The following is a 115,343-nucleotide window of genomic DNA, read 5'->3' as shown; positions in this document are numbered from 1 at the left end:
TAAATGCCGGAATTATCAATCTTTTGCAGGCGACCGGCATCATCATGGGTGCCAACATTGGTACGACTGTGACGAGCTGGATTGTGTCGATGAGTGAGTGGGGCGAGGTGTTAAAGCCAGAGTTCTTTGCACCGGTTCTCTTCGGTATCGGCGCATTCATCACGATGTTTGCTAAGAGCCACAAGAAAAAAGAGGGTGCCGAAGTCCTGATCGGTTTTGCACTCCTGTTTATCGGTCTTTCTTTCATGTCCGGTTCGATTGAGCCGTACCGGGATGCGCCGATCTTCTCCGAGTCCTTCCGGGTACTGGGACAGAATCCACTTTTAGGTATTTTAGTCGGTCTGGCAGTTACCGCAATCATCCAGAGTAGTTCCGCGTCCGTCGGTATTTTACAGATGCTGGCGATCAACGGCATGGTAAACTGGCAGTCAGCAGTCTTTATTACATTGGGACAGAACATCGGTACCTGTGCGACCGCGCTGTTATCCTGTATCGGTACGACCCGTACGGCAAAGCGTGCGGCGGTCATTCACCTTCTGTTCAATGTGACGGGTGCAGTTGTATTTGGCGTCGCTTTATATATCGTGTTTATGATGAATCCGGAGCTTGCGATGACGCGTGCGGACAGTGTGGGAATTTCGATTTTCCATACGATATTTAACGTTGTCAACACCTGCATTATGTTCCCGTTTGCTGGTTTCCTGGTAAAGGCATCGGATGTGATTGTTCCGAAGCCGAAGGAGACAGAGAAAGAGTGGTCGGCAAACAGTGTCGAGACCGAGATGATCCGTCACTTAGACGACCGTATCCTCGAAACTCCGTCCTTTGCGATTGAGACGGCGTGCAACGAGGTTGTCAACATGGGCAAGGTAGCGGTTGCCAACCTGAAAATAGCGACAGCAGCCTTAGTGGATGCAGATGATAATTTCTGTGAACAGGTATTTGAAAATGAAGAGACGATCGACCGCATGGAGAAAATGCTGACCGAGTATCTCTTAAAGATCAACAACCTCTCCTTGAATGATGAACAGCATCTTCTCGTTAAGAATATGTATTATACAATCGGTGATCTTGAACGTGTCGGTGACCACTGTGAAAACTTAGCAGAGCTTGCCAAGAAACGGATTGAGAATGTGAATATTGATTTCTCGGATCTGGCGCTGAAAGAGCTGCGGACGATTGCAGATGCAACGCTTAAATCGGTCGAGGCGTCCGTGGAGGCGCGTCAGGCGCATGACATGCAGAAAGTACGTCAGACTGCCCGCTGGGAGGAAGAGGTTGACAATATGGAGGAGGAGATGCGCGAGAGCCATATGAACCGTCTTTCCAATGGAGAATGCAAGATTGAGGGCGGTGTTATCTTCCTGGATGCACTGGCAAATTATGAGAGAATCGCGGATCATGCCAAGAATGTAGCTGGCTACGTAAAGGAAGAGATGCAGTAATGAAATATCGGATATATGTGATTGAGGATGATGAAAATATCCGGAATCTGATCTGCGTGGCACTGGAAAACTTCGGTTACTGCGCCAGCGGATTTGAGACGGCAGAGGAAGCGCTTGACAGCCTCTCGGCCCTGCTCCGGAGAGGCAGGGAGGCGCAGCGGGAGTATCCGGCGATGTTTGTATTCGACTGGATGCTGCCGGGGATGGACGGCATGGCGGCGATCCGCAAGATCCGGGAGATGCCGGACTTTTCCGCAGCCCCGGTCCTGATGCTGACGGCAAAGGATCGTGAGATGGATATTGTACAGGGACTTGACAACGGTGCTGACGACTACATGACGAAACCGTTCGGTATTCTGGAGCTTTCGGCGCGCGTCAGAAACCTTTTAAAGCGGGTGGAACCTGCAAAAGAGGAGGTTTCCAGCCTGACAATCGGTGAAGTCAGCATCAACCGGGAGACGCGAGAGGTGATTGCCTGCGGCGACCGGAGGGAGCTGACGCTCAAAGAATTTGAACTTTTAACATATCTCATGGAACATATCAACCGGGTGGTGACGCGCGACGAGCTTCTCGACCATATCTGGGGCTATGACTATGATGGGGAGACGAGAACGCTGGATATGCACATCAAGACACTCCGGCAGAAGCTGCATGACGCCGGAGCCCAGATCAAGACAGTGCGTGGCGTGGGCTATCGGTTTTTAAAGGAAAAAGAAGCGGGAAAGTGATGAAACGATGCGAAAAGCGATTTTGACGAAATTTATTCATCTGTTATTCCTGGCGCTGGTTCTGAATACATTTATCGCTCTGGTGGTTACCAGCAGTGTATTGCTCAAACGGTCAAGGGAGGACATGCATTTTGCATTGGAATCCGTTGACCGTATGTTGGATTATACGGGAAATGTGGAAGAACAGCTGATGGATTTGAGCGACCTTACGAACGACAATAATAGCCGTTATACGCTGATCCGGATGGATGGCACGGTGGTGGCTGATACGGAAGTAGCGCAGGTGAATCAGATGGAAAATCATCTGGAGCGCAAGGAAGTGAAGGATGCGCTGGCGACGGGCTATGGATATTCGGTGCGCCGTTCCGGAACGTTAGGAATGCAGATGGCGTACGCGGCGATCTGTTCATCGGACGGCAAATACATACTGCGCCTTTCTGCCTGTTCAACCGGTTTGGGTGAATATATCCTGATGTTGATTCCGGCCGCTTTTTTGAGCTTTGGAATAGCTTTTTTTGCATCGGCAATGGAGGCGGAACGGTTTTCCCAGTCCATCACGCGTCCTTTGCAGGAAATTTCCAGTGAAATGGTGCGGATGGATGACGACTACACGCGTTTTCAGTTTGAAAAATGCCCGTATGAGGAGATCAATGTCATCGCGGACACGACGACGCGGATGTCCCGGAATATGAAGAAATATCTGGAGCGCATCGAGAAAGAAAAACAGATCCGGCAGGAGTTTTTCAGCAATGCATCGCATGAGCTGAAAACACCGATCACTTCGATCCGCGGTTATGTCGAGCTTTTGGAAAGCGGCATGGCACAGGATCCGGACACGGCACGTGATTTTCTGGGACGCATAAAAAAAGAGGCAATGCGGATGACGAACCTGGTGGATGATATTTTGATGATCTCCCGTCTGGAATCGCGCGGTGCGAAAGCAGATATTGTGACAATCCGCACGGTGGAACTGCTGGAGGACAGCCTGTCTTCGATTGCCGCGCAGGCGGCGTCGCGCGGCATCACAGTCCATAAAGAGTGCGAGAATTTCACGATTCGTGCCGATCTGCGCCAGATGCAGGAGCTGTTTAACAATCTGTTGACAAACGCGGTCAAGTATAACAACGAGGGCGGCGAAATCTGGGTGCAGGTCAAGCACTGGGGCGCGGATATGATACTGACGGTCCGCGACACCGGCGTCGGCATCCCGGCGGAGAGCCAGAGCCGTATTTTTGAGCGGTTTTACCGTGTGGATAAAGGGCGCAGCCGCAAACAGGGCGGCACCGGGCTTGGTCTTTCGATCGTCAAGCATATCGTGAATTTTTATCATGGAAGCGTGAAGGTAGAGTCGGAAGTCGGAAAAGGTTCAACGTTTACGGTGAAACTGCAGATCGCGGAAGCAAAATAAAAAAGAGTCAACCTAAATTCCCTATAAAATAGCGGAATTTTAGGTTGACTCTTTTTGGAGTTTGTAGTATGATTGCTTTAAAGCGTAACAGTTCAGCTCTTTAAAGCGAAAAATAAATCATGGTTTGATGCATAAGAGGAAAATCTGTTACATACGTTGAAAAGGTTCAGGAGGATGATATTATGAGAAAGACAAAGAAATTAGCAGCCCTGATGCTGGCTGGCGCGATGGCGGCATCCCTGGCAGCTTGCGGAGGACAGACAGCAAGTACGGACACGACAGCAGCGGAGTCCGCAGACGGAGAAGAAAGCAAAGAGGCAGAGCAGACAGCAGACGGCGAGACCTATAAGATTGGCGTATTACAGCTGACCCAGCATGTGGCACTGGATAAGACCAATGAGGGCTTCGTGGCAGCGCTGGACGATGCAGGCATCAAATATGAGATCGACCAGCAGAATGCAGCTGGCGAGCAGTCTGCATGCCAGACGATCGCAGAGAAACTGGTCAACGATAAAGATGATTTGATTTTTGCAATCGCAACCCCGGCAGCACAGGCAGTTGCAGGTGTGACGGATTCGATTCCGATTCTTGTCAGCGCTGTTACCGATCCGGCGGCTTCCGGTCTGGTAGAGAGCAACGAGGTTCCGGGCGGCAACGTATCGGGTACTTCTGATCTGACTCCGGTTAAAGAGCAGATTGATCTGATGCAGCAGATTATTCCAGATGTAAAAAAGGTCGGACTTCTGTATTGCAGCGCGGAGGCAAACTCCGTTCTTCAGATTGACATGGCGAAAGAAGCACTTGATACAGCTGGTATTGAGTATGAAGATTACACCGTTTCCAATTCCAATGAGATTCCTACCGTTGTAGAATCTATGGTTGGCAATGTAGACTGTGTATACACACCAACCGACAACATGATCGCAGCTGGTATGGCAACCGTAACGATGGTAACAAATGAGAATAAACTTCCGGTTATCTGCGGCGAGAAAGGCATGGTAGATGCAGGCGGTCTTGCTACTTACGGTATTGATTACTACCAGTTAGGCTACATGACCGGTGAGCAGGCCGTTAAAATCCTGACTGAGGGCGCCGATATTTCTAAGATGCCGATCGGTTATCTGGACGCTTCCAAGTGCGAGCTGAGTGTCAATGAAGAGACAGCGCAGACGCTGGGAATCGATGTATCTGGACTTGAGAAATAAAGAGTACCAGAAAGACCTAAACTTCAAATGAGATGGACTGTCAGATCAGAAGCATAAAATAAATATGCCGATCTGGCAGTCTTTACAGTTAATCAGATGAAGAAAATACAAAACACGGGGAGGTAAAAGTTTGAGCGGTTTATTAGTATCCCTGCAGGGCGCGGTCGCACAGGGCGTTCTTTGGGGAATCATGGTATTGGGAGTTTATATTACATTCCGCCTGATGGATATCGCGGATATGACGGTAGACGGAAGCTTCGCGTTGGGCGCCTGCGTTTGTGCAGTCCTGGTAGTCAACAAAGGAGTAAATCCGGTGCTGGCACTTTTAGTTGCGGCGGCAGCCGGTGTCGTGGCTGGTGCGGTAACGGGTATTCTTCATACTGTATTTGAGATACCAGCGATTCTGGCAGGAATTCTGACTCAGATTTCCCTCTGGTCGATCAACCTCCGGATCATGGGAGGAAAGAGCAATCTGCCGCTTCTGAAAGTCAAGACACTTATCAGCGGTCTGGCTGCTTCCTTTGGGATGACCCAGGCACAGGCATCGATGATCGTTGGAATTGTGCTGGCTGTGGCGGCTATTCTGTTTCTTTACTGGTTCTTCGGAACCGAGATCGGAAGTGCGATGCGTGCAACCGGTAACAACGAGGATATGGTGCGCGCGCTGGGCGTGGACACCCGTATGACGAAGCTTTTATCCCTGATGGTCAGCAACGGTCTGGTCGGTCTCTCCGGCGCGCTTGTCTGCCAGAGCCAGAAATATGGTGATGTTGGAAGTGGTACCGGTGCTATCGTCATCGGTCTGGCGGCGATCGTCATCGGCGAAGTCCTGATGGGACGATTGACCTCTTTCTATTGGAAACTGACTTCCGTGGTTGTCGGTTCGGTCATTTACTTTGTGATCCGTGCGGTTGTACTCCGCATGGGTATGGATGCAAACGACATGAAGCTGCTCTCTGCTGTCATTGTAGCACTGGCACTCTGTATTCCGGTAGCACTCGCTAAATACCGGCTGAGAAAAGATTATTCAGAAGGGGGTGAGGAGTAATGCTGACGATAACAAATGTAAAGAAAACTTTTAATAAAGGAACTGTTAATGAGAAAAAAGCCTTAAACGGTATCAACTTACACCTGGCACCGGGCGATTTCGTGACGATCATCGGCGGAAACGGTGCTGGAAAATCTACCATGTTAAATATGATCGCAGGCGTATATCCGATCGATTCCGGTAAAATCGAGATCGATGGCGTAAACATATCCAGAGAACCAGAATACAAACGCGCTAAATATATCGGCAGAGTCTTCCAGGATCCGATGCACGGCACCGCCGCCAATATGGAGATACAGGAAAATCTTGCCATGGCACTGCGCCGCGGCAAATCCAGAGGACTCGGCTGGGGCATCAAAAAGAATGAAAAGGACTTCTACCGTGAGGCATTGGCACAGCTCGATCTGGGGCTTCAGACCCGTATGACCAGCAAAGTGGGCTTACTCTACGGCGGACAGCGCCAGGCGCTCACCCTTCTGATGGCAACCCTCCAGAAGCCAAAGCTCCTTCTTTTAGACGAACACACCGCCGCCCTCGATCCCAAAACAGCCCGCAAAGTCCTCGATCTCACCGAAAAGATTGTAGATGAACAAAATCTGACCGCGCTTATGGTTACCCATAACATGAAAGATGCGATTCAGATCGGCAACCGTCTGATTATGATGCACGAAGGTCGGATTATCTACGATGTAGCAGGGGAAGAGAAGAAGAATCTGCAGGTAGAAGACCTGTTAGAGAGATTTGAAAAGGTAAGCGGAGAAGAATTTGCGAATGACCGTATGATGCTTGCCAAATAAGCAGGGGTTATAAGATTTGAAGGCGTTTATCTCAGTCGAGAAGACTCCCACCTCTTCAGGTGGTGAGTAATAGCAAATTTGTCTCAGTGGGAGTCCGTTCTCCGACTGAGATAAACGCTCCGCGAGGATGCGCAGTGATTCTGATAGGAATATGTCAGCTTCGCTGACCAGAATCACGCGCCAAGTCTCACGGACGTTCGACTTGAATAAAATCAATAACCGATAACGGACAAAAAGTATACGGAATGAAAAGTGGGTCAACAAATTAAAAACCACGACTATAAGTGAGAAAGAATGCCCTCCGGCGGCGCGAGCGGTCGGAGGGCATTCTTTCTCACTTATAGTCGTGCATTCTCCTCTCCCATATTTCCAACTAATTCCACCTTTCACGACTTAACCGTTTATCTACAACTTAACACTTCTGTAATAATTCATTTATAGAAAATTCATTTTTTCCTCCACATCCTTCCTTGGCAATTCCCTACGAATATGATAAAATAAAAATTACGTTTAAGATATTAAGTCATAATTTCAAGAAAAATCAGGAGCGATCCATATGTTAGAAGAAGAAAACAAAAAAGAAACGCAGGAGTCAGAACAGGTGCCAGCGGCGGAGCGGATTCAAGAGCCGGAAGCAGTTCAGAGTCAGGAATCAGAGCCAGCTCAGGATCAGACACCAAATCCGGTCCGGGAATCCGCGGGACATTCGCGCAGGCGCCAGGGCGAAGATAAGAGTCAGAATCTGCGCTTCGGAGTGATAGCAGCAGGGGTGGTGATTGCTCTTGCAGTTGCAGCATTTGCAGGCAAGTCCCTGCTCAGCCGTCAGGCGGGAGCCGGAACTGCAAAGAATGGGGCGGCGACAGCATCAGAGCTTTCGAAGGACGAGGCATCCGAAGAGTCCAGAGCGGAGGAGATCAAAGAGAAAGAAGCAGTGGTAGCTTCCTATAAAAATCTGGGTATCGTGCAGGTGTCCGGTTATCTGAATATGCGTGAGACGGCGAGCACGGACGGCAACATCATCGGCAAGCTGATGGGCGACAGTGCGTGTGAGATCGTGGATGATTCAACCGAAGGCTGGTATCAGGTCGAATCTGGCGGTATTTCTGGTTATATCAGCTCAGAGTTTGTCCTGACCGGGGATGAGGCGAAGAAAAAAGCGTTGGAACTGGTTGAAAAGCGGGCGCTCATCACGGCAGATTCCCTGAACATCCGAAAAGAGCCGAACACGGAGTCTGAGGTTGTCGGTCAGGCATTGAAAAATGAGCGCTATGTGGTCGAGGGTGAGCCGGAGAATGGCTGGATTCAGATTTCGAGCGGTTACATTTCCACGGATTATGCGGAGATCAAATACGCACTCAATGAGGCGCGGAAGCTGGATATGCGTGCGATGGTGCTGAATTTATACAAAAATCTGGGTATTTCCAGTGTGGATAATTACTTGAATGTGCGCGATCAGCCAAGTGAGGATGGCAATATCATCGGTAAGATGACGAGCAAGTCTGCCGGAGAGATTCTGGAGACGAGCGAGGACGGCGGCTGGTATAAGATCCAGTCGGGTCCCGTCACTGGATATGTGAAGGCGGAGTATATCCTGACAGGAGATGCGGCGAAGCAGGAGGCGATGGAGGTTGCAGAACTGATGGCGATCGTTTCAACCGACCGCCTGAATGCCCGCACGGAGCCGAGCACGGATGCGCCGATCTGGACGCAGATCTCTAACAATGAGCGTTACGATGTTATAAGCCAGCAGGATGGCTGGGTCGAGATTGCGCTCGATACGACGAGTGCGTATGTGGCGACTGATTTCGTAGATGTGCGTTATGCATTGCCGGAGGCGATCCCATTTACCCCATTAAAAGAAAAGGAATCCTTGCGGACCCAGATTGTCAACTATGCGCTTCAGTTTGTCGGAAACCGTTATGTCTGGGGCGGTAATGACCCGCATTCGGGTGTGGACTGTTCTGGTTTTACAAAGTATGTATACAGCCATGTGGCGGGCGTGTCCCTGCCGCGGGTGTCCCGGGAACAGGCGCGGACGGGTACGAAGATTGATTCTTCGAAGATGCGTCCGGGCGATCTGATTTTCTATACGAATCGCAAGGGAACGGTCAACCATGTGGCGATGTACATTGGCAATGGTCAGATCGTCCATGCGGCGAGCCGGAGAAGCGGCATCAAGATTTCTACCTGGAATTACCGGAATCCGTACCGGATTGTCAATATGCTGGGAGACTGATAGGGAGAGGATAAGATGGAAGAGCAAAAGACAGAAGATTATAAAGAACGCCTGCAGAAAGTACGTCAGAGACGAAATGGCAAAGATCCGATGCACTGGTTCATGATCGGAGGCTGTGCTGTCATTGTGGTGCTGGCTCTGGTTATCATCGTGAAGCTGGCACAGGGCGGCACGTTCGGAGGTTCTGGAAACGCCCGGGTGGCATCGGCATCCGAGGCAGAGGTGCAGGAAACCGTGATCGGAGAGACGCTGCCGGAGGATGAGGAACAGGCAAAAGAGGACGAAGAAAAGAAAAATGTAGTCGAGTCCTACCAGAATCTGGGTATTGTGGATGTATCTGGTTATCTTAATATGCGTGAGAGCGCCAGTACAACCTCCGATGTCATTGGCAAACTGATGGGCGGCAGTGCGTGCGAGATTCTGGACGATTCCCAGGAAGGCTGGTATCAGATATCTTCCGGCGGTCTGGAGGGCTACATCAGTTCAGAATTTGTACAGACCGGCGAGGCGGCAAAAACAGAGGCATTTGAGCTGGTCAAGAAGATGGCGGTCATCACGACTGACAAGCTGAATATCCGGAGTGAGCCGAGTGAGGACGCGCAGGTGCTGGAACAGGCGCTGAAAAATGAGCGTTATTCCATTGTCAGCGAGCAGGACGGCTGGATTCAGATCAGCGGGGGCTATATTTCAGCGGATTATGTGGATGTGCGCTATGCGTTAAATGAAGCGCGTAAGCTGGATCTGCGGACGATGGTTCTCAATATGTATGACAATCTGGGTATTTCCAATGTCAATAACTACTTAAATATCCGCGTGGAGCCGAAGGAGGATGCGAAGATCATCGGTAAGATGACGAGCAAGTCCGGTGGTGAGATTCTGGAAACGACCGAGGATGGCGGCTGGTATAAGATCAAGTCCGGTCCGGTTACTGGCTATGTTAAATCCGAATTTATTCTGACTGGAGATGCGGCGAAGCAGGAGGCACTGCAGGTTGCACAGCTGATGGCGATCGTATCAACTGACCGTCTGAATGCCCGTACGGAGCCGAACACGGACGCGCCGATCTGGACGCAGATTTCCAACAGCGAGCGGTATTCGGTTATGAGCCAGCAGGATGGCTGGGTGCAGATTGCACTGGATGAGACGAGTGCCTATGTAGCGACTGAATTTGTCGATGTCCGGTATGCGTTAAATGAGGCGATCGAGTTTACACCGGTTGAGGAGACACCGGAGGCTGAGACCAAGGCGGCGAGCAGCAAGGGAGGCTCTGGAAGCAAGAGCAGCAGTAAAGGTGGTTCTGGCAGCCAGAAAGCATCTTCAAGCGGCTCCTCCAAGCGTGCGCAGATCGCAAACTACGCGACTCAGTTCCTTGGGAATCCGTATGTATGGGGCGGTACCAGCTTGACAAATGGTACGGATTGTTCTGGATTTACGATGTCGGTTATGGCACACTTCGGCGTCGGCCTGCCGCATCATTCGGGTTCCCAGGCGGGAGCAGGAAGAAGTATCAGTTCTTCCCAGATGCGTCCGGGTGATCTGATCTTCTACACAAACAGCGGTGGAACGATCAACCATGTAGCACTCTATATCGGCGGCGGGCGCGTGTGCCATGCATCGAATGCAAGGGATGGTATCAAGATTTCCACCTGGAATTACCGTACCCCGGCGAAGATCGTCAATGTACTGGGCGATTAATTCCATGGAAAGTCAATAAAAAATATTTGAAAGAGAGCAGGGAGAAAAGGCAGCTTTTCCCAGCTCTCTTTTTCTGTTTCATAGGAAATTGTGTCCTATGAAATAAAAAACGCATCGCGGGGATGCGCACTCGCGCGAAGCAGAAACATGTCGCAAGTGACCGCGCGAGACGCCCGAATGTGCCAAGGCACATCCTTGTTTGTATAAAAAGCGGTTTCAGTGAATAAAGATAATAGGAAGACAGAATACTAAGAATGAATTAGGCAGTTGAGAAAAAACATTGAATCCGCGTGTAAGATGGAAAGAGCGCAGAAAAGAGGAAAATATGATTCGGGCAAATCGTGAAAACAGGGAATGGGAAAATGAAGCGTGGGACAAGCAGGCAGATAAGGTGGGAGAAAGTCGGGAACAGGCGCAGGAGGATCCGATTCAGAAGCGTGAAAATGGACAGACGGATATTACGGGAAAGAATGGCAATCACATTGAATTAATCTCGATCATCGGAGAGATAGAGGGACATGAAAATTTGTCCGGCAATACGAAAACGACGAAATATGAGCATATTCTGCCTAAGCTGGCGGAGATCGAGGAGAGCGGTGAGACGGAGGGAGTTTTAGTCCTGATTAACACGGTGGGCGGCGATGTAAGCTGTGGACTGGCACTGGCGGAGATGATTGCTTCGCTCAGCAAACCGACCGTTTCACTGGTCATCGGGGACAGCCATTCGATCGGTGTGCCGCTCGCAGTGGCGGTCGATCACTCTTTTATTGTCCCGACCGGGACGATGATGGTACATCCGGTACGGATGACGGGGATGGTGATCGGTGCCGTGCAGACGTATGATTATTTTGAAATGATTCAGGATCGTATTTTAAGCTTTGTGTCCGGACACAGTCAGATCTCCTATGAGCGCCTCCGGAGCCTGATGCTCAATACGGAGATGATGACAAAAGATCTGGGAACGGTCCTGGTTGGCGGGGAGGCGGTCCAGGAGGGACTGATCGATGAATGCGGCGGGATCCGGGAAGCGCTTGCATGGCTGAACCGGGCGATCGATGGGAAGAAACAAGAAATAGATGCACACGACCGGATGACGAAGACGGATTTTAGTGAAAATCTGAAAAGAAAGTAGAACATACGTGCGAAAATTTTAGGAAAGCGTTGCTTTTTTCCCTGAATTTGGGTATACTGAATGAGATAATAAGAATGTAAAATGAGAAAAGCAGTCTGCGGGAGGCTGTATTTTGTGAAACAGGAGGAACCGCAGATACATGGGAAATGTTGGAGGCATGAGACAGGTGGCAGATACAAGCAGGAAAAGACAGAGTACAGAGCGTGCCGGGGAGACAGCTGGGACAGAGAAAAAAGCCGGGCGATCCAGAAAGTCCCCTGCGGCGAAGAAAGCGGAGAAGACGCTGAACGAGAAAAAGAGTAGGGGGAAGAAGAAAGCTTCGTCTGGAAAAGGCACCGCGAAAGGAACAGGAAGCCGAAGCCGCGCCAGCCAGGCGCCGGAGCCGGTGGAGAAAAGTGGTACAGGGGCATTTATGGGAACGGAAGTGGCGATTATTGTATCATTTGCAATATCGGTACTTTTGTTTTTGAGCAATTTCGGGCTTTGCGGCTTTGTCGGAAGTTTTCTGCGATCGACTCTGCTTGGCGTATTCGGCGTGATGGGGTATCTGGTGCCATTCCTTTTATTTATGGGAACTTGTTTTTATCTTTCAAACCGAGGCAACCAGAAAGCCGTAGCCAAGTTGGTGGCGGTTGGCGAGGTGCTTCTGGCATTTTGCGGACTTTCCCAGCTTCTCATGGGAGGCGGTCAGCATCTGGACTGGAATCTGGGCGATTATTACGCGCAGGCAGGTGGAGGCGGCTTTATCGGTGGCATTCTGATGCTGCTGTTGTGCGGAACAGTGGGAACGATCGGAGCAGTTCTGATTCTGCTGGTGCTTTTGGCACTCGGTGCTGTGTGCATTACGGAGCGTTCCCTGGTAAACTTCGTTAAACAGGGCAGCGGAAGGGCATATGAGTATGCGAAAGAAGATATGAGCCGCCGCCGTGAGATACATGAGGAGAAAAAGGAAGAAAAACGCCGTCTGCGGGAGGAGCAGCGGGTCCGTGGCGTTGATCTCGAGGGCGCCAAGCTGACCGAGCTGCCAGTGATGCGGAATTTCTCGGAAGGAGTCCCGGAGGGAACCGTGCTGGGACCGGAGGATGCACCGGAGGAATTCCGTGAGATGCATGAAAGGCAGGAAAACTTGCAGGATGAGGCCGTGGCTTATGATGATTGGACCGATGTTCCGGCAGAGGGAAAAAATCTGGCACAGGATTCCGGACAGGGAGTAGAGAAGAAGAATCCGGCAGATGTATTTCGCGGTCAGATATTTCACGGCGGCGGAGCGGTAGAACCGGAACCGGTGGAGTATGAAGAAGATCCGGTGGAGTGCGAAGAAGAACCAGTGGAATCGGAGCAGGATCCATATGCATACGCTGGTTCAGAATCCCAGCTTCAGGAAGAAGCGGAGCGCGAGACGGCGCGGGCGGTAAGAGAGACAGAATTTGCAGAGGAGCCTGCAGAGACAGAGGACAGTGCGAGCGACCAGCTTCTGAAACGCCTGTATGTACGCCGTGATACCCGGACGATGGAAGAGTTTGCCGGCAGCGAGAGCCGGAAAGGTCCAGGCTATTATCCGGTAGAGACACGGGAGAAAACGGCTGCGGAGGCGGCGTCCGGTTTGACCGCAGAGGAGGTTCATACAGATTTAGGGCATCAGGATGTCTTTGAGCCATCGGAAAACGAGTGGGAAACCGTTTCGATGGGGAATGAGGATGAATGGAACGAACCTATATCTGGGGAAACGGATTCCGAACCAATCGATGGCTATTATAAGACGCTGGAATCAGAGCGGGGCGAGACAAAGGGCAGTTTCTTTGTCCCGGAGGATTCCAAAACGGTCGTGACCGCATCCGGAAAGGTGATCGAGACAGATACAGAGGCGATACAGAAAAAACTGGAGCAGAAACGGGAAGAACGAAAAGCACTTCCAGTTGAGGAACTGACGGTTCCAGAGCAGATCGAGCGCAAGGAAGAGGAAGAAAAGAAGATCCAGAAAGAATACATATTCCCGCCATTGACGCTTTTAAAACGCGGCACGGGACAGACCGATTTCTCGGATCAGGAGTACCGGGAGACAGCGATCAAGCTGCAGCAGACGCTCCAGAACTTCGGCGTGGGCGTGACGGTTACAAACATCAGCTGTGGACCGACGGTTACCCGCTATGAACTTCACCCGGAGCAGGGTGTTAAGGTCAGCAAGATTGTAGCGCTGGCGGATGATATCAAGTTAAATCTGGCAGCGGCGGACATCCGTATCGAGGCACCGATTCCTGGCAAGGCGGCGGTCGGTATCGAGGTTCCGAACAAGGAGAACCATGTGGTTCTGCTGCGCGATCTGCTGGAGTCAGAGGCATTTAAGAAATATCCGTCCCGGCTGGCATTCGCGGTCGGAAAAGATATCGCAGGTCAGACGGTTGTCAGCGACATTGCGAAGATGCCGCATCTTCTGATCGCGGGTGCGACCGGATCGGGTAAATCAGTCTGCATCAATACGCTGATCATGAGTGTGATTTATAAAGCGAAGCCGAGCGAGGTCAAGCTCATCATGATCGACCCCAAGGTGGTTGAGTTAAGTGTATACAACGGTATTCCGCATCTTCTGATTCCGGTTGTGACCGACCCGAAAAAGGCGTCCGGCGCCCTCAACTGGGCGGTGGCAGAGATGACCGACCGTTACCAGAAGTTTGCAAAATACGGCGTGCGCGATCTTAAGGGTTTCAATGCCAAGGTTGAGTCGATCGCGGATATCGACGATCCGAAGAAACCGGAGAAACTGCCGCAGATCATCATTATCGTGGATGAGCTTGCCGATCTGATGATGGTAGCGCCGGGCGAAGTAGAAGATTCGATCTGTCGTCTGGCCCAGCTGGCGCGTGCAGCGGGCATTCATCTGGTGATTGCGACGCAGCGACCATCGGTCAATGTCATCACCGGTGTGATCAAGGCAAATATTCCGTCGAGAATTGCTTTTTCCGTCTCTTCCGGAGTGGATTCCCGTACCATTATTGATATGAACGGCGCGGAGAAACTGCTCGGAAAGGGCGATATGCTGTTCTATCCGTCGGGCTATCAGAAACCGCAGCGTGTACAGGGCGCGTTTGTGTCCGACAATGAGGTTTCGGATGTGGTCGGATTTTTGAAACAGGAGGGGCTGACCGCAGAGTACAGCGCCGAGGTTGAGTCCAAGATCCGTTCGACGGCGATGGATGCGGGCTTTGGCGGCGGTGAGCGCGATGCCTATTTTGCACAGGCAGGTAAATTTATTATTGAGAAAGACAAAGCATCCATCGGCATGCTGCAGCGTATGTTTAAGATTGGCTTCAACCGTGCCGCGCGTATCATGGATCAGCTTGCAGATGCAGGCGTGGTCGGTGAGGAAGAAGGCACGAAGCCGCGTAAGGTGCTGATGAGCATGGAGCAGTTTGAAAACATGATGGAAGAAGGATATTAAAAAGCGGAATCATTATAAAATATCAAAATCAGGAGGTATCCTATGAAGCTTAAAAGCTGGCTGAAAGAATTGCCGTATACATTATTGCAGGGCAGCCTGGAGACGGAGGTTGACGAGGTGGTCTACGATTCAAGAAAGGCGGCGCCGGGGACGGTGTTTGTGTGTATGCGCGGGGCAAACGTTGATTCGCATACCTTTATCCCGGATGTGGTTGAAAAGGGCGCGCCGGTTCTGGTGGTCGAGCATCCGGTTGAGGCGCCTGAGAACGTGACGGTCATTCAAGTGGAGAATGGACGGAACGCGCTATCGCTTCTTTCGGCGGCACGTTTTGATTATCCGGCGCGGAAGATGACGGCGATCGGTGTGACCGGCACGAAGGGAAAGACGACTACCACTTATATGATCAAGGCGATTCTGGAGGCAGCCGGACAGAAGACGGGTCTCATCGGAACGAACGGCGCTGTGATCGGTGAGAATCATTATCCGACCAAAAATACGACGCCGGAATCCTACATTTTGCAAGAATATTTTGCAAAAATGGTGGAAGCGGGCTGCCGTTACATCGTGATGGAGGTTTCTTCCCAAAGCTACCTGATGCACCGGGTAGACGGACTTTTCTTTGATTATGGAATTTTCCTGAATATTTCCAATGATCATATTGGCCCGAATGAACATGCAAGTTTTGAAGAATATCTTTACTACAAAAAGCAGCTTTTGAAAAACTGCCGGACAGCGCTCGTCAACCGCGATGATCCGCACTTTGATGCGATCGTAGAAGGGGCGACAGCAGAGATCCTGACCTTTTCATTGGAACAGGCGGCTGATTTTACAGCGGATGACATTCACTATGTACGCGAACATGATTTCGTGGGCGTCGAATTTCAGACGCATGGACGATATGAGAGCGATCTGCGTGTCGGCATTCCGGGCAAATTTAACGTGGACAATGCGCTGGCGGCAGCGGGCGTGTGCAGCTTCTTTGACCTGCCGAAGGAGAAAGTCTGCCATGCGCTGGAACATATCCAGGTCGATGGACGGATGGAGATTGTATATAAATCAGCAAAGTGCACCGTGATCGTTGACTACGCCCACAATGCGGTCAGCATGGAAAGTCTTCTTCTGACGCTGCGCGACTACAAGCCGAAGCGTCTCGTCTGCGTCTTCGGATGCGGCGGCAACCGGGCGCGCGATCGCCGGTACTCGATGGGAGAGATTGGCGGAAAGCTGGCAGATCTGTCGATCATCACGGCGGATAATTCCCGCTTTGAGAAAGTGGAAGATATTCTGGCAGATATCAAGGTCGGACTTGCAAAAACCGATGGCAAATACGTTGAAATCCCGGATCGCCGCGAAGCGATTGAGTACAGCTTGTCCCATGCGGAAGATGGCGATATCATCGCGATCATCGGAAAAGGGCATGAGGATTATCAGGAGATCGAGGGCGTGCGCTATCATTTCCTTGACCGGGAAGTAGTGCAGGAGACGGTGAAGAAGCTGCATATGTAATCAATTTGGAGGCAAAATATGGACCATATTACAGTCAGACATATCGTGGAAGCAGTGTCGGGAACACTGCTCTGCGGAGATGCAGATACAGAGTTAAAACACATCAGCATTGATTCCCGGAGTATGCGCGGGGCGGATCTGTTTGTTCCGCTGATCGGGGAGAAATCAGACGCGCATCGTTTCCTGGTTCAGGCGATGGACAATGGGGCGGCAGCCGCACTGACTTCGGAGCATGAGGCGGCACCGGAGGGCTTTCACGGCGCGCTGATCCAGGTGAAAGATACGAAACTGGCATTGCAGACGATCGGGCGCTGCCTGCGGGCACGTCTTTCTATCCCGTTAGTTGGTATCACCGGCAGCGTGGGAAAGACGACGACGCGCGAAATGGTGGCGGCGGCGCTTTCAGCGAAATATAAGACATTCAAGACACCGGCAAACCACAACAGCCAGATCGGTGTGCCACTCACGATCTCGGAGATTTCTGAGAATGATGAGATCGGCGTGCTGGAACTGGGAATGAGTGAGCCGGGCGAGATGGCGGTGATCGCGGAGATTGCGGCGGTGGATTCGGCAGTCATGACGAATATCGGTGTGACGCATATTGAGAATCTGGGCTCCCGCGAGAATATCTTAAAAGAAAAGCTGCATATCCAGGACGGTATGAAGGCAGGCGGAATCCTGTTTGTAAATGGAGATAATGATATGCTTTCCACCGTGCATGCAAAAGCAGGCTGCCATACCGTCCGTTATGGACTTGGAGCAGATAATGACTACCGCGCCGAGGATCTTTCATATCCGGATGGATTTCCGTCCTTTACGATGGTACACGGCGAGGTGCGCGTCCCGGTGAAGCTGACTGTTATGGGCGAGCACAATGTCATGAATGCGCTGGCTGCCCTGGCGGTTGCGGATGCCTACGGTGTGCCGCTTGCCGATGCAGCGGAAAAGCTGCTTGAATTTGGCGGGTTCAAGAACCGTCAGCAGATTTATCATAAAAATGGTTATACGATCGTGGACGATACCTACAATGCAAGCCCGGATTCGATGAAAGCGGCGATAGGTGTGCTTTCTTCCCTGCCGGCAGGACGCAGAATTGCGGTTCTGGCAGATATGAAGGAACTGGGAGAGAATACGATTCAGTTCCACCGTGAAGTTGGTGCGTTTCTGGCGGAAAAACCGGTCGATATCCTGGTTGTATATGGCGAACTGGCGCAGGCGATCGCCGAGGGAGCAAAGAAAGTCAAACCGGATCTGCATGTCGTTTCGTTTGAAGAGGATGAAAAAGAAGATATGCTTGACTGGCTGGATGCACAGATCGGTGAGGGAGATGCAGTCCTGTTCAAGGGTTCCAACAGTATGAAGCTGGGGGAGACGGCAGCGAGGTTTATCTCAGTCGAGAAGACTCCCACCTCTTCAGGTGATGAGTAATAGCAAATTTGTCTCAGTGGGAGTCCATTCTCCGACTGAGATAAACGCTCCGCGAGGATGCATAGTGATTCTGTAAAGAATATGTCAGCTTCGCTGACCAGAATCACGCGCCAAGTCTCACGGACGTTCGACTTGAATTAGAAATAGAAAGAGAAGGAATCATGGCGTATCAATACGCGGATATTATTATAGATATATCCCATGAGAAGGTGGATCGCCCGTTTCAGTACCGGATTCCGACGCAGCTGGCGGAGGAGATTACGGCGGGAACGTGCGTGACGGTACCGTTTGGAAAGGGTAATTCACTTCGGACTGGATATGTGGTGGGAATGGGAAATACGGCGGAATATGACCCATCCCGCATCAAGGAGATAGCTGGGATCGCACCGGGCAGTATGTCGGTGCAATCCCAGCTTATCCGTCTGGCGTGGTGGATGCGGGAACGTTATGGCGCGACGATGAACCAGACGCTCAAAACCGTACTTCCCGTCAAGGAAAAGATAAAACCCCGCGAGAAAAAGACGCTGCATTGTCTTTTAAACCAGGAAGAGCTGGAAGCGGCAATCCTGGCGGCACAGAAGCGGCATTATAAGGCGCGGGTGCGGCTCCTTGAGGCATTCCGGGACAATCTGGATATTCCGATGGAATTTGCCCGACGGGAGCTTGACCTGACCCTGGCGACGATCCGCCCGATGGAGGAACAGGGACAGCTTTCAGTGAAAGTTTCCCGTGAGGAACGCGGGTTAAACCATGCAAAACTGCCGCGTCCAGCCGGACAGACCGTGCATCTCAATGAAGAGCAGCAGGCGGCGGTTGACCGTTTCTGTGAGGATTATGAGACGGGGAAACGTGAAACGTATCTGATTCACGGCGTTACGGGAAGTGGAAAGACCGAAGTCTACATGGAGCTGATGGCGCGTGTCCTGCGGGATGGAAAGCAGGTGATTCTGCTGATCCCGGAAATTTCGCTGACATATCAGACGGTGATGCGGTTTTACCGGCGATTTGGCGATCAGATCGCGATTCTGAATTCCCGTCTCTCTGCGGGAGAACGCTATGATCAGTGGGAACGGGCGGCGCGGGGCGAGGTTTCCGTGATGATCGGACCGCGGTCGGCGCTGTTTGCCCCATTTTCCAATCTGGGACTGATTCTGATCGACGAGGAACATGAGGGCGCCTATAAGAGCGAGACGATGCCGCGCTATCATGCAAGGGAAGTAGCGGCGGAGCGCGCCCGGCTTTCCGGGGCTTCGCTGGTCTTGGGCTCAGCGACTCCTTCCCTGGAATCGTATCTGCGGGCGCAGAATGGCGAATATGTGCTTCTGACTCTGCATCACCGGGCGGTGGCGGGAAGTATCCTGCCGAAGGTACAGATCGCTGATATGCGTGCGGAGATGCAGGCAGGCAATAAATCGGTGTTCAGCCGGTCATTGGATGCAATGTTGACAGAGAGACTCGCACGTGGCGAGCAGACGATGCTTTTTATGAACCGGCGCGGCTATTCCAATTTTGTTTCCTGTCGTTCCTGCGGAAAGGCGGTGACCTGTCCGCATTGTGATGTTTCCCTGACACTACACGGGAAGAACCGTCTGGTCTGTCATTACTGCGGCTATACGATTCCACTGATGAAGCAGTGTCCGTCCTGCGGATCACCGTATATTGCCGGGTTTGGGGCCGGAACGCAGAAGATGGAAGAATTTACGAAAATTCGGTTTCCGGATGCGAGGATCCTGCGGATGGATGCGGATACAACGGCAAAAAAAGGCGGACATGAAGCGATTCTGGAGGCATTTGCAAATCGTGAGGCAGATATCCTGATCGGCACGCAGATGATTGTAAAAGGGCATGATTTTCCGGGAGTGACGCTGGTCGGAATCCTGGCGGCGGATCTTTCCTTAAATACGCCGGATTACCGCAGCGCGGAGCGGACGTTCCAGCTTCTGACGCAGGCGGCTGGCAGAGCGGGACGCGCCGGGAAGCCCGGCGATGTGGTCATCCAGACGTACCGGCCGGAACACTATGCCGTGCAGGCGGCAGCGGCGCAGAATTATGAGCTGTTTTACAGCCATGAGATCAATTACCGGAGGCTGCTTCATTATCCCCCGGTCTGCCAGATGGCTGCGGTTTATTTTGCCTGCGGCGATGAGGCGGTGCTGGATGAATGTGCGGAAATGGCGGCGCGGCGGCTGCGCGAAAGTGCCGAGTGTATCGGTCCGGTTCCGGCACCGGTATACAAAGTTAATGACATCTACAGAAAAATTTTATATATAAAGTGTGAAAAATGTGCTATACTGGATCAAATCAGGGGTCAGATTGAAACCCTGGCTGCCGCAGATACAAAATGGCAGGCGGTCCAGATTCAATACGATATATCATAGAGAGGAAGAGTGTATAAAATGGCAATCCGGTCAATTAGAACTATTGGCGATGAGGTACTGAAAAAAGAGTGTAAGGCAGTGACGGAGGTAACCGATCACACACTTGAACTGATAGAGGATATGTTTGACACGATGTATTCAGCCGGCGGCGTAGGTCTGGCAGCACCGCAGGTCGGTATCCGCAAACAGATCGTAGTAATCGACGTGGAGGACGGCAACCAGTATGTCCTGATCAATCCGGTCATCGAGGAAATGTCCGGCAGCCAGACTGGTCAGGAAGGCTGCTTAAGCGTTCCGGGCAAGGCTGGTCTGGTAACCCGTCCGAGCCATGTAAAGGTACGCGCGCTGAACGAAAAAATGGAAGAGTTTGTCCTGGAAGCAGATGATTTCCTGGCACGTGCGATCTGCCATGAGTGCGATCATCTGCACGGACATCTGTATGTGGAGTTGGTAGAAGGTCCGTTAGAGGATGTAGCGGCAGAGGAAGAATAAAGCACATTGGCAGAATGAGAGAGAAACAAGAGTGGGGTGACAGGCAGATATGAAGATCGTATTTATGGGAACACCGGATTTTGCGGTTCCGACACTGGAAGCGCTCTATCAGAGCCGGCATGAAGTAGCGGCGGTGGTGACACAGCCAGATAAGCCGAAGGGACGCGGCAAGGCGATGGCAATGCCGCCTGTCAAGGAAAAAGCGCTGGAATATGGAATCCCGGTGTATCAGCCGGTGCGCGTCCGCAAGGATGAGGCATTTTTTGAGGAATTGACGAAGATTCAGCCGGACGTGATCGTCGTGATTGCATTTGGCCAGATTTTGCCGGATCGGATTCTGAACCTGCCGAAATACGGCTGTATCAACATCCATGCGTCGCTTCTGCCAAAATACCGTGGGGCAGCTCCGATCCAGTGGGCGGTCATCAATGGCGATGAGGTCAGCGGTGTGACGACGATGCAGATGGATGTCGGTCTGGACACCGGAGATATCCTGGATACCGTGGAAGTACGCCTGGATCCGAAAGAGACAGGCGGCAGCCTGTTTGACCGCTTGAGCCTTGCGGGAGGAAAGCTGATTCTCTCCACGCTTGAGAAAGCGGAGGCAGGAATCCTGCATCCGGTTAAACAAGATGAGGCAGAGGCGACTCATGTGACAATGCTCGATAAATCGATGGGGCAGATCGACTGGTCGATGGATGCGGCAGCGATTGAGCGCCTGATCCGCGGCTTAAATCCATGGCCGAGCGCTTATACAAAATTTGAAGGAAAAACCCTGAAAATCTGGTCGGCAGATGTCGAGGAAGATGCGGCGGGAATGCCGTCACCGGAGACATTCGGACAGGTGGTGCGCGTCGGTAAAGATGCATTCTCTGTCCAGACCGGCAAAGGGCTTCTCACGATCCGGGAACTTCAGCTGGAAGGCAAGAAGAGGATGGATACGGCGGCATTTTTACGCGGGTATTCGGTGGAAGCGGGAGTAAAGCTCGGATAAAATAATGCTTCAGCAGGGACTGAACTGCTACAGGCAGCCGGGCGTTTGAAAGGAGTTGGAGTGATATGTACGGATATGGATATTACAGTATGTTTGATCCGACGATGATTCTGGTATTAATTGGTGTATTTCTGTCATTAGGGGCATCTGCGAAGGTAAAAAGTACCTACGCGCGGTTTTCAAGAGTCCGGAGCATGACCGGCATGACGGGAGCCGAGGCGGCGAGACAGCTTTTAAATTCACAGGGCATTTATGATGTCCAGATCCGCCAGGTGGCAGGCAGCCTGACCGACCACTATGATCCGCGGACCAAGACCGTGAATTTATCTGAGAGTGTATATGGTTCTACTTCGGTCGCAGCGATCGGTGTTGCGGCGCATGAGTGCGGACATGCGATGCAGGATGCATCTGAGTATGTTCCGCTGCGCCTGCGCGGTTCAATGGTGCCGGTGGTCAACATCGGCGCACAGCTTTCCTGGCCTATGATCCTGATTGGTGTTCTGGTCGGCGGCATGGGATCTCCGATCGTTTCACTTGGAATTCTTTTATTTTCCTTGTCGGTGCTGTTCCAGCTGGTGACGCTTCCGGTTGAGTTCAATGCATCCGCGCGTGCGGTACGTCTGCTTGATTCAACAGGGATTCTTCGCGGGGAAGAAGTTGGATATACCAAACAGGTGCTTGGTGCGGCGGCACTGACGTATGTGGCAGCGGCGGCTGGTTCGATTTTACAGCTTCTGCGTCTGATTATATTATTTGGAGGACGACGCGATGACTGATGGAACTGCGCTGCGTGAAATAGCGGCAGAAATTTTGACTGAGATTCTGGAAAAGGGACAGTATACACATCTGGCCCTTTTTCAGGCTCTTTCTAAATATCAGTATCTGGAGAAATCAGACCGCTCGTTTTTAAAACGGATTGTGGACGGGACGGTGGAGTATAAAATCCAGATTGATTATATTATCAACGCATATTCCAAAACAAAAGTTCATAAGATGAAACCGTTTATCCGCACACTTCTGCGGATGAGCGTGTACCAGATTTATTATATGGACCGTGTACCGGATTCGGCGGCGTGCAATGAGGCGGTGCGCCTTGCGAAAAAACGCGGATTTTCCGGACTTTCCGGCTTTGTAAATGGTGTGCTGCGTTCTGTGACGCGTGGAAAAGGCAAACTGACCTTCCCGGATGATTCAGTGCGGTATTCAATGCCGGACTGGATTTTATCTCTCTGGAAGGAAAACTATGGGGCAGAGACGACGCACAGGATGGCACAGGCTGGTCTGGAGAAACGTCCGTTTATGGTGCGGTTTGCCGAGAGCCGTGCAGGGAAAGAAGAGATTCTTGCCTCCCTGTCCGCCCAGGGCGTGACGGCAGAGGAGACAGCGGCGGGAAGCGGTGTTTACCGTCTGACGGGAGTGGACTATCCAGAGAGTCTGGATGCGTTCCGCGAAGGACTAATCCGGATTCAGGATCTGAGTTCGTCGCTGGCTGGTGATGCGGCGGGTATTAAAGAGGGTGATTTTGTACTCGATGTCTGTGGGGCACCGGGTGGAAAAGGGCTTCATGCGGCGGATCTGCTGCACGGAACTGGACAGGTTGAGATCCGGGATGTGAGTGATTACAAGGTATCTTTGATCAAGGAGAATATTGCCCGCAGCGGCTGTACAAACGTCTCTGCCTGCGCCTGGAATGCGTGTGAATTCGATGCTTCGATGGAGCAGAAAGCGGATGTGGTCATTGCCGATCTGCCGTGTTCAGGACTTGGCATTATCGGACGCAAGCCGGATATCAAATACAACGCTTCAATGGACGGAATCCGGGACCTGGCTGCATTGCAGCGGCAGATGCTGTCGGTGGTCTGGCAGTACGTGAAGCCGGGTGGAGTGCTGGTTTACAGCACCTGCACGGTCAACCGTCTGGAAAATGATGAAAACCGGGCATGGTTTTTAAACGAATATCCATTTGAGCCGGTTGATATCAGTGGTCGTCTGGGGATTGATTTTCAGGAAGACAGCCTGAAAGAGGGATACATCCAGCTCTATCCGGGCGTTCATCCGTGTGATGGATTTTTCATCTCTGTGATGAAAAGAAAAGGATAACTGGACGGAACAGTGTATGAATACAGGAAAGACTCCGAGAGTGCATATAGGAGAGAGGGAGGCAGTCCGATATGGAAAAGCAGGATATAAAATCAATGACGCAGGAGGAACTGCGTGCCTTTTTGGTGAGTCTGGGCGAAAAACCATTCCGGACCGCCCAGATCTATCAGTGGATGCATGAAAAACTGGCATCTTCCTTTGACGATATGACAAACCTTTCCAAGGTACTCCGGCAGAAGCTGCAGGACGCGTGCGAGTATGTATCGCTGGAAAAGGTACGGGTGCAGATTTCGCAGATCGATGGAACCCGCAAGTACCTGTTCCGCCTCGCGGACGGCAATGTCATCGAGAGTGTCCTGATGCGTTATAAGCATGGAAATTCCGTTTGTATTTCCTCGCAGGTGGGGTGTCGGATGGGCTGCCGTTTCTGTGCTTCGACCCTGGACGGCCTGGAACGGAACCTGCGCCCGTCGGAGATGCTGGACCAGATTTATCAGATTCAGCGCGATACAGGCGAACGCGTTTCCAACGTGGTTGTGATGGGATCGGGTGAACCGCTGGACAATTACGATAACCTGATCCGCTTTATCCATCTTTTGACGGAGGAAGGCGGACTGCATATCAGTCAGCGAAATGTGACGGTTTCCACCTGTGGGCTGGTTCCGAAGATCCGGGAGCTGGCAGATCAGGGACTGACCATCACGCTGGCACTTTCTCTGCATGCGCCGAATGACGAGGTGCGGAAGAGCCTGATGCCGATCGCGCGTACATATGCGTTAAAGGATGTATTGGCGGCCTGTCATTACTATTTTGAAAAAACGGGACGCCGCATGACGTTTGAGTACAGCCTGGTGCAGGGAGTCAACGACAATCTGGACGAGGCGCGCGAGCTGGCGGCGCTGATTCAGGATCAGCACGGGCATGTGAATCTGATTCCGGTCAATCCGATCAAGGAGCGCTCTTATGTACAGTCGGGACGGAAAGCGATCGAAGCATTTAAGGGATGTCTGGAATCTAAGGGAATCAATGTGACAATCCGGCGCGAGATGGGGCGCGACATAGACGGTGCCTGCGGACAGCTCCGGAAGAGCTATATGGATAAAGAGCAGGAGAAAGAAGGTGCGGCAGTCAAATGAAAGCATACGCACTGACGGATATCGGAAAAACGCGTAAGGTCAATCAGGATGCTCAGTTTGCCAGCACGGAGCCGGTGGGAGAACTTTCCAACCTGTTTGTCGTGGCGGACGGAATGGGCGGTCATCAGGCGGGAGATTTCGCTTCGCGCTATCTGATCGAGCATATGCCGGAATATATCAAAGAGAGTGGTGAGAATGAGCCGGTCGCGGCGCTTCGAAAGGGGATCGAGGCAGTCAATCAGGAACTTTATACCCTTTCCTGTGAGCGCGAGGAGCTTGCCGGCATGGGAACAACGCTGGTAGCGGCTTCAATTCAGGGTAATACACTCTACGTGGCAAACGTGGGGGACAGCCGTCTCTACCGGATTGAGCGCTCCGGCATTCATCAGATTACCCGGGATCATTCCTACGTGGAGGCGATGGTCTCGCTGGGACAGATGAGCCGCGGCAGCCGGGAATATGAGACGAAGAAAAATATCATTACCCGCGCAGTCGGGATCGGCGGACATGTGGAGCCGGATTTCTTTGAGGTTTCACTGAACCCGGGCGATTACATACTGCTGTGTTCGGACGGGTTAACCAATATGGTGGATAATTCAGCAATTTACCGGATGGTGCTTCTGCCGGGAACCCTGGACACCAAGGCACGGGCGCTCACGGCGCTCGCAAACCAGAACGGCGGGAAAGATAATATCGCGGTCATATTGATTGACCCGCAGATCAAGGAGGTGAGAGAATCATGATGCTGAAACCGGGAACCTATCTGCAGGATCGCTATGAGATCCTCTCACTGATTGGTACGGGCGGCATGTCAGAGGTGTATCAGGCAAAATGCCACACTCTGAACCGTCTGGTGGCGATCAAGGTTTTAAAGGATGAGTACAGCCAGGATGCGAATTTCGTCAGCAAATTCAAGATGGAGGCGCAGGCGGCGGCGGGGCTTTCCCATCCAAATATTGTGAGTGTTTATGACGTTGTGGATGAGGGCAGTCTTCATTATATCGTCATGGAACTCATCGAGGGAATCACGCTGAAAAGCTACATTCTCAAGAAAGGTCATCTGGGCGTTAAAGAAACGATTGGAATTGCCATCCAGGTAGCGCAGGGGTTGGCAGCGGCACATGACCAGCATATTGTGCACCGGGACATCAAACCGCAGAATATGATTATCTCGCGTGACGGCAAGGTGAAGGTGGCGGATTTCGGTATTGCTAGAGCTGTATCGTCCCAGACGATCGGGGTCAATGCGGTCGGTTCCGTGCATTATATTTCGCCGGAGCAGGCAAAAGGAAATTATAGCGACGGACGAAGCGATCTGTATTCACTGGGAATCACGATGTATGAGATGCTAACAGGAAAACTTCCGTTTGACGGGGATAACCCGGTTTCAGTGGCACTGGCGCATCTGGAAGAACCGGTGCAGCCGCCGAGCCGCATCAACCCGGAGGTGTCGGCAAGCCTGGACCGCATTATTTTAAAATGTACCCAAAAAAAGCCGGAACGCCGTTACCAGAATGCGTATGAGCTGATCGCGGATCTGCGCCATGCGCTGGTGGATCCAAACGATGATTTCCTGAAAAAAGAACCGGAATTTGATGAGAATTCCCCGACAGTCGTGCGCGGGGCCGAGGAACTGAACCGCCAGATGGAGGTACAGAGAAATCGAAATCTGGAACAGACGATGGAACATCCGGCAGTGAGTGAAAAGACCGGACCGGTTCCGACAGAAAATGAACGTGGTGAGGTAGTCTGGAAAGAGCCGGAACCGTCGGAGAACGAGATAGAAGGTTGGCGGGAAGAAGAGACGGATGTCTATGAGGAAGAAACCTCAAGGCGCCCAGACCGTAGACGGAAGGGACGCCGTATAGAAGAAGACAGCGAGGATGTCAATCCGCAGATGGAGCGCCTGCTTACGATGATTGGAATCGGTGCAGCCGTATTGATTGTGGTGGTTGTGATTGTCATTGCTGCGAAGTTGACAGGCATCTTTAATCTGGGATCTGGTAGTCAGAAGCATCCGAAGACGACCGTTGAAGCTTCTTTGGAGGCGTCTGAGAGCGAGAGTCTGGAATCAACTGAGTGCAAGGTTCCGCCGCTGGACGGCATGACGGAGGATGAGGCGAAGACAGCATTGGAAAAGCAGTCGTTGAAAATCCGTTATGAATATGCAAAGTCGGAAACCTCTGAAAAGGGGAAGGTCATCAATCAGAGTATTGCCAGCGGCACGGTTGTCTCGAAACAGACGGAAGTTATCGTCACGATCGGAGAAGGCAATGAGGCAATAGATTTGACGAAACTTGGACTGGAAGAGATGTCCGGCGAGGATGCAGAGACGCTTCTGGCAGAAGAAAATAAACTGACCGTAGTAGTGCAGAAAGAGAGCAGCGATACGGTTGCCTCCGGTATAGTGATCCGGTACAGCCCGTCCAGCGTGGATCCAGGCGGCACGGTGACGCTGTATGTCAGCACAGGTCCGGACGTACCGACGGTACCGATGCCGAGGATTACAGGGCTTTCAGAGGAAAATGCAAAAGTTGTTCTGGAAGCGGTCGGATTAGGGCTTGGCGAGCGCAAGGAAGCGAAGAGTTCAGAAGTGGCAAAGGGCAAGATCATCAGTCAGGATGTCCTGGAGAAAACAGATACACCGGAGGGAAGTGCCATTGGCTATACAGTCAGTCTGGGAAAAGGAACCCGCTATGTGGCGGCGATCAACGATGAATTCCAGATGAGTGAACTGTTTGGACCAAGTTCCGGAGATACGCATATCCGCGTCAGTATTGTGATGAAGCAGACGATTGCCGGCAATACTGTGACTAAGACGGTCATGGAACCGAGGGAGATCGGCGGCGATATCACGCTTCCGATTCATTATAATATCGAGGGAGCGGACGGTGTGCAGACAGGCGAGCTGCAGATCCTCGATCTGACGAACGATCGGGTTCTAAAAACGTATCAGCTTGAATTTGTGGAAGTTTCAGATAATTAATAAGAGGTAGTTGTAAGGTACAGGTATGCAGGGAAAGATAATTAAAGGGATCGGCGGTTTCTATTATGTACACGACGGTATTGGAAAGGTATATGAATGCCGTGCAAAGGGAATTTTCCGAAATCGCGGCATCAAGCCGCTGGTAGGCGATGACGTGGAGATCAGTGTTCTCGATGAGGAGAAGGCGACAGGCAATCTCGATGAGATCCTTCCTCGTAAAAATCGTCTGATCCGCCCGGCGGTTTCAAATGTTGATCAGGCGGTGGTGGTTTTCGCCATCACCGATCCGATGCCAAATTTAAACCTTCTCGACCGCTTCCTCGTCATGATGGAACGGCAGGAAGTTCCGGTCAGCATCTGTTTCAACAAGATCGATCTGGTCGATGCAGCCGAGCAGGAGAAGCTGCGTGCGATCTATGAACCGGCGGGCTATCCGGTGCATTTTATCAGCACCTACGAAAAATCAGGGCTGGAGGAGTTTCATCGGTTGATCATTGGGAAAACAACGGTCTTAGCAGGACCTTCGGGTGTCGGAAAATCGTCGATCACAAACTTTATCCAGCCGGAGGCACAGATGGAGACTGGCGGTATCAGTGAGAAGATCCGCCGGGGCAAACATACGACGCGCCATTCAGAACTGTTTTTCGTGGAAGAGAGCACCTATATGATGGATACGCCGGGATTCAGTTCTCTCTATATCGAGGATCTGGAGCCGGAGGTGCTCAAGGACTTTTTCCCGGAATTTGAGCCATATGAGGATGAATGCCGTTTCTTAGGCTGTGTCCACATTGGCGAGCGCGAATGCGGCGTCAAGACGGCGGTGCAGGAGCATAAGATCGGGCAGAGCCGGTATAACAATTACCGTTTGATGTATCAGGAATTAAAAGAGAAAAAGAAATACGGCAGAAGCAGCCGTTGACAAGAAATTGGGAGGAAAGAACCATGATTATATTATCACCTTCGATTCTGGGGGCAGATTTTACGAAGCTGGGAGAGCAGGTCGCTGAGGTGGACAAGGCAGGCGCGCAGTACATCCATCTGGATGTGATGGATGGCGCGTTTGTGCCGAGTATCTCCTTTGGAATGCCGGTAATTAAGAGCCTGCGCCCGGTGACGGATCGTGTGTTTGACGTACACATGATGGTGGAAGAACCGGGACGTTATGTAGAGGATATCAAAAAAGCGGGGGCGGATCTGATCTGTGTGCATCAGGAAGCCTGTCTTCATCTGGACCGCACGATCGCGCAGATCCGTGAGGCAGGGCTGCAAACAGGTGTAGCGTTAAATCCGGCGACCCCGGTCGAGACACTGGATGTTATTTTGCCGGAGGTGGACATGGTTCTTCTGATGACGGTCAACCCGGGATTTGGCGGTCAGAAATTTATTCCATATACGGTAGAAAAAATCAAGAAGCTGCGCGCAATGTGCAGCGAGAGGGGACTTTCCACCCGCATTGAGGTGGACGGCGGAATCACGCCGGACAATGTGCGGACGGTATTAGAGGCAGGAGCCGATGTGATCGTGGCGGGAAGCGCCGTATTTAAGGGAAACCCGGCTGGGAATGTAAAAACATTTTTAAATATTTTTCAGGAATTTGAACAGGGATGATGAAGATGAAGCGTTGTTTGATTGTGACAGGCGGAACGATTGATATTGCGTTTGCGAAAGATTTTCTCTCACAGCGCTCGTATGACTATGTAATTGCGGCAGATGCGGGGCTGGAGGTTCTGCGCCCGCTGCATATTTCTCCGAATGCGGTGGTCGGCGATCTGGACACGGTGGATAAAAAGGTTCTGGAAGAATATCAGAATCAGCCGGACATCGAATTTGAGATCCATAAACCGGAGAAGGATGAGACGGATACGGAGCTGGCGCTTTTGACGGCGGCGCGCCAGGGCTGTGAGGCAGTTGATATCCTGGGGGCGCTGGGCGGCCGTATGGATCACGCCATCGGCAATATCCAGCTGATGTATCAGTTTTTCTGCCAGGGAATGGAAGTGAATATTTATGATGCCCGCAACCGCCTGTATCTTCTGGGCGGGCATAAGGTATTTCACCGGGAAGAGGTGTATGGAAAATACATTTCGTTCCTGCCGATGACCGAGACTGTCGAGGGACTGACGCTGCGGGGATTTAAATACCCGCTCCAGCGGCGGACGATCGGGCTGGGGACGAGTCTCTGCATCAGCAATGAACTCAAACGGGAAGAGGGCATTCTGGAGCTGGAGAGAGGCGTCCTTTTGTGCGTGGAGGCACATGATTAATCCGGATAAAAAAGTGGCAAGTTATAACTGACCTGCTTAAAATGATAAAAACTGTATGTTTTTCAGGGGACAAGATTGTGCTATGATGAGTCCAATAACAAGGGAGGATGAAACATCATGGCAAACAAATCAAATCAGGCTTACAAGATCGCGATGGTCGGTCTGCTGGCAGCTCTCTCCTATGTCGTATTTACATACGGACAGGTGAAGATCACACTTCCGGGCGGCGATGCAACCTCCATTCATCTGGGAAATGCAGTCTGTGTCATCGGGGCACTCTTAGTCGGCGGCTTTTACGGCGGTTTGGGAGGTGCTATCGGCATGACGATAGGTGACCTTCTCGATCCGGTTTATATTGTATATGCACCGAAGACATTTATCTGCAAACTTTGCATCGGACTGATCGCCGGATTCGTAGCACATCGTCTGGGCAAGATTGACCGGAGCACCGATAAGAACCACATCCTTGGTTTTACGATTGCAGCAGCGGTGGCAGGCCTTTTATTCAACGTCATTGCAGATCCGCTGATCGGATATTATTATAAACTCTGGATCATTGGTAAACCGGCGGCAGAGCTCACACTTGCATGGAATATCGCAGCGACTTCGATCAATGCGGTGACATCTACGATTGCGTCTGTTGTTATATATATGGCAGTTCGTCCGGCACTCCGCAAGGCAGGTTTTCTGGATGCATTGTCTGTAGAAGCGAGAGCATAAGGCAATTTATCTCAGTCGAGAAGAATTAAAATGAAATACATACAGGAGACTGTGGTTGGGCAGAATGGGAAAAACATCTGTCCGGGCGCAGTCTCCTTGTTGCGTCATTGGAGTGTGCGGCTTATAAAACACAAATACATAGATACACGCTTGTAGAAACCAGAATCATGCCGCAGGCAGTCGTATCTGCCGCGAGAATATGTTAGATTATAAAGTTGCTTAAAATTGATGTTGGGGTCAAAAGACGTTTTGACCCCTCTGATACCAGATTGCTCCGCACTATATGCTCCCGCAATCTTCAAAAACATTCGTAATTCGCTCATTTTTCTTGGAAAAATGGCTACTTACTCATGTTTTTGGCGGGTCCCAAGGTCAAAAATTCTCCTGCAAGCAAGCTTGCGTCGAACTTCTGACCTTTTGACCCTGGTATCTTAAAATTAAGAAAATGAGGAAAAATTATACATGGAAGGAATTCAGAAGAAAATAGCGGTTTTAAATGACCTGTCAGGCTACGGGCGCTGTTCGCTGACGGCGGCGATGCCGGTTATCAGCGCCCTCAAGGTACAGTGCTGTCCGGTGGTGACGGCGGTGCTGTCCAATCATGCGGGATATCCGGAATGCTATATGGATGATTATACCGATCGGATGGAGGCATACCTGGAGCCGTGGCGGAAGATGGGATTTGAGATGGACGGAATCATGACCGGATTCTTAGGTTCTGCCAGACAGGCGTCGATCGTGGCAGATTTTATCCGGGATTTCAAACGGGAAAATACGCAGGTTTTGGTTGATCCGACGATGGGCGACCATGGACATCTCTACAGCGTTTGTGACGAGGATCTGATTGAGGCGATGCGGGAACTGATGCAGTATGCGGACGTTGTCACGCCAAACCTGACTGAAGCCTGTGCCTTGACGGACACGCTGTATCAGGAAAATGGATGGAGTAAGCGCAAGCTCTCAGATCTGACCTGGAAGCTTCACCTTTTGGGCGCGCGGTCAGTCATTTTGACGGGCGTGGTCAAGGGCAAACAGATCCTCAACGTGATCCATGAGCGCGGCAAGGAGCCGGTCTTTCATGCAACTAAATTTGTGGCGGGCAATTACCACGGAACCGGGGATGTCTTTGCAGCAGTCATCGGTGCCAGCATGGTGCGAGGTGTGCCGATGGAGGAAGCCGTCAGACGGGCGGCAGCTTTTACAAAAAAATGTGTGGAAAAGACAGAAGAACTTGGTGCCCCGGAGCAGGACGGACTGTGCCTGGAGGCGTGTCTGTCCTATTTGACGAAGTTGAGTTAAATATAATGGGGCAGTCTATCCTGTTTTGTATCAAGAAGAACAGAGGTTACAGTTCACGGGTAGGCACTTTTGGAACCGAAAGTGCCGTAAGAAAACGTGGTGGCAGCAGGAATTTGCCGTATTTAAATGCTAAGCCACGGCAAATTCCGCTACTGTTCACGTATGCGTGAACAGTAACGAACAGAGGAACTCTTGAAACAGGGCTTTTCATTCGTACAAAGTTGTAGTATAATTATAACTAGTTTTCGTGCAGTTAATTGCATAACAGTAGGAGGAAGATATGTTAGATCTTAAATTCGTCAGAGAAAATCCTGACATTGTAAAGCAGAATATTAAAAATAAGTTCCAGGACAAGAAAATTCCGCTGGTAGATGAGGTAATTGAGCTGGATGCCAAGAACCGTGCAGCGAAGAAGGAAGCAGATGATCTGCGTGCGAACAAGAACAAGATTGCAAAACAGATCGGCGCTCTGATGGGTCAGGGAAAGAAAGAGGAAGCAGAAGAGCTGAAGAAACAGGTAGCAGAGCAGTCTGCCCGCCTGTCTGAGCTGGAAGAGCAGGAGAAGGATCTTGGCGAGCGCATCTTAAAGATTATGATGACCATCCCGAACATCATTGATCCGAGTGTTCCGATCGGTAAAGACGACAGCGAGAACGTAGAGATCGAGCGCTTCGGCGAGCCGGTTGTACCGGATTTCGAGATCCCGTACCACACCGAGATTATGGAGAAATTTAACGGCATCGATCTGGACAGTGCCAGAAAGGTAGCTGGAAATGGTTTCTATTACCTGATGGGCGATATCGCAAGACTTCATTCTGCTGTTATCGCATATGCAAGAGATTTCATGATTGACCGTGGATTTACCTACTGTATCCCGCCGTTCATGATCCGCAGCAATGTTGTAACCGGCGTTATGAGTTTCGATGAGATGGATGCGATGATGTACAAGATCGAGGGCGAGGATCTTTACCTGATCGGTACCAGCGAGCACTCTATGATCGGTAAATTCATTGATACCGTAGTTCCGGAGGAAGAGCTTCCGAAGACACTGACCAGCTATTCTCCGTGTTTCCGTAAAGAGAAGGGCGCTCACGGCATCGAGGAGAGAGGCGTATACCGCATCCACCAGTTTGAGAAACAGGAAATGATCGTAGTCTGCAAACCGGAAGACAGCAAGATGTGGTATGACAAACTGTGGAAGAACACCGTGGACCTGTTCCGTTCCATGGATATTCCGGTTCGTACTCTGGAGTGCTGCTCCGGAGACCTGGCTGATCTGAAAGTAAAATCCGTTGATGTAGAGGCATGGTCCCCGCGTCAGAAGAAATATTTCGAGGTTGGAAGCTGCTCCAACTTAGGTGATGCACAGGCAAGACGTCTGAAGATCCGTGTCAACGGCGAAGACGGCAAATACTTTGCACACACCTTGAACAACACTGTAGTAGCTCCGCCGCGTATGCTGATCGCATTCTTAGAGAACAACCTGCAGGCAGACGGTTCTGTCCGCATTCCGGAGGTTCTGCGTCCGTATATGGGTGGTAAGAGCGAGATTCGCTAAGTTCATTTGAGTCCAGTAAAAAAACGCCATGGGTTGTGTGCCTGTGGCGTTTTTTACTGGACTCATTGTGAATTGCAGAAATATAGACATTGTCTTTTTTCAGGCGGCATTATGATGGCAGTTCTTCCAGCTGATTCGACGGCGTCGCCATCATCGAATAATTCGTATGATAAATCACAAATCCCGGAGCAGCGCCCGCTACTTTTTTGACCTGCTTTTTCTGTACATAATCGATCTCAACTTTTTCATTTTCCCGTCCCTTGGAATAGTAGGCAGCCAGCCCGGCGGCTTCCTCGAAGGTGCGGTCCGGAAGCTCTTTTCCTTCGGATTTCACAATGACATGGGAACCCGGAATTCCTTTTGCGTGGAACCACCAGTCATTTCCAGTCGCGATCTTGAAGGTCAGCTCCTCATTCTGGTAGTTGTTTTTGCCGACGTAGATATGGAATCCGTCGGAGGAAAGGTAGTGGAATGGGCGGCTTGTGATTTTTACTTTCTTTCCAGCCGGACCGTGCTTTTTGATGAAGCCATATTCCGTCAGCTCCTGCTTGATCTGGGTCAGATCTTCCTCCTTTAAGGCAATATCGAGGGAGGTACTGATGGATTCGAGGTGCTCGATCTCCTGCTTCGTCTCCTCAATGAGCTGGCTCTGAGCCTCGAAAGTACGTTTGAGTTTTCCATATTTGTCAAAATACTTCTGCGAATTTTCGCGGGCGGTCAGCTGCGGGTCAAGCGGGATCTTGACCTCTTTTCCTGTGTAGTAGTTCGTGCAGACAAGTTCTTTTTCGCCGCCGGTCAGCTCATAACCGTAGGTGTTTAACAGCTCGCCGTAGAGCTTGTATTTATCCCGTTTTTCGGTGTCCTTTAACTGTTTCTGCTGCAAATCGTATTTTTTATAATTGCGCTCCAGGGCAGTCTGGACGATCCGGCGCAGATCCGAGGATTTCTGGCGGATTCGTGTGATGACGTTCTTGGACGCATAGTAGGTCTCCAGCACTTTACTGATCGAATCAAAGTGTTCGACCTGATATTCCGGCGGGAACGAGGTCAATGGGAGAGCGGCAAATTCCATTGGCTCATCTTCACGGTATACGATGCAGGGCGAGAACTGTCCATTTTTGATGGATTCCATTGCCAGTTCCAGCGTGTGACCGAGGTGCGTGCGCTCCAGCTCATTCAGTTCCGATGCGGGGCGGTCGGCATCAATCGATGCCTCATAGCAGAATTCTTCTGCCATGACCGGGCTGATACCGGTGAAATTCGTGTAAATGGCTTTTCCTGCCGGTGCCGGTGACTGTGCCAGAATGGCGGCGAAATCATCGGCAGATGCAGTCAGCGGATCCTGCTTTGCGACCGTCTGCGGGAGGAAATATTGCCGTCCCGGCAGAACCTCGCGCACGGAGCTGACCTGCATGGAGATATGTTTGATACTGTCGAGGATCGTGCCGTCAGGGCTGCAGAAAATGATATTGCTGTATTTTCCCATCAGTTCGACGATAAGCAGCTTGCGGCAGAGGTCACCCATCTCGTCCAGATGTTCGATCTCAAAATGAATACAGCGTTCCAGACCCGGCTGGCTGACCGACACGATGCGTCCGCTTCCGATGTGCTTGCGAAGCAGCATGCAGAAATTCGGGGCAGTCATCGGTCCCTGCTTGTTGGTATCCGTCAGATATGCCAGAGGAAGACTTGCGTTGACCGAGAGAAGAAGCCGTTTCGTCTCCCGGAAGTTCTTTATGGTAAAAAGAAGTTCATCGCGCTCGGTCTGCGTGATCTTTGCGATCTTGCCGCCGGTAAGCGCGTCACTAAACTCCTTAACCAGGTTTGCGATTACAATTCCGTCAAATGCCATGGTTTTGGTGCTCCTTTATTTGTGTAGTATCTACTATTATAATGAAAGAAGACACGAAAAACAATCACTTTTAAATTCGGTTGACGCTTGCGGCGATTTGCATTATAATACCATTATCTATGGATGAAAGAGAGAGGCGTCACTATGCTTAAAAGTATGACTGGATTTGGCCGATGCGAGATGGCAACGGATGAATATAAGATTTCTGTGGAGATGAAGGCGGTAAACCACCGTTACTTGGATCTCAGCATTAAGATGCCGAAGAAATTTAATTACTTTGAGGCGGCGATTCGCGCGCAGCTCAAGAAATACATTCAGCGGGGAAAGGTAGATGTCTTTATTTCCTATGAAGATTATACGGATGAGAAGATGTCCTTAAAGTACAATCGTTCCCTGGCCGGCGAGTATATGGATTATTTCCGTCAGATGGCGGACGAGCTTGGGATTCCGAATGACGCGACGGTGATGCGTCTTGCACGGTGTCCGGAGGTCTTTACGATGGAACAGGTGCCGGAGGACGAGGAGCATATGTGGCAGATTCTCGAAAAGGCGATCGGCGAGGCGGCAGAGAAATTTGTCGAGACACGCACACGCGAGGGTGAGAATCTGAAGCAGGATCTGCTTGGCAAGCTGGACTATATGGTAACGCTGGTCGATCAGATTGAAGAACGTTCCCCGAAGATCGTGGAAGAATACCGGGCGAAACTGGAAGATAAGGTGAAAGAGCTTCTGGAAGGAAGCAGCGTCGATGAAGGCCGGATTGCGGCAGAGGTTGTGATTTTTGCAGACAAGATCTGCACCGATGAGGAGACGGTCCGCCTGAGAAGCCATATCGAGGCGACCCGCAAGGAGCTGACGGAGGGCGGAAGTGTCGGACGTAAGCTGGATTTCATTGCACAGGAGATGAACCGCGAGGCGAATACGATCCTTTCCAAGGCAAACGATCTGGAGGTTTCCGATTGTGCGATTGCACTCAAGACAGAGATCGAGAAAGTCAGAGAGCAGATTCAGAATATTGAATAGCCGATCATGCTGGAAGAGGTATTCACGGAAAGCTGCCGTTGGCGGTGAAAATACGGAGAATATGAAATATTGTAATAATAGATAGAATTTAGAAAGCAGGCGAAATATATGGATAATCAGGGAGTACTGGCAGTTATATCCGGATTTTCAGGGGCAGGCAAGGGAACATTGATGCGTGCATTGCTGGAGCGGTATGACAATTATGCCCTTTCCATCTCCGCGACCACCCGCGCACCGCGCGAGGGCGAGGTTGATGGAAGAGAGTATTTCTTTAAGACCCGGGAAGAGTTCGAACAGATGATCGAACACGATGAGCTGGTCGAATACGCCCAGTATGTCGGAAACTATTACGGCACACCGAAGGAGTATGTGTTTTCCAACCTGAAAGCGGGCAAGGATGTCCTTTTGGAGATTGAGATTCAGGGTGCCCTGAAAATCAAGAAGAAATTCCCGGAGGCAGTTCTCATTTTTGTCACGCCGCCGAGTGCCGGGGAGCTTAGAAACCGGCTGGCAGGTCGTGGAACCGAGACACCTGAGAAGATTGCCGCACGGCTTTCGAGAGCAGCGGAGGAGTCCAAGCAGATGGATGACTACGATTTCATTCTGGTGAATGATGAGGTAGACCGCTGTGTAGAAGAAATGCACGCACTGATTCAGGCGATGCATGCCAGAACAGAAAATCACAAGACTTTGATTGAAAAAATAAAAGAAGAGATGAAGCAATTCTGAAAGGAGAAAGATGTATTATGATGCTGCGTCCGTCATATCTTGACTTAATTAATGTTGTAAACAAAGAGGCTGAGCCGGGGAAAGAACCGCTGATTCAGAGCCGTTACTCCATCGTAATTGCGACTGCAAAGCGTGCAAGACAGCTGATCGCCGGTGATGAGGCACTGGTCATTGAGAATGGAAGAAAACCGCTTTCGATCGCGATCGACGAGCTGTACCATTCTAAGGTTAAAATTGTAGCAGAGAACGATTCCCCGGAGGAAGAGGTCTAAAAGGTGACAGAAGACCGTCCCGTGTTCATTATGTACATGGAGATGGTCTTTTCTTAGATATAGAGTAACTGTTCAGTAGGTCTGCGCATCTACTGCGCTGACCGTACGAAAACATGGGCCAGCAGGCAAAAATCCCATTGCCGTAGGCAATTTTTAATGGATTTTTGCGCGTGACTGTGAAGGTACTGAACAGTTACGATATAGAATTTTTGTGACGGTTCAAATCGATTATGGTTACAGAAATTTTTTAAATATGGTATTAGGAGAGAGTTGAATGAAATTACTTTGTATATCCCTTGGCTGCGATAAAAACCTGGTTGATGCAGAGCGTATGCTGGGTTCGCTGAGCCAGGACGGGTACACGTTTACCGATGACGAGCAGGAGGCAGATGTCATTCTGGTCAATACCTGCTGCTTTATCAACGATGCCAAGGAGGAGAGTGTCAACACCATCTTAGAGATGGCAGAGTACAAAAAGAGCGGAACCTGCAAGGCGCTCTTAGTCAGCGGCTGTATGGCACAGCGTTACAAGGAAGAGATCCTGCAGGAGGTGCCGGAGGTGGACGGTATTCTCGGTACGACCAGCTATGATGAGGTCAGCAAGGTGCTGGCGAAGGCGCTGAAGGGTGAGAGGGTATCTGATTTCCACGATTTGTCCGAACTTCCGGAGACGAAGATGCGGAGCAAACGTCTGGTGACGACCGGCGGACATTATGCTTTTTTAAAGATTTCCGAGGGCTGTAACAAACGGTGTACCTATTGTATTATCCCGTCCCTGCGTGGACCGTACCGCAGTGTGCCGATGGAGCAGCTTCTCGCAGAGGCAAAGGAGCTTGCGGATCAGGGTGTGAAGGAACTGATTCTTGTCGCACAGGAGACGACGCTTTACGGCGTGGATTTGTATGGAGAGAAGACCCTGCCGAAACTTTTACATGAACTGGCACAGATCGATGGAATCGAATGGATCCGTATCCAGTACTGTTATCCGGAGGAGATCACCGAGGAGTTGATTCAGGCGATCAAGACGGAAGAAAAAGTCTGTCATTACCTGGATATTCCGATCCAGCACGCGAGCGATGCCGTTCTCAAGCGGATGGGACGCCGCACGAATCAGGCGGAGCTTCGGGAGCGGATCGCGCATCTGCGGGAAGAGATCCCAGATATTGCACTCCGCACGACCTTAATTTCCGGTTTCCCGGGTGAGACACAGGAGGATCATGAGGAACTGATGCGGTTCGTCGATGAGATGGAATTTGACCGCTTGGGCGTGTTTGCATACTCTGCAGAAGAGGACACACCGGCAGCCGGATATCCGGATCAGGTACCGCAGGAGGTCAAGGAAGACCGCCGCGACGAGATCATGGAGCTGCAGCAGGAGATTGCCTTTGAGAAAGCCGAGGATATGAAAGACCGTGTGCTTGAGGTTATGATCGAGGGAAAAGTGGCAGACGAGAATGCTTTCGTGGGACGTACCTATAAGGACGCGCCGAACGTAGATGGTTTGATTTTTGTCAATGCGGATGTTCCGCTGATGTCCGGCGATTTCTGCCGTGTCCGCGTAACGGGAGCACTCGAATATGATTTGATAGGAGAGTTGGCTGATGAATTTACCGAATAAGCTTACGACGCTTCGCGTCATCATGATTCCGTTTTTTGTGTTTTTCCTTCTCTGGCAGAATGGTGAAAACTATACCTTCCGTATGATTGCACTGGCACTGTTTATCATAGCCAGCCTGACCGATCTTCTGGATGGAAAGATTGCCAGAAAGTACAATCTGGTTACGAACTTTGGAAAATTTATGGATCCGCTCGCGGACAAGCTTCTAGTGTGCTCGGCGCTCATCTGCCTGATTGAGCTGAACGCGCTTCCAGCCTGGATGGTTATCATCATCATCAGCCGGGAGTTTATCATCAGCGGATTCCGTCTGATCGCCTCGGACAACGGAGTTGTCATCGCCGCCAGCTATTGGGGCAAATTTAAGACGACGTTTCAGATGGTATCGGTGGTGTTGTTGATTCTGGATATTCCGGCGCTTGCGTTTGTCACGACGATCTGTGTCTGGATCGCGCTGGTGCTGACGATTGTGTCACTTGTTGATTATATTTACAAGAATCATAAAATACTGACAGAAGGGAGTATCTGATATGATAGTCGAACTGATCTCGGTAGGAACAGAGCTGCTGCTTGGCAATATCGTCAATACCAATGCGCAGTATTTATCGGAAACGTGTGCAAAGCTGGGGCTTAACGTCTATTACCAGACGACGGTAGGGGACAACCGGGAGCGCATGACAGAAGTCTTCCGGACGGCGCTCTCAAGAGCCGATCTCGTTATCATCGGCGGCGGTCTGGGACCGACGGAGGATGATATCACGAAGGATGTCTGCGCGGAGCTGATGGGAATGCCGTTAGTCGAGGATCCGGAGGTGCGGGCACATCTGGAGGAGTGGTACCGGCAGCGCAAGCGCACCGATATTCCGGATAGCAACTGGCGTCAGGCGCTGGTGCCGGAAGGCGCGGTGGTATTTTCCAACACAAACGGCACTGCTCCGGGACTTGCTCTGGAGAAAAACGGTAAGACCGCGATTCTTCTTCCGGGACCGCCGAACGAACTGTATCCGATGGTGGAAGATCAGGTTTGTGCTTATATTCAGAAACGATCTGACTGTGTGATCTATTCCCAGATGCTCAAAATCTGCGGATACGGGGAGAGCAAGGTGGAGGAGATGCTTCTCGACCTCATCGACCAGCAGACGAACCCGACGATTGCGACCTATGCAAAGACGAAAGAAGTACATCTGCGCGTGACCGCGAGAGCCGAGAGCGAAGACGCGGCAAAACAGCTGTTAAAACCGGTTATCAAAGAGATCAAGAAACGGTTCGGTAATGCGGTTTACACGACGGATGAGCATGAGAATCTGGAGGATGTCGTTGTCCGCCTCTTAAAGAAATACGACCTGACTGTGACAACCGCAGAGTCTTGCACAGGCGGTCTGATCGCCGGACGCATCGTCAACGTGCCGGGGGCTTCAGAGGTCTTTAACGAGGGATACGTGACGTATTCCAACAAGGCAAAGAAAAAGATCCTGGGCGTCAGTAAGGCGACCCTGAAAAAATACGGCGCGGTCAGCGAACAGACGGCGCGTGAGATGGCTGCAGGCGGTGTATTTACGACGGATGCGGATGCCTGTATCGCTGTGACCGGCATCGCCGGACCGGACGGCGGAACCGAGGAGAAACCGGTGGGACTCGTCTATATCGCATGTTATATGAAGGATAAAGTCAAAGTAGAGGAATACCATTTCCGCGGAAACCGCGAGAAGGTGCGTGAGCAGACGGTGATTCAGGCGCTGGATCTGCTGAGACGGTCGATTATTAAGAATTATAAAAAAGATTGATCATGTAAAGGAGGGAGAGCTGACAGGCGGGGAGAAATAGCCGGAAACGTGCTGTTTTTAGAGCGCCATGGATCAGGCTCTCCTTTTTTAGGAGGCGGGGACGATGATTTGGTATAAATATCTGTATCTGGGAGAAACTGCTAAAAAGCATCGTTTTTCGATTCTACAGAAACTCCGCCTCGGAAAGGTACAGCCGGGCGTTCACGTGATCACGCCTGCCTCAGGCGGACACAACCTGCTTGATATCCTGCCTGCCTATGTGCTCCGGCAGAATTATTACCGGGAGCAGGCGGATCTGCTGATCGTAGGGGTCGGCGCGAGCTACCAGGATGCCGTGGAGACGGTGGGGCGGATTGTGGATGAGACGTACCGCGAGACGGGTGGATTGGATGTGAAGACGTATCTGAGAGAGAAGGAAGACAGGCTGAGGAAAAAGAGGTAAGTATTTTGCAGCCTTTGATGAAGTTTTTTTGGACTGAAAATGTCTTTTGACCCCAACATCATATGATACAGAGCTGATACATGAATTTGTCAATGAAAGAATAAGAAGTGGGAGGGGATGGATTGCTGCATATTTTGTTCATAATCTTGAAAATACTCGGAATCCTGCTTCTTGTCATTCTGGGACTGTTGTTTCTGTGCCTGCTGGCGGTTTTATTTGTCCCGATTCGATACCGGGGGAACGGAAGCTACCACAGTATCAAGGATTTTGGCGTGCATCTGCATATCCATTGGCTGCTTCATGCGGTGTCGCTGCGGATTGCTTATAAAAATGGGCTTCGATATGCGGTTAAGTTGTTTGGATTCCGGATTTTCGGGAGTGAGAGTGAAGAGAAAGATACGGAATCTGGGCGTGTGCGGGAAGGCACGCAGGCAGCGGATTCGGATGAGCTGGAATTTGTAAATGCGCAGGAGAAAACAGAGGATGATGATTTAGACACCGGTGAACTGATTTTGCGGGCGGAAGCAGCATCGGAGAAGACAGACGCCGCGCTCGAGAAAGCGGAGGAAACTGCCAGGCTGCTGGAGGAGGCGGTGAAGAGACGGAGTGCGCAGAGGGAGGCGGAAATGTCTCCAGCTGTGAAGAATGCAGATGCATTTCCAGATGTGAAGGAGGCGGGAGTGTCCGAGGCAGAAGGAGAAACGCATCGGGCAAAGAATGAATTAAAATCAAATCCCAGCCAGGAAAAGCGTGAATCGTTCCTTCATAGAATCATTAGCTGGTTCAAACAAAAATGGAGCGCCCTGCGGCAATCCCTCTCAAAGCTGCTTACCCGAATCAACAACCTGGAGCACAAACGCCAATCCGTCCTTGCATTTATAGAAAATGAAGAAAATCAGAAGTCATTTCGCCTGATCAAACGCCAGCTCATGCGAATTCTGCGGCATATATTTCCCAGAAAGCTGTCCGGGCAGGTTACGTTTGGCGTGGAGGATCCTTATTTGATGGGACAAATTTTGAGTGTGGCGGCTTTTTTGTATCCAGTTTACGGAAAGAAGGTTGATTTGACTCCGGTCATGGATGCAAATGCGCTGGACGGGGAGCTTTCGTTCCGGGGCAGAGTCCAGATTGGCGTGCTGGCATTGATGGCGCTTCGGATCTGGATGGATAAGAATGTACGGACACAGGTTTATAAATATAGAAACCGAGGAGGAAGATAATATGGCAGACAATCAGTTTGCATCGACAATCGGTGCATTATTTCAGGGTATGGATGAGTTCGTCACAACAAAGACAGTCGTGGGAGAGCCAGTGACAGTTGGCGATGCGATTATACTTCCACTCGTGGATGTAACCTGCGGCATGGCGGCGGGCGCGTTTGGTCAGTCGGCGAAAGAGAAGAATGCGGGCGGCATGAGCGCCAAGATGACGCCGAGCGCGGTGCTGGTCATTCAGAATGGCATGACGAAGGTGGTCAATATCAAGCATCAGGATGCATTGACCAAGGTTCTCGACATGGCACCGGATCTCGTCAATAAATTTGTCGGCGGAAGCACCGGACCGATCGATGCGGAGACGATGCAGACAGCTGAGAAAATGGCGGGCGAGATGGAAGAGAAGAAATAAAGAAATTAAAATCAAAACGCTTCATAGAATGATCATAGCACACGATCGAATGTCAGATGTCTCTGGCAATGATCGCCTGCTATTTAACTTCTTTTGAAAACAGACATTTCAGAGAGGTATCATTCTATGAAGCGTTTATTTGGTTTAGTCCTTTTTTCAATGGGATTTGGCATGACCCTGGTGCTCATTTTCCCAAAGAATTTTCTATGGGTCAGCATCGCCATTTCTCTGATGATTGTCGGGTACAATATGTTTTGCCGATGAGATTCTATGCTTTTTCAAGTGGCAGAATCACTGTAAAGCAGCTACCCTCGTCCACCTGGCTGGATACCTCGATGGTTCCGTGCATCAGGTCGATGATCCGTTTCGTGATGGAAAGCCCCAGCCCGTTGCCCTTTTCATTGGGATCGGAGTTCTTGCTGTAAAATTTTTCAAAGATCCGTTTTATCGTGGCATCATCCATGCCGACACCTGTATCGCGGATGGAGACACGCACCTTATCGCCTGTGATAACGAGTTTGGCAGAAAGCATACCGCCAGCCGGGGTGAATTTGATGGCATTTTGCAGGAGATTGATCCAGACCTGCTGCAGCATCTCACAGTTGCCGTAAAATTTGCACGCTGTCAAATCAATGTCGAGATTCAGATGCTTTTTCTCCCAGAGCGGTTCCAACAGAAGAATCGTCTGCCGGATTTGTTCGTCGAGGCTGAACGTCGTGCGACCGGTCACGATCTCCTGCTTTTCCAGGCGGGAAAGCAGAAGAATGTTGCCGGTCATCGTGGTGAGCTGGCGCGTGCTGTCGATGATGATGCGCGTGTATTCATTCCGGTCCGCCTCTGAGAGCGATGGATCCTGCAGCAATGTCGCATAGCCCTCGATGGCGGCGAGCGGTGTCTTGAACTCATGGGAAACCGTGGTCACGAAATCATTTCGCAGCGATTCGATGCTGTTTAACTCCTGCACCATACGGTTAAAATTGTCGGTTAGTTCACAGATCGCCTGCAAAGACTTCGAATTTGGCACATGAACAGAAAAGTCTCCGTCTGCTACCTGCTTAGCGGCAAGGCTTATGGAACCGATGGGGCAGAGAATTTTCGACCAGAGGAACAGCGACAGCGCGATACTGAATGCAAGGCTGCTCAAAAATGACATCAGACTCGGAAAATTTGGACCGAAAATCCGAAAAACTTCGTGTTTATCTGTTCCGCTTGTGAGCAGCGAGACAAAATATCCGGTCAGCATCGGCATCAACGAGGACACCAGGAAGAAAAAGACCAGGAGGGTCAGCCAGTAGAGCGGAATCTGGAAATATTTGGTAAAGTTCTTGTTGATCATGCTTCTGTTTTCACCGCCTTATAGCCGAGACCCCGCACGGTCATGATGATAAAATCATCGCAGTTTTTAAACCGTTCGCGCAGCCGGTTGACATGCACATCGACCGTCCGTTCGTCGGTTGTCGAGTCAAGCCCCCAGATTTCGTCCATGAGTTGCTGCCTCGTGAAAATCTTATTTGGATAAGAAAGTAATTTATATAGAAGATAAAATTCTTTCTGCGGCAGAAGTGTCTCCTGCCCGTTGACCGTGACCGTCAGTGCATCGTAGTCGAGAATCGTATTTTGGCAGACAATCCGATGCTCCGTCGCGATCTTGGCGCGTTTGAGCAGGGCGCCAACCCGCAGAACCATCTCATTGACATCGATCGGCTTCACCATGTAGTCATCCGTGCCTGCCTGAAAGCCGCGCTGCTTGTCTTCGAAGCGCTCTTTGGCGGTGATAATCAGGATCGGCATCGTAAATCCACTCGTCCGCAGGTGATCAATCAGTTCATATCCGTCCATTCCGGACATCATAATATCCGAAATAATGAGATCTACATATTCAGAATCTAAAAGAGATAATGCTTTTTCGCCGCTTTCTGCCGGAAGCGCCAGATAACCATTGTTGGTGAGTACCGTGCAGAACAGGGAACGCAGTTTCGCATCATCTTCTACCACGAGAATGTGAAACATATCCGTAAAACCTCCCTATAATTCAATTAAAAAGATGTAATATCATAAGTACTCATAGTATACCACATAAGTTTAAACTGATTGTGAACGGTGCAACACATTTTTTTCACGGTTCGTTTACATTCAGTTTATATGTAGTTGAAACTCGTTTAAAAATGGGATGTTATACTAGGGACAATCAGGAAAAACCAGAAAGGAATATGCGAAATGAGTAAACTATCTTCTCTGATGGAAGCGGCAAAGCAGAATAAAAAGAAAACAGCCATCATCGCGGTGGTGGTGGTGTTCGTACTTGCGGCGCTTTTTATGCGTTTCAAGGGTGGCAGCAAAGGAGGTTTCGGCGGCGGTCCGGGCGGTCCAGGCGGTATGCAGGACACGCAGATGGACAATGTGGCGACGGTTGCGGCTGAGAATCCAAAGAGCGGAACGATCGAGCGGACAACCAGCACATCCGGTACTGTCGAGGCATCGGACGTTGTCTATGTCTATGCGAAGGCATCTGGCGATGTGACGGGTGTCAACGTCAGCGTCGGTGATATGGTGACAGCGGGTCAGCTTCTCTGTACGATCAATACCGAACAGGTTGAGACGGCGAAAAATGCGATGGACTCCGCCTCTGTTAACCTGACCGAGGCACAGAGCAATTTAAGCCGTATGCAGCTTCTTTATCAGGGAGGAGATATTTCTGATCAGGAATGGGAGCAGTATCAGAACCAGGCGAAGACGGCACAGTTAAATTATGAATCGGCAAAATTAAACTACGATCGCCAGGTGGAATACAGTTCTGTGACCGCACCGATCTCCGGCAAGATTGAGACGATGGATATTGATGTATATGATCATGTCAACCAGCAGGCGCAGCTCTGCGTTATCTCCGGTGAGGGAGATAAAAGGGTATCGTTCTACGTATCCGAGCGTGTTATGAGCAACTTAAACCAGGGCGACGCGATGACGATTGTAAAAGATGGAACGACTTATGATGGTGTGATTACCGATGTCAGCAGCATGGCGGACGAGAGCAACGGTCTGTTTAAGATAAAGGCAGAGCTGCCGGAGGCGAACAGCCTTTCAACGGGAAGTACTGTCAAGGTAACAGTAACTTCTGAGCGTGCAGAGAATGTCATGACTGTGCCGGTAGATGCGATCTACTATGATAACGGCGTTGGAAATGTCTATGTTTACCAGGACGGAACGGTACATAAAGTGGAAGTCGAAGTGGGGCTTTATAATACAGAGCTGGCGGAGATCAAGTCGGGGCTGACGGCAGATGATCTCGTCATCAGTACATGGAGTTCCCAGCTTTATGAGGGTTCAACTGTTAACTTAAAGGGTGAAGAAACAGATGCGGCAGCAGCGGATGAAGCTGGAAACCAGAAAGCCGATGCCCCGGCAGGCTCTGAAAATGGACAGAAAGCGGGCGCTCCGGCAGATGGCGGAAACGATCAGCCTTCGGGTGGTGCAGGTGCTCCGAACGATGCAAAAAATGAACAGAAACAGTAGGACAGGAGGAATGTAAGACATGGGAGTAACGAAATATATCCTGAAACATCCGGTTACTACTGTCATGGCTCTGTTGTGTCTGGTTGTATTCGGCATTTCATCGGTCTTTTCGGCAAAGCTGGAGCAGATGCCGGATATGGAGACGCCGATGCTGATTATCATGGCAAATTATTCAGGCGCAGGACCGGAGGATATCAGCGAGCTGGTAACCGAACCGATCGAGGAGGCGATCGGCACGATGGAAGGCGTGGACACGATTTCCTCCACATCGAGCGATGGACGTTCGATGATCATGCTTCAGTACGATTACGGCACCGATATGGATGAGGCGTATGACAACTTAAAGCAGAAACTGGACAATATCCAGCGGGCGCTGCCGGATGATGTGGAACCGAGCGTTATGTCGATGAACTCCAATCAAGGAGACAGCATGATGCTTTCGATTGCACATAAAACGCAGACAAACCTCTACGATTATGTGGATCAGAAGATAGTACCTGAATTAGAGCGAATTTCTTCAATTGCAAACATTGAGACGCGAGGCGGTTCTTCTAAGTACGTCAGCATTGAATTACAGTCTGAAAAAATGGATCAGTACAATCTGACCATGCAGGATGTTGCGAGTGCGATCAGCGATGCGAACGTGGCATCCCCGTCGGGTGAGGCAGATGCCGGAAACCTGGAGCTTTCCGTTACTACCTCCTTAAAAACAGAACAGGTAAATGAGCTGCAGGATATTCCAATCAAGACGCCGGCAGGACAGATTATTTCTCTGTCGGATGTGGCAAATGTGTATGAGGCAACGAAAGACCGGGGCGGCATTTCCCGTTACAACGGTCAGGAGACGATCTCCGTTTCGATTCAGAAGCAGCAGGACAGCACAGATATGGAAGTGTCCTCGGCTGTAAAAGAGAAAATTGAAGAATTGATGGCAGATGATTCGGATCTGACGATCACGGTTGCAAATGATACATCTGACACGATTCTTGATTCCTTAAAAGACGTAGCAGAGACAATGGTTCTGGCGGTTATCATCTCCATGCTCATCATTTTTCTGTTCTTTGGCGATTATAAGGCGTCCTTGATCGTCGGAAGTTCCATTCCGACTTCGATTTTGATGTCCTTGATTGCGATCACGATGGCAGGATTTTCGTTGAACGTTATCACGATGAGTGCGCTGGTACTCGGCGTCGGCATGATGGTCGATAACTCGATCGTTGTACTGGAGAGCTGTTTCCGTGCAACGGCGGAGCAGGAAGACAAGGGGGCGCTTGGCTATTTTTCAGCAGCGCTTCACGGAACCGGCATTGTCATCAATTCGATCATCGGTTCGACGATCACGACCTGTGTCGTATTCCTGCCGCTGGCATTCTTAAACGGTATGACCGGACAGATGTTCAAACCGCTGGGATTCACGATCGTATTCTGTATGTCGGCGTCCCTGCTTTCTGCGATGACGGTGGTTCCGCTGTGTTATCTGTTCTATAAACCGAGCGAGGCGAAGCGCGCCCTGATGGGACGTCCGATTGAACGTTTACAGAAATGGTACCGCGGCATCATGGACCGTCTGTTAAACCACAAGGCGATGGTTATGGGATTTTCGGTTCTGGTACTTGTACTGACGGTAATTCTGGCGAGCGGAATGCAGACGGAGCTGATGACATCGGATGATACCGGTACGGTCAGTGTCAGCATTGAGACGCGTCCGGGTCTGAAACAGGAAAAGATCGAGGAGGCGCTGGCAGAAGCGGAGGCGATTGTTTCCGCGAGCGACCAGGTTGATTCGTACATGCTGCGTTACAACGGAGACAGCGGCGAGATCAGTGCCTATCTGAAAGATGACCGTACCATGAAAACAGACGATGTAGCCGATCAGTGGCAGAAAGAGATGGATAACATTGCAAACTGTACGATCGACGTATCGGCATCGACTTCCATGAGCTTCATGGGAAGACAGCGCGGCTATGAAGTGATTCTTCACGGCACGCAGTATGATGAATTAAAAGAAGTTAGTGATAAGATTGTCAAGGAAATGACAGCAAGAACGGATGTCATCAACATCCATTCCAGTATTGAGAATAATGCACCGATCATTACCCTGAAGGTTGATCCAGTTATGGCAAAGGCGTATGGACTTACGGCTTCCAGCATCGGAACGACGATCAACCAGATGTTGAGTGGTATCGACGCGACGACACTTAAAATTGACGGCGAGGACATTACGGTAACGGTTGAGTATCCGGAGGGCGAGTACGAGACAGTTGATAACATAAAAGATATTATTTTGACGGGAACAAACGGACAGAAGGTGGCGCTGACCGATGTGGCAAATGTCGTATTTGAGGATAGCCCGGCTTCGATTTCCAGAACCGACGGTGCATATGAGATCACAATCTCTGCTGATTACACCGGTGATAATGTACAGCAGCAAATCAACAGTGAGGTAATTACTCCGAACTTAAGCGGTACAATCAGCATTGGGCAGAACAGCCGTGACCGTATGATGAAGAGTGAGTTCAGCTCCCTGTACCGCGCGATTGCGATTGCAGTCTTCCTGGTATTCGTTGTCATGGCGGCACAGTTTGAGTCTGTGAAGTTTTCCATCATGGTTATGACGACCATTCCGTTCAGTTTGGTTGGTTCCTTCGGATTACTGAAGCTGACCGGCGTCAGCATCAGTATGACGTCCCTGCTTGGCTTCCTGATTCTGGTCGGAACTGTTGTAAATAACGGTATTCTCTACGTGGATACGGTCAACCAGTATCGCTCCACGATGGATCTGCGGACAGCGCTCATCGAGGCAGGTGCGACCCGTATCCGACCGATTCTGATGACAAGTATGACAACCATCCTCGCGATGATCCCGATGGCACTGGCAATCGGAAGCAGCGGTTCCACAACACAGGGTCTGGCGATCGTAGATATCGGCGGTCTGAGCGCAGGTGTGATTGTCGCGCTCTTCATGGTCCCAGTATATTACGCATTACTGAGCCGGAAACCAAAGGAAGAGATACCGGACATAGATTAATTGGAAACAGAATAGGATAATTGTTAAAATCAGATATATCGGAATGGAGTGACATACATGAATCGAAATAAAAAAATATGTCTGAAGCATCGGATTGCGGCCGGTGCAGCAGCCTGCTCACTGGGGCTTTTTCTGGTGGCAGGTGCGCCGGTCCAGGTGTTGGCAGCCAGCCCGCAATTTGCATATTCCACAGAAAAATGGGCTTCGCTGCAGGATGATAAGCTCGAGTTTGATGAGATTGCTGACTTGATCCATGAGTACAACAGCACGGTGGAGAAGAACCGGATCGAGTACAAGGATTATCAGGGCAAGAACAGCAATGAGATCGCGCAGGAATATTATGACGCGGCAGATGAGATCGAGAGCAGCATCGAGTACCCGGATTCAGACGATGCGAACTATGGTTCCGCACTGGCAGCAGCACAGAGAAGCGAGGCTTCCGCGACCCAGATGCGCGAGCAGGGCGATAATAACGTCGATGATGCGAATGTTAAGGCGTGGGGGTATACGCAGACCGAGAAATCGTTGGTACAGCAGGCGCAGAACCTGATGATCCAGTACTGGAATGCCCAGGAAAACTTAAAGAGTGTGCAGAACCAGGTGTCCAAGGCAGAAAAAGACTATGAGACGGCAAACTTAAAGCTTTCATCCGGAAGCGCGACCCAGACGGATGTGCTGGATGCCAAGGAGGCTCTTTTAAAGGCGCAGGCGTCTATCATGACGGCGGAAAGCAGTATTGCATCGACGAAGGAATCCCTGTGTCAGATGCTTGGATGGAAATACGGCGCATCAGTAGAAATCTGTGCATTACCGGATCCGCAGGAACAGATGAGTGCATCGATCAACCTCGAAGAGGACATTGCGAAAGCGCAGGAAAATAATTATCAGTTAAAGATTCTGGCACGTCAGGTCAACAACGCGATGACAAGCACCCTTAAAGAGCAGTACCAGACAACTCTGACCAGCGGGAAGGAGGCAGTCAAGTCGAATGTCCAGTCGGTTTATCAGAATCTGAAGCTGTCTGAGGCACAGTATGAACAGGCAAAACGCAGCCTTGAATTAGAAGAAAAGACGAAACAGACCAACGACCGCAAGCTGGCAGCCGGACTTATCAGCCAGAACGCATACCAGAGCGCAACCTATTCCTATGAATCGGCATCCGTGGCAAAGGAGACGGCAGCGATGTCGCTTCTCCAGGCGCAGCTCGCCTACCAGTGGGCGGTGGACGGCCTGGCATCCACGCAGTAGAAAGGGGTAGGCGGATGATGCGAAATCTGAAAGGAAAATGGATGAACGCGGAAGCTGGGACAGAGCAAAAGATGCGCAAGGGGCAAGAAAGAGACCGAAGCGGTGCAAGTGCTTTGGATGTGCATCTGGACGGTCATAATGTGAAACGAATCGGAAAAAGCAGATTGAGTCGTTCGATCGGAATTGCCCTGGCGGCTTGTATTCTTGTATCGAGCCCGGCGCAGGCGGCGAAAACGCCTTTGATTTCCGGCACTGAAAGTGATTCAGACAGCGAGGCAGATGGTCCGGCGCTGGAAGATGGCACCATAACCGAAAACAGCGCAGACAACACGATCGCCAGCCAGTCCGGCTCCTATACGGAGGAAGAGCTCGCGGATTCTGTGATAGAGTACGGGGAACTGGAGGCGCTGGTGCGGCGCGGCAATGGAACGGCTGTCAGCGCCGATTACAGTTATCAGGACAGCCTTGCCGTCTACCAGGAAGCCTACGATGCGATGATTTCCGGTGCCCGGGATATGAACTATAAAGCAGATGAGCTCGAAGATGCGGGCGGAGATGAGGCACTGATCGGCACCTATGAGCGAAATGCACAAACGCTGTCGATGGCAGCGAAGCAGTATAAAAAGTCCCTCACTTCCTTAAATTCGGCGTCAAGCCGTGCGTCCAGAAACCGGACGGTCTGGCAGGTCGTAAAGACCGCACAGATCCAGTGGGGCACCTGCCGGCAGCTTCAGGACGAGGTGGAGGCGGCTGCCAAGACGGCAGAGAACTATCAGGCGCAGGTGGATCGCAAAGAGCGGGAACTGGCAGCGGGGCTTTGCACGGAGACGGATCTGTTGCAAGCTCAGAAAAACCTGCTAAGCGCCCAGACAGCATTACAATCCACGACCGATCAGGCAAATAAGGCGCTGCGCCAGCTTGCCATTTTACTTGGAAAGAGCGGAACTTCTATTACGCTGGGGGAAATTCCAGCCGTATCGGCAACGGAACTGGTTTCTATGAATCTGGATGCGGACCGCGCGGCAGCTGTCATTGCAAGTTCCAGTGTCAAATCAGCCAGACGATCCTCCGCAACCGGAGATGCAGCGCGCAAGCTGCGCCACCAGCAGATCGAGGAAGCCGAGAGCGCCGCAAGCGCCTCAGCGGATGAGCAGTACGCTGAGATAGCGGCATTAAGCCTAGAACGCGACGCGGCGCAGGCAGCCTGCCAGTCTGCCGAAAAAACATACGGCGCCACCCAGATTAAGTATCAGTCCGGTGCGATTAATAAAGCAACGTATTTACAGGGTGAGGCGTCTTATCTGCAGAAAAAAGCAGAACTAGAGACTGCCGAGATTTCCCTGCGGACGGCGTATGATGCGTATGAGTGGATGTTGAAAGGGGTTGCGTGAGGATTAAGTGATTGCGTTTCCTAAGATCGTATGTTTTGTATGGATACGTGAAATGGAATTTTATAAGATGGGTTTGAAAAAGGATGTGCCAAGGCACATTCTTTTTCATGCTTTCGGTGTGAGAACAAATTTGTATTTGCGTATTGTTCCGGTCAATGGTACAATCATAGGCGGAATTTTGAACCGGTAAACGATAGACTGAAAGGGTACGCCCGTTCACGGACCCATGGAAAAGGGCGGAAACGAAAACGGGAGGAACATATAGATGCAGCAGGAGAATATGAAGACATTGGAATCCCTGGAAGATTTTCGGCATTTTTCGGAAAAAGAGCTGGAAATACGGTTTGACCAGCTTAAGAAACAGATTGTACCAGCGGACAAGACAATCCGGGAGCAGGCAGAAAAGCATTGGGGGCATGTGGCAAAACCGCTTGGCAGTCTGGGAGTCCTGGAGGAAGATATTGTGCGGGCGGCGGCAGCGCAGGGGGAGGAAGTGCCAGACTTCTCCAAGCGTGCGCTTTTAATTTTTTGCGCAGATAATGGGGTAGTCGAAGAAGGAGTATCACAGACCGGGCAGGAGGTTACGGCGGCAGTTGTTTCGAATATGACACGCGGGAGGAGCTGTTCCTGCCTGATGGCAGAAAAGGCAGAGACAGATGTGTTTCCGATCGATATGGGAATTGCCTGTGAGGTAGAACATCGGGGAGAACTTCATCCCCTAACGGAACGGAAAATCCGCCGTGGAACTTCCAATTTTACAAAAGCAGCAGCGATGACGCGCCAGGAGGTGTTGACAGCCATTTTGACGGGAATCGATGCAGTGCGTGTGCTGAAGGAGCAGGGGTACCGCTTGTCTGCAGTGGGTGAAATGGGGATCGGCAATACGACGACCAGCAGTGCGGTCGCATCGGTTCTGCTGCAAAAGGATCCAGAACTTGTCACTGGAGCTGGGGCGGGTTTAGATTCGGCTGGATTGAAACGGAAAACGGAGGCAATCCGGCGTGGAATCGGACTGCATCACCCGGATCCCATGGATGGCATGGAGGTATTGCAAAAGGTAGGCGGATTCGATCTGGCGGCGATGGCAGGTGCTTTTTTGGGCGGAGCCATCTATCATGTTCCGGTTGTGATTGACGGGGTTATCGCGGCAGCTGCGGCGGCAGCTGCTGGAAGAATTGCACCGGCAGCGACGGACTATATGCTGGCAGCCCATGTATCGGCGGAACCGGCGTCTATCTGGCTGCTTGATTTGATAGGAGTAACTCCGGCTATCCAGGCGGGACTTCGACTCGGAGAAGGTACAGGGGCGCTGGCGCTGTTTCCACTGCTGGATATGGCGCTGTCCATTTACCGGGATATGGATACGTTTGCGGAGATGGAAATAGAGGAATATAAGCCGCTGGTGTGATGAGATATACGGATTAAAACATTTTTTGCGTATGTTTTTAAAGCATGGAAACTGCTGCAATTCGGTGAAAAAGAGGATAAATGAACGATGTTATATATAGTTACAGGCGGCAGTGGCAGCGGCAAGTCCGAATATGCCGAACAGACTGCCGTGCAGTGCCGGAACAGGAACGGTGGGACACTCTGGTATCTGGCGACGATGCGGATTTGGGATGATGAAGGCAGAAAACGGGTGGAGCGCCATCGGCGGATGCGCGCGGCAAAAGGGTTTGAGACGATTGAGCGGTATACGGGGTTAGAAACATTAGAATTAGAGGAGAGATTCGAAGAGTCCAATTCGGCTGGTTTGGACGCTGAACAGGAAAATGATAGTTTGAAGCGCTGGGAGTCCTGCCGAGTGGCACAAAAACCAGTGCTTCTCCTTGAATGTATGTCCAACCTTGTCCTCAATGAATTTTATGCTCAGGAAAATGGTGCGCAAGAGCGGATTCTGCAAGGAATAAAACACTTGCAAAACCAGTGCCATGACCTTATCATTGTAACGAATGAGATCTTTTCGGACGGTGTGACGTATGATCTGGAATCGGAGCGGTACATAGAGCTTCTGGGACGGATCAACCGGGAACTGGGACAGATGGCGGATTCGGTGACGGAAGTGGTGTATGGAATTCCGCTTGCGGTGTCAACACCTGTTTTTGCAGCCGATGAAAGGACAAAAGATGTAGGGTAGTCAGTGAGTGGAACAGAGTGGAATGCCTGCTAAAGTTATGGTTGCCAGAATAGAGTCAGGGGGGGATCGAAGATTGAATCTGATAGGAAGTTTTGTCATTGCATTTTCCATGTATTCACGCATTCCGATGCCGCGCATGGACTGGACGGAAGAGCGGATGCGCTATGCGCTTTGTTTTTTTCCGCTGATCGGGGCGGTGATCGGGGCGGTAGAGATAGCCACGTTTGCGCTCTGTGAAGTTTTGGGCGCTGGCGTTCTGTTCCGGACCTGCCTGTTGACGGCGGTTCCACTATTGATTACTGGTGGAATCCATATGGACGGGTATCTCGATGTGACGGATGCGCGCCATTCCTACGGCGAGCGGGAAAAAAAGCTGGCGATTTTAAAAGATCCCCATACGGGGGCGTTTGCGATCATCGGTCTGGGGCTGTACCTGCTTCTCTATGCGGGGGCAGTTTCTGAGCTTGTGGGAGCCGATGTGTGGCTGCTGCCGGGGGCGCTTATGCTGGAACGCGCCTGCAGCGGCTATTCGGTGGTGGCATTTCCAAAGGCGAAAAAGGACGGGCTTGCCGCTGAATTTTCCAGAAGTGCCGAGACAAAGGTTGTTCGCGAGAGTATGGCAGTTTTAGCAGTGTTGGCGATCAGCTGGATGATTTACTGGGGACATCTGCGCGGCGCTCTGGCAGCCTTAACAGTACTTGCGACTTTCGTTTGTTATTATCGTTTTTCCATGCGGGAATTTGGCGGCATCAACGGCGATCTGGCAGGGCATTTTCTGCAGAGCTGCGAGCGGAATGTGGTGCTGGTGCTGGCGGCGATGCGGCTGGCAGGTACGTGCCTGCGGTTTTTGAATTTTTAAGCGAGGAAAAGCAGAATGATTTTTATAATTGGTGGCAGGGAACAAGGAAAGACAGCGTATGCGATGAAATTGTGGGAAAAACGTACTTTGGAACGGAGGAAAACAAAAGACTTATCCACCGTTCTGAATCGATCGAAAAATCCAGAAGCGTGTAGAGTTACGGCACGCATCGCGGATGGGAGATTAGAAACGGACGAACAGACGATCGTGCAGGCGGATCTGATCACGCATTTTGAACTGTTTGTGAGGCGTGAGATGGAAGCCGGGCGCGATCCATACGTGTTTGCAGAACGCCTGATGCAGGAAAATCCGGATGCATTCGTGACGGCGGATGAAATCGGCTGCGGCATTGTGCCGATGGAAGCATTTGAGCGCGATTATCGGGAGACAGACGGGCGCATTTGCCAGCGGATTGCCGCATATTCGGAGGAAGTGCACCGGGTTATCTGCGGTCTGGGAATGCGGATCAAATAAAAGAATAGTTGGGAGTAGACAAAATGACAGCAATCAGTAAAGTATTGACAGGAATGATAGAAGGCAGAATGGTCGGATATCACTTAGCTGCGATTCTGGCAGGTTATCTTCTGGATCTGTGCCTGGGTGATCCGCATTCGATGCCGCATCCGGTCCGGGCGATCGGAAATCTGATTGTGTGGCTGGAAAAATATTTGCGTCCAGCTGGAAAAAAGCATGCAACGGAACGGGGGGAACGCCGCGCGGGTGTTCTTTTTGTGTGTCTGGTGCTGCTTGTGACAGGCAGTGTGGCAGGCGCAATCCTCTGGATTTCCCGTCTGGGCGGCATCTGGATTCAGACAATAGTCGAGGCGGTCATGACTTACTATCTGCTGGCGGCGCGCTCCCTGCGGGATGAGAGCATGGCGGTCTGCCGGAAGCTGGAGGCGGGAGAGATCGAGGGAGCCCGCTATGCAGTGTCGATGATTGTCGGGCGCGATACGAAACCTCTTTCAGAGGCGGGGATCGCACGGGCGGCAGTTGAGACGGTAGCGGAAAATGCGTCGGATGGAGTGATTGCGCCTTTGTTTTATCTGGCGATCGGAGGTCCGCTTCTTGGCTGGCTGTACAAGGCAGTCAACACGATGGATTCGATGGTCGGATATAAAAATGACAGGTATCTGCATTTTGGACGCGCGGCAGCAAAACTGGACGATCTGGTAAACCTGATTCCGTCGCGCCTGGCAGCGCTTTTATTGATAGTATCTGCATACCTTTTACGATATGACGGAAAGAATGCTTACCGTATCTGGCGGCGTGATCGCCGGAACCACAAAAGCCCCAATTCCGCGCAGACCGAGTCGGCATGCGCCGGCGCGCTGGGCTTGCGACTGGCGGGCGATGCCTGGTATTTCGGCAAGTTAGTTCCGAAGCCATATATCGGTGATGAGATACACCCGATTGAACCGCAGGACATCCGCCGTGTCAACCGCCTGATGTATGGAGCGGCGGGAATCATGGGACTTCTGGCACTGGTGATGCGGGCTGTGATTTTGTTTTGATAAGGGAATTTTAACAAAGAAGAATATAAAAAAGTCAAAAAATCCAAATAATGAAGCAATCAAACAGATAAAAATATCAAAAACAGAATGAACGAAGGAAAGAGTAACCAGATAAAGAATACACAAAAAAGAGGGAACAACAGGGAGGAAGCATCTATGCCATACACGCACGGCGGCGATATTTACGGTGATGCAGCCGTAGAGTTAGATTTTTCAGTCAATACAAATCGTCTTGGAATGCCGCAGGCTGTCCGTGATGCTGTGATAGCATCGTCGGCTGCTTGGGAACAATATCCGGATGCTTTATGCCGGAAGCTGCGGCGTGCAGCGGCTGCTTTTTATGAGGCAGACGGCACGCCGATTCCGAAGGACTGGCTCGTGTTTGGAAACGGTGCTTCGGATATTTTATATGCAGTTGTCTCAGCGATTCGGCCCAAACAGGCGATTTTGCTGGCACCGGGATTTTCGGAGTATGAGCAGGCGCTTCGGATGTGCGGCTGCGAGATCCGGTGGCTTCATTTAAAGGATGAAAATGGATTTTCCCTGGAGAGTGCGAGGGAAGAATTGTATGCCATGCTTTGCGATGGCTCCGGGGATGCATCGAAGATAGATTCGGTCCCAACTTTATCCTCTAAACATGAAAACGTCTGGGAAAAAATTTTGATTCTCGGAAATCCCAATAACCCGACAGGGCGCGCTATTTCAGCCACCGAACTGGAAAGGTTGGCACAGGTCTGCCGGGAAACACATACCTGGCTTATGCTGGACGAGTGTTTTCAGTGGTTTTTGGATACACGGAGAGAATGTTCGTTTGTTGGAAATTTGTTAAATGGTGTTGGAGATCACGTTATCCTCTTAAATGCCTTGACCAAAATCTGCTCAATGGCAGGCCTTCGCCTGGGCTATGGCATCATCCCCAATGCCGGACTCCGGGAACGCCTCGAGAAGTTCCGCCAGCCGTGGAGTGTCTCGGCTCCGGCACAGGCGGGCGGGGTGGCGGCATTTGTGGTACTGGCGGATCATTCAGAAGGAAATCTGCTGGAATGGACGGTTAAATCTTTGCAGACGGAACGTCCGCGGCTGGCGGAAAAACTGGAAGAACTGGGATTTATCGTTTATCCGTCCCAGACAAATTATCTGTTGTTCCGTTCGCCGGATGAGGATTCGCGCGATTACAAACAGGGGTGTTTAGAGCATGGCATTTTGATTCGCGCCTGTGAGAATTTTGAAGGGCTGAGCCGTCATTATTACCGGGTGGCGGTGCGGAACCGGGGAGAAAATGAAAGGTTGATAAATATTTTGAAAGAGGTACAATCTGAAGAAAAACACAATGTGAATTTGTAATATAAAACGAACCCGTAACTGTTCAGTAGGTCTGCGCATTTACTGCGCTGACCGTACGAAAACATGGGCCAGCAGGCAAAAATCCCATTGCCGTAGGCAATTTTTAATGGATTTTTGCGCGTGACTGTGAAGGTACTGAACAGTTACACGAACCCATAAAATAGCCTCTGTCATTTGAAAGGACAAATGGCAGAAAAATAATTTCGGTTAAGCACAAAATAGCTTCTAAATTAAATAGCTTTGAGCAACCATTATTTGGTAAGACACTCAAAAATAAGGAGGATTTCACCGTGGCAAAAGCAATCATGATACAGGGAACGATGTCCAATGCGGGAAAAAGCCTGCTGGCGGCGGGACTCTGCCGGATTTTCAAGCAGGACGGCTATCGCGTGGCGCCGTTTAAATCGCAGAATATGGCGCTGAACTCCTATATTACCAGCGAGGGATTGGAAATGGGACGCGCACAGGTAGTGCAGGCGCAGGCGGCGGGCTGTGATCCATCGGTGGACATGAATCCGATTCTCTTAAAGCCATCCAGCGATGTCGGTTCTCAGGTGATCGTGCGCGGTGTTCCGATCGGCACAATGCCCGCGAAGGAATATTTCAAGTATAAAAAGCAGCTAATCCCGGAAATCAAGAAAGCGTTTCAGCACTTGTCCGAACAGTACGATATCATCGTGATCGAGGGCGCCGGCAGCCCGGCGGAGATCAACTTAAAATCGGATGATATCGTGAACATGGGAATGGCGCGCATGGCGGGTGCGCCAGTACTGCTTGCCGGGGACATCGACCGGGGCGGCGTGTTTGCACAGCTCTATGGAACGGTAGCGCTTCTGGAACCGGATGAACAGGCGATGGTAAAGGGGCTTATCATCAACAAATTCCGCGGCGATAAGACGATCCTGGATCCAGGTGTTGAGATGATCGAGAAATTATGCAAGATTCCGGTGGTCGGCGTCGTTCCGTACATGGATGTGGATATCGAGGACGAGGATAGCTTAAGCAGCCGCCTTTCATCCACAGGGCGGAATAATACCCTTAAACAGGAAAACGAGTCATCTGAAAAACATGTAGAGGCATGGATCGACATTGCAGCCATCCGCTTTCCGCGTTTATCCAATTTCACTGACCTGAACGTCTTTGACCCGCTCCCCGGCGTTTCGGTGCGTTATGTGAGCCGCCTGTCTGAGCTGGGACGACCGGATCTGATTGTTCTTCCGGGAACGAAGAATACCATCGAGGATCTGCTCTGGATGCGGCAGAATGGTCTGGAAGCGGCAGTTTTAAAGAAAGCAGCCGGAGGAACGCCGATCTGGGGCATCTGCGGCGGCTATCAGATGATGGGACAGACGCTGTCAGATCAGGAAGGAACCGAGGCGGGTGTGCCTGGGCGTGAGATCTCCGGTATGGGACTTCTGCCGTTACAGACACAGTTTCAGGAAGAAAAGACCAGGACGCAGGTCAAGGGATGTTTCGGGACGGTCAGCGGTATCTTTTCCGGGCTTTCGGGGATGGAGGCGGAAGGGTATGAAATACATATGGGAGAGACATCATCTGTCGGCGGTGATATTGTTAAGAACGTGATCAAGGAGCAGGAAAAAGCCGTAAATCATAGTTTATTGAAACTCAGGGAAGAACAGGCGGGAAACCACACTGAAAAACAGGATGGCTGCTGCCGGGACAACCTTTACGGCACTTACGTCCACGGCATTTTTGACAAGGCAGAGGTGGCGGAGACGATTGTCTGTGCGCTGATGAAAGAAAAAGGAATGGAGCCGGAAGTCGGCGGATTATCGTTTGATTATGAGAAATACCGGGAAGAGCAGTACAACCGGCTGGCAGACACGATGCGGAAGTACTTGGATATGGAAGCAATTTACCGGATTCTGGAAGAGGGAGTGTAGATAGATGGATGAGAAAATGAAAGAACTCAGTCAGGTATTGCCGTCGGAGATCGAGGCGAGAAGTTTTGAGATTATCACCGAGGAGCTGGGGGAACGGACATTTCCGGAGAAAGAAGCACCAATTGTGAAACGCGTGATTCACACGACAGCCGACTTTGAGTACGCAGATTCGCTTGTATTTTCACCGGGCGCAGTCGATAAGGCGTTGGAAGCCCTGAAAAATGGGGCGTGCATCGTGACTGATACGAATATGGGAAAATCCGGCATCAACAAGCGCGCGCTTGCGTCGCTGGGCGGCGAGGTCTACTGTTTTATGGCGGACGAGGATGTCGCGAAGAAAGCGGCAGCGTCCGGGACTACCCGTGCGGTTGCCAGCATGGACAAGGCGGCAGAAATGGGAAAAGACTGTATTTTTGCAGTTGGGAATGCACCGACCGCGCTGGTGCGTCTGTACGAGTTGATTCAGGAGGGAAAAATCCACCCGAAGCTCATCATCGGCGTGCCGGTCGGCTTTGTCAATGTCGTGCCGTCCAAGGAATTGATTATATCCTTGCCGGACACTCCTTATATTGTGGCAAGAGGCAGAAAGGGCGGCAGCAATGTAGCCGCCGCGATCTGCAATGCATTGATTTATCAGTTGACGCGCAAATAAGATGTGATGGTGTTAAATCTGCGGTATTAAAATGTACATGGATGCATTCTCAAAAGATATGCTGGATATGGGCGGATGTTTATCAGCAGCCAAAGCCACCGCCGCCACAGCAGCAGCACAGAAGCAGGATCCAGATCAGGCAGTCGCAGTTGTTGCCGCCGCATCCGTGATCAAAGCATCCGCCGCCACATCCGCCGCAGCACAGCAGAATCAGAATCAGGAAGAGACAGTTGTTGTTGCCGAAACCGCCGCATCCACAGCCACAATTACAGCCGCAGCTTCCTCCGTTGTTATCACATCCGCAACCGCAGTTGGTAGCCGCTAAATCACTCATGGTTATGTCCTCCGAGATTTTCTATACACTTCATCATATGAGGGGCAGCTTGCCACAGTTTCCATAAATCAGGAAAATTAGGACGGAAATATTTTACTATAAATTTTTTGTTGAAATAATCGAGATAACCGAGATAACCGGGCGGATCGACATGGATGTTTATCCATAACGATTTGTCACAGAACATTGTACAACGAAATGAAAAGAGGAATGAAAATGGAACCGTTATATTATCAGACACCGTATGTAAAAGAATTTGATGCCATCGTCACCGCCTGCCGTCCGGCAAAGCACGGATTTGAGGTGGAACTTTCCCAGACCGGATTTTATCCGGAGGGCGGCGGACAGCCGTCGGACACCGGACGGATCGGGGAAGTGCACGTGACACATGTGGAGGAGAAACATGGCGTGGTTGTTCATGAGACGGACGCGCCGCTGGAGGTGGGAAGCACCGTTCACGCGGCCATCGACTGGGAACAGCGTTTTTCCAACATGCAGCAACATACGGGAGAACATATCATATCGGGGCTGATTCATGCCGCATACGGATATGATAATGTCGGATTTCATATGGGACACGATGAAGTGACGGTCGATCTGAATGGTCCGCTTAACTGGGAACAGTTAAAGGAAATCGAGAAGAAGGCAAATGCGGTTGTCTGGGCGAATCTTCCGGTACAGGTGACATATCCGGGTGAGGAGGAATTGAAAACCATCGATTACCGCAGCAAGAAAGAGCTGACCGGTCAGGTTCGCATCGTAGAGATTCCGGGGGCGGATATCTGTGCCTGCTGCGGCACACACGTGGATTACACGGGAGAGATCGGCGTGATCAAGGTGCTTTCCCTGATGAATTACAAGGGCGGCGTGCGTTTCTCCATGCTCTGTGGTGACCGTGCGCTGGAGAATTTTGAGGCGAAGACGGAGCAGATGCAGACGATCTCTAACCTGCTTTCTGCAAAACCGGAGAAAGCGGCGGAGGCGGTCAGCCATCTGAAAGAGGAGAGCGGGCGCAAGGACGGTGAGATCAACCGCCTCTGGCAGCGCATTCTCACCATGCAGGCAGACGTCTATCCGCAGGGTCAGAAAGCGCTGGCTGTATTTGAGCAGGGCATGACGCCAGTTCTGGTGCGTCAGTTTGCAAATCTGCTATTGGAGCAGGAAAAAGGAGAGACCGTGCTGGTGTGCTCTGGCGATGACGCGTCAGGTTATAACTACACAGCCGGAAGCCTCGGCCGTGATATGCGTGCATTCGGAAAAGAATTAAACGCCCGTCTGCAGGGACGCGGCGGCGGGAGCACCCAGATGGTGCAGGGAACATTCCGGGCGTCGCGGGAAGAAATTGAAACAGTCTTTCAAGAGCTGGCGCGGATAGAGGCGTAGCTGTTTAGAAGGTTTGCGTGTTTACTGCGTGAAGTATGAGAAACGGTTTGACTTAGATTCATAAAACGGAAAAAAGCTTCCTGTGCAGCAGAGCCAATCTGCCATGCAGCCAGGAAGCTTTTTTATACAGTTTCTATCGTATCATTCAAACATTTTTTATACAACGGCAAGGTACATACCGTGTACACCTCAGAAGAGAGCTTACTCCCCCTGATACATAAATTTAATCAGTCGGTCTAAGTCCTCTTTCTCATAAGCAACCAGCTCCAGCTCTTTGATATAGCCATTGGAAAAAATATTTGCCATCGACAGATACTGGGACAGCTTGGATTTCAGGTTGATGCGGTCGCCCTCCGGGGAAACCAGCTCGACGGTTCCTTTGCAGGAATCAATTACTTTAAAAAATGTGTTTACATCGGAAATATTCTGGATTTTCATATTTAGCCCTCCTTCATGGATTGGCACACAACCCTGTGTGCAGTTTATAATTTCGTCAATCTTTTAACAATGATAATTATAACAGACCTCTATAAAGGGTGCAATGCTCACATTTTCCAAAAAAATCCTTAAAAAAATATCCCTGTATGTCAAAAATACAGGGATGTCCAAGAAAAGATTGTCTATTAATTGTCAAAATCAATATGAAATGTGTCGTTATTTGCGGTAATATGAACATAGGAGAGATTGAAGGACTCATCCAGAATGTCTACCTTGTATTCAAATACGACGCCATTGTCTTTTTTGGAGAGAAACAGATAGGTTCCATTTTCTTTTTCCTCCATCTGATCGCAGATGTCGTTGTAGATATCCTCGCCGTTTACCTCGCCCGGATAGCCGGAAGCTTTGATCTTGTCTTCGATTGCTTTGTAAAATTCTTCCATCGTTGTAACTCCTTTATTGGTAGTAGTCAATCTTTTTATACTCATTGTATTGAATTTAAATGTGTTATAAGTATACAAAATCTGCACCGTTCTGGCAAGACAAAACAAGGATTACTTTTTACGTATACGGGTATTAATAAAAGAGGGTTACTGTACACGCATACGTAAAAAGTAACGGAATTTGCCGTGGCTTCGCATTTCAATACGGCAAATTCCTGCTGCCACCACGTTTTCTTACGGCACTTTCGGTTTCAAAAGTGCCTACCCGTGAACAGAAACAAAAGAGGTTCTAAAATGAAAAATAGGTCTGCCTCATGCTTGATTTATAAAACGTGAAACCTTATAATAATACGGAAATACGGTTTTGAAGAGATGAACTCAATTCCGGCGGTATAGAAACAAACGAAGTAACTGTTCAGTAGGTCTGCGGATTTATTGCGCGTGACTGTGAAGGCACTGAACAGTTACCAAACGAAAATAGTGGGAGAAGAGAAATGTCCTATTTTCCGATTTTTATAGATATGACAGATCGGCAGGTGCTGGTTGTGGGAGCTGGAAGTGTGGCATCGAGGCGGGTCGGCGTGCTGGAAAAATTTGGCGCAGCAATCACGGTGATTGCACCGAACACTTCGGAAGAGATACGGAAGCTGGCGGATTCACGGAAAATCCGTCTGATTGAACAAACCTATGAGGAAGTTCGAGATACGATCTGGCAGGAAAAAAACTTTTTTATGGCGCTGGCAGCGACCGGGCAGACGGGGACGGATGCACGGATCAAGGAGGATGCGTCGAGCCATTCCGTCTGGTTTAATATGGCTTCCGATAAAAGTCAGTCAGAGTTTTATTTCCCGGCGATCGCCCAGGGCAGAGAACTGACAGCCGGATTGATTTCTGGCGGAGCGGATCCGGGATTGACGCATCGTGTGGCAAAAGAAGTACGCCGCGTGCTGGCGGAGGCAGAGGTAGAAGATACTTAATATATTTTATAGAGGAGATTAAAAATTGACAGATAAAAATAGGATCCGCGTAGGCAGCCGCGACAGCGCGCTGGCAGTTGTTCAGTCAAAGATGGCGATCGCAGCGATGCAGAATGTCTGTCCGGAGACAGGATTTGAATTGATCACGATGAAAACGACGGGAGACAAGGTGCTTGACCGTCCACTTGATGCGGTTGGCGGCAGGGGATTGTTTGTAAAAGAGCTGGATCAGGCGCTTTATGAAGGGCGGTGCGAGCTGACAGTTCATTCCTTAAAAGATATGCCGCTCTGTCCGCCGGAGGAGCTGCCGGTGCTGGCGCTTTTAGAGCGCGAAGATTGCCGCGATGTGCTGGTTCTGCGTGAAGGCTTATCCGAGCTTCCGGCGCACCCGGTAATCGGAACTTCCAGCCGCCGCCGCGTCCTACAGGGGCAGAGATTATTCCCGGATGCAGAATTTAAGGGGATCCGAGGCAACCTGAACACGCGTTTGCGAAAGCTCGATTCTGGCGAATATGATGCGCTGATTCTGGCAGCGGCGGGGCTGATTCGTCTGGGATTTGCAGATCGCATCAGCCGTTATTTTTCCATGGAGGAAATGATCCCGTCAGCAGGACAGGGCATTCTGGCAATCCAGGGACGGCGTGACCGGGAGATCCCTTTTGTGAAAATGGTTCACTCTGAGGAGTCTGCGGTTTTAACCAGGGCAGAACAGGGCTTTGTCGCCACGCTTGGAGGCGGATGTTCGTCGCCGACGGCAGCTTCGGCGGTGCTTGAAAATGGAAAAATCAAGCTGAGAGGTCTTTATTATAAGGAAGAAACGGGAGAAGTCCGTATTGGTTCCATTGAGGGGGAGGCAGAGAAAGCAGCGGAGCTTGGAAGAAAATTGGCGGAACAGTTATCGGGAAAGCCTGCACTGTCTCCGCTGGGGAAAGTCTACCTTATCGGCTCGGGTCCTGGCGATTCAGGGCTTTTTACCCTGCGCGGCAGAGAACTTCTGGAGCAGGCGGATGCCGTCGTCTACGACGCTTTGGCAGGCGACGCGGTACTGGGCTGGATTCCGGAGCACACGCGGAAAATTGACGTTGGTAAACGGAGTGGACGCCATTCGAAGAAGCAGGAAGAAATCTTAGAAATTTTATTAGAGGAAGCGAAAAAGGGCGGAACGATCGTGCGCCTCAAGGGCGGGGATCCGTTCGTCTTTGGACGCGGCGGCGAAGAAGCTGAATTTTTAAAGAAACATCAGATCCCGTTTGAGGTGGTTCCGGGTATCAGCTCCAGCCTGGCAGTTCCGGCATATTTTGGCATCCCGGTGACGCACCGAGGATTGGCGGGATCGTTTCATGTGATTACCGGACATCGAATGGAGGGCATGCCGGCTCTGGATTTTGAGGCACTTGCTCGGGTCGGCGGCACCTTAATTTTTCTGATGAGTGTTGCGAATGCGCCGAGGATCTGTGAGGGGCTTCTGAATGCGGGAATGAAACCGGAGACGCCGGCGGCATTTCTGATGAACGGAACCCTTGCGTCCCAGAGAATGATCCGCGCAACCCTGCAGACACTTCCGGAAGAGGGTGTGCGTCAGGGCGTCAAGGCGCCTGCCATCCTTGTGATCGGGGAGGTTTGTGCGCTTGCTGATACGTGTGCATGGAGAGAAGAAAAGCCGTTGGCAGGAAAACGGATCGTGATTACCCGCCCGAAGGAGCGCAGCCAGAAGCTGGCGGAACATCTGCGCGATGCCGGAGCGGAGGTGCTGGAATTTCCGACGATTGAGTTAAAACCGGTCTGGAAAAAATCAGAAAAAGCGGATGCTGGCACAGCGGATAAAGAAAAACTGTATGAACTGGTTCGGAATCTGGAATCGTATCACTGGCTGGTGCTCACGAGTCCGGCAGGGGCGCAATATTTCTTTGCGCTTTTGAACCAGATGCAGAAAGATTTCAGGAGCCTTTCCCATCTGCGTTTTGCTGTGATCGGCGAGGGAACCGCGTCCGTCTGCCGGGAACACGGCATTTACCCAGATTATATTCCGGAGCGCTTTTATGCGGCAGATCTCGGAAAAGGGCTGGCAAAACAGGTGAAGCAGAACGAACGCGTATGCATCCTGCGCGCCAGACATGGTTCGCCGGAACTGACGCAGGCATTTGAAGCTGCCGGAATATCCTATATGGATGTGACACTTTACGATACGATCACGCCGGAGGAATCGCCGCTTGCAGCGCGCATCCGTGAACTCCTAAAAGAGGGCGCGATCGATGCGGTCACGTTTACGAGCGGATCGACGGTACAGGGATTCCTGGATATTTTACAGCCGGATAAGGAGACATTGAACGGATTTACAGCCGTCTGTATCGGAGAAAAGACAGAAAAAACCGCCAGCGCGGCGGGAATGAAAGCCGTACTGGCGGAGTCCGTCTCGGAAGAAGGGATTGAGCAGGCGCTCTATCATATGTAAACATATAAACAGACGTCTGTTCATCAGGTTCATGAAGAAGTTTTTATATAGATTGTAAATGCCTGAACATACGGAACCGATAGAAGCGTGAGCGGGTAAATCAGCATTTTAGCTGTTTTTCTGCTGTAACCGGGCTTTTATGTTGTCCAGCAGCAGTGCAGAAACCCGCAGACCGCCGTAGCCGCTTCCAAGATGGATATCTGGTTTGTTGGCACCGTGAAAATCGGAACCGCCGGTGGAGACCAGACCGAGACGCGAAGCTATTTCACGTAAATGAAGACTGTCGGATTGAGAGTGTGAGGAATAATAAATCTCGATGCCCATCATTCCGGCTTCTTTTAAATAGGAGAGAAGCTGCTCGGTCTTTTTCCAGCCAAGTTTATACTGGAGAGGATGTGCGAGCGCTGGTAAACCGCCAGCTACACGGATCAGGCGGATCGCTTCCTCCGGCTCAATCATCTGCTTCGGGCGGTAATATTTTTTGCCGTCCCCGAGGTATTTATCAAATGCCTGGCTGACCGAAGTGACACAGCCTTTTTCAAGCAGTGCGCGTGCAAAATGGGCACGGGTGATGACAGTGTGTTCATTTCCATGAATTAAATCTTCATATTTAATGGGAAATCCATCTGCCTGAAATAAAGCGAGAAGCTCTTCATTGCGCCGGTTGCGGATCTCGCGGACCTGCCGCAGTGCAGATAAAAGTTCCGGGCAGTGCGGGTTCAGATAGAGCCCCAGAATATGGATTTCTTTTCCTTCATAAGGACTGGAAAATTCGGCACCGGGAATGACAGTCAGGGAGGTGTTCTCGGCTGCCTGCATGGCTTCCGCAACGCCGTCAACTGTATCATGATCCGTCAGCGCATAGGCGGTCAGACCGCATTGGAGCGCCAGCTTTGTCACTTCGGTGGGCGTGAGTGTGCCGTCCGAAGCAGTAGAATGAACGTGTAAATCAATTAACTGCATAGATGCAGACCTCCTTCTGCTGTAAGACTACCCGCATTAGATGGAAAAGTCAAGTATGCGGCAGATACCCGTTGCAGTTTGCCAGTGTGTAAACGGGAACAAAAATGATTGTTTACATCAGATATATTTGAAAGAAGAAGCGTTATACAAAAAACAGAGCGGCTGTGGAAATTTGTACCAGGAAAAGGTTGTGGGGATCAAAAAAATTTATAAGTTAATTTAAGAATTATGTTATTTTCTTTTCCTGGAATTGTGCTATACTGTAGCAGGGATATTTTCAAATAAACACATATAATAAAATTTCATGGAAAAGACGGACAGGTGATGGAAAATGAGTGAGTACAACAGAAATTCTTCAGGAGGAAGGAATTTTGAACATAGAGGATTGGAGGGCGGAACGCTGAGTTCGTACAACAGTACCGGGCATCGTTCGTCGTCCGGAACATCCAGCCATACAAAAAGTACAGCTGCGCACACAAGCACGGGACGCCGGGATACTGCGATGAACCGGGCGGCAGCCGGTCGGAGTGGGCATACTTCCGGGCGTTATAAAAAGAAGAGAAGAAACCATCTGGATATTACACAGATCCTTTTGATCGTGATCGGTGTCCTGGCGGTTATCCTGATAGCGGCGATTGCCTCCCGCGGGTGCGGTGGGGGCAGCGCGGCAGGCGGGGCGACCGAATCGGATGCCGTACAGGAGAGTACCGTGGCAGATGGAGCGGTGACCGTCAACGGCGTCAATATTTACGGAATGACGCAGGAGGAGGCGCGCAAGGCGATCCTTGATTCATTTGACTGGAAGATGAAGGTCAAATACGAGGACAAAGAGGCCGACGTCACCAATCTGATGGCGGATAAAGTTGATCAGCTTCTCGAGGAGATCTATGCAAGTGATCTGAAACCGGGTGAGACATATGAAGTCAACACGGAAAATATGATCGAGGATGCCAAGGCAGAGGCAGCACTGATTGCCGGAAACTGGAACATGGCAGCCAAGAGCGGCGGTATCTCCGGTTACAATAAGGAAACGGGCAAGTTTGAGTTCAGCGAGGGCACCAAGGGACTTGTCATCGATCAGGACAAGCTGGCACAGGCGATGGTCGATGCGATTGACAAGAAAGAGTTTGATGCCGTTCTGACCGCAGAGACGAAGGAAGTCGCAGCGGATTCGTCGGTACAGGATAAGTACAAGACAATGTCCACCTACACAACCACGACGACCTCCAACAGCAACCGAAACGAGAATATCCGTCTGGCGGTCGCAGCGTTAAACGGAACGATTGTCAAACCAGGACAGGAATTTTCCTTTAACAATACGACCGGTGCGAGAACCGAAGAAAAAGGCTACAAGCCGGCAACCGCATACTTAAATGGCGAGGTTGTCCAGGAGCCAGGCGGCGGCGTCTGCCAGGTATCTTCGACCTTATATAACGCGGTTGTATTTGCGGGGCTTAAAAGTACGGAGCGCCACGCACACAGCTACGAGCCGTCCTACGTTACACCGGGCGAGGATGCGGCAGTCAGCTACGGCGGACCGGACTTCAAGTTCGTCAACAACTCGGAATATCCGCTGGCTATCAAGGCAAGCTTCAGCGCATCTGATCGAAAACTGACGATCGCACTGTATGGAGTTCCGATTCTGAAAGAGGGTGTCAAGATTCGTATGTCTTCTGAGAAGACAGGCGAGATTGATCCGCCGTCTGCGGTTTATACCGAGGATGGTTCCCTGCAGCCGGGTCAGGAAGTGCAGACAAAGGCAGCGACTCCGGGCAGCCGCTGGTCCACGGATCTGGTTACCTATGAGAATGATAAAGAAGTGAGTCGTGAATTTTTTCACAATAGCAGCTATCGTGGAAAGGCAGCGCAAATCAAACGTAACAGTTCCGCTACTGTAGCGACCAACGCAACGGAGACAACGGCGGCAGCAGAGAGCACCGCAGCTGAGACAAATGCAGCTAATGAGAGCACAGCGGCACATGAGACAACCACAGCGGCACCGTCCAGCCCTGACGGCGAGACAAAAGCTCCGACCACGACAGCGGCGGCATCCAACGAAGGACCACAGGAGACAACTCCAGAGCCAGAGGAAACGAACCCGGTTGTGGAAGCAAATGGACCTGGAAGCAATTAAAATCAAGGCAAAACTAAGGTGAAATATAGAAAGTGCTGTAAGATAGATTGCAAAAATGAATGATAAAAGGGCATTCAAGCGGCATTTGAATGAAAAGCACCGCTGGATGGAGAGTCTTTCTTCATCTGGCGGCGCTTTTTTTCATATTTTATGGTTTTATCGACTATCTGAAAAAACAGTAGACAGCTTTTTTGTAATTGTTCGAAAAATAATACCGGATATAAATCAAATTTATTTGCATTTTGACGAGAATTTGTTATAATATTATCAGGTAAATTTCCAGGACAATCTATTTGGGGAGATTTATTACTGAATACATTCACTATCAATAGGAGGAATATTCATTATGGCAAGAAAGATGAAAACCATGGATGGAAACCACGCAGCAGCGCATGCTTCTTACGCATACACCGACGTGGCAGCTATCTATCCGATTACCCCTTCTTCTCCGATGGCTGAGGCTACCGATGAATGGGCAACAGACGGAAGAACCAATATTTTCGGCCACACAGTTCAGATTACAGAGATGCAGTCTGAGGCAGGTGCAGCAGGTGCAGTACACGGATCTCTGGCAGCAGGTGCGCTGACAACCACGTACACCGCTTCCCAGGGTCTGCTTCTGATGATCCCGAACTTATACAAAATTGCAGGTGAGCAGCTCCCGGGCGTATTTAATGTTTCTGCTCGTGCACTGGCCAGCCATGCGTTATCCATCTTTGGTGACCATTCTGATATTTATGCGTGCCGTCAGACAGGCTGCGCGATGCTGTGTGAATCCAGCGTACAGGAAGTTATGGATTTAACCCCGGTTGCACATCTGGCATCCATCAAGGGCAAGATTCCATTCATTAACTTCTTTGATGGTTTCCGTACATCCCATGAGATTCAGAAGATCGAGACCTGGGATTATGAAGATCTGAAAGATATGGCAGATATGGATGCAATCGATGCATTCCGTAAGAATGCACTGAACCCGAACCACCCGTGTCAGCGCGGTTCTGCTCAGAACCCGGATATCTTCTTCCAGGTAAGAGAGGCTTGCAACCCGTACTACGATGCACTTCCGGCGATTGTTCAGGAATACATGGACAAGGTCAATGAGAAGATTGGCACAGACTACAAGCTGTTCAACTACTATGGCGCTCCGGATGCAGAGCACGTTATCATCGCAATGGGTTCTGTCAACGATACCATCGAGGAGACGATCGATTACCTCGTAGCAGCTGGAAAGAAAGTCGGCGTTGTAAAGGTTCGCCTGTACCGTCCGTTCGTAGCCAGCGCACTGGTAGACGCTATTCCGGATACAGTTAAGCAGATTTCCGTATTAGACCGCACCAAAGAGCCAGGTTCCCTTGGCGAGCCGCTTTACCTTGATGTAGTAGCAGCATTAAAGGGTACAAAATTCGATCAGACTCCGATCTTCACAGGTCGTTACGGACTTGGTTCCAAGGATACTACACCGGCTCAGATCGTAGCTGTATATGAGAATACAACCAAGAAACAGTTCACCATCGGTATCGTAGATGATGTTACCAATCTCTCCCTGGAGCTTGGCGCACCGCTTGTTACCACTCCGGAAGGAACTGTAAACTGTAAATTCTGGGGTCTTGGTGCCGACGGTACTGTAGGTGCAAACAAGAACTCCATCAAGATCATCGGCGATAACACCGATATGTACGCACAGGCTTACTTCGATTATGACTCCAAGAAATCTGGTGGTGTTACAATGTCCCACCTTCGTTTCGGTCATAAACCGATCAAATCCACCTACCTGATCCACAAGGCAAACTTTGTTGCCTGTCACAATCCAGCTTACATCCGTAAGTACAACATGGTTCAGGAACTGGTTGACGGCGGTACATTCCTGTTAAACTGCCCGTGGAACATGGAAGAGCTGGAGCAGCACTTACCGGGACAGGTTAAGAAGTTCATCGCTGACCACAAGATTAAATTCTACACCATCGACGGTGTTAAACTGGGTATCGAGACCGGTATGGGTCCGACCCGTATCAATACCATCCTTCAGTCTGCATTCTTCAAGCTGGCAAATATTATTCCGGAGGAGAGAGCGATCGAACTGATGAAGGCTGCTGCAAAGGCAACCTACGGTCGTAAGGGCGAAGATGTTGTTAAGAAAAACTGGGCTGCTATCGATGCAGGCGCTCAGAACGTTGTAGAGATTCAGGTTCCGGAAAGCTGGAAGAACGGCGAGGACGAGGGACTTGAGATGACTCACGCAACCGAGGGAAGAGCAGACGTTGTTAAGTTTGTCAACACCGTTCAGGCTGCTGTCAATGCTCAGGAGGGTAACAACCTGCCGGTATCTGCATTTACCGATTATGTAGATGGTACAACTCCGTCTGGTTCCGCTGCATACGAGAAACGTGGTATCGCAGTCAATGTACCGGTTTGGAATCCGGACAACTGTATCCAGTGTAACTTCTGTTCTTATGTGTGCCCGCACGCAGTTATCCGCCCGATCGCGATGACCGAGGAAGAGGCTGCTGCCGCTCCGGAAGGAACAAAGACACTGCCGCTTACAGGTATGCCGCAGTACAAGTTCGTGATGACTATTTCTTCCCTGGATTGTACCGGATGTGGTTCCTGTGCAAATGTCTGCCCGGGCAAGAAGGGTGAGAAAGCACTTACGATGGTAAGTCTTGACAAGAATCTGGAGGCTCAGAAGGGTTATGACTACGGTCAGACACTTCCGATCAAACAGGATGTCATTGATAAATATAAAGAGACAACCGTTAAGGGAAGCCAGTTCAAACAGCCGTTACTTGAGTTCTCCGGCGCTTGTGCAGGATGCGGCGAGACTCCGTACGCAAAACTGATTACTCAGCTGTTCGGCGATCGTATGTACATTGCCAACGCAACCGGATGCTCTTCTATCTGGGGCAACTCTTCACCGTCCACACCTTACACCATGAACAAGGCTGGCAAGGGTCCGGCTTGGGACAACTCCCTGTTCGAGGACAACGCAGAGTTCGGTTATGGTATGCTTCTGGCTCAGAACGCAATCCGTGACGGCTTAAAGGGTAAGGTTGAGGCTGTGATGGCGGCAGAACAGGCGACCGATGAAGTGAAAGCAGCTTGCAAAGAGTGGCTGGATACTTACGGAATCGGTGCATTGAACGGCGCAGCTACCGACAAGCTGGTAGAGGCTCTGGACGGCATCGACTGCCCGAACTGCAAGGATATTGTGAAGAACAAAGACTTCCTCGCTAAGAAATCCCAGTGGGTATTCGGTGGCGACGGTTGGGCTTACGATATCGGTTTCGGCGGTGTTGACCACGTACTTGCTTCCGGCAAGGATATCAACATCATGGTATATGATACCGAGGTTTACTCCAACACAGGCGGACAGTCCTCTAAGGCAACTCCGACCGGTGCAGTTGCACAGTTTGCAGCAGGTGGTAAAGATGTGAAGAAGAAAGATCTTGCTTCCATCGCTATGAGCTACGGCTATGTATACGTTGCCCAGATCTCCATGGGTGCTGATTATGCTCAGACTGTTAAGGCAATCGCTGAGGCAGAGGCATATCCGGGTCCGTCCTTAGTCATTGCTTATGCTCCGTGTATCAACCACGGTATCAAGAAAGGTATGGACAAGGCTCAGACCGAGGAGAAACTGGCGGTAGAGTGCGGTTACTGGCACAACTTCCGTTACAATCCGGCTGCAGAGGACAAGAAGTTCACTCTGGACAGCAAGGCACCGACAGGTGACTACCAGGCATTCTTAAAGGGTGAGGTTCGTTACGCATCTCTGGCTCTGAAGAATCCGGATAGAGCCGGCGCGCTGGATGCAAAGAACGAGGAAGAGGCAAAGGCTAGATACCAGTACCTGAACAAGCTCGTTACTCTGTATACAAACAACTAATGAATCACTGATTCATGAATATATGACATACGATATATAAAACGTATGACTGCAGAAGCTCCGTCTAAAGATGGAGCTTTTGTTGTGTAATAGGGAATTCCCTATTACACAACAAGGCACATTCTTTTTTAGGGGGGAAAATTGTATAATAGAGTGTTTTTGTGGTATCCTGTATATGAAAAGGATCTGAAAATTATATGCTTCAATAAAACAGGAAAATAAAAAATATTTCAGGCAATGTTGAGAGAGATAATTCGATATAGCATTTAGAAAGCGGGGAAATCAGGATGGCACAGGGCAAAGATTTTTATATTCCATTTCAGGATGGGAGCGGCAGAATCCATGGCATCTGCTGGGAGCCGGAGGAAACACCGTGGGCGGTCATTCAGGTGGCGCACGGTATGATCGAGCACATTGGCAGATACGAAGAATTTGCACAGGCGATGAACCGGGCGGGGATTGCGGTCATCGGGCACGATCATCCGGGACATGGACGGACAGCAAAACCAGGGGAATTGGGCGAGTTCGCGGAGAAAAATGGTGTCCGCCGCGTGAACGGTGCGATGGCGCAGGTGGCACGTTTTGCGAAACACAAGTTTCAGGGCATTCCGCATATTCTTCTGGGGCACAGCATGGGTTCGTTTTTTGGACGCCGTTTTATCACGCATTATGGAGAATGGCTGGACGGCGCAATTTTCATGGGAACCGGAAGCCAGCCGGAACCACTTTTGTGGCTGGGCGGAACCGTCGTGGCAGCGGCAGCGTGGCTGGAAGGAAGAAATGGACGAAATGAGCGGCTGCACCAGCTGGTTCTTGGAAGCTATAACCGCTATTTTGAAAAAGGAAAAACGGAACATCAATGGCTGTCGCGCGTGACGGAGGAGGATGAAAAATACGAGGCGGATCCATACTGTCAGTTTTTATTTACCGATGGGGCATTCGTCGATTTTTTCCAGGTCATGCTGGATTTGAAGCGGAAGAGAGGCTTTGATGGAATTCCGAAAAATCTGCCGATTCTGCTGATATCGGGAGAGGAGGACCCGGTCGGAGAAGGCGGACGCGGTGTGCGGCGCGCGATGGAAGATCTGCAAGAAACCGGATGTACCAATGTGGCGATGCAACTTTATCCGGGGGCAAGGCATGAACTGTTTCATGAGATCAACCGGGAAGAGGTATTTGGTGATATTGTGGACTGGGTAAGTAAATTATAAGTAATACTTATAACTTACTTAATGAAAAATAATATACAAATGAAAAAACAATCTTTACAGTTCATATGCTTTTTTTTATAATTGAGAATGTTTTGGAAACTGTGTAAAAAGGTAGTTTTAAATTGGGTACAGGGAGAAAAAATCTATGGAAAATGAAAAGAAATTTACGGGACCTGCCTATGAGTTTGAGGCGAAGATGCCGTTAAAACAGGCGATTCCGCTGGGACTGCAGCACGTGCTTGCAATGTTTGTCGGTAACCTGACACCACTTCTGATCATCACAGGCGCCTGTGGTATCACGGGCGGAAACGATCTGGCACAGCTGCAGATCGAGCTTCTGCAGAATGCGATGCTGGTGGCGGGACTGATCACGCTGCTGCAGTTATTTTCGGTTGGTCCGGTCGGCGGCAAGGTTCCGATTATCATGGGAACCAGCTCTGGTTTCATCGGTGTATTCAACAGCGTGGCGGCTACGATGGGCGGCGGTATTTTAGCGTACGGCGCCATTATGGGTGCTTCGATCATCGGCGGTCTGTTCGAGAGTGTGCTTGGATGCTTCTTAAAGCCGCTTCGCCGATTTTTCCCGTCGGTCGTAACAGGTACGGTCGTTCTTTCAATTGGTCTGTCATTGATCGGGGTCGGCGTCAATTCCTTCGGCGGCGGCAGCTCGGCGCAGGACTTTGGTTCCATGGAAAATATGCTGCTTGCTATTTTTGTCCTGATTGTGATTCTGGCAGTGAAGCACGGAACGAAGGGATATTTAAGTTCTTCCTCGATTCTGGTCGGAATTATTGCCGGTTATGCTGTAGCATTCATCATGGGTCTGGTGCTTCCGCACACGGGCATTGCAGCGGACGGAACCGAATATACCAAAGCATGGGTATTAAACTGGGATAAGGTAGCACAGGCGAGCTGGATCAGCATTCCGCCGATCGTCCCGGTTAAAATTGTCTTTGATATGCGCGCAATTTTGCCGGTTCTTATCATGTTTATTGTAACCGCTGTTGAGACGGTCGGAGATATTTCCGGTGTCGTTGAGGGCGGTATGGACCGTGAGGCGACCGATAAAGAGCTTTCCGGCGGCGTTATCTGCGATGGACTTGGTTCCAGTATTGCGGCGCTGTTCGGTGTTCTTCCGAACACTTCGTTCAGCCAGAACGTAGGTCTGGTTACAATGACAAAGGTAGTCAACCGCATGGCACTTGCAACCGGCGCGGTATTCCTGATTCTGTGCGGTCTGATTCCGAAGCTGGGTGCGATCGTTTCGATCATGCCGCAGTCGGTACTGGGAGGCGCAGCGGTTATGATGTTCTCTTCGATCGTAGTTAGCGGTATTCAGCTTATCACGAAAGAGAAGATGACTTCACGCAACCTGACCATCGTCTCTGTTGCACTGGGTGTTGGTTACGGCATGGGTGCACATGCAACCATCCTTTCCAAGATGCCGGAAGCAATTCAGCTTGTATTCGGCGGATCTGGTATCGTTCCGGCAGCTTTCATGGCGATTATCCTGAATGTGCTGCTGCCGAAGGATGAGGCGTAAGAAATAGGAAGATTAGAAAAAGGTCATAGGTACATAAAAATATAAGATCCATCTATAAAATATGGAATGTATGGCTGAAAGTGATACGTAGATTGATAAAAAGGGACTGGCATCATGCTGCATGTGTGATGTCAGTCCTTATAGTTTTATTCGATTGTTACCAGATTCTCCAGGCGTTTGAGCTCCTCCGGCGTGTCTACATCCATCAATTCCTCCAGCACTTCGGCAGTCACATACTGGACAACGTCCGGATGCTGGCGGAGAACATGGCTTCCGCCAGCTTTTTCCGGCAGATGGAGCAGTTCGTCAAAATATGCCCGGTCGAAGAGAATCGGGCTTCCGACGGTGGTTGAGACGGAAGGTTCGGGAGAAGCCGTCATTTGGATGCTGCAGAGCTGTACAATCGGTGATTTTTCTGCAATTCCTGAATTCTGAGGCAATTTTGATTTCAAAATGGAAAAATCAGAATCTGGGAAAACAGATTCAGAGTGACCTGGTGATATTTTGCATTCGAGATAGCGCCGGCATATCCGTTCCAGTGTCCGTGGACGCAGAAGCGGCTGATCGCCGAGTGCAAAGAGACAGCCTGATAAATCCGGGTGCCTTTTTAACATGTGTGTAAGTCCCAGGCAGAGCGCCTCGTTCCGATTGGGAAGTGTATGAATCAGCACCGGAATTCCCAGGGACTGACAGTAATCGTGAACCTCCCGGGAGCGCGTCACAACGAGACGATCGGCAAAGAGCGGAACAGAACCGGTCACATCCAGAATCGAGTGGATGAGCGGAACACCGTGGAACGAAGCCATGAGCTTGTTTGAGCCGAAACGTTTTCCAAGACCAGAGGCCATGATGATGCAGGCGATCCGGACCTCGTTTGAATTTTGCAAACAAGTGAAAGAGGGCGTTTGTGTTCCAGAAGAGAAAAAAACAGATTTCCGCCTGCAAAAAAATTCTTCATATAATTGTTGCCCACTCTCCGTACATGCATCCCGATATGCCTCATACTTAGCTAGAAACTCCCTCGCCTCCGCCGTCATCTGGCTGCCTCCGCCGCCTTTTCCGCCGATGGTGCGGACGGTCAGTGGAAATCCAAGCGTGGCTTCGGCGGAGCGGATAATCCGAAGTGCTTTTGTATACGCCATATTCATGGACAGAGCGGCGGAGCGGAGCGAGCCGGTTTCATCGATGGCATGAAGAAGCTGACGAGGACCTTCGCCAAAGAAACGATGGTTTTCGTCGTTGCAGAGGTAGGTACGGATGGATGGTTTCATAGTTTTTGTCAAATCCTCCTAATCTTTTCTGGAAAAAGGGGTCTCGTTGTATTTTAAAAATAACAACGGAATTATACCATGTTTTATGCTATAATAAAAGATGGATAATTTTGTTATTTAAGAAATAGATGAAAAAGAGGAAAAACCTATGATGACGATTCGAGAATATAAACGGGTAGAAAGCCTGGAGGAAGCCTGGGAGCTGAATCAGAAAAAAGCGAACCGGGTGATAGGCGGTATGATCTGGATGAAGATGAGCCGGGGCAATGTAGGAACCGCGATTGATATTTCAGGGCTGGGGCTGGATCAGATAGAGGAGACAGAGGATGCGTTTGAGATTGGCGCGATGGTTACCCTGCGCCAGCTGGAAGAACATCCGGGATTGGCGGCATACACAGACGGTGCCATGCGCGAGTCGGTGCGCCATATCGTCGGCGTGCAGCTTCGGAACCTGGCGACAGTCGGAGGCAGTATCTATGGCAGATTTGGATTTTCAGATGTCCTGACGATGTTCCTGGCGATGGACACCGAAGTGGAACTTTACAAAGCTGGACGGATGCCGTTGGTGGAATTTGCAAAACAGATCGGCGGCCGGGACATTTTAGTCAAATTAATTGTCCATAAAGACAAAGCCGTATATCACTACCAGTCCGTGCGGAATACGCAGACTGATTTTCCAGTGCTGACCTGTGCGGCGGCGAAACGGGCGGATGGAGCATATCGTTTTAGCATCGGTGCGCGTCCGGGGCGTGCTGTGTTGTTCGAGGCATCAGCGGAGACAATACAGGCGCTTATAGAGGAAAAGCAAAAGGCTGAAACAAAAGCAGATGCGGATGCCGATACCAGAGAAAAGCAGGACAAGACGCAGACCGGGAAGAAAGCAGTCTGTCTTGCAAAGTGGATCCGTGATCAGGTTCAGACGTCTTCAAATATGCGCGGCAGCGCTGAATACCGGAAACATTTAACCGGTGTTCTGATAAAGCGGGCGGTGCGTGTGCTGGAAAAGTGCTAAACGAAATAGGACAATAAAATGATCGTATAACAGTATGAATATTAGGAGATTCACATATGATGCAGATAACGATTACTCTAAATGGAACGAAGATTTCCCCGGAGATTGAACCGGATACGCTTCTGATTGATCTGGTACGCAGTCAGGGCTGTTACAGTGTCAAGCGCGGCTGCGAGACGGCAAACTGCGGACTCTGTACCGTATTTCTGGATGAAAAACCAGTGCTTTCCTGTTCCGTGCTGGCGGCGCGGGCGGACGGTCACAGCGTGACGACGCTGGAAGGACTCCAGGAGGAGGCAAAAGAATTTGGCGCATTCATTGCCGATCAGGGAGCCGAACAGTGCGGCTTCTGTAATCCGGGCTTTATCATGAATGCGCTGGCGCTGTTCCGGGAAAAAGAGTTCCCGGAGGAGAATGAAATCCGCGAATATCTGGCAGGAAACCTGTGCCGCTGTTCCGGTTATGAAGGACAGCTTCGCGGCATTCTGGCATTTTTAGACTGGAAGAGAGAAAAACAGAAGGAGGCGGCAGAATGAGAGTAGTCAATACTTCTGTACGAAAAAAAGATGCGATGCAGCTGGTAACCGGACAGCCGGTTTACGTGGACGATCTGGCGCCGCAGGACTGCCTGATCGTCAAACTTCTGCGTTCCCCGTATGCGAATGCGATGGTAAAAACGATCAACACCGCGATCGCAATGAAAGTTCCGGGCATCGAGGCAATTTATACCTGGGAGGATGTGCCGCAGGATGCAAAGCGCTACACACAGGCGGGGCAGACATACCCGGAGGCGAGCCCGTATGACCGTCTCCTGATCGACCGCCATGTCCGTTTTCAGGGCGATATCGTGGCGATTGTAGCAGGAAAAGATGAAAAATGTGTCGATAAAGCACTCCGCCTGATCAAGGTACAGTATGAAGTCTTAGAGCCGGTTCTGGATTTCCATACGTCAAAGGACAACCCGATCCTGGTTCACCCAGAGGACAACTGGGAGAGTCTTGCTCCGGTCGGCGCAGACAACAAGCGCAACCTCTGCGCGCACGATGAGTGCGGCAACGGGGATGTCGAGGCGGTTTTAAAGGACTGCGACATCGTGATTGATCATGTATACCACACAAAGCCGTGCCAGCAGACGATGATGGAGACATTCCGTACCTATTGTTCGATCGATACCTACGGAAGATTAAATATTTTAAGTTCCACGCAGATCGTGTTCCACTGCCGCAGAATCGTGGCAAATGCGCTTCATATCCCGAAGTCGATGGTGCGCGTGAGCAAGCCGAGAATCGGCGGGGGGTTTGGTGCGAAGCAGACGGCGGTCTGTGAAGTCTATCCGGCATTCGTTACCTGGATGACGAAAAAACCGTCGAAGCTGATTTATAGCCGGATGGAGGCACAGACGGCGTCTTCGCCGCGCCATGAGATGGAGATGCATGTGCGTCTGGGCGCGATGAAGGACGGCACGATCCGCGGCATCGATCTTTACACATTGTCCAATACCGGTGCTTACGGCGAGCATGGACCGACAACCGTTGGACTGTCAGGACACAAATCGATCCCGTTGTATGGAAGTGTTGAAGCATTCCGCTTTATCAGCGATGTTGTCTATACGAATATCATGTCGGCAGGCGCGTACCGTGGCTATGGTGCGACACAGGGACTTTTCGCGATCGAGTCGGCGGTCAATGAGCTGGCAGACCAGATTCAGATGGATCGCTTTGAGATCCGCCTGAAAAACATGGTTAAAGAGGGCGATCTGATGCCAGCATATTATAATCAGGTTAATACAAGCTGCGCACTCGACCGTTGTGTAAAAAAAGTGCGTGAGATGATCGGCTGGGAAGACAAATATCCGGTGCGTGACATGGGCAATGGCAAGGTCCGCAGCGTCGGCATGGGTATGGCGATGCAGGGATCGGCAATCACGGCGATGGATGTCGGAAGTGCCCGTCTCAAAGTCAACGACGAAGGGTTCTATACATTGTCGCTCGGAGCGGCAGATATGGGAACCGGCTGTGACACGATTCTGGCGCAGATTGCGGCGGAAGTGCTGGAATGCCCAATCGACGCGATCACGGTGCTGGGCGCAGACACGGATTCATCCCCGTATGACTCAGGTTCTTATGCATCGAGTACGACCTATCTGACCGGAAAAGCGACCGAACGGTGTGCGTTGCGCCTGCGTGAGCAGATCTGTAAACTGGGTGCAGAACTTCTGGGCGTCCCGGCGAATGCAGTGGAATTTGACGGAAAAGAGGTATTCACAACCGAAAAAGCCGGGGATGAGACGAAGAAGATCGCTCTGGCTGATATCGCAACGGCGTCCATGTACGGGCATGAAATTCCGCTGGAGGTAACCGAGTCGAGAACCGCCCACATTTCCCCGCCTCCGTTTATGGCAGGTGCGGTTGAGCTTGAGATTGATATGGAGACAGGCGAAACCAGCGTTATTAATTATGCGGCAGCGGTAGACTGCGGTACACCGATCAATCCGAATCTGTCCCGCCTGCAGGTTGAGGGCGGTCTGATGCAGGGAATCGGCATGGCGCTGACGGAAAATATTACCCGTAATGCACAGGGTGGTGTGCGTGAAAATTCCCTGATGCAGTATAAGATTCCGACCCGGATTGACTATGGACATTTAAACGTCGAGTTTGAGAGCAGTTATGAGCCATCTGGTCCGTTCGGAGCAAAGTCGATCGGCGAGATTGTTATCAATACGCCGCTTCCGGCGATTGCTGATGCGGTGTACAATGCAGTCGGAAAACGATTCTATGAGCTTCCGATCACGCCGGAGCAGATTGCACGCGCGGCGGCAGAGAAGCTGGGAGAAGATTTTATTTAAAGAGATAGATTAAAAACAAAAAGCTGCAGCAGAATGTTATATGTTAGCATTTTGCGGCAGCGTTTTGTTTTTTTTGTGCGCACAAGCAATTAATTAGTGTCATAGTTTTAAGCTGTTTTGGCTTGCATTCTGCCGCAGGTCTATATATAATGAAAGAGTGAATATCTATTTTAGGTCTGGTAAATCTGATTTCATGATTCAAATCTATTTATTTTAATTTCAAATCAAATTCAAGTAGAATCTCTTTTATCTCAGGATATCATTAAAAGTATCCAAATTTTAAGCCTGTATGATATGAAAAATACAAGGCAAGGTAAAAAATCAATAATAGGGGGAGATATATGTTCAGTAAAATAAACAGTTTCAGCACCCGCGGCATCGATGGCTACCGGATCACGGTGGAAGTTGATGTGAGCAACGGATTGCCGAGTTTTGTCATGGTGGGCTACCTGGCGGAGGAGGTGCGGGAGGCGCAGGAGCGCGTTCGGACTGCTCTTCGGAATGCGGGGGTTTGCCTACCGCCTAAGCGGATCACGGTCAATTTATCGCCAGCCGGAGTGCGGAAAGAGGGAACGGGGTGTGATCTGGCGATCGCGGCAGGAATTTTGAGGTGCTTGTGGGAACAGGGTGAAAAGGCAAAAATAAGAAAGACGGATGAAACCTGCCCGGAAATGGATGGGATGGAAGATGAGGAGAACAATTCTGCATCGGATTGGGACCAATGGGCGTTTATCGGTGAATTGGGTTTGGACGGCAGCATCAAGCCGTTGACCGGTGTTCTCTCGATGGTCTATGAAGCGCGCCGCTGCGGAATGAAACGGGTTTTTCTATCCGAAGAGAATGTACAGGAGGGACGGGCTGTGGATGGAATCGAGATCGTCGGAGTCCGGGATGTGAAAGCGCTGACGGGGTGCCTGCAGCATCCGGAACAGATTCACGGACAATGGTTCACACCAGATCTGTTTCAGGCGGGACAGGAAGAATTTGACGTTGATTTTGATGAGATCGTCGGACTTCCGCTGGTGCGGCAGGCAACCGAGACGGCAGCAGCGGGGCGTCACAACATTCTCTATATCGGACCGGCTGGAACGGGAAAAACGATGGCAGCTCGGCGTATTCCGACAATTTTGCCGCCGCTTACGCTGGAGGAAAGCATTGAAGTTTCGAAGATATACAGTATCTGCGGTCTCCTGAAGCCAGACACACCGCTGGTTTTGCAGCGTCCGTTCCGCAGCCCGCATCACAGCACGACCGCCCAGGCGATGGCAGGCGGAGGACGAAATCCGAAGCCCGGGGAGATCTCACTCGCCAGTTATGGAACCCTCTTTTTAGATGAGTTAACGGAATTTCAGCCGAAAATTTTGGATCTGCTGCGTCAGCCGATGGAGGAAGGAAGCATAACGGTTTCCCGTCTCAACCAGACGGTTGTATTTCCGGCAAAAACGATGATTGCGGCGGCGATGAATCCCTGCAAATGCGGTTTTTTCCCAGATTTGGGAAAATGCCGTTGTACTCCAACCCAGATCCGCCGGTATCTGAACCGCGTTTCAGGACCATTTTTAGATCGGATCGATATTGGGGTGGAAGTACCGCGGCAGAATTTGGGGATGATGGCTGCAGAGAAGAGTATAGATGAGGGGAGTTTTCCACAGACAGAGCAGAGGAATTCCTCCGCTGCCATGCGCGCCCGCGTCATGGAGGCGCGCGCTCGACAGGAAAAGAGGTTTGCAGACGAATCGATCTCCTACAATAGCCAGATGACCCGCCGCCAGATCGAAGAGTATTGCCGTCTATCCGGGGAAGATGCGGTATTTCTGGAGAAGGTCGAACGGCAGCAGGGAATCAGTGCCAGGGGACACGGAAAGATTTTAAAAGTAGCGCGCACACTTGCCGATCTGGATGGACAGGCGGAGATCGGGCGGACGCAGTTGGCGGAGGCGATTGGATTCCGGAGTTTTGAAAAAAAATATTGGGGGAGTCTCTGAAAAGAAGTATGTCTAAAAGATTGAAAGAATAAAAAGTTTAACAAGGGTTGTAATTGTTATAAGGTAAAAGGCAGCCGATCTGACATATATAGGGGGAAAGATATGGAAATAGGAAAAGAAGAGAGCAATGTACAGAATGCTCAGCTTTCTATGCAGGAACTATATGGAAAAACACAGGAACCGCCACATAAAAAAGTGCCTCTGACAGAAAATATGCAGTATTCCGACCGTGAGCGCATCCATGCCTACTGGCTATCGCGGGTGGATGGAATCGGCGCGGTGACGGCGGCTAAATTATATGAATCCTGCGGCAGTTTTGAGAGAATCTATGAGCGGGTTTTATATAATAGGAAGAAACTGGATCCGTTTATATGTTCCTTTCTCGGAAAGGCTGTGAAAAAGGGGCTGGAGGAAGCGGTTTTGCTCTTCAAACAGCGCGTGGAAGAATACGATAGGCTGGAGAAACAGGGGGTACGTTTCATTCTGTGCGGTGAGGCGGCATATCCGAAGCGCCTGATGCATATCTATGATAAACCGATGTGGCTGTTTGTGCGTGGAACGCTTCCAGAAGATGCGAAACCATCCGCGGCAGTCATCGGGGCGCGCAGCTGTACGCCGTATGGACGACAGGAGGCAGAGTATTTCGGCCGGATTCTGGCAGAAAATGGCGTGCAGGTAGTGAGCGGCATGGCGCTGGGGATCGATCAGGCGGGGCATAAGGGCGCGATGGATGGCGGCGGACTGACGTATGCCGTGATGGGCTGTGGGATTGACACCTGTTATCCGCCATCCGGCATCCGGCTGCATGCGCGCATCCGTGAACAAGGCGGCATATTGTCAGAATATGGACCGGGTGTACCGCCGACGGCATCCCATTTTCCAATCCGGAACCGGATCATCAGCGGACTTTCCGACCTGGTGCTGGTCGTGGAAGCACGAAAAAGAAGCGGCTCCCTGATTACGGCGGATCTGGCGCTGGAGCAGGGAAAAGAGGTATTTGCGCTGCCGGGACGGCGCATCGATCCGCTCAGTGAGGGCTGCAACCGGCTGATTGCACAGGGAGCGGGGATCGTGACGAAACCGGAGGATGTGTTGGATTTCTTCCATATAAAATGTAAAAATTCTTGTAAAAAAACAATAAAATCAGTAAATGCACTTGCCAAGTCGGAAAAAATGGTGTATAGTTGCCTAGATTCACAACCGAAACATCTGGAAGCGGTCATGAAAAGCTGTGGGGTGACAGCAGGGGAATGCATGACTGCGCTTTTGAATCTGGAAATGCAGGGATTGATCCTGCAGCCAATGAATCAATATTACGTTAGGAAGATTGTATAGAGGTCTGTTATGGCAAAAAATCTGGTTATTGTAGAGTCTCCGGCGAAAGTCAAGACAATTAAAAAATTTTTGGGTTCCAACTATGAGGTGGACGCCTCCGGCGGTCATGTGCGCGACCTCCCTAAGAGCACGCTGGGAGTGGACGTAGAGCATGGATATGAGCCGAAGTATATCACCATCCGGGGAAAGGGCGATGTGTTGGCGCGTCTTCGTAAAGAGGTTAAAAAAGCGGATAAGATTTATCTCGCAACTGACCCGGACCGCGAGGGAGAGGCGATCTCCTGGCACCTGATGAAAGCATTAAAGCTGGATGAACAGAAAGATAAAAAGGTTTACCGTATCAGTTTCAATGAGATTACAAAAAACGCCGTCAAGGCATCTTTAAAAGAGCCGCGTGCCATCGATGAAAATCTGGTGGATGCACAGCAGGCGAGACGTATGCTTGACCGTATGGTGGGTTACCTCATCAGCCCGCTTCTCTGGGCGAAGGTCAAGAGAGGACTCAGCGCCGGTCGTGTGCAGTCGGTCGCGCTGCGTATGATCTGCGACCGTGAGGAAGAGATCAATGCGTTTATACCGGAAGAATACTGGACGCTGGATGCACAGCTCCACGTACATGGCTCCAGAAAGAAGCTGACCGCCCATTATTACGGCGATAAGGACGGCAGGAAGGCAATTCACAGCAAAGAGGAAGTGGAGGCGCTTATGAAGCGTCTGGAGGGCTGTGAGTACGAAGTGCGCGATGTGAAGCTGGGCGAACGCGTGAAGAAGGCGCCGATCCCGTTTACGACCAGTACGCTGCAGCAGGAGGCATCCAAGACGCTGAATTTCTCAACGCAGAAGACGATGCGCCTTGCCCAGCAGCTCTATGAGGGCGTGGATATCAAGGGACGCGGCACAATCGGTCTGATCACCTACCTGCGTACCGATTCCACCCGCATCGCGGCAGAGGCAGATGCGGCGGCGAGAAGCTATATCGGCGACCAGTTTGGGGCAAGTTACGTGTCCGAGGCGCCGGCGGCGGCAAAATCAGACGCCAAGATCCAGGACGCACACGAGGCGATCCGTCCGACCGACATTACACTGACGCCGGTACAGGTAAAAGAACAGCTTTCCAGAGACCAGTTCCGTCTGTACCAGCTTATCTGGAAGCGCTTCACGGCGAGCCGGATGCGCCCGGCGGTTTACGAGACAACCTCCGTCAAGGTAGCAGCCGGAGAGGAGCTTTTCACCCTTTCGGCGTCCAAAATCAAATTTGACGGCTTCATGTCCGTCTATTCACAGGACGAGGATAAGGAGACCGACGGCGTTCTGAACGAGTCGCTGGAAGCAGGCATGAAGCTGGATTTAAACCAGTTAGAACCGGCACAGCATTTTACACAACCACCGGCACATTATACAGAGGCGTCGCTCGTCAAGGCGCTGGAAGAGCAGGGCATCGGACGGCCAAGTACCTATGCACCGACCATCACGACAATCATCGCGCGCCGCTATGTAGCGAAGGAAAATAAGAACCTCTATGTGACGGAGCTTGGCGAGGTAGTCAACCGGATGATGAAGAAGGCGTTCCCATCCATCGTCGATTTGCAGTTTACGGCAAATATGGAGTACCTGCTCGACAGCATCGGGGACGGCACGATCGGCTGGAAGACCGTTATCGAAAACTTTTATCCGGATCTTGACAAGGCGGTTAAAGAAGCGGAGAAGACGCTTGAGAGCGTCAAGATTGCTGACGAGGTGACGGATGTGATCTGTGACCAGTGCGGGCGCAACATGGTAATTAAGTATGGCCCGCACGGCAAATTCCTTGCCTGCCCGGGATTCCCAGACTGTAAAAACACGAAGCCGTACCTGGAAAAGATCGGCGTGAAGTGCCCGAAATGCGGTGGTGAGATTGTCATCCGTAAATCGAAAAAGGGCAGAAGATATTACGGCTGCGAAAATAACCCGGACTGCGATTTTATGACCTGGCAGAAACCGTCAAAAGAAATGTGTCCGAAATGTGGACATATTATGCTCGAAAAGGGAAATAAGCTTCTTTGTTCTAACGAAGCCTGCGGTTTTGTAAAAAACTCATAAAAACTCTTGAAATAGATATTAATTATTAAAAAAAATGAAAAATACAGAAAAACTCTTGCTATTATACGAAAATCGTGTTACAATTCTTACAGGTTAGGATCGAATTCTAATTTACGATAAAGGCAAAGGAGGTAACTGGTAAAATGAGCGTTCAATTACTGGACAAAACTAGAAAAATTAATAAGTTATTGCACAACAACCATTCTCATAAGGTTGTGTTCAATGACATTTGTGAAGTCCTCAGTGACATACTGGAATCCAATATTCTCGTAATCAGCAAGAAAGGTAAAGTACTCGGAGTTGCGATTCATGAGGGTGTGGATGAGATCGAAGAGTTGATCAAGGATCAGGTCGGCGGTTTTGTTGACCGTATGTTGAATGAACGCCTTTTAAGCGTTTTGTCAACGAAGGAAAATGTCAACCTTGCCACATTGGGATTCGCCGAGGAGAACGTGAAGAAGTATCAGGCGATCATCACGCCTATTGATATATCCGGTGAGAGACTGGGTACTCTGTTCATCTACAAATCAGATGCACAGTACGACATCGACGATATCATCCTGAGTGAGTACGGAACCACTGTTGTCGGACTTGAGATGATGCGTTCTGTCAACGAGGAGAATGCAGAGGAGACAAGAAAGATCCAGATCGTTAAATCAGCGATCAGCACCCTGTCCTTCTCCGAACTGGAAGCAATTACCCACATCTTCGATGAGCTGGAAGGCAACGAGGGCATTCTGGTAGCCAGCAAGATTGCAGACAGAGTCGGCATTACCCGTTCCGTTATCGTCAATGCACTCCGCAAGTTTGAGAGTGCAGGCGTTATAGAGTCCCGTTCGTCCGGTATGAAGGGAACCTACATTAAGGTTCTGAACGATGTTGTATTTGACGAGTTGAAAGCGTTAAAAGCGCAGAACAACCGTCCGTCATCCAATGTATAAAAACATATAAGACATTTTAAACAAAAACAAAAGTTTTGACAAAACGTGAAAAAGTGTGAGGGATAAAAAAGGACTCGGTGAGAGCCCTTTTTTATTTGCACAATATTTATTCTAATGCATCCTTAATCTCCCCATCCGGCACATCCATCGGATAGTTTCCGGTAAAGCATGCCGTACAGAGCGGCAGTCCGCCTGCCATCTCCTCGAGATCTTCAACCGGCATATATCCAAGCGAATCCGCACCGATCTCCCGGCAGATTTCTTCGACGGAATGGCTGCTGGCGATGAGCTGTTTATTGGATGGGACATCGGTACCGAAATAGCAGGGGAAGAGGAATGGCGGAGAGCTGACGCGCACATGGACTTCCTTCGCCCCGGCTTTTTTGAGCATGCGGATCAGGTTTTTCATCGTCGTACCGCGCACGATAGAGTCATCGACGAGGACAATGCGTTTTCCCCTGACAGCCGGTTCCAGAATATTAAGCTTGATACGGACGCTATTTTCGCGTTCTTCCTGGGTCGGTTTGATGAAGGTTCTGCCGACATAGCTATTTTTATGGAAAATAATCTCATATGGAATGCCGGATGCCTTCGCATATCCCATCGCGGCGGTCAGGCCGGAATCCGGTACACCGGCGACGAGGTCGGCATCGGCAGGGAAGGAATGTGCGAGAGCCGCGCCGCCGCGCAGCCTAGCCTCATAGACGCTCACATCATCGATGTGGCTGTCGAGGCGGGCAAAATAGATGTATTCGAAAACGCAGTGCGCCCGTTTTTCCTGCTGCAGGCTTTTATCAGAAAAAACGCCGTCGCGGGTGATGGTCACGATTTCACCCGGTTCGATATCACGGATAAATTCGCCGCCGACCGAGGTGATGGCACAGCTTTCCGATGCCATGATCCAGACATTTCCCTTTTTGCCGAGGCAGAGAGGACGCAGACCAAATGGGTCACGAACACCGATCAGCTTGCGCGGGCTGGAGATAATCAGGGCATAAGCGCCACGTGTTTTTGCCGCGGTCCGTTTGATTGCCTCTTCAGCGGTCGGGGCAGCCAGACGTTCTCTGGCGATGTGGAACGCGATTACCTCTGAATCCATCGTCGTCTGGAAGATTGCGCCGGTTTCTTCAAGCTGGCGGCGCATCTCAAACGCATTTACCAGGTTTCCGTTGTGCGCCAGACAGAGTGTTCCCTTAAAATATTTAAGTACCAGTGGCTGTGTGTTTTCGATGGTAGAAGAACCGGTTGTGGAGTAGCGAACATGACCAACTCCCAGATTGCCGCCGAGGCGTTTTAACGTCTCCTCATGAAATACCTCATTGACAAGTCCCAGCCCTTTGTAGCAGTTGACAACGCCCTTTGGGCCGTTCGTGTCACAGACTGCGATGCCGCATGACTCCTGACCGCGGTGCTGGAGTGCGCTGAGTCCGTAGTACATATCTCTGGCAACATCGCCGCCCTCCAGGTCAAACATTCCAAATACGCCGCATTCCTCACGAAGCCCGGTTTCGTATGTGAGTGACTCCCTCATGATATAAACCTCCTTTGTATTCAAGATACCTGAATGATAAGAAAATAACAGGGATAAGAACCTAAAATTGACTGCAAAATATCAGTATAAAAGACAATATACCAATATTTTGCAGCCAAATCATAACACATTTTTCTCGATTTTTCAATCAAGTCATAATATTGACATGTCAGATTATACGGAGAACAGAAGTTCATCGTAAGTCGGATACGGCAGGAAGGAATCCGGAATCAGGGCTTCTGCGGTATCAACGCTGCTTCTCAAGTCATCCATCTTGGCAAGAATCGTATAGTGGAAATATGTAACCTTCTCGATATTATCTTCCATGGATTCTGCCGCTTTTTCAGCCTCTGCCAGTGCTTCGGTTTTCTCGGAAATCTCGGTGTAGAGACCGGACAGCTTCTCAAGCAGTTTGCTCTCGGCGCTGATCGGTGCGTCCGGCAGGATTGCCTTTGTCTTTGCGGCGGTTTCAGCCAGCTCCTTGCAGTAGGAGAGGACGGACGGCAGGAAGGTCTTCTTCATCATCGAAAGCATCGTCTTTGCCTCGATGTTGATGGTCTTGATGTAGTTCTCTTCCTTGATTTCGTAGCGGGAGAAGAGTTCCTCCTTGGTGTAGATGCCGTGTTTCAGGAACAGTTCTACGTTTTTCTCAGCAATCAGGCGCGGAAATGCCTCTGCGCAGCTCGGCAGGTCGAAGAGTCCGCGTTTGTGAGCTTCCTCTACCCATTCGCTGGTGTAACCGTTGCCGTTGAATACGATGTGGCGGTGATCACGCAGCACTTCCTTTAAGAGCAGATGGATTTCTGCCTCCAGAGCCTTGCATGAAAGACCTTCCAGACGGTCTGCAAATTCGCCTAAAACTTCAGCTACGGCTGTATTGATGACAATGTTCGGTTCCGATACAGAGAGAGCGGAACCTGGCATACGGAACTCGAATTTATTGCCGGTAAAGGCAAACGGAGAAGTACGGTTGCGATCGGTTGTATCTTTGATAAAGTGCGGCAGAACCTTTGCGCCCGGCTTCATGGTCTGGACTTCTTTTGCCTCAGACTCGAGATCTTTTTCCACAATATCGAGAACTGCTTCCAGATCATCTCCGATAAACATAGACACGATAGCTGGCGGTGCCTCGTTGCCGCCCAGACGGTGGTCATTTCCAGCAGTTGCAACTGATACGCGGAGCAGATCGCCGTAGACATCGACTGCCTTGAGCGTTGCGAACAGGAAGAGAAGGAACTGTAAGTTCTTTGCCGGATCACGGTCCGGATCAAGTAGGTTTTCGCCGGTGTTGGTCGATAAAGACCAGTTGTTGTGTTTGCCGCTTCCGTTGATGCCCTCAAATGGTTTCTCATGGAGCAGGCATACAAGACCATGTTTTTCTGCCACACGTTTCATGATTTCCATAGTGAGCTGGTTATTGTCAACTGCCACATTGGTAGTTGTGTAGATGGTGGCAAGTTCATGCTGCGCCGGAGCTACCTCGTTGTGTTTGGTTTTTGCCAGAATACCGAGCTTCCAGAGCTCTTCATCCAGTTCTTTCATGAAAGCGGAAACTCTCGGACGGAGAGCGCCGAAATAGTGGTCATCCATTTCCTGACCTTTCGGAGCTGGTGCGCCAAACAGAGTTCTTCCGCAGAACTTCAAATCGCTTCTCTTATTAAACAGTTCTTTATCAACCAGGAAATACTCCTGTTCTGGACCAACGGTGGAGACAACGCGGGTCACATCTTCATTTCCGAAGAGCTTCAGGACACGCAGCGCCTCGCGGTTGATGGTTTCCATCGAACGCAGAAGAGGGGTTTTGGTATCAAGTGCCTCGCCGCTGTAGGAACAGAATGCGGTCGGGATGCAGAGTGTATCGTCTTTAATAAATGCCGGGGAGGTTGGATCCCAGGCTGTATAACCTCTTGCCTCAAAGGTGGCACGAAGTCCGCCGGATGGGAAACTGGATGCATCCGGTTCGCCCTTTACCAGCTCTTTGCCGGAGAAATCCATGATAACTTCGCCATTGCCAACCGGGTTGATGAAACTGTCGTGCTTCTCAGCAGTGATGCCGGTCATCGGCTGGAACCAGTGTGTGAAGTGAGTTGCACCATTTTCAACGGCCCATTCCTTCATTGCAACTGCGACTGCATTTGCAATGTCGAGATCCAGATGACTGCCATTTTCAATCGTTTTGCGGAGTGCCTTATAAACATCTCGCGGCAATTTGCTTTTCATGACTTTGTCGTTGAATACAAGACTTCCATACAGTTCAGGGATGTTTTTTTTCATAACTCATGTCTCCTTTCAGGTTTTATGTCTGCGATTTTGTGATGATTAAATCCACGTAAGATGAATGTGCTCTGACACATTTTACATAAAGAAAAGGGCACCTCGATCATCTCGAAGCGCCCTTGCTTTTATGTGTAGTAGTATACACGAAAAATTCTGAATGTCAATACAATTTGCGCATGAATTTTGAAAAAATGTTTCAAGGGAGGATATTGTACAAGATTTCTTCTATTTAAGTCGAACATCTGTGAGACTTGGCGCGTGATACTGGTCAGCGAAGCTGACATATTCCATACAGAATTACTGCGTGAAAAAAAATTAAAAAACCTCTTTACAAACTCAGAAAAATAGTTTATAGTTTGAACATAAAAATTGAATCCAACGGGGTGGGCAAGGATGCCATGATAATCATGGTATTCGTGCCCACTTTTTAAAAGGCAGAGATGGAGACTCTGTTTCGAAGAATCCGACAGAAAGACGCGGTCACCGGCTGAGAGCCGTGTCAGGAGGGAGCGGGACAATAGGGAACACTCCGGAGCCGGATGACTGAGAGCGACACTGGACACCCCGCCAGCCGCCGCAGGTAGGTCATCACGTGACTGCGCGTTAAGCAGCGAAAGAGTAAAAAGAAAAACAATCGTTTCTTTTTAAATGCGGGTGGTACCGCGGGAATATCCCGTCCCGGAATGATGTGAGTGAACGTCATTCCGGGACTTTTTGTGTAATAGGAAATTCCTTGGAATCCCCTATTACACAAAAAGGCACTAACGTGCCAATGATGCGCACTCGCGCGAAGATGTAGTTTGTCGCAAGCGACCGCGCTCGGCGCGAGAATGTGCCAAGGCACATTCTTTTTCATTATTCCCGTCCCGGACATATCAAAAAGCAGAGAAAGAGAGGAAACAGCGATGGAATTTATGACAGGTAAAAAGGAAAAAGAAGTGCTGGATCTGGCAGCCGTGTTTGCAGACGGTATGGAAGGACGGGAAGTAAAGGTAAACGGCGCGATCATGAGTGTCCGCAACATGGGAGATATCGCATTTGTGATTCTCCGGAAACGTGACGGCGTGTTGCAGACTGTCTATGAAAAAGGTGTGACCGACGCGGATTTTGCTGAATTAAGAGAAGAAACATTCGTAGAAGTTTCCGGTGTCCTCCGAAAAGAAGAGCGGGCGCCGAGAGGCATGGAACTTCGTTTAAAGAGTGTTCGGATCCTCTCGAAACCGGAAGAACCGATGCCGATTGCCGTATCAAAATGGAAAATGAGCGCATCCCTGGAAGCCAAACTGGATATGCGTTCTCTGACACTCCGCAACCTGCGGGAGCGCGCACGTTTCAGAATTCAGGAAGGAATCGCACGGGCATTCCGGGAGTACCTGCATGGAGAAGGATTTACGGAAATTCATTCCCCGAAGATCGGAGCAAAAGGAGCCGAGGGCGGAGCAAACGTCTTTAAACTCGATTATTTTCACCGCCCGGCGGTGTTAGCGCAGAGTCCGCAGTTTTACAAACAGATGATGGTCGGCGTGTTTGACCGTGTGATGGAGGTTGGTCCGGTGTTCCGTGCGGAGAAGCATAACACGAAACGTCATTTAAACGAATATACCGGACTGGATTTTGAGATGGGATATATCGATGATTTTACCGATATCATGGCGATGGAAACCGGATTTCTTCAGCATATGGTGGAAATTTTAAAGAAGGAATATTCCACGGAGCTGGAAATCCTTAAAGTCAAACTTCCGGAAGTAGAGAAGATTCCGGCAGTGACCTTTACCGAGGCGAAACGCCTTGCCTCCGAAAAATATGGAACCCAGATCAAAAACCCATACGATCTGGAGCCGGAGGAAGAACACCTGATTGGACGCTACTTTAAAGAAGAGTACGGTGCCGATTTCGTGTTTGTCACCCATTATCCATCCAAGAAGCGTCCATTCTACGCGATGGATGACCCGACAGATCCGAAAGTAACACTCAGCTTTGACCTTTTATTCCGTGGACTGGAAGTCACAACCGGCGGACAGCGTATCCACAGCTACACCGAGTTGATGGAGAAGATTGAAAAACGCGGTATGGATACCGAGGGAATGGAACAGTATTTAAGCACCTTCAAACACGGTATGCCGCCTCACGGCGGACTCGGTATCGGTCTGGAACGTATGACGATGCAGCTGCTTGAAGAGGAGAATGTCCGTGAGGTTTCGCTCTTCCCGAGAGATATGAGCCGTCTGGTACCGTAACGTGACAGGACGCAATTTCCTATGAAACAAAGAGCTTGTCCATAACACATATTATAATAGGAAGGAACAGAACTTATGGCAGTGAAAATAGACGATGAAATGATTGATTATGTTGGTATTTTAGCAAAGCTTTCCCTTTCCCCGGAGGAAAAGGAGGCAGCGAAAAGCGACATGAGCCGGATGCTTGAGTATATCGATATGCTGAATCAGCTTGATACTTCGGAGGTAGAACCGATGTCGCATGTCTTTGACATTCACAATGTGTTCCGCGAAGATGTCGTGGAAAATGGAGATGAATCAGATGCGATGCTTTCGAATGCACCGGAGCAGAAAGAAAAACAGTACAAGGTGCCGAGGACAGTGGAGTAAAAAGAATTAGAGATATAAGCAGCGATATGGAGGAAATCAGGATGGGAATTTCAGAATTAACAGCGCTGGAGCTGGGAAAAGAAATTAAAGAAAAACGAATCTCCGTCCGGGAGGCGGTACAGGCATCTCTGGAACGGATTCATAAATATGAAGATACAGTTCATGCTTATGTAACGCTGACCGAGGAGGCAGCACTGGCACAGGCGGATGAGATCCAGAAACAGATTGACGATGGCACCCTGACCGGACCGCTGGCGGGCGTTCCAATGGCGATCAAGGATAATATTTGTACAGAGGGAATTGAGACAACGTGCAGTTCCAAAATTTTAAGGGGATTTGTACCTCCGTACTCAGCGGAGGCAGCGCTGAACCTCAAAAAAGCCGGTGCGATCCTGCTTGGCAAGACAAATATGGATGAATTTGCGATGGGAAGTACGACCGAGACATCCTGGTTTGGACCGACGAAAAACCCCTGGAATACAGAGCATGTACCGGGCGGATCTTCCGGTGGCTCGTGTGCGGCTGTTGCAGCGGGAGAGACCTTTTTTGCTCTTGGTTCAGATACGGGCGGTTCCATCCGCCAGCCAAGTTCCTTCTGCGGCGTGACCGGCATCAAACCGACCTATGGAACGGTTTCCCGGTATGGTCTGATCGCCTATGGTTCCTCGCTGGATCAGATTGGACCGATTGCGAAAGATACCGCAGACTGCGCGGCAATTCTGGAGACGATCGCTTCCTATGATAAAAAGGACAGCACCTCTGTCAAGCGGGAGGCGTACAATTTTACCGCTGCCCTGACCGGAGAGGTAAAAGGGATGAAGATCGGAATCCCGTCCGATTATCTGGGCGAAGGACTCGATGAAGATGTAAAAAAAGCTGTTCTGGCGGCAGCTGAGGCGTTAAAAGAACGCGGGGCAGAAGTGGAGTTTTTTGATTTAGGCATGGTTGAGTATGCGATCCCAGCATATTACGTCATTGCATCGGCGGAGGCAAGCTCCAACCTGTCCCGGTTTGACGGTGTGAAGTACGGTTACCGCACACCGGAATATGAAGATTTACATGAAATGTATAAAAAGAGCCGTTCCGAGGGCTTTGGACCAGAGGTAAAACGCCGTATCATGCTCGGTTCGTTCGTTTTGAGTTCCGGCTACTACGATGCATATTATCTGAAAGCACTCCGCACAAAAGCATTGATTAAACAGGCATTTGACAAGGCGTTTGAGAAATACGATGTCATTCTGGGACCGGCAGCGCCGTCCACGGCACCGCTGCTGGGCGACAGCCTTTCCGATCCGATGAAGATGTATCTGGGCGATATTTATACTGTTTCGGTCAACCTGGCAGGTCTTCCGGGCATTTCAGTTCCGTGCGGGCTGGATTCGAAGGGACTTCCGATCGGGCTTCAGATGATTGCAGACTGCTTTCAGGAAAAGAAGCTGTTTGGCGCGGCATCTGCATACGAAAAGGCGAGAGGTGCATGGAAGCTTCCGGTTATGACAGACAAGGAGGGCAGATAAGATGAAGAAAGAATATGAGACAGTCATCGGCTTGGAGGTACACGTAGAGCTGGCGACGAAAACCAAGATTTTCTGCGGCTGCTCCACCGAATTTGGAGCAAAACCAAATACTCATACCTGCCCGGTTTGTACCGGTATGCCGGGTTCTCTGCCGGTTTTAAATAAGAAGGTTGTTGAATACGCGATGTCTGTCGGTCTGGCGGCAAACTGCGGTATCAACCAGTTCTGTAAATTTGACCGGAAAAACTATTTTTACCCGGATAACCCGCAGAACTACCAGATTTCCCAGCTGTATCTCCCGATCTGCCACGACGGCTATATCCCGATCGACACGCCTGCCGGTGAAAAGAAAATTCGTATTCATGAAATTCATATGGAGGAAGATGCCGGAAAGCTGATTCACGACGAGTGGGAAGACTGCTCGCTGGTTGATTACAACCGAAGCGGCGTGCCGCTGATCGAGATCGTTTCCGAGCCGGATATGCGGAGTGCTGATGAGGTTATTGCCTACCTCGAACGCTTGCGCCTGCTGGTACAGTATCTGGGCGCATCCGATTGCAAGTTGCAGGAAGGTTCGATGCGTGCCGATGTCAACTTATCGGTTCGTGAGGTGGGAAGTGAGACATTTGGTACGAGAACCGAGATGAAGAACCTGAACTCTTTCAAGGCGATTGCCCGTGCGATCGACGGCGAGCGCGCCCGCCAGATTGAGCTGCTGGAAGAGGGCAGGAAGGTCATTCAGGAGACGAGACGCTGGGATGACAACAAGGAATACTCCTATGCGATGCGTTCTAAAGAGGATGCGAAAGATTACCGTTATTTTCCGGATCCGGATCTTCCGCCGGTCTGCATCAGCGATGAATGGCTGGAATCCGTCCGCGCCGCCCTGCCGGAATTGCAGCCGGAAAAAATGGCACGTTACCAGAGTGAATATGGTCTGTCTGAATATGACAGCCGCATTCTGACTGAGTCTAAGAAGATGGCGGATATGTTTGAAAAGACCACTACCATCTGCCAGAAACCGAAGAAAGCGGCAAACTGGCTGATCGGCGAGGCAAGCCGCCTGCTCAAGGAAAAAGGACAGGACGCTGAAAGCCTGTGGTTCTCCCCGATGCATCTGGCACAGCTCATCGATCTGGTCGATGCCGGAACGATCAATAACAACACGGCAAAAGAAGTATTTACAGCTGTTTTCGAGCAAGATGTCGATCCGTCCGCCTATGTCGATGCACACGGACTTGGCATGGTCAATGACGACAGTGCCCTGGAACAGGCAGTTTCCGATGTACTCGCCGCAAACCCGAAGACGGTGGAAGAGTATAAGAGTGGAAAGACAAAGGTACTTGGATTTCTGGTTGGTCAGGTGATGAAAGCGATGAAGGGCAAGGCAAATCCGGGTAAAGTGAATGAAATGATGACGGAGAAGCTGAACGCGTAAAAACGCCTTTTTATAAATGAAAATTATAATTAGCTTTTAAAGAAAACTAAAAAGAAACTGTCTACAGATGCTGGCTTTCTGGATGACTCGTGATTTGTAATCGGAATTACCAGAAATACATCTGTAACAGTTTCTTTTTTATAATCGTGTTATAAATGATGCGATGTGATTACTCTACAATATCCAGCTCCTTGCTGAAGGAGTTTAGAATCTCGCATCCATCCTCAGTAATCAGCACCAGATCCTCGATTCTCACGCCAACTTCGCCTTCTACATAAATACCTGGTTCGATGGAGAAGATATTGCCAACCTCAGCGACCTTGGTGTTCGCAGAAGAAACATCGCCGTACTCATGTACTTCCAGACCGATGAAATGTCCCAGCCGATGGGTAAAGTTCGGACCATATCCGGCATCCTCGATGATCTGGCGGGCAGCTTTATCGACTTCGCAGAGCGGAACGCCCGGTTTCAGAATTGCTTCTGCGGCAGCATTTGCGCGGCGGACGGTCTCATAAATAGCGCGGTGCTTCTCAGACGGTACTTTTTTATAGAAGAAAGTACGTGTCATATCGGCACAATAGCCATCCTTCCTGCATCCAACATCAAACAGGACGGTGTCGCCCTCTTTCAGAACCGTGTTGTCCGGACCGTGGTGTCCAAGCGCGCAGTTTGCACCGAAGCCAACCAGTGGTTCAAAGGAATATCCGTCTGCACCGAGACTCTTATAAATATCTAACATCTTGGAAGCGATCTCTTCCTCAGTCACGCCCTCATGGATCAGACCTCGGAACTGTGCCATCGCCTTATCATTGATTGCGGAAACCGCACGCATTTTTTCACGTTCTTCGTCATCCTTGCACGCACGGACCTCATCGATGCAGATGGAGCTGACCTTGTAGGAGGAAGCGCCCGAATGATCGATGACCGGAATCAGGAAACGGGCAGCAAATGTTTTATCAATACCGAGCGGTTTGCCTGCCTCAACACAGTCGCACAGAGGAGTCAGGTAATCGTCTGTATCCGAGAAACGGAATTTCTCTACGCCCAGATCTTCCGGAACGGTAAAGAGGTTATTGATAAAGATCTTGTTCTTGCCGGACTGGTTAATGTAAAGCGCCAGCAGACGTTCACCCGGATCAATAAAACGACCTGTCAGATAATAGATCGCATACGGATCGGAAATAATCATCTGATCGAGTCCCTCTGTCTCCATTTTTTTCAAAATTTTATCAAGTCGCTGTGTGTTCATCATGATGTCCTCCTTATAAATAGAGTGGCTGTAACTGTGAAGATGCCGGACAGTTTACGCCATAAATTTATCGTAACTGTTCAGTACCTTCACAGTCACAATTTAGCTGCTTTTATTATAAGACGCGCTGAGAAAAAGTCAACGATAAAAGAACGCTTGAAAAGCGCACGGAAAGGGGGTAGAATAGTATCAACTGACCAGCCTTTGAAAAATGAAAGGACTTTTTTTAGATACGAAAGGAAAAAAAACATGGCGAAATCCTATGAAATGGATATGTGCAATGGTCCGATTCTCAGAAAGGTACTTACATACTCCATTCCGTTGATGCTTTCCGGCGTGCTTCAGCTTCTTTTTAATGCGGCGGATGTGATTGTGGTGGGACGTTTTGCAGGCAGCCAGTCTCTGGCAGCAGTCGGCTCGACCAGTTCCCTTATTAATCTTCTCATTAACGTCTTTATCGGTCTGTCGATCGGCGCGAACGTCCTGGTAGCGCGCTATTATGGTGCGAAGAATGACCGTGACATGAGCGAGACAATCCATACGGCGATCACGGTCAGCCTGATGAGCGGGCTGTTTCTAGTCTTTTTGGGTTTGTTTACCTCACGTTTCTGGCTGGAACTGATGGGGACGCCGGACGATGTCATCGATAAATCGACGATCTACATGCGGATTTATTTTGCCGGTATGCCGGCAACGATGGTGTATAACTTCGGAAGTGCGATCCTGCGCGCGATCGGCGATACGAAACGTCCGCTGTATTTCCTGACCGTGGCAGGTGTTATCAATGCAGCACTGAACATATTCTTTGTTACCCAGCTCCAGATGGACGTAGCGGGTGTCGCGCTGGCAACCGTGATTTCCCAGTGTATTTCCGCATTTCTGGTTATCCGCTGCCTGATGCATTCAGAGGGCGCGATGAAGCTGTCGCTTTCCAGGCTGGGAGTCAACCGGAGAAAACTTCTTCTTATTATAAAGGTAGGTCTTCCGGCTGGTATCCAGGGTGCGATTTTTGCGATCTCCAACGTACTGATTCAGTCGTCCGTCAATTCCTTCGGTTCGATCGCGATGGCAGGCAACACGGCGTCGCAGAATATCGAGGGATTTGTGTATACCTCGATGAATGCGCTGTATCAGACCAATTTAAGCTTTACGAGCCAGAATATCGGAGCGGAGAAATATACGCGGATCAAAAAGATTCTTGCCACCTGCCAGGGTGTCGTTGTGACAGTAGGACTGGTGCTTGGATTTGCAGCATACCTCGGCGGTCCGTGGCTGCTGCAGGTATATTCAGAAGATGCCGACGTTATTTCCTATGGACTGCTCCGGATGTCGATCATCTGTACGACATATTTCCTGTGCGGCATGATGGATACGATGGTCGGAAGCATCCGCGGACTTGGGTATTCGATCCTGCCGACGCTTGTCTCTCTGACCGGCGCCTGCGGACTGCGGGTGATTTGGATCTTTACCATATTTGCAGCGCAGCGGTCGCTGGCGATCCTGTATCTGTCGTACCCGATCTCCTGGGCGGTCACAGCGACGGCACATATGATCTGCTTCTGGCGGGCGGCGAAGAAACTGCCGAAGGAAGACGGTCATCCGGTGCGGGGATAGAATTTGAAAAACATAAACAGAACGTCATTAAAAAATAATTCGATTGATAATCTGATTGGTGTAAAGAAAAAATACTTGACACCAATTAGATTATCGTGTATGATAACACAGGTGATGAGGAATGGAAAAAATTGTTGAACAGGGTCTTTTGTATGATTTCTACGGAGAACTCCTGACAAAGCATCAGCAAAGTGTATATAAGGATGTGGTATTTAACGATCTGTCCCTCAGCGAGATTGCAGACGAACAGGGCATTACCCGTCAGGGTGTGCATGATCTGATCCGGCGCTGTGACCGTACACTTCTTGGTTATGAGGAAAAGCTTGGACTGATTGCCAAATTCCAGAAAACCAAGGAAAAAGTAACTGAGATTCATCGGTTGACGGAAGAATTCAGCCAGACACAGAATCAGGCGCTGATTGAGGCAATCGGGCGAATCTCAAACGAGATATTGGATTTATAATGCAGGAGGTTTTTGATGGCATTTGAAAGCTTGGCAGACAAACTGCAGAATGTGTTTAAAAACCTGACAGGCAAGGGACGACTCAGCGAGAGCGACGTAAAAGCCGGACTCAAAGAAGTCAAGATGGCCCTTCTGGAAGCGGATGTAAGCTTCAAGGTAGTAAAACAGTTTATCAATTCTGTACAGGAGCGGGCGATTGGAACCGATGTTTTAAATGGTCTGAATCCAGGACAGATGGTAATAAAGATTGTCAACGACGAGCTGGTCAAGCTGATGGGCTCCGAAATGACAGAGATTGCGTTAAAACCGGGCAATGAGATTACCGTCATCATGATGGCAGGTCTCCAGGGTGCTGGTAAGACGACCACGACGGCAAAGATTGCCGGAAAGCTCAAGGCAAAGGGAAAAAATCCATTGCTGGTAGCATGTGATGTCTACCGACCGGCGGCAATCGAACAGCTGCAGAAAAATGGTGAAAAACAGGGTGTTCCCGTATTTGCGATGGGAACGAACCACAAACCGGTCAATATCGCAAAGGCAGCGCTTGAGCACGCGGCGAAAAATGGCAACAATGTGGTTATCATCGATACAGCCGGTCGTCTCCACATCGATGAAGCGATGATGGATGAGCTGGTTGAGATCAAAGAGAATGTGGATGTTTATCAGACACTTCTCGTTGTAGATGCCATGACTGGTCAGGATGCAGTCAATGTAGCGAGCATGTTTAACGACAAAATCGGCATTGACGGTGTGGTTCTGACAAAGATGGATGGCGATACGCGAGGCGGTGCGGCTCTTTCTATCAAGGCGGTAACCGGAAAACCGATTCTCTATGTCGGTATGGGCGAGAAACTTTCCGATTTGGAACAGTTTTACCCGGACCGTATGGCTTCCCGGATCTTGGGCATGGGCGATGTTCTTTCCATCATCGACAAAGCATCTGCTGTGATCGACGAGGAGAAGGCAAAAGAACTCGGCCGCAAGATTAAGAAGGCAGAATTTGATTACAACGACTTCCTCGATCAGATGAACCAGATCAAGAAGATGGGCGGCATGGCGAGCATCATGAGCATGATGCCGGGTATGGGACAGCTTAAAGGTCTGGATTTAGATGAAAATGAGAAGACGATGGGACGCGTGGAGGCGATCATCCTTTCGATGACAGCCGAAGAGCGGCGCAACCCGGATCTGATGAATCCGTCCCGCAAGAAACGAATCGCACAGGGCGCAGGCGTGGACATCGCAGAAGTCAACCGCCTGGTAAAACAGTTCGGAGATATGAAAAAGCTGATGAAACAGCTTCCGGGTATGGCAGGCGGCGGAAAACGCAAGGGTCTTGGCGGACTCGGCGGTATGCTTGGAAAGATGAAGCTGCCGTTTTAAACAAGTGTTAGTAGATGCAGTGTGCATTAGCTATATTTTATAATTTAAGGAAATAAGGAAAATTTCAGGAGGTAATTTAAAATGGTAAAGATGAGATTAAGAAGAATGGGTCAGAAGAAAGCTCCTTTCTATAGAATCGTTGTTGCAGATTCCAGATCCCCGAGAGATGGCAGATTCATCGAGGAGATCGGTATCTATGATCCGAACACAGAGCCGAGCACTCTGAAATTCGACGAGGAAGCTGCTAAGAAATGGTTAGCAACAGGCGCTCAGCCGACAGAGACTGTTGGTAAACTCTTAAAGATCGCTGGTATCCAGTAAATCAAGCATACTGACCTGTGAGGTGCAAAGGTATGAAAGAATTAGTAGAAGTTATCGCGAAAGCACTGGTTGAGAACCCGGACGAGGTAGTGGTTACAGAATCGGTCAAAGACGATGAGACTGTAATCGAGCTTTCCGTTGCACCGGCCGATATGGGTAAGGTAATTGGAAAACAGGGTCGTATCGCGAAAGCGATTCGCTCGGTTGTCAAGGCGGCTTCATCCAAGGAAGACAAGAAAGTTATTGTAGAGATTCAGTAATACAGACGAAGCTGAAAAGCCGGCTGCCTGAAAGGGTGTCCGGCTTTTTTATATCACAGGAAATTCAAGAGGATGCCAACGCAACCGCACCCCGGCGCGGGAATGCAAGGCACGTTCTATTTCATACAGGAGGATTATAGAATGGTTGATTATCTGAGAGTTGGTGTAATTACATCCCCGCATGGCCTGCGCGGAGATGTGAAAGTATTTCCTACCACCGATGATGTGAATCGTTTTAAAAAATTAAAAAAAGCGTATATCGACACTGGAAAAGAAAAAATGCCGGTGACCGTGGAACAGGTGCGTTTTTTCAAAAATATGGTCATTCTTAAATTTAAAGAGATGAATCGGATTGAGGACTGCGAGCCGTTTCGTAATAAGGATATTCTGATCACCCGCGATCAGGCGGTGAAACTGAATCCAGATGAGAATTTCATTGCCGATCTGATTGGTCTGAAAGTGCTGACGGACGAGGGCGAGGAGTTCGGTACGGTGAAAGATATCCTTCAGACAGCGGCTAACGACGTGTACGTGATCGAAGGACCTGAGGGCAAAGAATACCTTTTCCCATCCATCAAGGAATGCATCCTGAATGTGGATCTGGAGGCTGGCACTGTAACGGTTCATATCATGGACGGTCTGCTGGATCTGTAAATGGAATGAAAATCCTAAAATGAAAGTACCGTTGTGAAAGTGCTGTATAAATATAGGAGAAACGGATGAATTTTCATATTCTGACCCTGTTTCCGGAGATGGTAATGGGGGGACTGAACACAAGTATTACGGGGCGTGCGATTGACAAAGGGCTGATCTCGGTCGAGGCGATCAATATCCGCGATTACTCGAAGGACAAACACCACCATGTAGACGATGCGCCCTATGGCGGCGGCGCCGGTATGGTGATGCAGCCGGAACCGATTTACGATGCATATGAAGCCCTGGCGGCGCGCACCGGAAAACGTCCGCGCGTGATCTATCTGACTCCGCAGGGGCAGGTTTTCAACCAGAAAATCGCAGAAGAACTGGCGAAAGAAGAGGATCTGGTGTTCCTCTGCGGGCATTATGAGGGGATCGATGAGCGCGCGTTAGAGCTGGTTGTGACCGACTATCTCTCGATCGGCGATTATGTCCTGACGGGCGGTGAGCTTCCGGCGATGGTTATGATCGACTGCATTTCCCGTCTGGTGCCTGGTGTGTTAAATAATGACGTATCCGCGGAATTTGAGTCATTTCACGACAATCTGCTGGAATATCCACAGTACACCCGCCCGGTTGTATTTATGGATAAGGCGGTCCCGGACGTACTTCTGACCGGGCATCACAAAAATATCGAGACCTGGCGCCGTCAGAAATCGATCGAACGGACGCTGGAACGCCGCCCGGACCTTTTAAAGGATGCGGTTCTGGATAAGAAAGAGAAGAAATATCTGGAAGAGCTGATTCGTCAGAAAGAGGAAAAAGAAACAAAAAAACTCTAAAAAAGAGAGCAGAAAGTCCTTGCAAATCAAGGATTTCTATGATAAAATCATATTCTGTGAAATAAAGAGATGTTCCGCTGTTACAGGAAGCACGTTTTTACGGGATAAAAGATCGTATTAAGAACATCAAAGATTTTAAAGGAGGTTCACAAAGATGAACGAGATTATTAAGAACATTGAAGCAGCTCAGTTAAAGGAAACCGTTCCGAGTTTCAACGTAGGCGATACAGTACGTGTATCTGCTAAGATCAAAGAGGGAAACCGCGAGAGAATTCAGGTTTTCGAGGGAACTGTTATTAAAAGACAGAACGGCGGCGTTCGCGAGACTTTCACTGTTAGAAAGAGCTCCAACGGTGTTGGTGTAGAGAAGACCTGGCCGTTACATTCTCCGTCTGTAGAGAACGTTGAAGTAGTAAGAAGAGGTAAAGTAAGAAGAGCAAAACTGAACTACCTGAGATCCAGAATCGGCAAGGCAGCGAAGGTAAAAGAGTTAGTAAAATAATTTCTGAAGCGGATGGGGCTGCTGTACAGGTCAGCCTGCTGTGCATCCGGATATGCGGTTATGTGTGTCCGGCGCGGCGGGAGGAGCTGTGCAGCAGCTTTTTTTCGTGTAATAGGAAATTCCTTGTGATTCCCTATTATAAAAAAGAATGTGTCCTGGCACATTCTCGCGCCGAGCGCGGTCGCTTGCGACATGAGCGATGATTCATGGGGAACGGATAGAGAGGGAGTGACATATGGAGCTGAAAGAGGATAAAAACCGCATCCGTCTGGTGGTTGGATGGATCGTGGATATCGCGGTGGTAATTTCGATCGCGTGGTTCGCCGTGTTTGCGATGGGGACACAGATACGGGTGAGTGGTCAATCAATGGAACCGGTGTTGTCGCAGAACGAAAAGGTTCTGATGAACCGCCTGAGTTACCGCGTGATGCGCCCAAAGCGCTATGACATTATCGTATTTGAAAAAGAAACGGGAAATTACAATATAAAACGCGTCATTGGACTGCCAGGTGAGACGGTGCAGATCAAGGACGGTTATATTTACATTAATAATGAAAAATTAGACGCCCCGAACGACTTGGGTAAGGCGGCTCTGGCTGGACTGGCGGAATATCCGATTAGTCTGGATAAAAACGAATATTTTCTGCTGGGTGATAACCGCTCCGGCAGTGAGGACAGCCGCTTTGCCAATGTGGGAAATGTGAAGTTCCGGCAGATCAAAGGAAAAGTCTGGCTGCGGATCCAGCCGGTTAGCCGGTTTGGGTTGATTTCGTCGAGATAGGTTCTAAGAAAGGAAGAAAATTTCATGCAGATACAATGGTACCCTGGACATATGACAAAGGCAAAAAGAGCCATGAAGGAAGATATCAAGCTGATCGATCTGGTGATTGAGCTGGTGGATGCGCGCGTGCCGCTCGGCAGCCGCAACCCGGATATTGATGAGCTTGCGAAGGGAAAGGGACGGATTGTCCTTTTAAATAAGGCGGATCTGGCGGACGACGGCTGTACAGAGCGCTGGATCGCATGGTTTAAGGAGCAGGGCATCCATGCACTCCGCATCAACGCGCGCAGCGGCATGGGAATGAAGCAGATCCAGCCGCTGGTGCAGGAGGCATGCAAGGAGAAAATTGAGCGTGACCGCCGCCGCGGTATCAAAAACCGCCCGGTGCGGACGATGGTAGTCGGCATTCCGAATGTCGGAAAATCGACCTTTATCAATTCCTTTGCCGGAAAAGCCTGCGCCAAGACTGGAAATAAACCGGGTGTTACCAAGGGAAACCAGTGGATCCGCTTAAATAAGACACTGGAACTTCTCGATACGCCGGGAATCCTCTGGCCGAAATTTGAAGATCCGAATGTGGGACTGTGCCTTGCATTTATCGGCTCGATCAACGATGAGATTCTGGATAAGGAAGAGCTGGCAGCCGAGCTGATCAAAAATATGTCCGGACGTTACGGAAAGCGCCTGGAAGAGCGGTATGGTGTGACGCTGGTTGAGAATACGGCTGGGGACGGCAAAGATACAAAAAAAGCCTGGGAAATCCTGCGTGAAATCGCAAGGGCACGTTCCTGTCTTTTAAAGGGCAGCGAGCTGGATACGAAAAAAGCGGCTGGCTTCCTATTAGATGACTTCCGCAGCGGCAAACTGGGGCGCGTGACGCTGGAAGTGCCGGAGGTATAGGAAAACATGAGAAAACTAACAGGAGAAAAACTGGAAGCAGAACTGGCGCGTCTCGAAGGAATGCGCGCCTATGAACATCAGTACGAAAGTGCAGGGATCGTCTGCGGCATTGATGAGGCGGGCAGAGGTCCATTAGCCGGTCCGGTGGTGGCGGCGGTCGCGGTACTTCCAAAAGACTGTACGATTCTGCGGCTGAACGATTCCAAAAAATTGTCGGAAAAATGCCGGGAAGAATTATTTCTGGAAATCAAAGAAAAGGCAGCTGCCTACGGAATTGGAATTGTAAGCCCGGAGGTGATCGATTCCATCAATATTTTGCAGGCGACCTATGAGGCGATGCGTCAGGCAGTCGTACAGCTTCCGCAGGAGCCGGATATCTTTTTAAATGACGCGGTCATCATTCCGGGGATTTCGGAGGAAAAGCAGATTAAGATTATCAAGGGCGATGCAAAAAGTGTCTCGATCGCGGCAGCCAGTATCCTGGCAAAAGTGACGAGGGATCATATGATGATGGAGTACGATAAAATCTATCCGGAATACGGGTTTGCGAAGCATAAAGGATACGGAACCAAGATGCATAACGAGGCAATTTTAACCTATGGTCCATGCCCGATCCACCGGAGAACCTTTTTGAAGAAGCTGCTGGGCGAGGAAGCCGCGATGCAGGGGATGAAATAACAGAAAGGGAGCTGAATGGGAGAAAGAAACGTTCATCTTCATGGAAATTCATTCAACCGCCGTGCCATCGGAACTGAATATGAAACTCTGGCGTGTGAATATCTCACCCGGCACGGCTATCAGATTCTCTGCCGGAATTTCCGCTGTCGCCAGGGTGAAATTGATATTATCGCAAGAGATAGAGACTACCTGGTTTTTATCGAAGTCAAATACCGCCGCGATGAACACGAAGGCGATCCGGCGGAGGCAGTGGATGCCCGCAAGCAGGCGCGGATTCTTCGTACCGCCCGGTATTATATGACGCGTTATCATATTTCCGAGGACACGCCGTGCCGGTTTGATGTGGTGGCGGTGCTTGGCAGTAACGTGAGATTAATTCGGGACGCGTTCTGGTGCGGATAATTACAAATGAAAGAATTCAAAAACTGCACAATCAGATTTGAGCAAGAGACAGAAAAAGGATGTGACAATCATGGCGCTTACCTATATACAAAAAACAGTTCATCCGGCACCAATTACCCTTCATGAGTCAAACGGAGTGGCTTATTTTACCTTTCCGCTCTTAGAGCAGACCAGGATGGTGCGCCACGCATTTTCTACCCGGCTTGGCGGAGCGAGCAAGGGGTATTTCAGTACGATGAACTTTTCGCTGACGCGCGGCGACAACCGGGACGATGTGCTTGAAAATTACCGGAAAATGGCGCGGATTCTGGGAACGGATGTGTCAAAGATGGTGCTCAGCCATCAGACACACACGACGAATATCCGTCTTGTTACGGAAGCGGACGCTGGAAAAGGAATCTGGCGGGAACGCGATTATGAAAACATCGACGGGCTTATCACAAACGTGCCGGGGCTGACGCTGGTTACATTTTTTGCGGACTGTGTACCATTATATTTTGTAGATCCGGTGCATCGTGCGATCGGACTGTCGCATTCCGGCTGGAAGGGAACCGTTCACCGGATGGGACAGAAAACGATCGAGGCGATGGGAGAGGCGTTCGGCACGAAGCCGGAGGATCTGCGCGTCTGCATCGGACCGAGCATCTGCCGGGACTGTTATGAGGTCAGTGAGGATGTGGCAGACGCATTTAAAGAAGAATTTGGAGCAGAAATCAGTCAGGATGATTCAACATCCTGTTATTCCTGGAATGGGAAATCGATTCTCATGAATAAGGGGAATGGCAAGTACCAGCTTGACCTCTGGGGCGCGAACCGCCGGGTGCTCCTGGATGCCGGAATTTTGCCGGAGCATCTGGCTGTGACGAATGTATGTACGAAATGCAATCCGGATCTTTTATATTCACACCGCGTGATGGGAGATAAGAGGGGGAATCTGGCGGCATTTTTATCGCTAAAGTAAGTATACAATCTGTCTGTCAAACAAGTGAATGAATGTTTTGCAGAAAAGAACAGCAGCATGATTGAAAATCGGTCGTTCAAGTCCGGTTTTGACAATCATGCTGCTGCCGTTTTTTTCGCCGTTTCAGCGAAGATTCAGAAGAGCCCTACGATGCCTTATTTACCAGCCATCTTTTTTTCCTGTTCCTCAATCATCTTTTTGACCATATAGCCGCCGACGGAACCAGCCTGTGCGGAGGTCAGGTTACCATTGTAGCCCTCGCTTAACGGAACGCCAATCTCATTGGCAACCTCCATCTTAAAGCGGTTCATCGCTTCCTTGGCTTCCGGTACATTGGTTTTGTTCGTGTTGTTGGAACTAGACATAACAGACGCCTCCTTTTTTGCGTGTGCCCCTTCAAACTTTCGTTTGTCCGGGTGTCTCTTTTTGTTACATTCTCAGTATGCGGATCTTAAAAGTGAAATACACTAGAAGGTTTTGTGCAAATTGACATTTTGGGGCAAAACACCCACAATGTAGGGAAAAAAGTTAGTATTGATCCGATTTTATGCTTGTATATCAGTAAAACTCATACTATAATAGAACAGATGTAGTGTTAAAAAATACGCAAACTGTTTGGTGAATTTTACGGTTGCAGTTCAAAATACATTAATATTTCTAGTAAGATGGAGAAAAATCCATGCGGGTAATAGCAGGAAGTGCCAGAAGGCTTACTTTAAAGACGATCGAGGGAATGGATACGAGACCGACGACGGACCGTATCAAAGAAACTCTTTTTAATATGATTCAGAATGATATCTATGGATGCACATTTCTCGATTTATTCAGCGGAAGCGGGGCGATCGGGATCGAAGCTTTAAGCCGTGGGGCAAAAGAAGCTGTTTTTGTGGAGAAGAATCCGAAAGCGGCGGACTGCATCCGTGACAATCTGAAAGCGGCCCGCCTGGCTGATAAGGCGACGCTGTTAAACTGTGATATTTTGGATGCATTGAAACGGATAGAAAACCGGAAGAGTGCGTTTGATTTCATTTTTATGGATCCTCCGTACAACCATCTCTGGGAGAAAGAAGTGCTTACTTATCTGGCGCATTCGTCCCTGGCAGATGAACATACGATGATCATCACAGAGGCATCGAAAGAGACCGGGTGCAGCTACCTTTCAGAACTGGGATACCATCTCGAAAAAGAGAAGATATATAAGACGAATAAACATCTGTTTATCCGAAAAGCTTGAATACCAAAGGAGAAAAAAAGATGAAAACAGCCATTTATCCGGGCAGCTTTGATCCGGTGACGCTCGGACATTTTGATATTATAAAGCGATCCTCCGAAATTTTTGATCAGGTCATCGTGGGAGTTTTGTGTAATAACGCAAAATCTCCGTTGTTTTCTGTCGAAGAACGTGTTAAGATGTTAGAGGAAGTGACAAAAGACATTCCTAACGTGGAGGTGCAGTCGTTTGACGGACTTCTGGTCGATTTCATGCGCCAGAATCACGCAAAGGTCATCGTGCGTGGTCTGCGTGCGATCACGGATTTCGAATATGAGCTGCAGCTCGCGCAGATGAACCGGGTGATTGCACCCGAAATAGATACCCTGTTTCTGACAACGAACCTTAAATACGCGTATTTAAGTTCCAGTATGGCAAAAGAGGTTGCGATGTACGGCGGAGACATTTCCGAATTTCTTGATCCGGTCATTGCAAAACAAGTACAGGAGAAATACCAGGCGCTTCAGGAAGACAGGGAATGTAAGTAAGGAGAAAAGCTATGAGCAGAATTGAACAGATCATCACAGAAATTGAAGATTATATCGACAGCTGCAAGTTTCAGCCGCTGTCCAACACGAAGATTTTAGTAAATAAAGAAGAGATTGAAGAACTGCTCGTGGAACTGCGTCTTCGCATTCCGGAGGAGATCAAGAAATATCAGAAGATCATCAGCAACCAGGATGCGATTCTGCAGGAGGCACGTTCCCAGGCAGACGCGATGGTAGCCGAGGCGACCGCCCAGACCAATGAGCTGGTTAATGAGCATGAGATCATGCAGCGTGCATATGCAGAAGCAAACAGCATTATTGAGCAGGCAAATGCACAGGCACAGCAGATCGTGGACAACGCTGTCACAGAGGCAAACAATATCCGCCAGGGTTCCGTTCAGTACACGGACGACATGCTCCGCAGCCTGCAGACCATCATCAAGCATTCGATGGAGGGCGCGCAGAGCCGTTTCGAGTCTTACATGAGTTCGATGCAGTCCAGCTACGATGTTGTATCTTCCAACCGCAATGAGCTGGCTGGCAGTGTCGTGACCGAGCCGGAGGAGAACACAGGCGCCGAGGCAGCAGCGGCCGCTACACAGGCGGCATCCGGCGAAGCAGCAGAATAAAGAGAACGAACGAGAGACTGGCGTGAACCAGTTTCCACAGTACATAATGCCGGATGGAAAGTCCGGCATTTTTTTCTCTGTCTTTTCGGCTGTCCCGTATGACTGAATTTGTCTGGGCGATCCCGGATAACCCGCCGAACGCAGCACATGCCGCCATCGCGCCGGATTGAACCGGGATACTGAATATGGCACCAGAACGGGCGATCGCATCGATGCCGGTTGTCATTTCAGCCGTCCCGATCAGAACCAGACGCAGCGTGCCGGAACAGAAGGCGTCGGCAAAGGCAGCGAGGATCGAATACAGCATGATCAAACCGCCGATGCGGACCTGCAGTTCGATGCAGTCCATCAGGATGGTGTCGAAGGAAGCGGGAACGGAGACAGATGTGGATTTTGTGCGGGCAGGCTTGACAGAGCCGGTTTCTTTCGAAAAAAATCGGTTTTGAAGGGTAAAAGAAGTTACTTTATTATAAATGCATAGGAGACTTCCAACCAATAAAAGCGGCGTATATAGTGCCAGAACCAGATAGTTTGACGGAACTGCCGGGTTCAGCCTAGGTGCAGCATATCCGGCGATAAACATGGGGCTTGGCGAAGCGCTGATGGCGGTCAGAAGCCGTTTTTCATGTGCCGAAAGCAGCGATTTCCGGTTAAAATCGGCGGCAGTTTTCATTCCCATCGGGTAACCGCAGAGCAGCCCGGCAAGCAGGGCATAGCCGCTGTAGACAGACATCCCAAGATGTTTCAAAACCGGGTGAAATGGCGCTAGAAGCAGCCGGACGCCACCGTGTTCAGCTAAAAGCTTTGAGAAGAGCATAAAGGGAAATAACGTCGGAAAGACCGTATTGAACCATAAAAGAAGTCCTTTTTGTGCCCCATCCGCAGAGAGACGCGGATGTGAGAGCAGAAGCGCCAGGATAAGTGCTGGGAACAGGGCGGATAATATTTTTTTTATATATGGCATGGGAGCGCCTTTCTATCATTAAAAAGTAATATAAAGATAGATTATATATATGTAGACAGAAAATGGCTCATTCCTTTTGGAAGCCTGAAAACCGGCATACCGAACAAAGAAAGAACGAATGAGCGCGAAGAAAAAGTCTTTAGAATCACGATTATAAATGGATATACAGAGCAATAGACAAAAACAGGAGGAAAACGATTGGATTACCGAGAACTGCCGGAAGAATTTCTTGAAAAAATGAAACAATTTCTGGGGGAGGAATACCCGGAGTATCTGGCTTCGTATGAGGAAGAGCCGCGTTCAGGGCTGCGCGTCAACACGGGCAGGCTGACACCGGAACAGTTTTTAGAGATGGCACAGACGGCGGACTGGAATTTGAAACCAGTGCCGTGGACGAAGAACGGTTTTTATTATCAGGGCGAACGCCCATCCAGGCATCCGTGGTACTACGCGGGACTCTACTATTTGCAGGAACCGAGTGCGATGTCACCGGCGGCATGGCTGCCGATCAAGCCGGGCGACCGGGTTCTGGATTTGTGCGCGGCACCGGGCGGTAAAAGTACGGAACTGGCGGCGAAATTAGCCGGTACAGGTGTCCTGTTTTCCAATGATATCAGCAATTCGCGCGCAAAAGCGCTTCTTAAAAATCTGGAAATGTTCGGAGCGGGAAATATCTGTGTAACGAGCGAGGCACCGGAAAAAATGGCTGGCATCCTGCCGGAGTTTTTTGATAAGATTCTGGTCGATGCGCCGTGCTCCGGCGAAGGTATGTTCCGCCGCGATCCGTCGATGGTAAAGAGCTGGAACGAAAAAGGTCCCGATTATTATGCGCCGCTGCAGCGCCAGATTCTCGACTGTGCCGTGCAGATGCTTGCGCCGGGCGGGAAACTGGTTTATTCGACCTGTACCTTTGACAGGGACGAGGACGAGGGAACGATCGAGTATATTCTGGAGAAATATCCGCAGATGGCGGTCGTGCCGCAGAAACCGGAATATGGCTTTGAGGGAAGCCGTGGCATTGAGGGCTGTCTGAGATTGTTTCCGCACCGTCTGGAGGGCGAAGGACATTTTGTTGCGCTGTTGGAGAAGCGGACGGAGAAACCAGACGCAAATGTCAAGAATTTGGAAAATGCCGGTGAGAAAGCATTGAGCGATCCACTTTTGGTAGAGGAAATAGAAGCGCGGTTGTGCCGTGTGGCGGAAGACGGTAAGTCCAGACAGATGGCTTCCGGAAAAGCGAAAGGGAAAATGTTTGGAAAGGGAAAAAACGTGGCGCAAAACCAGACCGCCGAGGATTTTTCCCCCCTGTTTGAGCTTCTGCGCCAGCTTCCGGTAAGAACCTGGAATCCGGAGCAATTCTACCGTGACGGCGAGCGCATCTATTACCTCCCGGCAGCGCTGGCAGGCGACAATACACGTTATTTTAGGCCGCTCCGCTGTCTGCGTACCGGGCTTCTGCTTGGAGAACTGAAAAAAGGGCGGTTTGAACCATCCCAGGCGCTGGCAATGAACCTGCGGATGCAGGAATTTGTAAATTACTTAAATTTTAATGCCTCAGATGAGCGCACGATCCGTTATTTAAAGGGCGAGACATTGACAGCCGCAGAGGAAGAGGCAGCAGATGGTCTTGTACTAATCTGTGTGGATGGATTTCCGCTTGGCTGGGCGCAGAAACGGGGCGGTCAGCTTAAAAATAAATACAATCCCGGATGGAGGTGGCAGTGATGGGACAGGGTAAAAGTATACGTTTAGACCGTTTCCTGGCAGAGATGAAGCAGGGAACGCGCAGTCAGGTAAAAGAGATGATCCGCAAAGGGCGGGTTCTGGTCGATGGAACCGTCTGCCGCGAGTCTGAGCGGAAAATATTCCCGGACGAAACCCGGGTTACACTGGATGGACAGCCGGTTGGCTGGGCAGACACGGAATATTATATGTTAAATAAACCGCAGGGCGTCGTTTCCGCAACGGAAGACGGGCGCTATCAGACTGTCATTGACCTTATTGATGAAGCAAAGCGAAAAGACCTCTTCCCGGTCGGACGCCTCGATATTGATACGGAAGGACTGCTTCTCATCACAAACGACGGTGCGTTGGCACATGAGCTTCTGGCACCGAAAAAACACGTGGATAAGGTCTATTTTGCACGCGTAAAGGGAACACTGAAAGAAGGAATCGAAGCGCGCTTTCAGGCAGGACTGACGCTGAAGGATGGCACACCGGTACGGCCGGCAGAGCTTGTGATCGAGAAAAAATGGAACGACGCAGGAGAAGACCTCTGCGAGGCGCGCCTGACCATCCATGAAGGAAAATTTCATCAGGTAAAGCGGATGTTTGAGGCAGAGGGCGGCGAAGTCATTTACCTGAAACGCCTTTCGATGGGACCGCTTGCCCTGGATGAGGCACTGGCGACGGGAGAGTACCGGGCGCTGACGGAAGATGAAATTAGAGCGTTAAAAGAAAGAATGCTAACCTCACAAAATTGTGTATCGAATGACGAAAATTTGTCAGACACCCAAAATAACACACCTCCTGAAATCAACTGGAACACAGTAGACGCCGTCCTCTTCGATCTCGACGGCACCCTGGTCGATTCCATGTGGATGTGGAAAGCGATCGATGTGGAATTTTTAAAGCGTTACGGCTATGACTGTCCGGAAGATCTTGAGAAGGTGATCGAGGGCATGAGCTTTTCCGAGACAGCAATCTATTTTAAAGATCGCTTCCAGCTGCCGATGACCCTGGATGAGATCAAGGCCATCTGGATTGAAATGTCGATCGATAAATACCGCCATGAGGTACCGCTTAAATCAGGTGTTGCGGAATTTCTTTCATTTTTAAAGAAAAAAGGAATCCGCATGGGAATTGCAACGAGCAATGCACAGGATATGGTAGCAGCCGTGCTGGATTCTCTGGATATCCGTTCCTATTTCGGTGTGGTGGCAACTGCCTGTGAGGTGGCAGCAGGAAAACCGGCGCCGGATATCTATCTGAAAGTAGCGGCGGATCTGGGCGTACAGCCGGAAAAATGTCTGGTATTTGAGGACGTCCCGGCGGGGATTCTGGCTGGAAAACGGGCTGGTATGCGCGTTGGCGCGGTCGAGGACGTATTTTCACTTTCCATGACCGAAGAAAAGAAAGAATTAGCTGATTTTTATATCCGGGACTACCGGGAACTGATACAGGGGGCAAGATAAAATGATACATGATTTTTTACCGATCTGCCGGGCGGATATGGACAAGCGCGGCTGGGAGAGCTGCGATTTTGTCTACGTGTGCGGGGATGCGTATGTCGATCATCCGTCATTCGGCCACGCGATCATCAGCCGTATGCTCGAAGCGCACGGCTATAAAGTAGGCATCATCGCCCAGCCGGACTGGAAGAATCAGGAATCCATCCGGATTCTGGGCGAACCGCGTCTCGGATGGCTTGTGAGCGCCGGAAATATGGACTCGATGGTAAACCATTATTCGGTTTCGAAAA

Annotated in this window: 97 protein-coding genes (2 of these 97 running past the window's edge); 84 read left to right on the top strand and 13 right to left on the bottom strand. The window is 50.2% G+C overall.

Translation table 11 applies throughout. From position 1 onward, the window contains the following. The 26 genes from DXB70_RS06285 to serS form a co-directional block, all read left to right on the top strand. Positions 1–1,445: the 3' portion of a Na/Pi cotransporter family protein gene (locus tag DXB70_RS06285; RefSeq protein WP_022358706.1), read on the top strand. It extends 229 nt beyond the left edge of the window; the window shows 1,445 of its 1,674 coding nt (coding positions 230–1,674); the start codon falls outside the window, past its left edge; it ends in the stop codon at positions 1,443–1,445. Continuing rightward, positions 1,445–2,173: a response regulator transcription factor gene (locus DXB70_RS06280; protein WP_118672894.1), complete on the top strand. Its 729-nt coding sequence runs from the start codon at positions 1,445–1,447 to the stop codon at positions 2,171–2,173. The genes DXB70_RS06285 and DXB70_RS06280 overlap by 1 nt, the downstream gene beginning before the upstream one ends. A gap of 7 nt (positions 2,174–2,180) precedes the next feature. Beyond that, on the top strand, positions 2,181–3,581 hold the full coding sequence (locus DXB70_RS06275; RefSeq protein WP_118672893.1) for an ATP-binding protein: 1,401 nt from the start codon (positions 2,181–2,183) through the stop codon (positions 3,579–3,581). Between the two features lie 182 nt (positions 3,582–3,763). Then, positions 3,764–4,786, top strand: coding sequence for an ABC transporter substrate-binding protein (locus DXB70_RS06270; protein WP_106999973.1), 1,023 nt, complete (start codon positions 3,764–3,766; stop codon positions 4,784–4,786). A gap of 130 nt (positions 4,787–4,916) precedes the next feature. Then, on the top strand, positions 4,917–5,834 hold the full coding sequence (locus DXB70_RS06265; protein WP_022358702.1) for an ABC transporter permease: 918 nt from the start codon (positions 4,917–4,919) through the stop codon (positions 5,832–5,834). Continuing rightward, on the top strand, positions 5,834–6,631 hold the full coding sequence (locus DXB70_RS06260; protein WP_118672892.1) for an ABC transporter ATP-binding protein: 798 nt from the start codon (positions 5,834–5,836) through the stop codon (positions 6,629–6,631). The genes DXB70_RS06265 and DXB70_RS06260 overlap by 1 nt, the downstream gene beginning before the upstream one ends. A 556-nt stretch (positions 6,632–7,187) precedes the next feature. Then, entirely contained in the window at positions 7,188–8,867 is a 1,680-nt protein-coding gene (locus DXB70_RS06255) for a C40 family peptidase (protein ID WP_022358700.1), read from the top strand. A gap of 15 nt (positions 8,868–8,882) precedes the next feature. Then, positions 8,883–10,562 (top strand): SH3 domain-containing protein, encoded by a 1,680-nt coding sequence (locus DXB70_RS06250; RefSeq protein ID WP_118672891.1) that lies wholly within the window; start codon positions 8,883–8,885, stop codon positions 10,560–10,562. A 325-nt stretch (positions 10,563–10,887) separates the two neighbouring features. Then, a complete protein-coding gene (locus DXB70_RS06245) occupies positions 10,888–11,694 on the top strand; it encodes an ATP-dependent Clp protease proteolytic subunit (RefSeq protein ID WP_118468813.1) in 807 nt (268 codons plus the stop codon). A gap of 139 nt (positions 11,695–11,833) precedes the next feature. Continuing rightward, the gene (locus tag DXB70_RS06240; protein WP_243099913.1) at positions 11,834–15,130 is read left to right on the top strand and encodes a DNA translocase FtsK; all 3,297 of its coding nucleotides are present in this window, start codon (positions 11,834–11,836) and stop codon (positions 15,128–15,130) included. Between the two features lie 42 nt (positions 15,131–15,172). After that, positions 15,173–16,636: a UDP-N-acetylmuramoyl-L-alanyl-D-glutamate--2,6-diaminopimelate ligase gene (locus DXB70_RS06235; protein ID WP_118472678.1), complete on the top strand. Its 1,464-nt coding sequence runs from the start codon at positions 15,173–15,175 to the stop codon at positions 16,634–16,636. Between the two features lie 18 nt (positions 16,637–16,654). Continuing rightward, positions 16,655–18,064, top strand: a complete 1,410-nt coding sequence (gene murF / locus DXB70_RS06230; RefSeq protein WP_118650900.1) for a UDP-N-acetylmuramoyl-tripeptide--D-alanyl-D-alanine ligase — start codon at positions 16,655–16,657, stop codon at positions 18,062–18,064. Positions 18,065–18,225: 161 nt separating this feature from the next. After that, positions 18,226–20,442 carry a primosomal protein N' gene (gene priA / locus DXB70_RS06225; protein ID WP_118672890.1) on the top strand — a complete coding sequence of 739 codons (2,217 nt, stop codon included), beginning with the start codon at positions 18,226–18,228 and terminating at the stop codon, positions 20,440–20,442. 18 nt (positions 20,443–20,460) lie between these two features. After that, complete coding sequence (gene def / locus DXB70_RS06220) at positions 20,461–20,934, top strand: peptide deformylase (RefSeq protein ID WP_022358693.1); 474 nt, start codon at positions 20,461–20,463, stop codon at positions 20,932–20,934. A gap of 49 nt (positions 20,935–20,983) precedes the next feature. Continuing rightward, complete coding sequence (gene fmt, locus DXB70_RS06215; RefSeq protein WP_118672889.1) at positions 20,984–21,928, top strand: methionyl-tRNA formyltransferase; 945 nt, start codon at positions 20,984–20,986, stop codon at positions 21,926–21,928. Positions 21,929–21,993: 65 nt separating this feature from the next. Then, positions 21,994–22,704, top strand: coding sequence for a zinc metallopeptidase (locus tag DXB70_RS06210; RefSeq protein ID WP_118468657.1), 711 nt, complete (start codon positions 21,994–21,996; stop codon positions 22,702–22,704). Further along, complete coding sequence (rsmB, locus tag DXB70_RS06205) at positions 22,697–24,028, top strand: 16S rRNA (cytosine(967)-C(5))-methyltransferase RsmB (protein ID WP_118672888.1); 1,332 nt, start codon at positions 22,697–22,699, stop codon at positions 24,026–24,028. The genes DXB70_RS06210 and rsmB overlap by 8 nt, the downstream gene beginning before the upstream one ends. Before the next feature lie 71 nt (positions 24,029–24,099). Next, a complete protein-coding gene (gene rlmN, locus DXB70_RS06200) occupies positions 24,100–25,164 on the top strand; it encodes a 23S rRNA (adenine(2503)-C(2))-methyltransferase RlmN (protein ID WP_022358690.1) in 1,065 nt (354 codons plus the stop codon). After that, complete coding sequence (locus DXB70_RS06195) at positions 25,161–25,907, top strand: Stp1/IreP family PP2C-type Ser/Thr phosphatase (RefSeq protein ID WP_106999962.1); 747 nt, start codon at positions 25,161–25,163, stop codon at positions 25,905–25,907. Before rlmN ends, DXB70_RS06195 begins: the two co-directional genes overlap by 4 nt. After that, positions 25,904–28,150, top strand: coding sequence for a Stk1 family PASTA domain-containing Ser/Thr kinase (gene pknB / locus DXB70_RS06190; RefSeq protein WP_118672887.1), 2,247 nt, complete (start codon positions 25,904–25,906; stop codon positions 28,148–28,150). The genes DXB70_RS06195 and pknB overlap by 4 nt, the downstream gene beginning before the upstream one ends. Before the next feature lie 25 nt (positions 28,151–28,175). Then, on the top strand, positions 28,176–29,069 hold the full coding sequence (gene rsgA, locus DXB70_RS06185) for a ribosome small subunit-dependent GTPase A (RefSeq protein ID WP_118672886.1): 894 nt from the start codon (positions 28,176–28,178) through the stop codon (positions 29,067–29,069). Between the two features lie 23 nt (positions 29,070–29,092). After that, on the top strand, positions 29,093–29,758 hold the full coding sequence (gene rpe, locus DXB70_RS06180) for a ribulose-phosphate 3-epimerase (RefSeq protein WP_022360278.1): 666 nt from the start codon (positions 29,093–29,095) through the stop codon (positions 29,756–29,758). 5 nt (positions 29,759–29,763) lie between these two features. Continuing rightward, positions 29,764–30,414, top strand: coding sequence for a thiamine diphosphokinase (locus tag DXB70_RS06175; RefSeq protein WP_107000407.1), 651 nt, complete (start codon positions 29,764–29,766; stop codon positions 30,412–30,414). A gap of 117 nt (positions 30,415–30,531) precedes the next feature. Continuing rightward, positions 30,532–31,134, top strand: a complete 603-nt coding sequence (locus DXB70_RS06170) for an ECF transporter S component (protein ID WP_022360276.1) — start codon at positions 30,532–30,534, stop codon at positions 31,132–31,134. Positions 31,135–31,596: 462 nt separating this feature from the next. Beyond that, positions 31,597–32,433 (top strand): pyridoxamine kinase, encoded by an 837-nt coding sequence (locus tag DXB70_RS06165; protein ID WP_118472671.1) that lies wholly within the window; start codon positions 31,597–31,599, stop codon positions 32,431–32,433. A 280-nt stretch (positions 32,434–32,713) separates the two neighbouring features. After that, positions 32,714–33,991, top strand: coding sequence for a serine--tRNA ligase (gene serS / locus DXB70_RS06160; protein ID WP_118672885.1), 1,278 nt, complete (start codon positions 32,714–32,716; stop codon positions 33,989–33,991). A 109-nt stretch (positions 33,992–34,100) separates the two neighbouring features. On the opposite strand, the gene DXB70_RS06155 is transcribed toward serS, so the two are convergent. Continuing rightward, on the bottom strand, positions 34,101–35,843 hold the full coding sequence (locus tag DXB70_RS06155) for an NFACT RNA binding domain-containing protein (protein ID WP_118672884.1): 1,743 nt from the start codon (positions 35,841–35,843) through the stop codon (positions 34,101–34,103). A 144-nt stretch (positions 35,844–35,987) separates the two neighbouring features. Here DXB70_RS06155 and DXB70_RS06150 point away from each other — a divergent pair, with 144 nt between their 5' ends. The 9 genes from DXB70_RS06150 to DXB70_RS06110 all read left to right on the top strand — a co-directional run bounded on the left by DXB70_RS06150 (position 35,988) and on the right by DXB70_RS06110 (position 43,334). After that, complete coding sequence (locus DXB70_RS06150) at positions 35,988–36,866, top strand: YicC/YloC family endoribonuclease (protein WP_117795514.1); 879 nt, start codon at positions 35,988–35,990, stop codon at positions 36,864–36,866. Between the two features lie 108 nt (positions 36,867–36,974). After that, positions 36,975–37,595, top strand: a complete 621-nt coding sequence (gene gmk / locus DXB70_RS06145) for a guanylate kinase (RefSeq protein WP_022360271.1) — start codon at positions 36,975–36,977, stop codon at positions 37,593–37,595. A 17-nt stretch (positions 37,596–37,612) separates the two neighbouring features. Then, complete coding sequence (rpoZ, locus tag DXB70_RS06140; protein WP_022360270.1) at positions 37,613–37,867, top strand: DNA-directed RNA polymerase subunit omega; 255 nt, start codon at positions 37,613–37,615, stop codon at positions 37,865–37,867. Positions 37,868–38,141: 274 nt separating this feature from the next. After that, positions 38,142–39,485 (top strand): 30S ribosomal protein S12 methylthiotransferase RimO, encoded by a 1,344-nt coding sequence (gene rimO, locus DXB70_RS06135; RefSeq protein WP_117795512.1) that lies wholly within the window; start codon positions 38,142–38,144, stop codon positions 39,483–39,485. After that, a complete protein-coding gene (gene pgsA / locus DXB70_RS06130; protein ID WP_117795511.1) occupies positions 39,469–40,011 on the top strand; it encodes a CDP-diacylglycerol--glycerol-3-phosphate 3-phosphatidyltransferase in 543 nt (180 codons plus the stop codon). Before rimO ends, pgsA begins: the two co-directional genes overlap by 17 nt. Position 40,012: 1 nt before the next feature. Beyond that, the gene (locus DXB70_RS06125; protein WP_118672883.1) at positions 40,013–41,266 is read left to right on the top strand and encodes a competence/damage-inducible protein A; all 1,254 of its coding nucleotides are present in this window, start codon (positions 40,013–40,015) and stop codon (positions 41,264–41,266) included. 103 nt (positions 41,267–41,369) lie between these two features. Beyond that, positions 41,370–41,708, top strand: a complete 339-nt coding sequence (locus tag DXB70_RS06120; RefSeq protein ID WP_118468637.1) for a hypothetical protein — start codon at positions 41,370–41,372, stop codon at positions 41,706–41,708. A gap of 122 nt (positions 41,709–41,830) precedes the next feature. Then, a complete protein-coding gene (locus tag DXB70_RS06115) occupies positions 41,831–42,928 on the top strand; it encodes a hypothetical protein (RefSeq protein WP_118672882.1) in 1,098 nt (365 codons plus the stop codon). A gap of 1 nt (position 42,929) precedes the next feature. After that, the gene (locus DXB70_RS06110) at positions 42,930–43,334 is read left to right on the top strand and encodes a GerW family sporulation protein (RefSeq protein WP_022360264.1); all 405 of its coding nucleotides are present in this window, start codon (positions 42,930–42,932) and stop codon (positions 43,332–43,334) included. Positions 43,335–43,602: 268 nt separating this feature from the next. Here the strand turns inward: DXB70_RS06110 and DXB70_RS06105 are convergent, their stop codons facing one another. Together DXB70_RS06105 and DXB70_RS06100 are read right to left on the bottom strand one after the other, a co-directional pair. Further along, positions 43,603–44,670 (bottom strand): HAMP domain-containing sensor histidine kinase, encoded by a 1,068-nt coding sequence (locus tag DXB70_RS06105; protein WP_118672881.1) that lies wholly within the window; start codon positions 44,668–44,670, stop codon positions 43,603–43,605. Beyond that, positions 44,667–45,344, bottom strand: coding sequence for a response regulator transcription factor (locus DXB70_RS06100; RefSeq protein WP_022360261.1), 678 nt, complete (start codon positions 45,342–45,344; stop codon positions 44,667–44,669). The genes DXB70_RS06105 and DXB70_RS06100 overlap by 4 nt, the downstream gene beginning before the upstream one ends. A gap of 207 nt (positions 45,345–45,551) precedes the next feature. Here DXB70_RS06100 and DXB70_RS06095 point away from each other — a divergent pair, with 207 nt between their 5' ends. The 12 genes from DXB70_RS06095 (at position 45,552) to DXB70_RS06040 (ending at position 60,921) form a co-directional block, all read left to right on the top strand. Continuing rightward, the gene (locus tag DXB70_RS06095; protein ID WP_243099912.1) at positions 45,552–46,844 is read left to right on the top strand and encodes an efflux RND transporter periplasmic adaptor subunit; all 1,293 of its coding nucleotides are present in this window, start codon (positions 45,552–45,554) and stop codon (positions 46,842–46,844) included. 19 nt (positions 46,845–46,863) lie between these two features. Then, positions 46,864–49,872, top strand: a complete 3,009-nt coding sequence (locus tag DXB70_RS06090) for an efflux RND transporter permease subunit (RefSeq protein ID WP_118672880.1) — start codon at positions 46,864–46,866, stop codon at positions 49,870–49,872. 57 nt (positions 49,873–49,929) lie between these two features. Further along, positions 49,930–51,120, top strand: coding sequence for a TolC family protein (locus tag DXB70_RS06085; RefSeq protein WP_118672879.1), 1,191 nt, complete (start codon positions 49,930–49,932; stop codon positions 51,118–51,120). Positions 51,121–51,134: 14 nt separating this feature from the next. After that, entirely contained in the window at positions 51,135–52,511 is a 1,377-nt protein-coding gene (locus DXB70_RS06080; RefSeq protein WP_118672878.1) for a TolC family protein, read from the top strand. A gap of 265 nt (positions 52,512–52,776) precedes the next feature. Beyond that, positions 52,777–53,919: a nicotinate-nucleotide--dimethylbenzimidazole phosphoribosyltransferase gene (gene cobT / locus DXB70_RS06075; protein WP_118672877.1), complete on the top strand. Its 1,143-nt coding sequence runs from the start codon at positions 52,777–52,779 to the stop codon at positions 53,917–53,919. A gap of 87 nt (positions 53,920–54,006) precedes the next feature. After that, positions 54,007–54,648 (top strand): bifunctional adenosylcobinamide kinase/adenosylcobinamide-phosphate guanylyltransferase, encoded by a 642-nt coding sequence (locus DXB70_RS06070; RefSeq protein WP_118672876.1) that lies wholly within the window; start codon positions 54,007–54,009, stop codon positions 54,646–54,648. A 73-nt stretch (positions 54,649–54,721) separates the two neighbouring features. Then, on the top strand, positions 54,722–55,507 hold the full coding sequence (locus DXB70_RS06065; protein ID WP_118672875.1) for an adenosylcobinamide-GDP ribazoletransferase: 786 nt from the start codon (positions 54,722–54,724) through the stop codon (positions 55,505–55,507). Between the two features lie 15 nt (positions 55,508–55,522). Continuing rightward, the gene (locus DXB70_RS06060; RefSeq protein WP_022360251.1) at positions 55,523–55,981 is read left to right on the top strand and encodes a bifunctional adenosylcobinamide kinase/adenosylcobinamide-phosphate guanylyltransferase; all 459 of its coding nucleotides are present in this window, start codon (positions 55,523–55,525) and stop codon (positions 55,979–55,981) included. A 23-nt stretch (positions 55,982–56,004) separates the two neighbouring features. Further along, positions 56,005–57,021 (top strand): adenosylcobinamide-phosphate synthase CbiB, encoded by a 1,017-nt coding sequence (cbiB, locus tag DXB70_RS06055; protein ID WP_243099911.1) that lies wholly within the window; start codon positions 56,005–56,007, stop codon positions 57,019–57,021. Between the two features lie 156 nt (positions 57,022–57,177). Beyond that, positions 57,178–58,365, top strand: a complete 1,188-nt coding sequence (locus DXB70_RS06050; protein ID WP_182448422.1) for an aminotransferase class I/II-fold pyridoxal phosphate-dependent enzyme — start codon at positions 57,178–57,180, stop codon at positions 58,363–58,365. A gap of 290 nt (positions 58,366–58,655) precedes the next feature. Next, positions 58,656–60,269 (top strand): cobyric acid synthase, encoded by a 1,614-nt coding sequence (locus DXB70_RS06045; RefSeq protein ID WP_118672873.1) that lies wholly within the window; start codon positions 58,656–58,658, stop codon positions 60,267–60,269. A 16-nt stretch (positions 60,270–60,285) separates the two neighbouring features. Then, a complete protein-coding gene (locus DXB70_RS06040; RefSeq protein ID WP_107000405.1) occupies positions 60,286–60,921 on the top strand; it encodes a precorrin-8X methylmutase in 636 nt (211 codons plus the stop codon). An 82-nt stretch (positions 60,922–61,003) separates the two neighbouring features. On the opposite strand, the gene DXB70_RS06035 is transcribed toward DXB70_RS06040, so the two are convergent. Then, a complete protein-coding gene (locus DXB70_RS06035) occupies positions 61,004–61,255 on the bottom strand; it encodes a hypothetical protein (RefSeq protein WP_022359551.1) in 252 nt (83 codons plus the stop codon). A gap of 216 nt (positions 61,256–61,471) precedes the next feature. Here DXB70_RS06035 and DXB70_RS06030 point away from each other — a divergent pair, with 216 nt between their 5' ends. Then, the gene (locus tag DXB70_RS06030) at positions 61,472–62,638 is read left to right on the top strand and encodes an alanyl-tRNA editing protein (protein WP_118672872.1); all 1,167 of its coding nucleotides are present in this window, start codon (positions 61,472–61,474) and stop codon (positions 62,636–62,638) included. 201 nt (positions 62,639–62,839) lie between these two features. On the opposite strand, the gene DXB70_RS06025 is transcribed toward DXB70_RS06030, so the two are convergent. Together DXB70_RS06025 and DXB70_RS06020 are read right to left on the bottom strand one after the other, a co-directional pair. After that, the gene (locus DXB70_RS06025) at positions 62,840–63,076 is read right to left on the bottom strand and encodes a hypothetical protein (RefSeq protein WP_022359553.1); all 237 of its coding nucleotides are present in this window, start codon (positions 63,074–63,076) and stop codon (positions 62,840–62,842) included. A gap of 185 nt (positions 63,077–63,261) precedes the next feature. Continuing rightward, on the bottom strand, positions 63,262–63,519 hold the full coding sequence (locus tag DXB70_RS06020; RefSeq protein WP_022359554.1) for a hypothetical protein: 258 nt from the start codon (positions 63,517–63,519) through the stop codon (positions 63,262–63,264). A 494-nt stretch (positions 63,520–64,013) separates the two neighbouring features. Here DXB70_RS06020 and DXB70_RS06015 point away from each other — a divergent pair, with 494 nt between their 5' ends. Together DXB70_RS06015 and hemC are read left to right on the top strand one after the other, a co-directional pair. After that, on the top strand, positions 64,014–64,496 hold the full coding sequence (locus tag DXB70_RS06015) for a bifunctional precorrin-2 dehydrogenase/sirohydrochlorin ferrochelatase (protein WP_117795481.1): 483 nt from the start codon (positions 64,014–64,016) through the stop codon (positions 64,494–64,496). A 25-nt stretch (positions 64,497–64,521) separates the two neighbouring features. Beyond that, a complete protein-coding gene (hemC, locus tag DXB70_RS06010) occupies positions 64,522–66,948 on the top strand; it encodes a hydroxymethylbilane synthase (protein ID WP_243099910.1) in 2,427 nt (808 codons plus the stop codon). A 108-nt stretch (positions 66,949–67,056) separates the two neighbouring features. Here the strand turns inward: hemC and DXB70_RS06005 are convergent, their stop codons facing one another. Continuing rightward, positions 67,057–67,911, bottom strand: coding sequence for a PHP domain-containing protein (locus DXB70_RS06005; RefSeq protein ID WP_118628470.1), 855 nt, complete (start codon positions 67,909–67,911; stop codon positions 67,057–67,059). A gap of 331 nt (positions 67,912–68,242) precedes the next feature. Between DXB70_RS06005 and DXB70_RS06000 the strand changes: the two genes are divergently transcribed. From DXB70_RS06000 to DXB70_RS05985, 4 genes are all read left to right on the top strand, one after another. Continuing rightward, positions 68,243–70,045, top strand: a complete 1,803-nt coding sequence (locus DXB70_RS06000) for a VanW family protein (protein ID WP_182432114.1) — start codon at positions 68,243–68,245, stop codon at positions 70,043–70,045. Between the two features lie 346 nt (positions 70,046–70,391). Then, positions 70,392–73,928, top strand: coding sequence for a pyruvate:ferredoxin (flavodoxin) oxidoreductase (gene nifJ, locus DXB70_RS05995; RefSeq protein ID WP_106999935.1), 3,537 nt, complete (start codon positions 70,392–70,394; stop codon positions 73,926–73,928). Positions 73,929–74,215: 287 nt separating this feature from the next. Further along, positions 74,216–75,139 (top strand): alpha/beta hydrolase, encoded by a 924-nt coding sequence (locus DXB70_RS05990; RefSeq protein WP_106999934.1) that lies wholly within the window; start codon positions 74,216–74,218, stop codon positions 75,137–75,139. Between the two features lie 145 nt (positions 75,140–75,284). Continuing rightward, on the top strand, positions 75,285–76,682 hold the full coding sequence (locus tag DXB70_RS05985; RefSeq protein ID WP_106999933.1) for a nucleobase:cation symporter-2 family protein: 1,398 nt from the start codon (positions 75,285–75,287) through the stop codon (positions 76,680–76,682). Between the two features lie 146 nt (positions 76,683–76,828). On the opposite strand, the gene DXB70_RS14130 is transcribed toward DXB70_RS05985, so the two are convergent. Beyond that, positions 76,829–77,953, bottom strand: coding sequence for an NTP transferase domain-containing protein (locus DXB70_RS14130; protein ID WP_182448421.1), 1,125 nt, complete (start codon positions 77,951–77,953; stop codon positions 76,829–76,831). A gap of 148 nt (positions 77,954–78,101) precedes the next feature. Between DXB70_RS14130 and DXB70_RS05975 the strand changes: the two genes are divergently transcribed. The 7 genes from DXB70_RS05975 (at position 78,102) to codY (ending at position 88,150) form a co-directional block, all read left to right on the top strand. After that, positions 78,102–78,965, top strand: a complete 864-nt coding sequence (locus tag DXB70_RS05975) for an FAD binding domain-containing protein (RefSeq protein WP_118672871.1) — start codon at positions 78,102–78,104, stop codon at positions 78,963–78,965. A gap of 59 nt (positions 78,966–79,024) precedes the next feature. Beyond that, positions 79,025–79,501 (top strand): 2Fe-2S iron-sulfur cluster-binding protein, encoded by a 477-nt coding sequence (locus tag DXB70_RS05970; protein ID WP_118491184.1) that lies wholly within the window; start codon positions 79,025–79,027, stop codon positions 79,499–79,501. Further along, entirely contained in the window at positions 79,498–81,810 is a 2,313-nt protein-coding gene (locus tag DXB70_RS05965) for a molybdopterin cofactor-binding domain-containing protein (RefSeq protein ID WP_118672870.1), read from the top strand. The genes DXB70_RS05970 and DXB70_RS05965 overlap by 4 nt, the downstream gene beginning before the upstream one ends. A 341-nt stretch (positions 81,811–82,151) precedes the next feature. Continuing rightward, positions 82,152–83,795, top strand: coding sequence for a YifB family Mg chelatase-like AAA ATPase (locus DXB70_RS05960; RefSeq protein ID WP_118672869.1), 1,644 nt, complete (start codon positions 82,152–82,154; stop codon positions 83,793–83,795). 102 nt (positions 83,796–83,897) lie between these two features. Beyond that, the gene (dprA, locus tag DXB70_RS05955; protein WP_347474946.1) at positions 83,898–85,130 is read left to right on the top strand and encodes a DNA-processing protein DprA; all 1,233 of its coding nucleotides are present in this window, start codon (positions 83,898–83,900) and stop codon (positions 85,128–85,130) included. A 9-nt stretch (positions 85,131–85,139) separates the two neighbouring features. Further along, complete coding sequence (gene topA / locus DXB70_RS05950) at positions 85,140–87,209, top strand: type I DNA topoisomerase (protein ID WP_106999929.1); 2,070 nt, start codon at positions 85,140–85,142, stop codon at positions 87,207–87,209. A gap of 143 nt (positions 87,210–87,352) precedes the next feature. Next, on the top strand, positions 87,353–88,150 hold the full coding sequence (gene codY, locus DXB70_RS05945) for a GTP-sensing pleiotropic transcriptional regulator CodY (RefSeq protein WP_022360247.1): 798 nt from the start codon (positions 87,353–87,355) through the stop codon (positions 88,148–88,150). 106 nt (positions 88,151–88,256) lie between these two features. On the opposite strand, the gene purF is transcribed toward codY, so the two are convergent. Beyond that, complete coding sequence (purF, locus tag DXB70_RS05940) at positions 88,257–89,681, bottom strand: amidophosphoribosyltransferase (protein WP_118491450.1); 1,425 nt, start codon at positions 89,679–89,681, stop codon at positions 88,257–88,259. A gap of 174 nt (positions 89,682–89,855) precedes the next feature. Beyond that, on the bottom strand, positions 89,856–91,955 hold the full coding sequence (locus DXB70_RS05935; protein ID WP_118672868.1) for a glutamine synthetase III: 2,100 nt from the start codon (positions 91,953–91,955) through the stop codon (positions 89,856–89,858). 908 nt (positions 91,956–92,863) lie between these two features. On the opposite strand from DXB70_RS05935, the gene aspS reads away from it, so the two are divergent. The 4 genes from aspS to gatB all read left to right on the top strand — a co-directional run bounded on the left by aspS (position 92,864) and on the right by gatB (position 97,519). Then, positions 92,864–94,195, top strand: a complete 1,332-nt coding sequence (aspS, locus tag DXB70_RS05930) for an aspartate--tRNA(Asn) ligase (protein ID WP_022360244.1) — start codon at positions 92,864–92,866, stop codon at positions 94,193–94,195. A 75-nt stretch (positions 94,196–94,270) separates the two neighbouring features. Further along, positions 94,271–94,564, top strand: coding sequence for an Asp-tRNA(Asn)/Glu-tRNA(Gln) amidotransferase subunit GatC (gene gatC, locus DXB70_RS05925; protein ID WP_106999925.1), 294 nt, complete (start codon positions 94,271–94,273; stop codon positions 94,562–94,564). Between the two features lie 41 nt (positions 94,565–94,605). After that, entirely contained in the window at positions 94,606–96,081 is a 1,476-nt protein-coding gene (gatA, locus tag DXB70_RS05920) for an Asp-tRNA(Asn)/Glu-tRNA(Gln) amidotransferase subunit GatA (RefSeq protein WP_118491444.1), read from the top strand. A gap of 1 nt (position 96,082) precedes the next feature. Next, the gene (gene gatB / locus DXB70_RS05915; protein ID WP_117795458.1) at positions 96,083–97,519 is read left to right on the top strand and encodes an Asp-tRNA(Asn)/Glu-tRNA(Gln) amidotransferase subunit GatB; all 1,437 of its coding nucleotides are present in this window, start codon (positions 96,083–96,085) and stop codon (positions 97,517–97,519) included. A gap of 169 nt (positions 97,520–97,688) precedes the next feature. Here gatB and DXB70_RS05910 read toward each other — a convergent pair whose 3' ends face one another. Beyond that, positions 97,689–98,768 (bottom strand): Xaa-Pro peptidase family protein, encoded by a 1,080-nt coding sequence (locus tag DXB70_RS05910; protein ID WP_117795456.1) that lies wholly within the window; start codon positions 98,766–98,768, stop codon positions 97,689–97,691. Positions 98,769–99,017: 249 nt separating this feature from the next. Between DXB70_RS05910 and DXB70_RS05905 the strand changes: the two genes are divergently transcribed. The 13 genes from DXB70_RS05905 (at position 99,018) to pgeF (ending at position 108,511) form a co-directional block, all read left to right on the top strand. Continuing rightward, complete coding sequence (locus DXB70_RS05905) at positions 99,018–100,382, top strand: MATE family efflux transporter (RefSeq protein ID WP_118672867.1); 1,365 nt, start codon at positions 99,018–99,020, stop codon at positions 100,380–100,382. A 121-nt stretch (positions 100,383–100,503) separates the two neighbouring features. Continuing rightward, positions 100,504–100,845 (top strand): YlxM family DNA-binding protein, encoded by a 342-nt coding sequence (gene ylxM, locus DXB70_RS05900; RefSeq protein WP_106999921.1) that lies wholly within the window; start codon positions 100,504–100,506, stop codon positions 100,843–100,845. Positions 100,846–100,860: 15 nt separating this feature from the next. Beyond that, positions 100,861–102,228, top strand: a complete 1,368-nt coding sequence (gene ffh / locus DXB70_RS05895; protein WP_106999920.1) for a signal recognition particle protein — start codon at positions 100,861–100,863, stop codon at positions 102,226–102,228. A gap of 81 nt (positions 102,229–102,309) precedes the next feature. Then, complete coding sequence (gene rpsP, locus DXB70_RS05890) at positions 102,310–102,549, top strand: 30S ribosomal protein S16 (protein ID WP_106999919.1); 240 nt, start codon at positions 102,310–102,312, stop codon at positions 102,547–102,549. Positions 102,550–102,581: 32 nt separating this feature from the next. Beyond that, positions 102,582–102,809, top strand: a complete 228-nt coding sequence (locus DXB70_RS05885) for a KH domain-containing protein (RefSeq protein ID WP_022360235.1) — start codon at positions 102,582–102,584, stop codon at positions 102,807–102,809. A gap of 141 nt (positions 102,810–102,950) precedes the next feature. After that, on the top strand, positions 102,951–103,463 hold the full coding sequence (rimM, locus tag DXB70_RS05880) for a ribosome maturation factor RimM (protein ID WP_106999918.1): 513 nt from the start codon (positions 102,951–102,953) through the stop codon (positions 103,461–103,463). A 65-nt stretch (positions 103,464–103,528) separates the two neighbouring features. After that, positions 103,529–104,287 (top strand): tRNA (guanosine(37)-N1)-methyltransferase TrmD, encoded by a 759-nt coding sequence (trmD, locus tag DXB70_RS05875; RefSeq protein WP_106999917.1) that lies wholly within the window; start codon positions 103,529–103,531, stop codon positions 104,285–104,287. Between the two features lie 154 nt (positions 104,288–104,441). After that, the gene (gene rplS / locus DXB70_RS05870; protein ID WP_022360232.1) at positions 104,442–104,789 is read left to right on the top strand and encodes a 50S ribosomal protein L19; all 348 of its coding nucleotides are present in this window, start codon (positions 104,442–104,444) and stop codon (positions 104,787–104,789) included. A gap of 235 nt (positions 104,790–105,024) precedes the next feature. Further along, positions 105,025–105,570, top strand: coding sequence for a signal peptidase I (gene lepB, locus DXB70_RS05865; RefSeq protein WP_118672866.1), 546 nt, complete (start codon positions 105,025–105,027; stop codon positions 105,568–105,570). Between the two features lie 24 nt (positions 105,571–105,594). Continuing rightward, positions 105,595–106,470, top strand: coding sequence for a ribosome biogenesis GTPase YlqF (gene ylqF, locus DXB70_RS05860; protein WP_118523359.1), 876 nt, complete (start codon positions 105,595–105,597; stop codon positions 106,468–106,470). Positions 106,471–106,476: 6 nt separating this feature from the next. Further along, positions 106,477–107,148 (top strand): ribonuclease HII, encoded by a 672-nt coding sequence (locus DXB70_RS05855; RefSeq protein ID WP_118672865.1) that lies wholly within the window; start codon positions 106,477–106,479, stop codon positions 107,146–107,148. A 15-nt stretch (positions 107,149–107,163) separates the two neighbouring features. Then, positions 107,164–107,550: a YraN family protein gene (locus tag DXB70_RS05850; RefSeq protein WP_022358771.1), complete on the top strand. Its 387-nt coding sequence runs from the start codon at positions 107,164–107,166 to the stop codon at positions 107,548–107,550. Between the two features lie 70 nt (positions 107,551–107,620). Beyond that, positions 107,621–108,511, top strand: coding sequence for a peptidoglycan editing factor PgeF (gene pgeF, locus DXB70_RS05845; protein WP_118672864.1), 891 nt, complete (start codon positions 107,621–107,623; stop codon positions 108,509–108,511). Positions 108,512–108,666: 155 nt separating this feature from the next. On the opposite strand, the gene DXB70_RS05840 is transcribed toward pgeF, so the two are convergent. Beyond that, positions 108,667–108,876: an alpha/beta-type small acid-soluble spore protein gene (locus DXB70_RS05840; protein WP_022358773.1), complete on the bottom strand. Its 210-nt coding sequence runs from the start codon at positions 108,874–108,876 to the stop codon at positions 108,667–108,669. A gap of 314 nt (positions 108,877–109,190) precedes the next feature. Here DXB70_RS05840 and rsmD point away from each other — a divergent pair, with 314 nt between their 5' ends. Genes rsmD through DXB70_RS05825 form a run of 3 tightly spaced genes read left to right on the top strand, consistent with a single transcriptional unit; the run spans position 109,191 to position 110,898 of the window. After that, positions 109,191–109,745, top strand: coding sequence for a 16S rRNA (guanine(966)-N(2))-methyltransferase RsmD (rsmD, locus tag DXB70_RS05835; RefSeq protein WP_118672863.1), 555 nt, complete (start codon positions 109,191–109,193; stop codon positions 109,743–109,745). A 20-nt stretch (positions 109,746–109,765) separates the two neighbouring features. Further along, positions 109,766–110,269 (top strand): pantetheine-phosphate adenylyltransferase, encoded by a 504-nt coding sequence (coaD, locus tag DXB70_RS05830; RefSeq protein ID WP_022358775.1) that lies wholly within the window; start codon positions 109,766–109,768, stop codon positions 110,267–110,269. A gap of 11 nt (positions 110,270–110,280) precedes the next feature. Continuing rightward, entirely contained in the window at positions 110,281–110,898 is a 618-nt protein-coding gene (locus DXB70_RS05825) for a hypothetical protein (RefSeq protein WP_022358776.1), read from the top strand. Here DXB70_RS05825 and DXB70_RS05820 read toward each other — a convergent pair. Next, positions 110,864–111,862, bottom strand: coding sequence for a nucleoside recognition protein (locus tag DXB70_RS05820; RefSeq protein ID WP_243099909.1), 999 nt, complete (start codon positions 111,860–111,862; stop codon positions 110,864–110,866). The two genes, DXB70_RS05825 and DXB70_RS05820, sit on opposite strands and share 35 nt — an antisense overlap. 198 nt (positions 111,863–112,060) lie before the next feature. Here DXB70_RS05820 and DXB70_RS05815 point away from each other — a divergent pair, with 198 nt between their 5' ends. The 3 genes in view from DXB70_RS05815 to DXB70_RS05805 are tightly spaced (at most 1 nt apart) and all read left to right on the top strand, a layout consistent with a single transcriptional unit that may run on beyond the window. Further along, on the top strand, positions 112,061–113,587 hold the full coding sequence (locus tag DXB70_RS05815; protein ID WP_118672862.1) for an RsmB/NOP family class I SAM-dependent RNA methyltransferase: 1,527 nt from the start codon (positions 112,061–112,063) through the stop codon (positions 113,585–113,587). Further along, entirely contained in the window at positions 113,587–115,056 is a 1,470-nt protein-coding gene (locus tag DXB70_RS14625) for a pseudouridine synthase (protein WP_118672861.1), read from the top strand. The genes DXB70_RS05815 and DXB70_RS14625 overlap by 1 nt, the downstream gene beginning before the upstream one ends. Position 115,057: 1 nt before the next feature. After that, on the top strand, positions 115,058–115,343 hold the 5' portion of the coding sequence (locus tag DXB70_RS05805; protein WP_118672860.1) for a YgiQ family radical SAM protein. It continues 1,757 nt past the right edge of the window; the window shows 286 of its 2,043 coding nt (coding positions 1–286); it begins with the start codon at positions 115,058–115,060; its stop codon lies off the right edge, out of view.

This window comes from Clostridium sp. OM05-5BH, assembly GCF_003481505.1.
In the GTDB taxonomy this organism is placed as follows: Bacteria; Bacillota; Clostridia; order Lachnospirales; family Lachnospiraceae; genus Otoolea; species Otoolea fessa.
This window is presented reverse-complemented; position numbering and strand designations above follow the sequence as displayed.

Bases quoted from the DNA above. Each gene is read 5' to 3' on its own strand.
- DXB70_RS06280 (WP_118672894.1), top strand. From the start codon at position 1,445: ATGAAATATCGGATATATGTGATTGAGGATGATGAAAATATCCGGAAT.
- DXB70_RS06275 (WP_118672893.1), top strand. From the start codon at position 2,181: ATGCGAAAAGCGATTTTGACGAAATTTATTCATCTGTTATTCCTGGCG.
- DXB70_RS06270 (WP_106999973.1), top strand. From the start codon at position 3,764: ATGAGAAAGACAAAGAAATTAGCAGCCCTGATGCTGGCTGGCGCGATG.
- DXB70_RS06260 (WP_118672892.1), top strand. From the start codon at position 5,834: ATGCTGACGATAACAAATGTAAAGAAAACTTTTAATAAAGGAACTGTT.
- DXB70_RS06255 (WP_022358700.1), top strand. From the start codon at position 7,188: ATGTTAGAAGAAGAAAACAAAAAAGAAACGCAGGAGTCAGAACAGGTG.
- DXB70_RS06250 (WP_118672891.1), top strand. From the start codon at position 8,883: ATGGAAGAGCAAAAGACAGAAGATTATAAAGAACGCCTGCAGAAAGTA.
- DXB70_RS06245 (WP_118468813.1), top strand. From the start codon at position 10,888: ATGATTCGGGCAAATCGTGAAAACAGGGAATGGGAAAATGAAGCGTGG.
- DXB70_RS06240 (WP_243099913.1), top strand. From the start codon at position 11,834: ATGGGAAATGTTGGAGGCATGAGACAGGTGGCAGATACAAGCAGGAAA.
- DXB70_RS06235 (WP_118472678.1), top strand. From the start codon at position 15,173: ATGAAGCTTAAAAGCTGGCTGAAAGAATTGCCGTATACATTATTGCAG.
- murF (WP_118650900.1), top strand. From the start codon at position 16,655: ATGGACCATATTACAGTCAGACATATCGTGGAAGCAGTGTCGGGAACA.
- priA (WP_118672890.1), top strand. From the start codon at position 18,226: ATGGCGTATCAATACGCGGATATTATTATAGATATATCCCATGAGAAG.
- def (WP_022358693.1), top strand. From the start codon at position 20,461: ATGGCAATCCGGTCAATTAGAACTATTGGCGATGAGGTACTGAAAAAA.
- fmt (WP_118672889.1), top strand. From the start codon at position 20,984: ATGAAGATCGTATTTATGGGAACACCGGATTTTGCGGTTCCGACACTG.
- DXB70_RS06210 (WP_118468657.1), top strand. From the start codon at position 21,994: ATGTACGGATATGGATATTACAGTATGTTTGATCCGACGATGATTCTG.
- rsmB (WP_118672888.1), top strand. From the start codon at position 22,697: ATGACTGATGGAACTGCGCTGCGTGAAATAGCGGCAGAAATTTTGACT.
- rlmN (WP_022358690.1), top strand. From the start codon at position 24,100: ATGGAAAAGCAGGATATAAAATCAATGACGCAGGAGGAACTGCGTGCC.
- DXB70_RS06195 (WP_106999962.1), top strand. From the start codon at position 25,161: ATGAAAGCATACGCACTGACGGATATCGGAAAAACGCGTAAGGTCAAT.
- pknB (WP_118672887.1), top strand. From the start codon at position 25,904: ATGATGCTGAAACCGGGAACCTATCTGCAGGATCGCTATGAGATCCTC.
- rsgA (WP_118672886.1), top strand. From the start codon at position 28,176: ATGCAGGGAAAGATAATTAAAGGGATCGGCGGTTTCTATTATGTACAC.
- rpe (WP_022360278.1), top strand. From the start codon at position 29,093: ATGATTATATTATCACCTTCGATTCTGGGGGCAGATTTTACGAAGCTG.
- DXB70_RS06175 (WP_107000407.1), top strand. From the start codon at position 29,764: ATGAAGCGTTGTTTGATTGTGACAGGCGGAACGATTGATATTGCGTTT.
- DXB70_RS06170 (WP_022360276.1), top strand. From the start codon at position 30,532: ATGGCAAACAAATCAAATCAGGCTTACAAGATCGCGATGGTCGGTCTG.
- DXB70_RS06165 (WP_118472671.1), top strand. From the start codon at position 31,597: ATGGAAGGAATTCAGAAGAAAATAGCGGTTTTAAATGACCTGTCAGGC.
- serS (WP_118672885.1), top strand. From the start codon at position 32,714: ATGTTAGATCTTAAATTCGTCAGAGAAAATCCTGACATTGTAAAGCAG.
- DXB70_RS06155 (WP_118672884.1), bottom strand. From the start codon at position 35,843: ATGGCATTTGACGGAATTGTAATCGCAAACCTGGTTAAGGAGTTTAGT.
- DXB70_RS06150 (WP_117795514.1), top strand. From the start codon at position 35,988: ATGCTTAAAAGTATGACTGGATTTGGCCGATGCGAGATGGCAACGGAT.
- gmk (WP_022360271.1), top strand. From the start codon at position 36,975: ATGGATAATCAGGGAGTACTGGCAGTTATATCCGGATTTTCAGGGGCA.
- rpoZ (WP_022360270.1), top strand. From the start codon at position 37,613: ATGATGCTGCGTCCGTCATATCTTGACTTAATTAATGTTGTAAACAAA.
- rimO (WP_117795512.1), top strand. From the start codon at position 38,142: ATGAAATTACTTTGTATATCCCTTGGCTGCGATAAAAACCTGGTTGAT.
- pgsA (WP_117795511.1), top strand. From the start codon at position 39,469: ATGAATTTACCGAATAAGCTTACGACGCTTCGCGTCATCATGATTCCG.
- DXB70_RS06125 (WP_118672883.1), top strand. From the start codon at position 40,013: ATGATAGTCGAACTGATCTCGGTAGGAACAGAGCTGCTGCTTGGCAAT.
- DXB70_RS06120 (WP_118468637.1), top strand. From the start codon at position 41,370: ATGATTTGGTATAAATATCTGTATCTGGGAGAAACTGCTAAAAAGCAT.
- DXB70_RS06110 (WP_022360264.1), top strand. From the start codon at position 42,930: ATGGCAGACAATCAGTTTGCATCGACAATCGGTGCATTATTTCAGGGT.
- DXB70_RS06105 (WP_118672881.1), bottom strand. From the start codon at position 44,670: ATGATCAACAAGAACTTTACCAAATATTTCCAGATTCCGCTCTACTGG.
- DXB70_RS06100 (WP_022360261.1), bottom strand. From the start codon at position 45,344: ATGTTTCACATTCTCGTGGTAGAAGATGATGCGAAACTGCGTTCCCTG.
- DXB70_RS06095 (WP_243099912.1), top strand. From the start codon at position 45,552: ATGAGTAAACTATCTTCTCTGATGGAAGCGGCAAAGCAGAATAAAAAG.
- DXB70_RS06090 (WP_118672880.1), top strand. From the start codon at position 46,864: ATGGGAGTAACGAAATATATCCTGAAACATCCGGTTACTACTGTCATG.
- DXB70_RS06085 (WP_118672879.1), top strand. From the start codon at position 49,930: ATGAATCGAAATAAAAAAATATGTCTGAAGCATCGGATTGCGGCCGGT.
- DXB70_RS06080 (WP_118672878.1), top strand. From the start codon at position 51,135: ATGATGCGAAATCTGAAAGGAAAATGGATGAACGCGGAAGCTGGGACA.
- cobT (WP_118672877.1), top strand. From the start codon at position 52,777: ATGCAGCAGGAGAATATGAAGACATTGGAATCCCTGGAAGATTTTCGG.
- DXB70_RS06070 (WP_118672876.1), top strand. From the start codon at position 54,007: ATGTTATATATAGTTACAGGCGGCAGTGGCAGCGGCAAGTCCGAATAT.
- DXB70_RS06060 (WP_022360251.1), top strand. From the start codon at position 55,523: ATGATTTTTATAATTGGTGGCAGGGAACAAGGAAAGACAGCGTATGCG.
- cbiB (WP_243099911.1), top strand. From the start codon at position 56,005: ATGACAGCAATCAGTAAAGTATTGACAGGAATGATAGAAGGCAGAATG.
- DXB70_RS06050 (WP_182448422.1), top strand. From the start codon at position 57,178: ATGCCATACACGCACGGCGGCGATATTTACGGTGATGCAGCCGTAGAG.
- DXB70_RS06040 (WP_107000405.1), top strand. From the start codon at position 60,286: ATGAAAGAACTCAGTCAGGTATTGCCGTCGGAGATCGAGGCGAGAAGT.
- DXB70_RS06035 (WP_022359551.1), bottom strand. From the start codon at position 61,255: ATGAGTGATTTAGCGGCTACCAACTGCGGTTGCGGATGTGATAACAAC.
- DXB70_RS06030 (WP_118672872.1), top strand. From the start codon at position 61,472: ATGGAACCGTTATATTATCAGACACCGTATGTAAAAGAATTTGATGCC.
- DXB70_RS06025 (WP_022359553.1), bottom strand. From the start codon at position 63,076: ATGAAAATCCAGAATATTTCCGATGTAAACACATTTTTTAAAGTAATT.
- DXB70_RS06020 (WP_022359554.1), bottom strand. From the start codon at position 63,519: ATGGAAGAATTTTACAAAGCAATCGAAGACAAGATCAAAGCTTCCGGC.
- DXB70_RS06015 (WP_117795481.1), top strand. From the start codon at position 64,014: ATGTCCTATTTTCCGATTTTTATAGATATGACAGATCGGCAGGTGCTG.
- DXB70_RS06005 (WP_118628470.1), bottom strand. From the start codon at position 67,911: ATGCAGTTAATTGATTTACACGTTCATTCTACTGCTTCGGACGGCACA.
- DXB70_RS06000 (WP_182432114.1), top strand. From the start codon at position 68,243: ATGAGTGAGTACAACAGAAATTCTTCAGGAGGAAGGAATTTTGAACAT.
- nifJ (WP_106999935.1), top strand. From the start codon at position 70,392: ATGGCAAGAAAGATGAAAACCATGGATGGAAACCACGCAGCAGCGCAT.
- DXB70_RS05990 (WP_106999934.1), top strand. From the start codon at position 74,216: ATGGCACAGGGCAAAGATTTTTATATTCCATTTCAGGATGGGAGCGGC.
- DXB70_RS05985 (WP_106999933.1), top strand. From the start codon at position 75,285: ATGGAAAATGAAAAGAAATTTACGGGACCTGCCTATGAGTTTGAGGCG.
- DXB70_RS14130 (WP_182448421.1), bottom strand. From the start codon at position 77,953: ATGAAACCATCCATCCGTACCTACCTCTGCAACGACGAAAACCATCGT.
- DXB70_RS05975 (WP_118672871.1), top strand. From the start codon at position 78,102: ATGATGACGATTCGAGAATATAAACGGGTAGAAAGCCTGGAGGAAGCC.
- DXB70_RS05970 (WP_118491184.1), top strand. From the start codon at position 79,025: ATGCAGATAACGATTACTCTAAATGGAACGAAGATTTCCCCGGAGATT.
- DXB70_RS05965 (WP_118672870.1), top strand. From the start codon at position 79,498: ATGAGAGTAGTCAATACTTCTGTACGAAAAAAAGATGCGATGCAGCTG.
- DXB70_RS05960 (WP_118672869.1), top strand. From the start codon at position 82,152: ATGTTCAGTAAAATAAACAGTTTCAGCACCCGCGGCATCGATGGCTAC.
- dprA (WP_347474946.1), top strand. From the start codon at position 83,898: ATGGAAATAGGAAAAGAAGAGAGCAATGTACAGAATGCTCAGCTTTCT.
- topA (WP_106999929.1), top strand. From the start codon at position 85,140: ATGGCAAAAAATCTGGTTATTGTAGAGTCTCCGGCGAAAGTCAAGACA.
- codY (WP_022360247.1), top strand. From the start codon at position 87,353: ATGAGCGTTCAATTACTGGACAAAACTAGAAAAATTAATAAGTTATTG.
- purF (WP_118491450.1), bottom strand. From the start codon at position 89,681: ATGAGGGAGTCACTCACATACGAAACCGGGCTTCGTGAGGAATGCGGC.
- DXB70_RS05935 (WP_118672868.1), bottom strand. From the start codon at position 91,955: ATGAAAAAAAACATCCCTGAACTGTATGGAAGTCTTGTATTCAACGAC.
- aspS (WP_022360244.1), top strand. From the start codon at position 92,864: ATGGAATTTATGACAGGTAAAAAGGAAAAAGAAGTGCTGGATCTGGCA.
- gatC (WP_106999925.1), top strand. From the start codon at position 94,271: ATGGCAGTGAAAATAGACGATGAAATGATTGATTATGTTGGTATTTTA.
- gatA (WP_118491444.1), top strand. From the start codon at position 94,606: ATGGGAATTTCAGAATTAACAGCGCTGGAGCTGGGAAAAGAAATTAAA.
- gatB (WP_117795458.1), top strand. From the start codon at position 96,083: ATGAAGAAAGAATATGAGACAGTCATCGGCTTGGAGGTACACGTAGAG.
- DXB70_RS05910 (WP_117795456.1), bottom strand. From the start codon at position 98,768: ATGAACACACAGCGACTTGATAAAATTTTGAAAAAAATGGAGACAGAG.
- DXB70_RS05905 (WP_118672867.1), top strand. From the start codon at position 99,018: ATGGCGAAATCCTATGAAATGGATATGTGCAATGGTCCGATTCTCAGA.
- ylxM (WP_106999921.1), top strand. From the start codon at position 100,504: ATGGAAAAAATTGTTGAACAGGGTCTTTTGTATGATTTCTACGGAGAA.
- ffh (WP_106999920.1), top strand. From the start codon at position 100,861: ATGGCATTTGAAAGCTTGGCAGACAAACTGCAGAATGTGTTTAAAAAC.
- rpsP (WP_106999919.1), top strand. From the start codon at position 102,310: ATGGTAAAGATGAGATTAAGAAGAATGGGTCAGAAGAAAGCTCCTTTC.
- DXB70_RS05885 (WP_022360235.1), top strand. From the start codon at position 102,582: ATGAAAGAATTAGTAGAAGTTATCGCGAAAGCACTGGTTGAGAACCCG.
- rimM (WP_106999918.1), top strand. From the start codon at position 102,951: ATGGTTGATTATCTGAGAGTTGGTGTAATTACATCCCCGCATGGCCTG.
- trmD (WP_106999917.1), top strand. From the start codon at position 103,529: ATGAATTTTCATATTCTGACCCTGTTTCCGGAGATGGTAATGGGGGGA.
- rplS (WP_022360232.1), top strand. From the start codon at position 104,442: ATGAACGAGATTATTAAGAACATTGAAGCAGCTCAGTTAAAGGAAACC.
- lepB (WP_118672866.1), top strand. From the start codon at position 105,025: ATGGAGCTGAAAGAGGATAAAAACCGCATCCGTCTGGTGGTTGGATGG.
- ylqF (WP_118523359.1), top strand. From the start codon at position 105,595: ATGCAGATACAATGGTACCCTGGACATATGACAAAGGCAAAAAGAGCC.
- DXB70_RS05855 (WP_118672865.1), top strand. From the start codon at position 106,477: ATGAGAAAACTAACAGGAGAAAAACTGGAAGCAGAACTGGCGCGTCTC.
- DXB70_RS05850 (WP_022358771.1), top strand. From the start codon at position 107,164: ATGGGAGAAAGAAACGTTCATCTTCATGGAAATTCATTCAACCGCCGT.
- pgeF (WP_118672864.1), top strand. From the start codon at position 107,621: ATGGCGCTTACCTATATACAAAAAACAGTTCATCCGGCACCAATTACC.
- DXB70_RS05840 (WP_022358773.1), bottom strand. From the start codon at position 108,876: ATGTCTAGTTCCAACAACACGAACAAAACCAATGTACCGGAAGCCAAG.
- rsmD (WP_118672863.1), top strand. From the start codon at position 109,191: ATGCGGGTAATAGCAGGAAGTGCCAGAAGGCTTACTTTAAAGACGATC.
- coaD (WP_022358775.1), top strand. From the start codon at position 109,766: ATGAAAACAGCCATTTATCCGGGCAGCTTTGATCCGGTGACGCTCGGA.
- DXB70_RS05825 (WP_022358776.1), top strand. From the start codon at position 110,281: ATGAGCAGAATTGAACAGATCATCACAGAAATTGAAGATTATATCGAC.
- DXB70_RS05820 (WP_243099909.1), bottom strand. From the start codon at position 111,862: ATGCCATATATAAAAAAAATATTATCCGCCCTGTTCCCAGCACTTATC.
- DXB70_RS14625 (WP_118672861.1), top strand. From the start codon at position 113,587: ATGGGACAGGGTAAAAGTATACGTTTAGACCGTTTCCTGGCAGAGATG.